Here is a 96,628-nt window from a genome sequence, read left to right on the forward strand (position 1 = left end):
TATCGCGAACATCATTGGCCGCGTCGTCGATATTTTTGTTCAGGTTAAACTCTATTGTAATGTTACTGGTTCCCTGATTGCTGGAGGAGGAAATGTTCCTGATTCCATCAATTCCATTAATAGATTTTTCCAGAGGTTCTGTAATTTGCGACTCGATAATGTCTGAGTTTGCACCAGGATAAGATGTCCGTACAGAAACTACAGTAGGGTCAATGTTGGGAAATTCCCTTACCCCTAGGAAATTATAGCCAATAACTCCAAAAAGAAGTATAGACAAATTCATTACAATGGCCAGAACCGGCCGTTTTATACTGGTATTTGAAATACTCATGCGCTATTTTTTTACTACAGTAACTTTAACAGGGGCGCCAGCTTTTAATGCCATTGCACCCGTAGTCAATACCGTATCACCAACCTTCAGCCCAGAAGTAATTAAAATACTTTCTGCTGTTCTGGTACTGGCCTCAACCGGTACCTGTTGTGCTTTTCCGTTCTTACTTACAAAAACTGTTTTACCTTTTAAAACAGGAATAATGGCTTCATTAGGAATTAGTATAGCATCTTTAGCCGTGCTAAGTGATAACTTTATTTTCGCGAAAGATCCAGGTAGCAATTCCCCGTTCGGGTTAGTTACTAGTGCTTTAATCTGTAAAGTTCGGGTTTGGGTATTTACTCCTGGTTCCAGTGCAAATACTTTTCCAATAAAGGTTTTAGAATAGCCGTCTGTAGTAAAGGCAACGTCGCTGTTTTCTTTAATCTGTCCAATATACTTTTCAGGAACTGAGAAACTGATTTTTAGCGGATTGATGCTGGAAAGATTGGCAATCATTGTAGCTGGTGTAAGGTATTCTCCTACAGAAATACTCCTTAATCCAATCTTTCCACTAAACGGCGCATAGATGGTTGTTTTAGCAAGCTGTGCCCTAATCAATTGTGTTTGTGACCTCAAAGATTGTAAATCGGCCAGGGAGGTATCGTATTCTTCCTGACTAATAGCACCCTTATCAAGCAGTTGCTTAGCACGGTTTTCATTGGTAGCAGAAAGCTTCTGTTTAGTTAGCGCCTCCTGTAATTGCGCCTGTATATCACGGTCGTTAATCTTTATTAGCAAGCTGCCCTTTAATACGCTAGACCCTTCCTTAAAATTAATGCTGGTTACCAATCCTGATACTTCGCTTCTTAAGGAAACCGCTTCGTTTGCTTCAATTGTTCCTGTTAACTCCAGGTTGTTGGTAAAATCAGCAGCCTGTACTACAATTCCTTCTACCTGTAATCCTTTGCCTGGATCTCCTTTTGCACCAGATTGACTTTTACCTTCTCCAGCTATTTTTCTATTAGAAGTGATTCTGTAGTAAATTAAGTAGGCCAGCCCTAGAGCAAGCAAAACATAAATGATGTATCTTATTTTCATATAGCTGAATAGTCAAAATCAAGGCAAAAATATTCAAAAATGATGCCTTGCGTACGTTGTATTAAGTATGTTACAGCCTCTAAATTGCATTGGGGAGCTTTTGATTGCATTAAAGCACTAATTTATCTAGGTTTGTTGCGGTTAAATAAGCTAGTTATGAGCAGGAGAGCGTTAGGGTTAATATTAGTAATATTATCGATAGGTATGGTAGGTAAGTCGCAGGTTAAAATTGGTTTCGAGGTGAGTTTTGTTGAGCCTCAAGCTCATTATGTAGAAGTCGAAATGAATATTTCTGGGTTGTTGAAAGACTACTTGGATGTAAAAATGCCTGTTTGGGCACCAGGTTCTTATCTGGTAAGGGAATTTGCGAAAAGTGTTGAGGCGTTCAGTGCCAGTGCTAATGGTAAACCTTTGAAGTTTGAAAAGGTACGTAAAAATGCCTGGAGAATACGCTCTGCAAAAGCCAATGCCATAAAAATTAAATATCGGGTATATGCCTTTGAAATGTCGGTAAGAACCTCGTTTATTGATGATACGCATGCATTTTTGTCTAGCACTTCAATTTTTATGTATCCAGATGGTCAGCTTAAACTACCAAGTACCGTAAAAATCAATCCTTTTGCGGGCTGGAGCAAAGTATCAACCGGACTAGAGCCCGTAGCTGGCACTAAGTTTACTTACATGGCATCTGATTTTGATGTTCTTTTTGATAGCCCGATTGAGGTGGGCAACCAGGAAGTTTTTGAATTTACTGCCTCAGGAGTTAAGCATGAAGTGGCGATGTATGGCATGGCCAATTATGATCAGGAACGTTTGAAAGTTGATATGCCAAAGGTGGTAGAACAGCTAACTTCCATTTACGGAGAAAACCCCAATGAACATTACACGTTTATCGTACATAATCTTAGTGCAGGAAGTGGTGGATTGGAACATCTCAATTCCACAGTTCTTGGTGTAGCCAGAGATTCTTATGGAACAGAAAAAGGTTACAAGGGGTTTTTAGGGCTAGTAGCACATGAGTACCATCACCTATGGAATGTAAAAAGGTTGAGGCCAATAGCGCTCGGTCCGTTCGATTATGATAATGAAAATTATACGACAAATCTATGGGTGGCAGAGGGATTTACTTCCTATTTTGAGAATAAAATTATGCTGCGTGCCGGTTTTCATACTGAAGCTGAAACAGCACAGACGTTTGCAACAGGTATTGAAGCAGTTTATAATAAACCTGGAGCGAAAGTACAGTCGGCCGCCGAAGGGAGTTACGATGCCTGGATTAAAAGTTACCGTCCAAATGAGAACTCTGGTAACACTACCATTTCTTATTACACAAAAGGTTCTGCTATTGGGACTTTAATGGATCTGGAGATTGCACATGCCACAAAGGGAGCTAAATCTTTGGATAATGTAATGCACGATATGTACCATCAATATTATAAGAAATTGGGTAGGGGATATACAGATGCTGAATTTAAGACTATGGTTGAAAAAGTCAGTGGTATTAGCTTTACTAATTTCTGGAGTAAGTATGTGAATGGCACAACAGATATTGATTATGATAAATACATGGGTTATGCAGGCATTCTGGTAACAAACGAAAATTTAGGGAACCAGGAACCCTACCTTGGTGTGGCCTCAAAAAAAATCGAAGGTTTGTTTATGGTATCTTCAATGTTGCGTAATTCTGCAGCCTGGACAGGAGGTTTAAATGTTAATGATGAAGTGATCACTGCTGATGGTATTCCTTTAAATGTAGTTCTAGAAAAGATGCCTTTAATTGCTACCAAGAAGGTTGGTGATATTATTACATTGATGATTAGACGAGATGGTATTGTTAAAGAAATAAAACTTACGTTAACAGCTAACCCCAATGTTAAACTAGTTGCTAAATTTGATGATACTGCAACAGAAGAACAACTCAAAGTAAGGAAAGCTGTGTTCTATTAACAACAACCTTCTTTACTCCTGCATCTATTCTCAAACCAAGGCCGGTTTTATAATTTTGGGCATTTACCTTAGAGGTACTAAACGTTAACAATGTAGCGCATGCAATAAAGTAAAAAACAATCTTTTCATAATGTATCAATTTGTAATTTGTAAAAGGTTCTAGTTTAACAACTATTATGCCTAACGCAGTTTTTGTTTAACTGAAAGAACAATGATATAATGAAAGTTTATCCTATCTTAGAGATGTTAACAACCATCCCATAGTGTTCAAATCTGTTTATGAAACTAAACGGATTTTAATAACAATTGAACAGCTTGCTTTCATGAAGAGAGTACCAAGCATTATTTAATGAGCATAATGAAGGATAAATTAAAAATATTACATCTTGAAGATTCTCCAGACGATGCAATACTTGTTAATCGTGCGTTGAAGAAAGGGCAACTCAATTTTGAGATTAAAGTGGTAGATACGAAGGAAGATTTCTTAAAAGGAATAGTTGAATTTATACCCGATGTGATATTGTCAGACCATTCATTACCTACATTTAACTCTTACGAAGCCCTAACAATTTTTAAACAGAGTGATTTAAACATTCCTTTTGTACTCATTACAGCAACCATTTCAGAAGATTTTGCTGTTGATATTATGAAGCGTGGCGCGGATGACTATGTACTGAAGGATCGGCTGGACCGACTACCGTTAGCCTTGCAAAGTGCGCTTGCTAAATTTAAGCTCGCTAATGATGTTAGAGAAAACCTGAAGGTTATTGATGCGATTGCTGAAGAAAAGAACATTATCCTTGAAAGTATTCAGGATGGTTTCTATGCGCTGGACAAGAACTGGATCGTTACCTATTGGAACAAGGAGGCTGAACACCTATTAGGCAAAGGACAGGTTGATATCATCGGGAAAAATATTTGGGAGGAATTTCCTGATTCCGTTGGTTCAATATCCTATGTTAATTATCATAAGGCAGTTAGGGAAAATACAGCACATCATTTTGAAATATATCATGAAGAGATAAACGTATGGCTGGAAGTCATTGCTTATCCTTCAGCTATCGGGCTTTCCATCTATTTTAAAAATATAAATGAAAGAAAGGTGGCAGATTTGGAAAGAATGAACATGATTAAAGACATATTGCAGCGTAATAATGAGTTGGAGCAATTCTCTTACATTGTTTCTCACAATCTACGAGCTCCTGTAGCTAATATTTCAGGTCTGGCAAATGAGCTTAATCAGGAAAATCTAAGCGAAAATGACATTGCAGACTTGAGCAGGCATTTGATCAGTTCTGCGGGAAAGTTAGATAGTGTTATCGTAGACCTTAATAACATCTTCCATCTTAAAAGAGACATTAGTGAAGGTAAAGAGAATGTCGGTTTGTCCGCCATTGTACTAGATATTTTAAAAGGAATATTGACACCTGCAGAGCGCGCACTGCTTACGGTTGATTTGGATGTTGCTGCCTGGGATAGCATCTGGACTACAAAGAGTTATTTCTACAGCATTTTTTATAATTTAATATCAAATAGCCTTAAGTATTGTAGGACAGAAATACCCGTGGTAATTAAAGTGAAGACAATAAAGACAGAAAAGACAATGATTGTGACTTTTGAAGACAATTGCCTTGGGATAGACTTGTTAAAACATGGTGATGATCTTTTTGGACTTTATAAGCGTTTTCACCAGCATGTAGATGGTAAAGGGATGGGCTTATTCATGGTGAAAACCCAAATTGATACCCTCGGAGGAAAAATTAGTGCAACGAGTGAAGTCAACGTTGGCACCACATTTAAAATGCAATTCAATATTGAGGAAAGTAAGTTAATCCCTTAAGGATTTATTTGGTTTTAATGCAAAGTACAGTGCCAGTAAAGTTCCATAACTGGCCCCACGCTCTACCCATTCAAATACTTCCCACTGCGGATATAGAAGTTCTGAGCTAATTTTCCATACCAAGAAAAATAATATTACTGGTCGCAATGGCTTTATCAATATTATAACTGCCCCAGCAATTTCTATTACCCCTGCAATAGTAGCCGTTAGTTGTAAATTTTTAAACCCAAGTACTGAATACTGAGCAAGTAGCCCCTTCTTCTCTAATAGGTTAAGCCATCCGTGGCCAATGAGCAAAATGGCTGCTGTAATTTTTAAAAATAATATGACTCTTTTTAAGCTTTCAGGTGAAAGCTTAAGAGGTATTTCTAATTTTTTATCCCATCTGCTAAAGCCGTTTTCTCCATCGCATAAAACTAAAAGTGTTAATGGTGCGCCGAAATTTCCTGCCCGTTCTAAAAATTCTGCAAAAGGTTCTCCTGAAAGTGGACGAAGAGATGCCGTTATTACACCCCATATGACCAACCATATTAGGATTGGTTTTACTGGATATATTAACAAGATTAGGCCCATCAATATGTCTATGAACCCTATAATCGGCATTAATCGATATGCCATTAACTGATCAATGCCTACTACAGCAAAATAATTGCACCAAACCGTTTTTGTAATAATTCCAAAAACGCCATGCCCAATAAGGCACATGCCCGAAGCAATCCGCAGCGTATAATAGATTTTTTTTTCAGTTGTCAAGATTGAATTTGTCTCTAAAAGGTCTATATTTATTGTCACCCAAGTATAAAACAAAATAATGAAAAAACTAATAGTTTGCTGCACTTTGCTATTCTGCTTAATGAGCTGCAAAAAGGAAATGGACCCGAAACTTACAAATAAGGATATCGCTAAGGTTCTGGAGGAGATGACGCAGTTGATGATTCACGATGTAACCAATCCACCGCTGGCCGCTAGATTTTATTCTTATTCCTGTCTTTCGGGATATACCGTTATGGCTTTGAATGATTCAAGTGTTTTATCATTTAAAGGAGTATTAAATGATTTTCCAGAAATTACCAAGCCACTAGATTCAGGGCTATATTCCACTTCTTTGAGTGCGATACTTGCCATGACTGGTACCGCAAAAAAAATGCAGCCATCTGGTAAGTTGTTCGATGCTTTTGAGCAGAAATTTTTGGACTCTTGCAGGAAAATAGGCTTCTCAGATGAAATTATTGCGCATTCACAGTCTTATGCCAATCAGATCATTAAACAAATCATGCCTTATGCAAAGAAGGACAAGTACAATAGGATTAGTAATTACCCACGTTACACACCAAGTAACACTGAGGGGAGTTGGTATCCTACTCCTCCGGCATTTTTTGCCCCTGTAGAACCGTATTTCAATACAGTCAGACCATTTTTTATTGACTCAGCTTCACAATTCGTATCAATTCCTCCAACTCCTTATTCTAAGGATAAGAATTCAAAATTTTATAAAGAATTAACCGGAATCTATAAAGATGCTGGGAGTGGGTTAAGTAAGGAAAACAAAGAAATAGCTGGATTTTGGGATTGTAATCCATTTGCATTAAAGAACCAAGGACATTTAATGGTTGGGATGAAGAAAATCTCACCAGGAGCACACTGGATTGGTATAACCGGTATCGCCTGCCAAAAAGCAAAAGTTAGCTTTTCAAAAACCATGGAAATATATACAGTCATATCTATGGGGCTTACTGATAGCTTTATTGCTTGCTGGGACGAAAAATATAGGACAAACAGAATACGTCCGGAAACAGCGATTAGAAATCTTATAGATCCTAACTGGAAGCCGATGCTTCAAACGCCGCCCTTCCCTGAATATATGAGTGGACATTCACATATATCATCAACAAGTGCAACTATCCTTACCTATTATTTTGGTGATAATTTCAAGTACACAGATAATGTAGAAGAAAAATATGGACTTAAATCTAGAAAATTCGCCTCATTCCTTACAGCGTCAAAAGAGGCCGCTATAAGCAGATATTGGGGAGGCATCCATTTTAAAGATGGCATTGAAAATGGAGTTTCCGTTGGTATTGAGATTGGTAAGCATATTGTTAACGAACTAAAAAATAATCACATCAAACCCCTGGCCGAAACAAAATAGCCAATTGCCAAAAGGCATAAGCCCCTGTTTAAGAAGAGCCTTAGCCTTTCGGCTTTTTAAAAAATGTCAAAGAACTTTTTCACATGCATCACTGCTTGCTAACATCGCGTTGTGTATTACAAATTTACCCAATAACGGGGTACTAAAAAAGGTCATATGACAGAGGTTTGTACATCATTTGACTTGTTTTGGTACGTCATATGACCGATAAATGGTACAAAATAAAGATTATTAGTGTCTTATGGAATCCATCTTCAAAACCTAATTCCATTATGGAATTCTTATGAGCAAGGATGGGAGCGGGTTTTAACATCTACTATACTTGATCGAAACATGTACCATACTTCTTCGCAAAAAGGCACCTATTTTGTGTAGAAGTATCGAACTAGTTTGGTTTGAGTATAGTTTTAGTGTAGACGAAGGGTAGTCGCGAGTGCTTATCAAAGAGTATTTGCTCAATTGACTATTATCCGCTTTGAAATATTTCTGGAGAATTGGGAGATTGTATTAAGTGGCATCCCCCCCGAAAACTGATATTAAGTTCAGGGAGGGATGCTACTTTATTACTTTTTCTGTGCTGACAGGAATGTAATCAGCGAAGCGAATTCTTCATACGACAATGAATTTGCCATGCCTGTAGGCATCATAGATGTTTCAAGTTCTTTGCGTTTCAGGATGTCTGCAGTTTTGATAGTGGATACCTGACCTGAAATATCGCGAAGTGTAATTTTTTCTGCTGATTCTGCAGTTACAAAGCCCATATAACTCTTATCGCCCTTAGCAGTGATTTCTACTGTTGCAAATCCTTGTGAGATAGAGGCATTTGGTTTAAGGATAGATTCTGCAATCTGCTCACGATTCATTATAGAGCCAATCTGGCCCATAAATGGACCTTTTAGAGGCTCGCCCTTATTGATACTATGACAAGCGATACAGCCTTGCTTCGTAAAAAGACCTTTGCCTAAGCCAGCATCTCCTTTAATTTTTGCCATAGCCAACATTACATCCTCAATTGAAGACTCGCCAATCTGGCCTTTCTTGTTTCTGATCTTTTCTAAATCAACTTTTACCTCATCTTTGGCTACCTGAGTTTCCTCACCTCCAAATTCAGCAATGCCCATTTGGTTTTTTTCATTGAGATCGGCAAACCACTGTTTGTCACCCATACCACCTTGTGCAAATACACCAGTAAGGAATTTTTTAATTACAGGTGACTGTTCCCAGTCTACCGCTTCGTAGTAAGGACCATGACCATCTGGACGTGTGCTCCACCAGGTAGTACCCATGTAAGGTGCTTCAATTTTATAAAGTCTGGCTAATGTGGTTACTATTCCTTTTTTAACGGCAGGTTGATCTGATTTTTGGTAAGCTAAGATTAAACCATTTACTGCTTTTTGACTGTGCATATAACGTAATGCCCATAACGCAATGGTAGAATTGCTGGAGCTGATTGCCTGAACGCATGCATCTGTAGCGTTTAAGCTAACTAATGCCTGAACAGCTAGGTGTGCCGGTATGATGGCTGAATTTGGTGTTGCATGTGGTCCTTCTGTGTTTTTTGCAGGGGCAACAAAAGAAGCCGGTACTTTTACCTGGAGTAATGCAGGTATCGCCTCTGGGTTCCCCAATCTACCTAAAGCAATGGTTGCGGCCGCCTGAATCCTTGCAGAAGGGTCATTTAATGCCGCTAAAAATGGAGCTATTGGCACATTTTTTACTGTAGGTTTTCTATCAGCCAATGCACGCAGTGCGAATTCTTTAACATCGTTTTCTGCGCTAAGCTTTACCAAGTTTGTAATTCCGGCTTCGCCGGTTAATTGGGCATAAGCAAAAATACCTGCTACGCGACTGTAAAGCGGGATGGTTTTGTCTGCCGCAATTTCCCAGGATGCTTTAATGGCATCTTTAGCCGTACGGGTAAGCAATTCTTGCTGGGCATTAACCCTCGCAACAGCACTATTTGACTTAATTAAGGTTACTAATGCTTTTATAGAAGCTTTTTTAAGGTCAGGAAAAGCCTTGTATTTCCACCCTTTCGGAACTGCGCGAACGATGAATCCTTTATCCGGACTACCCGAATAGCCTGCGCCGTCCCATGCGGAAAGGTATAAGCGGCCTGAACCATCTACATCAAGATCGGTAATCTGATTCAGTTTAATAAATTCTTCGTCTTTCTGGGTAAAACTTGCGCCATCTGGTGTTACACGGTGAATGTATAGCAGGCTGTTACCCCAGTCGGCCATCATCGGTACATGGTTGTATTTATCTGGCCAAGTAGGCTCATCCATAAAAAGACAGCCCGTTCCAGAACCGCCACCAACATCTACTAATCCGGGTAGGATTTCTTCGGTAAAGTTTTTAAATAACAGCGGATAGCCGTATTCTCCCGACTGGATATGGTGACTGAACCTGATGTTCCAGCCGCCACCATCGTTCGTATTGTCGCGGGTAAAAATATTCATATAAGCGTCAATGGCTACATCGTAAATATTACGCGTTCCATGGGTATACAATTCCATTTCCCGGCCGTTTGGTCTAACACGTACAATACCACCGCCGTGTAAGGTAAGCTTAGTCCCATCGCGGTCTACCGCATTATAAAATCCAAAGTCTCCTGCAGCAATGTATATCCATCCATCAATACCCAGGCGGATACCATTGGTGGCGTGATCTGTGCCCCTGCTTTGTACAAATTTAGGAGAGCTGATGTTTTCTATCAGTGGCTGAGAGGCCCCGTCTGCTACACCATCATTGTCTTTGTCTTCAAAAACGACAAGGTCCATGCCTTTTGCAATGCCTGTTTCTTTAGAAAAAGTAGTGTGTAACACATACACCTTGTCGCCCACAGCAATAATACCCCTTGGGTTATCTACCGCTGCAAAAATGGTGTGTTTATCTATCTTGCCGTCATTGTCGCTGTCAATCAGCTTAACAATACTACCCTTTCCAGGGTCTTTACCAAGAGAGCCGATCTTATCTACACCTACAAAAACTTCCCCTGTTGGCGCTACTGCCAGGCATGCCGGACTAGGGGTTAGCTCTGAGCCTGCAAAATTGGTCAGGCTAAGTTCGCCGGGCCATTTGGAAGCATTTCGTGGTGTATCTAGAAGTACACCTATCTGACTCTTTTCAAGAGTATTAAAATTGGATCCGCTTATGCTGAAACCGATAAGGGCCAGGAAAGCATAAATAATGAGTAAATGGATTTTAAACATGGTTACATTTGATTGTTACTCAAACTTAAAGAAAATTATCAAATTTCTGTAGATTCTCCAATGTAAAAATTGCGCTATTGCATTAAAATACCAATGGATAAGATGGAGAATAGTTAACTGATTTTTGAGTTTTGCTGGTTTGGATTTTTGCTGCATACGTAAGATATGAATATTGCATTTCTTAAAGAATTTCCAAAAGAATAATTATTAGCTTTAACACAATAACCAAATTCATAAATATAAGCTGCAAGGTATGGCCGTAACGATAACGAGGGTTTTTGATCTGCTTCAGTATAATCTGGAGAACTTCCCAAAAAAGGATTTTATAAACGGCAAGATAAATGGCGCTTGGAAGAATTATGACACTGTAGAGTTTTGCAATACGGTTGATGCGTTGAGCAGGGGCCTGTTGGACATTGGAATTGCTAAAGGATCCAGGGTAGCGGTGATGTCTCATAACCGGCCGGAGTGGAACATTGCTGATTTTGCGATTATGCAGCTAGGGGCTTATCAAATACCATTGTACCCAACCTTAGCCGGTAATGATATTAAATTCATATTAGAAAATGCAGAGGTATCTGTAGTATTCGTGGCAGACGAAGCCCTCTATACTAAACTAAAACCTGTTTGTGACGGCTTAGCCAATGGTATAAAAATATTTACGTTTGACGAGGTAGGAGGGGCAGATCCGTGGACTCAGCTAACTGGTAAAGGGGCCTTAATGGAGCACGTTGACCTTAATATATATCGGGAGCAGGTTGCTCCAGATGATATCCTTACCCTCATCTACACCTCAGGCACAACGGGTACACCAAAAGGTGTAATGCTAACCCATAACAACCTGGTAAAGAACTTTCAAAATTCTGCTGTCTTGCTTCCCGAAGGGATTAAAAAAGGATTGAGCTTTTTACCACTATCACACATCTTTGAACGCATGGTAGTGTACCTGTATATGTATTGTGATACCTCCGTATACTATGCAGAAAGCATGGATACCATTGTAGCAGATATACAATTTGTGAAACCTAATGCCTTCTCTACCGTTCCCAGGTTGCTGGAAAAGGTATATGAAAAGATTATGGAAAAGGGTAAGGCCTTAACAGGACTAAAAAAAGGTCTGTTTTTTTGGGCAGTATCAATAGGAGAACAATATGAGTTTGAGAATGGCTGGTTCTATAAAGTAAAACTGGGTGTTGCGCGTAAGCTGATATTTAAGAAATGGCAGGAAGCACTTGGAGGTAATATTTTAGTAATCATATCTGGAGGAGCAGCGCTAAACCCAAGACTGGCCAGGATATTTTGGGCTGCAGATATGCCTGTTTTTGAAGGCTATGGATTAACAGAGACCTCGCCGGTAATTACGGTAAATTATTTCGGCAATACCAAATTTGGTACTGTTGGTCCGGTGATTAGAGGTATGGAGGTAAAGATAGCAGAGGATGGTGAAGTGCTTGCCCGTGGCCATGCCATAATGAAAGGTTATTATATGCATGATGACCTTACTACTGAGACGATTGATCAGGATGGCTGGTTCCATACCGGAGATATTGGTCAGCTGGTTGATGGAAAGTTCTTAAAAATAACAGATCGGAAGAAGGAGATTTTTAAAACTGCGGGAGGTAAATATGTAGCGCCGCAAATGTTGGAAAATAAATTTAAAGAAACCATCTTGGTAGAGCAGGTAATGGTGCTGGGAGAAAATAGGAAGTTTCCAGTAGCATTAATTGTTCCCAATTTTGGGGCTTTAAAATCCTGGGCAGAGAAAAAGGAAATACCTTATACTACAGACCAGGAAATGATAGTTAATCAGCAGGTGATTGATAAGTTTCAAAGTATTGTAGAATATACCTGCAAGGATTTTGGTAAATGGGAACAAGTAAAACGCTTTGCACTACTGCCTAAACAATGGAGCATTGAAGCAGGTGAGCTTACGCCAAAATTAAGTTTAAAAAGGAAGGTAGTTCTCGAGAATAATAAAGATATTATCGAAAAAATCTACCACGATGCCGAAAACTATAAGACACCTTAGAGTTTATGTGGAAGATGGTGCGCTGGATTGCCTTAGCGCAACTAAGTTAGTTGATAAAGGATATCTGCTGAAACCGAGTGGCGGGATAGGGCGTGTAGATGCCATTTTAAAAACCAAATGGGGATATTACCAGGGGGGAGCAGATCCCCGGGGTGATGATCTATATTTGGGTTGGTAGCCTTTTGTTTGTATAGAATTAAGCACAGTAGGACAAGTAAATGGATGTTTAAAAGCCATTTATGTTAATGGCCTGAGTATTGAATTATAAGAGTAACTAACCACCTCTTATAAATTATATACTTTGAATATGAAACAAAATCTATTAAAATGCCTGCCTTTTGCTGCAGCGATGCTTATCGCGGGAACCACACAGGCTCAGGAAACTACAATGACCAATGGGAGTTCAATGCCCTTAACATCATGGTCTATAGGTGTAAATGCCGGAGCGCTAACCCCAATTTCTCCATTGGGAGGAAAGAACGATTTCTCTAACTGGAAAACGAACCTAGGATATGGTTTATATATTAAAAAGCAATTTACCACCTATTTCTCCCTTCGTTTGGATGGAGTAAAGGGTAAATTGAGCGGAGATAACAGTAAGCCATTTGATAGTGGTATAACACCAACTAGCGCTGTAAATGCTTTTAAAACTGATTTAACCTATTCTGGAAGTTTAAATGCGGTAGTAAATCTATTTAACATAGATATGTTTAATAAAGAGAATAGCCTTCAATTATATGCATCTGCAGGTGGTGGTTTAGCAGGTTATAAAGTAACAACATCTCCAAGTGCCACTGGTGGAACATTTACTGATTATGCAGGAGGCAAGACAATTAGTGAATTGATTATTCCAGTTGGATTGGGTGCGAAATTTAAAGTAGCTGAAAAAGTAAACTTTGATTTAGGTTGGACAGTGAACTTTGTTGACGGGGATAACCTTGATGGTGTATATAAACAAAATAGCGATAGATATTCTTATGCTTATGCCGGACTTGAGTTTGCATTGGGTACAGGTAAACAAAAGGCATGGCATAATCCTGTTGCGTTAACTTACGATGAGGCTTTAGCGGCTAAACGTGCTGCTGATGCATTGAAGAGTGATCTTGATGCACAGAGAGCTGAAAATGCAAGATTACGTTCGGATCTTAATGATTTATTAAAAGATACAGATGGTGACGGTGTTGCCGACAAATTGGATAAATGCCCTGGAACATCATCTGGTACTGTAGTTGATGGTGCTGGTTGTCCTTTAAAGGTTCCTGCTCCGATGGTTACTGAAAAAGTGATTATTACAGAAGCTGATAGAAAAGTTGTTGCCGATGCGATTAACAATTTAGAGTTTGATTTGGGTAAAGCTACCATCAGATCAAAATCTTATAGTACTTTAAATAGAGTTGCTGCTTTGTTAATGGAGAAAAACTTTAGTTTGAAATTAGCCGGACATACAGATAACACTGGATCTGATGCTTTGAACATGAGATTGTCTAAAGACAGAGCTGAATCTGTTAGGTCATATTTGGTTTCTCAAGGTGCAAATGCTTCTAGAATTGAAGCTACAGGTTATGGAGAAGGTCAGCCAATTGCTACCAACAAAACTGCTGCTGGAAGACAGCAAAACAGAAGAGTAGTGTTCACATTATTTTAGTCAGACAATACAAAAATTTAGCAGCTGTCCTGATCTTTCAGGGCAGCTTTTTTTTTGAAAGAATTTAAGCTAATATGTTTGCGTAGTAATTTATTTATGGATAGCTTTGTTATGCAAGCATAGTAAAATGAAACAGCAGGAAACTATAGATTATTTTTTGAAAGTGGTTTGGCAAAACATGGCAAACAGTTATAATCAAATTGCTTCGGGCTTTGGAATTACCCAGGCTATAGGTTACGTGTTGATTAATATTGAAAAGGAAGGCACTGCGGTTTCTAAACTTGCGGGGTTGCTGGGCGTTAAAGCCACAAGCCTTTCCAGGATGCTCAATAACATGGAGGAGTTGGGATTGATTTACCGCGAAGCTTCGGTTGGGGATAAGCGTTCTGTAAAAGTTTTTCTTACTGATTTTGGTGTGGAAAAACGACACCTCGCCAAAGATGTGGTGATTTCTTTTAATGAATATTTAAGCGACAATTTAACTGTGCATGAAAAAAATAGCCTAATTGGTACGCTGCAAAAACTGAACAAACTTACACTGGCATATACAAATACAACTTTAAATGATGAACAAAAAGATAAATAAGGTTGCAGTACTCGGTTCCGGGATTATGGGGTCAAGGATAGCCTGTCACTTTGCTAACATCGGAGTAGAAGTTTTACTATTGGATATTGTTCCTAAAGATGGTTCGAGAAATGATATTGTTAACGCAGCTTTGCTAAATGCGGTTAAAACTAACCCCTCGCCTGTATATTCAAAAATGGTACTGAACAAGATTACTACAGGTAATTTTGAAGATGATATGGTTAAAATATCTACGGTAGACTGGATAATTGAGGTAGTGGTTGAGAATATCGACATTAAAAGAAAAGTTTTTGAACAAGTAGAAATACATAGAAAAGTAGGTACACTCATTACTTCAAATACTTCTGGTATACCAATTCATTTGATGGCAGAAGGGCGAAGCGAGGATTTTAAGTTGAACTTTTGCGGCACTCACTTTTTTAACCCTCCAAGGTATTTGAAATTACTGGAGGTTATTCCTACGGAATATACCAAGCCAGAATTGGTTAATTTTTTAATGCATTATGGTGATCTGTTTTTAGGCAAGACTACTGTACTGTGTAAAGATACTCCCGCATTTATTGCCAATCGTGTTGGCGTATATTCCATAATGTCTTTGTTGCATCTGGTAGAAAAAATGGATCTTACTGTTGAGGAGGTAGATAAGTTTACAGGCCCCGCATTGGGTAGACCTAAATCTGCCACTTTTCGAACAACCGATGTTGTTGGGCTGGATACCATGATTAAGGTTTCTAAAGGACTTTATGACAACTGTCCGGATGATAAGGCACATGATTTATTTAAGTTGCCTGTCTACGTTGAAAAGATGGAGGCCAATAACTGGTTAGGTGATAAGACTAAGCAAGGCTTTTATAAAAAGATAAAAACGCCAGAGGGAAAAACTGAAATACTGGCGCTGGATTTAAAAACGCTGGAATACAGGCCTCAGCAGAAGGTGAAGTCGGCCACTCTGGAAATGACTAAAACCATTGAAAATGTAAAGGATAGGATGAAGGTGTTTGCGGCTGGAAAAGATAAAGCCACAGAACTTTTTAGGGCTTCTTTCTTTGGATTGTTTGAATATGTTTCTGATCGGATACCTGAAATATCTGATGAACTTTACCGCATTGACGATGCCATGCGTGCCGGTTTTGGATGGGATCTTGGACCGTTTGAAGTATGGGACGCAGTAGGTTTAAATGAAGCAGTGGCAGGTATGAAAGCATACGGGAATACTCCAGCTGCATGGGTTACAGAAATGATTGGCAATGGAAATCTCACTTTTTACAAAGTTGAGGCAGGCGTGAAAAAGTATTACGACATCCCTACCAAAAGTTATAAGGCAATACCGGGTACAGAAGGATTCATCGTTCTGGATAACCTGCGGACTAGTAACGTGATCTGGAAAAATTCAGGGGCGTCTATCATAGATCTTGGCGATGGTATTCTCAATGTGGAGTTTCATTCTAAAATGAATACAATTGGCGGCGATACCCTGCAGGCCATTAATAAGGCAATTGACTTGGCAGAGAAAGAATACAAAGGTGTAGTAATAGGCAATGATGGTTCCAATTTCTCCGCAGGCGCGAATGTTGGGATGATCTTTATGATGGCAGTTGAACAGGAATGGGATGAATTAAATATGGCGATACGCCTGTTTCAAAATACGTCTATGCGCATTAGGTACTCATCAATTCCAGTTGTGGTGGCTCCACATAGCTTAACCCTTGGAGGAGGGTGCGAATTTAGTTTGCATGCCGATCATGTGCAGCTTCATGCTGAGACTTATATGGGCTTGGTAGAATTTGGCGTTGGTGTAATACCAGGTGGTGGGGGTACTAAGGAATTTGCATTGAGGGCATCTGATGAATATAAAGAAGATCAGATTATACAAAACGTGCTGAAAGATAGATTCCTCACTATAGGAATGGCGAAAGTATCCACCTCTGCAGTAGAAGCTTATGAGCTTGGGTATTTGCAAAAGGGCAAATACGCAATAACAATGAACAAAAGTAGGTTGATCTCAGATGCCAAAGCTAAGGCGTTAGAACTTGCGGATGCTGGATATACGAAGCCGGTGCAACGTAAAGATATTCGTGTGCTTGGAAAGCAGGGCCTGGGTATCGTTTATGCAGGAGCTAATACCATGTATTCCGGTCATTACATATCAGAACATGATAAGAAGATATCTGAGAAACTGGGATGGGTAATGTGTGGCGGAGATTTATCATCGCCAACAGAAGTAACGGAGCAATATCTGCTGGATTTGGAGAGAGAAGCATTTTTGTCTTTATGCGGAGAACGAAAAACGTTGGAGCGCATTCAGAGTATTGTAACCAAAGGTAAACCTTTAAGAAATTAATGACATGCAGGAAGCATATATAATTGCTGGATACAGAACCGCTGTTGGAAAAGCACCACGTGGAGTATTTCGTTTTACAAGGGCTGATGATTTGGCTGCTGAGGTGATCAGGGAGCTCGTAGCAGCTGTTCCTAATTTAAACAAAGAGGAAATTGATGATGTAATTGTTGGAAATGCCACGCCAGAAGCTGAACAGGGATTAAATATAGGAAGAATGATCTCTCTAATGGGCTTGGATACCGATAAGGTGCCGGGAGTTACTGTGAATCGATATTGTGCATCTGGATTGGAGACCATCGCTACAGCGGTTGCTAAGATTAGAAGTGGTATGGCAGATTGTATTATAGCTGGTGGCGTTGAAGTGATGTCGGGCATGCCCTTTGGTGGATGGAAGTTAGTACCTAATCCAGAGGTTGCCAAGAATAACCCGGATTGGTATTGGGGTATGGGTTTGACAGCGGAGGCTGTTGCCAAAGAGTATAAGGTAAATCGTGAAGATCAGGATCAGTTTGCTTATCAATCTCATCAAAAGGCGGTAGAGGCTATCAAAAATGGTAGTCTGAAAGCAGGTGTTTTACCTATAACGATAAATGAAACCTATTTGGATGAAAACCTAAAGAAGAAAACGAGGAGTTATGTGGTTGATACGGATGAAGGACCGAGAGCAGATACTTCCATTGATAAACTTGCTAAACTGAGACCTGTATTTGCCGCTGATGGTTGCATTACAGCTGGTAATTCTTCACAAACTTCTGATGGTGCTGCATTTGTACTGGTCGTATCTGAGAAGAAGATGAAAGAACTTGGAGTTGACCCGATCGCAAGAATGGTGAGTTATGCAGTTTCTGGAGTGCCGCCCAGAATTATGGGGATAGGGCCTATTTATGCAATTCCAAAAGCATTAACTCAGGGAGGCATGAAGCTAGATCAAATAGATTTGATAGAGCTCAATGAAGCATTCGCATCCCAATCTCTGGCAGTTATCAGGGCTTTGGATCTGGATACAGAAAAGCTGAACGTAAATGGAGGAGCGATAGCGCTCGGACATCCTTTGGGCTGTACTGGCGCAAAGTTATCAGTGCAATTGTTTAATGAATTGAAACGGAGAGATCAGAAATACGGTATGGTAACCATGTGCGTTGGCAGCGGGCAGGGTGCTGCGGGTATTTTTGAGATGCTTTAAAATCTTATATAACATGGAAGCTACAGACAAAAAAGCAATTAAAGGAGGTGAGTTTTTAATAACTGAAACCATTTACCAGGATGTATTCATTCCTGAAGAATTTGATGAAGAGCAAAATATGATTGCCCAAACCTGCCGAGATTTCCTGACTGCAGAGGTTTTTCCACAGCTTGATAGGATTGATACGCAGGAAGAAGGATTAATGCCATCTTTAATGGATAAGGCTGGAGCGCTCGGGATCTTGGGCGTTTCCATCCCTGAACAATATGGCGGCTTTGGAAAGAATTTTAATACCTCGATGCTTGTGGCTGATGTAATTGGCGCAGGCCACTCTTTTGCAGTAGCCTTATCTGCCCATACTGGCATTGGTACACTCCCGATCCTTTATTACGGAAATCAGGAGCAAAAAGATAAATACATACCTATGTTGGCCACAGGCGAGTGGAAAGCTGCTTATTGTTTAACAGAGCCCAATTCTGGCTCTGATGCCAATTCTGGAAAAACAAAAGCTAAGTTAACAGATGATGGTAAGCACTATGTGATCAATGGTCAGAAAATGTGGATTACCAATGGAGGCTTTGCAGATGTATTTATTGTTTTTGCGAAGATTGATGATGATGCTAACTTGACCGCTTTTATTGTAGAGCGGGGTTTTGGAGGCATTACCATGAACCCAGAAGAGCATAAGATGGGTATAAAGGGTTCATCGACAAGACAGGTATTTTTTAACGACTGTCTTGTTCCGATAGAAAACATGCTTTCTGAGCGCGAGAATGGTTTTAAGATTGCTGTTAATATTTTAAACATCGGACGAATAAAGCTTGCTGCAGCAGCTATAGGTGCATGTAAATCTGTTATAAGTACTGCCGTAAATTATTCTAATGAACGAGTGCAGTTTGACCGACCAATATCCAAATATGGAGCAATACGTTTTAAGATTGCGGAAATGGCGACTAAGGTATATGCTGTTGAATCTGCAAATTACAGGGCAGGACAAAACATAGATGATGCTTACGACGCATTGGTAGCCGGAGGGATGGATGAAGGTAAAGCGAAGCTAAAATCTACGGAGCAGTTTGCCGTTGAATGTGCCATATTGAAAGTTTGGGGATCTGAAGTGTTGGATTATGTAGTGGATGAGGGTGTTCAGATTTATGGAGGTATGGGCTTTTCTGCAGAGGCACCTATGGATCGCGCTTACCGTGACGCCAGGATAAACAGGATATTTGAAGGGACAAATGAGATCAACAGGTTATTGACAGTTGATATGATGCTCAAAAGGGCCATGAAAGGGGAGCTTGATCTAATGACGCCGGCCACTGCTGTAGCTTCTGAATTGATGTCTATTCCTGATTTTGGTGAGGAGGATGATACCTTATTTGCAGCAGAGAAAAAGGTAATTGCTAATTTGAAAAAGGCAACCCTTATGGTGGCTGGTGCTGCGGTTCAAAAATTGATGATGAGCCTTTCAAAAGAGCAGGAGATATTGATGAATATTGCCGACATGGCCAGTTATGTTTATGTGGCTGAATCGGCTATGCTACGCACAGAAAAACTGGTTAGTATAAAAGGTCAGGAAGCTTGTGAAGGTCAGCTCAATATGATGAAGATTTACTTTGTAGAGGCAGTTGACGGTGTGAACAAAGCAGGGAAAGAAGCACTCTGGGCATTTGCAGAGGGCGATGAACTTCGGATGATGATGGTTGGGTTGCGGAGATTTACAAAAATGGAGCCTTTTAACGTTAAAGATGTTCGTCAGAAAGTTGCGCAGCAGGTAATCGCAGCTAATAAATATTGCTATTAAAAGAACAATTCATAATTAAACTGGAGCGCCCCCGACTTATTGGGGGCGTTTTTTTATGAATTGCAAGATGTCCTTAGTATGTTAAAATTGGTTAAAAATTGCTGTATACCTAATAAAAGAGTATTTTTGTGCGATATGTTGAAAAATAGGCTTTTATGGGTATTGTTGCTTGTTGCGGGTGTTATTGCCGCATGCGAGAAGCCCGAAGTCTACAACGAGGTTAAGCAATATCAAATAGATGAGGCCTTGATAAAAAAATGGTCTGACTCTACCAAAATTTCCCTTACTAAACACGAATCTGGCTTATATTATAAGATTGTCAGTCCAGGTACAGGAACATTGCCTGTTGAATTGACAGATACTTTAACAGTTTTGTATACAGAGAAGTTGTTGAACGATACATTGATTAGTCAAACAACTGATACAATTGGATACAAATTTATACTTGAAAAAAGTATACCCGGATGGATAAATGGTTTGCCGCTAATTAGAGAAGGCGGACAGATTAGGTTGCTGATTCCTTCTGGACAGGCCTATAAAAACTATGACGTAGTTACGCATGTGCCTAAAAACGCTGTACTTAACTTTGTAATTAACTTAAAAAAAGTAGCTAAAATAAAATAATATGTTAAAGAAATTATCATCATACACCTTTTTACTAATGGGGTTTGTCGTTCTTCTAGATTCCTGCAAGAAGGAATATGAAAGCGCTCAAAGTATTGATGACCATAAAATTGAAGATTACATTTCAAAAAACAATGTTTCGGCCACTAAAGATCCGAAAGGTACTGGTTTTTACTATCAGGTAACTACTCAGGGTAGTGGAGATGTTTACAAAAATACAGATTCTGTAAGATACAGTATAGTGGTAAAATCACTTTTAAATGGTACAGTTTATTACACGACTCCGGAAACGTCAAATCTTGGAACTTTCGTAGGTTACTCAAGTCAGTTATTGGGTATTAATGTGAAGGGGATGCTTAATGTGCTTAATCAAATGAAGGCTGGTGGAACAGGGCGTGTAATTCTACCCTCATACCTTGCATTTGGAAAGAATGGTTATGAAACATTAAAAATCCCTTCAAATGAAATTCTGGATGTTACGGTTAAAACCTATACTGAAAGTCAGGCTTCGCTGGATGATAAACACATCAATTTGTTTTTGATTGCAAATAAGTTGACAGCTACTAAAAGCCCTTCTGGAGTATATTACATCTTGACTACAGCAGGTACAGGTCCTCCAATTACACGCACCTCTACAATCACCTATAATTATACCGGAAGGACTTTCAATGGACTTGCATTTCAAACGGCAGATGGTGCGGTAAGTGTACTTGCTGGTTTGGCTCCAGGCTTCTCTGTATTAACCAACTTTAAACAGGGTACTGTAGTCAGAATTCTTATACCATCTGTATTGGCTTATGGTGCAGCAGGATCACGGGATCAAGCTGGGGCTACTATTTTGTCTGGTAATGAATGCTTGGATTTCGATGTAGAAGTAACCGCAACAGAAAACTAACTTTGATCATTTAGGGTTTCCTTAAAAACCTTTAAAATTCTTTCTCTTGCAAAAGCATGATCTACAATCGGGTCGACATGCTTTTGTTGTTTAATTTCAGGAACCCATTTATCGATATACTTCTGTTTAGGGTCAAATTTCTTTGCCTGAAGCTCAGGATTAAATACCCTAAAATAAGGTGCAGCATCATTTCCGCAACCACATGCCCATTGCCAACCGCCAACATTGCTGGCCATTTCATAGTCTAACAATTTCTCCGCAAAATAAGCCTCGCCCCAACGCCAGTCTATTAATAAATGTTTAGTCAGGAAACTGGCCACTACCATACGTACCCGGTTGTGCATAAATCCAGTTTTATTTAGCTGCCTCATGCCCGCGTCAACTAGCGGATAGCCTGTTAAGCCCTTGCACCATGCTTCAAACTCCTTTTCATCGTTTCTCCATGGGATGTTGTTATAGGCAGGTTTGAAACATGATTTACTCGTGTAAGGGAATTGCCAGAGAATCATCATATAGAAATCCCGCCAGGCGAGTTCGGATAGCCATTTACTTGCATTATGCTCAATTGCCTGTGAAACTGCCTGGCGGATGCTGACCGTTCCAAACCGAAGATGCAAACCAATTCGTGTTGTTGCGTCGTCTGCTGGGTAGTCCCGTCTTCCTTCGTAACTATCTAGTTTATTTGCAAAATCAAGTGCTGGAATTTTCTCATTAGATTTTGTAAACCCCATGGTTTTTAGCTCCGGCATAGGTAATGGAGCAATTTTCAACAGATTTTCTAAGTATTTTGTTATAGGGTATTCTTTGTAATAAAAAGGACTCAATTTTTTCTCCCATTGTCGGTAATAAGGAGTAAAAACTGTGTAGGGCTTGCCATCGGCTTTGACAATTTCATGTTTTTCAAAAATCACCTGATCTTTAAAAGATTTAAAAGCAATTCCTTCAGAGGCGAGGTATTCGGCCAGCGACTCATCCCTTTCTCTTGCGTAAGGTTCATAATCGTGATTAACATAAACAGATTTCACGTGGTAAGCTTTTAGTACATCCTTCCAGACCTCTTCAGGAGTTCCATAACCCACATAAATAGCAGAATTGTTGACAGTAATTTTTTTACGCAAGCTGTTTAACGTCTGATGAATAAAAGTGACGCGGGCATCATCTTTAGCATTTAGTTTATCCAGAATATTTTTATCGAATATAAAGAATAATAGCACCGGGTAATTGCCTTTTAAGGCATGATATAGTGCAGCATTATCTTCCAGTCGCAGGTCTCTTCTTAACCAGCAAATACTAACGTCCTGACTCATTATTTATAGATCTGTTTTAAGGCGTCCTCCAGATGAATATACTTAAATTTAAAGTCGTGATCAAGTAATTTCTGAGCGGAGGTATTGGTGCTGATTGTAGCAATAATGCTCATTTTTCCAAGGATCATTTCCAACACTTTTTCTGGGACATTTATGGGCCAAACCGGCCTACGGAGTTGTTTGGCAATTGCTTTGGTTAGTGTATCGTTTGTTACAGGAAAAGGAGCACATCCGTTGAAAACACCTTGATAACTTTCATTCTCAATTGCTTCAACATATAGATTTACAATGTCGTCAATATGGATCCATGGTACCCATTGTTTACCTGAGCCCAATGCTGCCCCTGCAAAAAAGCGAATGGGTTTATCTAATGAAGAGAGTCCGCCACCACCTTTTCCAAGTACAAATCCTGTTCTGATCTTAACGACTCTCATATCAAAGCTGGCCCCCTTATCAACAGCTTGTTCCCATAACATGCAGCATTTGGCAAGGAAACCATCTCCTGGGTTAGATTCCTCCTGCAGGATCTCATCAGCACGATCACCGTAGTAACCAGTGGCAGAAGATGAGATGAAATTCTGGATGTTTGCTTTTGTTTTCTCTATCGTTTCAAAAAGTAAATCGGTACTGATTACCCTGCTGTCTATAATTTCTTTTTTTCGCGCCTTAGTCCATTTCTTGTCGGCAATTCCCTCACCAGCCAGATGGACGATGGTATCTATGCCATTCATGCAGGATTGGTCGATTTCCTTTTTATAGATGTCCCATAAAAAAGTTTTCACATCTTTTATCTGTATGGGTTTTCTGGCCAAAATAGATACCGTATGGCCTTTTGCAAGAAGTTGACTTATCAATCTTTTTCCGATCATTCCGGTAGCACCCGTTATCAGTATTCGCTGTTTCATTATTAAATAACTGGATTGTGAAGCTTTAGTTTGCAGATTGTCCCTAAAATAGATAATAAATATTCTACTTCGGAGCTTCTTTTTGTTGGTCTGCCTTCGGCCTGGGTAGTACCTGGCTTCGGTACGGGTTCGTACGTCGGTTATCCGTTCGATATCCGTCGGCTATCGGTTCCGTATCATTGGTATATCTAAAAGGCGACTACATAACCTTTGATGTCCCTTTAACCGATATAAAATATACGAAGCCAGGATGGATCCGAAAGCTTGATCATGACAACCCTAGGTTTTATGGTACAACGATAGTTTGTTAAATAAATATTGCTTTTACTTTACTAATTAACTTAAAAAATGATATATTTTTGTAATTCCAATAAATACCAACGAATAAATTAATGAAGTTTAAGAAGATTTTGGTTTGGTTCAGAAATGATTTGCGTCTGCATGATAACGAAATGCTGGTGGAGGCCATTGCCAAATCTGATTCTATTTTACCTGTTTACTTTTTTGATCCACGGTATTTTACACAAACAAAGTTTTTAACGGCTAAGACAGGTGTAAATAGGGCTAAGTTCCTTTTGGAGAGTGTATCCGCATTGCGGGATGCATTTGTGAAATTAGGAGGTAATCTTTTAATTGTTGAAGGCAGACCTGAAGATCATATTCTAAAAATTGCAGAACAGTACGAGATTTCCGAAGTCTATCACCATAGGGAAGTTGGGGTGGAAGAAACCCAAATCTCGGCATTGGTAGAAGATACACTTTGGAAGCAGAAGATAAATCTTAAACATTTTATTGGGCATACGCTTTATAATAAAGAAGATCTACCTTTTCCTATAAAGGATATCCCCGATGTATTTTCGCAGTTTAAAAAGAAAACAGAACGCGATGCAAGTGTAAAGGAATGTTTTAAGTCGCCTGCTGAAATATCTTTTGTTGCAAGCAACGAATGGGGGAGTTTGCCGGATTTAAAAGGTCTGGAATTTGATTTAGACAGTAGTGCTGTAAGTAATATCACTGCAATTGGTGGAGAAGATGCAGGCATTTCGCACTTAGAGGATTTGCTGAAGGTTGATTCTGATATCTATAAAAAAGGGAGTTCAAGAGTTGCTGGTAAACAAGTCTTTAGCTCAAGGTTATCTGCTTGGCTTGCATTAGGATGCCTGTCTCCACGTAAAGTTTACTGGACTGTTAAATCTGCCGAACAGCAGTTTGGGAATAATGTTAATTTTAGTCAGATTTTACTGGGTTTATTGTATAGGGATTATTATAGGTTCATGTTTAAAAAACATGGCATTAAATTTTTTAAAGAGCCAGATCTTTTAACCATCATTGATGCGCCTGCGCTTGAAGGAGAGGTTTTGATGGATCTTTGGAGAAGGGGAGATACTGGGCAGCCGCTCGTGGACGCCTATATGCATGAGCTAAATGATACTGGCTTCATTCCGCATAATGGGAGACTGCTGGTTGCTACTTATTTAGTTCATGTGCTCCAATTGCATTGGACAATGGGTGCCTTTTATTTTGAGGAGAAACTGATAGATTATTCTGCAGCCAGTAATTGGGGCAATTGGGCCAATGTTGCTGGAGAAGGCTTGGATTTACAATCTAAATCGATGTTTGATCTAGAAAAGCTTTTGAAAATACTTGATGTAAACCATTCAGTGGCTATTCATTAACATCCCCCAGGTGATTTAAGTGTAAACAAAACTTGTAATTTAAACAAACTTGTTTAACATTTGTTGTAAGTATTGTCGTGAAGAATTTTTCAATTAGTGATATCGAGGCCTTAATTGGCATAAAGGCCCATACCATTAGGGCTTGGGAAACGAGGTACAATCTTGTGCCTCCTAAAAGAACTGCTACAAATATTAGGTATTATAGTGAAGAAGATCTGAAGATGCTGCTCAATATTGTCGCCCTTAATGAGAATGGCTATAAAATTAGCAAAATTGCTAAAATGAGTCAGAGCCAGATCTACAATCTCGTAAAGCAATTAAAAAGTGACTGGAAGAATAATTCCGTACAAATGCTTCATTTGTCAAACGCAACTATTGCATTTGATGAAACTCAATTCACTGAGGTATTAACAGGATGCGTAACAGAACTTGGTCTGATTAAAACGATGGATACATTGCTTTATCCATTTATGAAAAAGGTAGGGATGTTATGGCAAACGGGTACGATTGACCCTTCGCACGAACATTTTGCTTCTAACCTGATCAGGGAGCGGATTGTTGTTGAGATTGATAAGGTTGAAATGCCTGTAAAGAAAGATCCGAAGCGATTTATCTTGTTTTTGCCTGAAGCTGAGATGCATGAAACTGGTCTGTTATTTACCCGGTATCTACTAAAGAAGTGCGGGCATGAAACACTTTATCTTGGGCAGGAAATTCCATACACTGATCTAAAAAAGGTAATTGAATCCTATAAACCAAATTACGCATTTATTACCTTAACCTCATTAAACTTAGGTAAGGATATCAATAAAGTTATAGGTAAGGTAATGGATAATTTGAACGTTCCGCTTATAGTGGCCGGAAGTTTGATCTCTGAATTTGATATTCTTGTTAAAGATCAACTCACGCCACTTAAGAACGTTTGTGATATGGTGGAGTTTCTTGAAGATTTATAAAGAAGTTTACCTGTATATTAAGGTAAAAAATCCTAATTTTGCATACTTATAGCAATTCAAAAATAATGGATAATTTATCTTATCTCAGCGGTGCGAATGCCGAATACATAGAATCCTTATACCAATCTTATAAAGAAGAAGCCAATTCTGTTGAATTTGGCTGGCAAAAGTTTTTTGAGGGGTTTGATTTCGGTAGAGGTTCATCCGGCACTGCAGTAACTACGGATACACCAGAGCACTTTTTAAAAGAAATTAGCGTCCTTAATTTAATAAATGGCTATCGTCAAAGAGGGCACCTATTTACCCAAACCAATCCGGTAAGGGAGCGTCGTCATCATCTGCCAACACTCGATCTGGAAAACTTTGCATTGGGACAATCAGACCTCGATACAGTTTTTAACTCAGGGATAGAAATTGGTATAGGTGCAGCACCACTTAAAGATATCGTAGCTTTTTTAAAGCAAACCTATTGTAAATCGATAGGTGCAGAATATAAGTATGTAAGAACTCCAGAGATACTTCACTGGATTGAAAACAAGATGGAAAGTGTACGTAACACACCAAACTTTTCAATTGAGGAGAAAAGAAGGATATTAAAGAAATTAAATGAAGCAGTAAGTTTTGAGAACTTTTTAGGAACAAAATTTCTGGGCCAAAAAAGGTTCTCCTTAGAAGGTGCTGAAGCTTTGATACCTGCATTGGATTCTGTAATAGAAAAAGGAGCGGCTTTAGGCATTGAAGAATTTGTGATTGGCATGGCGCATCGCGGTCGCCTTAATGTACTGGCCAATATCATGCAAAAAACGTATAAGGATATCTTTGCTGAATTTGAAGGTAAAGGGTACAGCGCAGAATCACCATTTGGTGGTGATGTGAAATACCACCTGGGCTATTCTACAGACGTCACTACGAATAATGGCAACAGCGTGCATTTAAGCTTATGCCCTAACCCTTCTCACCTGGAAACCGTTAATGGCGTGGTAGAAGGAATGACGAGGTCAAAAATAGATTTTAAATACGGTGGAGACGACGCCCGTATCGCACCCATACTTATACACGGCGACGCTTCTGTAGCAGGTCAGGGTATTGTTTATGAAGTGATACAAATGGCTGGTCTTGATGGCTATAAAACCGGAGGAACGATCCATTTGATTATCAACAACCAGATCGGTTTTACCACTAACTACAAAGACGGGCGTACCAGTACTTATTGTACAGATATTGCCAAGGTAACGTTATCTCCAGTATTTCATGTGAACGGTGATGATGTTGAAGCGCTGGTTTATGCCACCAATTTGGCTATGGAGTACCGTCAGAAATATAAGAATGATGTTTTTATTGATATCCTTTGCTACCGGAGGTTTGGGCACAATGAGGCTGATGAGCCTAAATTTACCCAGCCTTTGCTTTATAAGGCAATAGAAAAACATGCAAATCCGCGCGATATTTATATTCAACAGCTGATTGGCGAAGGTAAAATGGAAGCAAGCCTTGCCAAGGAACTTGAAAAAGAATTCCGTGGAATTTTACAAGAAAGATTGAACGAGGCAAAAGAAATTACCTCAACCTATCAGGATGTGAAGTTTGGAGGTGCCTGGGCTGATATGAGAATTGCTACACCAAAAGACTTTGAATCCTCTCCAAATACGGCTGTTAAGAAGACAACCTTGTTGGAGATCGCAAAAAGGATCAGCACCTTGCCGTCAGATAAAAAATTCTTTAAGAAAATAGAGAAGTTATTTGATGAGCGGAGTAAAATGGCCAATACAACTCATGTTTTCGATTGGGCAATGGGCGAACAGCTTGCTTATGGTACACTGTTGGCAGAAGGCAAAAGAGTGCGCTTAAGCGGACAAGATGTTGAACGCGGCACATTCTCTCACAGACATGCTGTATTGACCTTGGAGGACTCTGAAGAAGAGTATATCCCTTTAGCTAATATCTCTGATCAGCAGGCTACATTTGATATTTATAACTCTCACCTATCTGAATATGGTGTGTTGGGATTTGAATATGGTTATGCAATGGCCAATCCAAATGCTTTAACCATATGGGAAGCGCAATTTGGAGATTTCTTTAACGGTGCTCAAATTGTGGTAGATCAGTATATTGCTAGTGCTGAGACCAAATGGCAGCGAGAAAATGGTCTTGTAATGTTATTGCCGCATGGCTATGAAGGTCAGGGGCCGGAGCATTCATCTGCAAGGATTGAACGCTTTATGGAACTATGTGCGGATTATAACATGCAAGTGGTGAACTGCAGTACGCCCGCTAATTTCTTTCATGCATTGAGAAGACAGTTTAAACGTGATTTTAGAAAGCCTTTGGTAGTTTTTACACCAAAAAGTTTGCTCCGTCATCCAAAATGTGTTTCTCCACTTGAAGATTTCACAGATGGGAAATTCCAGGAAGTAATAGATGATACAAATGTGAAAGCATCAGACGTTACCAGGGTATTATACTGTAGTGGTAAGATCTATTATGAATTGCTCGAGAAACAAGAAAAGGATCAAATCAAGAACGTAGCGATCGTTCGTGTGGAACAACTATATCCGACTCCATTTACCCAAATGGAAGTGGTATATAAGAAATATAAAAATGCAAAGGAAGCTGTTTGGGTGCAGGAAGAACCTGAAAATATGGGTGCATGGCCATATTTGTTGCGGAAAGTCAGAAGAACAATGTTCAACGATTTAGAAGTGATATCCCGCAAGGAAAGCAGTAGTACTGCCACAGGATTTGCCAGGCAACACGCTAATCAGCAAGCATTAATTTTGGCAAAGGCATTTGAAAATCCGGTGACTGAGGTTGAGCAAAAGATTGCGCAAAAATCAGTGAGTAAAGTGTATAATGTAGATTAACAAAATAGTCATTATGAGTATAGAAATAAAAGTTCCGCCGGTTGGAGAATCAATAACCGAAGTTGTTTTATCACGCTGGGTGAAAAATGATGGTGATGTAGTAGAAATGGATGAAGTGATTGCAGAGTTGGAATCAGATAAAGCCACTTTTGAGCTAACTGCAGAACAAGCCGGAACTTTAAAAGTAGTAGCTGCCGAAGGCGATACTTTAGCCATTGGTGCAGTTGTTTGTGAAATTGAAGATGCTGGAGCAGCCCCTGCTAAACCAAAAGAAGAAATGGCAGCTCCTGCAAATGAAAAGCCTGCGATTGCCGCTGATAAAGTTTACATTCCTGTTGCCGAAAAAGCAGGGGAAACTACTTATGCTTCAGGAACTCCATCACCTTCTGCGGGTAAGATACTTGCAGAGAAGGGAGTTGATGCCGCTGCCGTAAAGGGTACTGGTGTTGACGGAAGAATTACAAAAGAAGATGCATTAAACGCGGATAAGTCAGTGTCTAAAGCAGTGGCTTCAAAAGCAAATCCTTCTGCACCAGCAGCTATAGCTAGTGTTGCAGGTGCGAGGAACGAGCGTAGGCAAAAGATGTCTCCGCTAAGGAAGACTGTTGCTAAAAGACTTGTTGCTGTTAGGAATGAAACCGCCATGTTAACTACCTTTAATGAGGTTAACATGAAGCCCATCATGGATCTTCGTGGTAAATATAAGGACCAATTTAAAGAGAAATACGGAGTTGGATTAGGCTTCATGAGCTTTTTTACTAAAGCAGTTTGTGAGGCTTTGAAAGACTTCCCATCAGTTAACGCAAGAATTGATGGAGAAGAGGTTGTTTACAACGATTTTGCAGATATATCTATTGCAGTTTCTGCACCTAAAGGATTGGTCGTTCCCATCATCCGGAATGCAGAAAGCATGAGCCTTGCTCAAATTGAGAAGACGGTAATTGAGTTGGCGACTAAAGCCCGGGATAGTAAATTGACAATTGAAGAAATGACAGGAGGAACGTTTACTATTACTAATGGTGGTGTTTTCGGTTCTATGATGTCTACGCCTATTATCAACGCACCTCAGTCGGCCATACTTGGCATGCACAATATTATTGAACGTCCTATAGCAGAAAAGGGTGAGGTGGTGATTCGTCCGATGATGTATCTGGCTTTATCTTATGATCATCGCATTATCGACGGAAGAGAATCAGTTGGGTTTTTAGTTAGGGTTAAGCAACTGCTAGAGGATCCTGCAAGATTGCTTTTAGGCATATAGCCATATCAAAATGTGTAAAAAGTCCGCAATTTTAATTGGTTGCGGACTTTTTACTTTAAGCAATATTTAGTTGGTTTTAGCTTTTTTAAGACTAATAAAATATTCAGGCTGTACCTTGAAATTCTGATTGGATATATTCTTATCCAAAACAATGGATTTCCATTTATTAGTTGGATAAATGATACTATAAATTGCATCTTTAAGCGTAACTTTTATGGGCATTTGAAAACCTGAAACCTCAGTAACCCATCTGTAGTTTAACTTTCCTGTTGTTGTAATATTATATTCTAGAATTGGTAAGCTGGTTTTCCTTAAATATTGGTCAAAGAACTTATTCAGCTTTAGTCCTGTAAACCGCGAAATATATGTCTCAATCTGATTGGTGGATACTGTTTTATGGTAGAAGGTTTTATTCAATCCTCTTAACAATTCCCTGAATTTCTCATCGTTGTCGATTAGTTGCCTCAGGGTATGAATGATGTTTGCGCCTTTATAGTACATATCAGAAGATCCTTCTTTATTTACATGATACGGGCCGATGATGGGTTGATCGTTCCTAACTATTTTCCTGCTGCTAACTACATATTCTGATCCTGCTTGTTTGCCATAATATGTTTCCAAAAATAATGCCTCAGAATAGCTGGTGAAAGCTTCATGAATCCACATATCAGCAATATCTTTCGAGGTGATGTTGTTTCCAAACCACTCATGACCACTTTCATGAATGGTGATAAAATCAAATTTCAAACCCCAGTTGGCTTCAGACTTGCTGTAGTCTCTCCCCAGGTAACCCATTTTAAACTTATTGCCGTAGGCCACTGCGCTCTGATGTTCCATGCCAAGATAAGGTGACTGAACGAGTTTATATCCATCTTCATAAAAAGGGTAGGGCCCAAACCAATACTCAAAAGACTTGAGCATGCGCTTGGTATCCGCATCCCAGTGGGGTCTGGCCTGCACACTATCTTCTGCAAGAGACCAATAATCAATAGATAGGTTGCCTTTTTCACCAGGATATTGGTCCGTCCAGTGTGCATATTTTCCAATATAAAACGTAACGTCATAATTGTTAATCGGATTGCTCACAGCCCAATTGTATTGGACAAGGCCATCGGGTTTATTTACGGTGCTTCGCAATCTGCCATTTGAAATTTCATTCAGCCCTTTAGGGATGCTGATGCTGATTAGCATACTGTCTACCTCATCACTTTGGTGGTCTTTTGTTGGCCACCAGGAACTGGCACCAAAGCCTTGGCAAGCAACAGCTATCCATGGGTTTCCAGATCGGTCTTCCGTAAAAATAAAGCCGCCATCCCATGGTGCATTCTTGGCTATAACTGGCAATCCGGAATAAAATACCATAAAGCTTTGCTTGCTCCCTTTTTTAATTAGAGTAGGGAAAGTGAGGATTACTGCATTAAATTCTCTTTTGTAATGGAGCTCCTGCCCATTAAATAAAATTCTTTCAATATGTAGGTTTGAAAACAAATCAAACTGAAGCTGTTTGAAATCCTGAACTGCGGTAAACTTAAATTCATTGCTACCGCTAATGCTTTTTTCTTTAGGATCTATACTAACATCAAGGTGGTAATAGTTGATGTCGTAACAGCTTCTTAAAGGGCCATAGGTGCCTCTTAGACTATCCTGTTTACTAAACTGGCTTTTCAATGTCTGACTGTAGCAAAGTAATGATGCAAATACCAGTCCAAGCAATCCTATTATATTTAGCCTCATTTTTATTTTAATACCGTTAAGGTTATTGACGAAGCATTATTTACATCATGGAATATCCGTTGAGTTGCTTTTTGAAAATCTGAGGGTTCTGCCTGATAAATATCCATGAACTTCTGAGGATTTCTATCTCCCAATGGAAACCATGAATTTTGTATCTGAATCATTAGTTTATGGCCTTTTTTAAAGGTATGGGCAACATCAGGTAATGCGTAATTTACTTTTGTTACCATTCCTGGTATAAATGCTTCTGGGTTTTCAAAACTGTTACGGTATTTTCCACGCATAATTTCACCACGTACCAGCATCTGGTATCCACCCATTATTAGGTTTTTTGGATTCGGAACAGGCGCTGGCGCATCCTCAGGATACACATCAATAAGTTTAACTACATAATCGGCATCGGTTCCGGTGGTAGACACCACCAGATTAGCTAAAACTGGACCGGTTAACGTGATGTCTTCAGTAAGTACCTCAGTTTGGTAAACTTTAACGTCTGGCCTCCTTGCAGCAAAGCGCTGGTCGTCTATCATATATTCTCTGGTTCTTTTTGCCTGAACTCCATCCTGATACGGCACTGGATTATTCGGGTCACTTACATATTCATCCCAGCTATCGGTTCTGCCAACTTTTTCAAAACTAAGTTTGCCATTAGGCTGTAAGTATAGTGTACTTTGTTCAGTCTCTTTAGGTGGCCATGCAGAAAAACTTTTCCATTGATTGCTGCCCGTTATGAAAATATTAGCTTCTGCTGGTTTAAAGTCGCCCTCGTCTTTCAGATAATGTTTAAAGAACGGTAGCTCATATTCTTCCTGGTACTGGATGCTTGTAGGCTGTCCGAATTCTATATTTCCAAAAGAGCTTCCCGTACTTCTTACCCATCCACCGTGGAACCATGGTCCCATTACCAGTATGTTATTGGCGGATGGATTTTGCTTTTCTATACTTTTGTAGGTAGCGAAGGTTCCGTAAGCATCTTCTGCATCAAAGAAACCACCAACCACCATAACTGCAGGCTTAACGTTGGTTAAATGGGGTTGTATGTTCCTGGCTTTCCAAAATGAATCCAAATTGGGATGCGCAAATAAATTGTTCCAGAACTTAATACTGTCTGCCATGTATTTATCTTTCAGATTTTTAACTGAGCCTGCTTCCAGGTAGAATCTGTAATTGTCTGCAATAGGGAATATAAAAGATTTCGGGCCCAGATCAGGAGTGATTGGTTTTGGTCTTGGCACACCAAAGGTGGTCATAAAACTAAAAGCGTCATTTACAAAAAGTACACCATTGTGGTGAAAATCATCGCCAACGAACCAATCGGTAACCGGTGCCTGCGGCGAAACTGCTTTTAATGCAGGATGTGCGCCCGGTAAAGAAGCTGTCGAGTAAAATCCAGGGTAAGAGATCCCATATATTCCTGCTTTTCCATTGTTGTTTTTAACATTTTTAATCAGCCAATCTATCGTATCGTAAGTATCAGAACTCTCGTCGATATCCTTTTTGCTTTTTTTATTGGTAACTTGAGGTCTGATGTCGTCAAAAGTTCCTTCGCTCATCCATTTTCCCCTAACATCCTGGTAAACAAAGATGAAGCCTTCACGCATCATTGCCGGAAAATTTCCAAGGCTTGTTTTATATTTATCGCTTCCATATGGAGCAACTGTATAAGGTGTTCTATTGATTAGGAATGGATACTTTTTTGATTGATCCTTAGGCAAGTAAATGGCAGTAAAAAGCTTAACACCATCCCGCATTGAGATACTGCGTTCAATTTTGGTATAATGTTCAAGAACATAAATAGAGTCTAGATTTTGAGCATAACCTGCAATGCTTGCACTCAAAAGTACAAGAAGCCAAAAAAGTTTCAAACGTGCCATGTTGATTTTTAGATTTATTTGATAAACGTACAAAAAATATAATTTTTCAAGTCATAGAAGAAGCTGTTGTCTTTAAAAATTTACACGTGTGCAGAGAAAACGGTTTTTTAGTTACTTTTGCCACTATTAACTAGTTGTAGATTAATAACGATGGAAATGATTAAGCAATCTCTTTCGGAGCAAAAAACCAGGTGGCTGTATCTATTTATAGGTCTGGCTGTTTTGGTTAATTTTAGTGGCCTTTTTGTTACTATTATAGGTCCTGATGGTGCGTTGTATGCTTCTATCGCTAAGACTATGGTCGTAAAAAATAACTTTACAGATCTATTTGTAGAGGGGCGTGACTGGCTTGATAAACCTCATTTTCCTTTTTGGATGGCGGCTATATCATTTAAGATATTTGGTATTACCACTTGGGCTTATAAATTGCCAGCTATAGTATTTACTATGATTGGAGCTGTATATACTTACATGTTGGCACAAAGTGTTTACAATAAGCAGATTGCATTATGGGCTGTGCTTATCCTTCTTACAGCGGAGCACATCATTATTTCCGATATGGATGTTCGGGCTGAGCCTTATCTAACCGGACTAATTATCGGTGGTATATATCATTTGTACAAGGCACAGTCCAGACCATGGTTTTTTCATTTGTTGATTGGATGCGTATGGGCTGCCTGTGCGGTTATGACAAAAGGGATTTTTGCTTTAATTCCTGTATTTGGTGCAATTGCAGGGCCGCTAGTTATTACAAAAAACTGGAAAATGCTATTTAATTTTAGATGGCTACTGGCAGTTGTGTTTATTTTCCTAATGGTTATACCAGAGCTATGGTGTTTATACGTGCAATTTGATAAACATCCAGAGAAAATCGTCTTTAATCAAACAGGCGTATCTGGTATCAGGTTCTTCTTTTGGGACAGTCAGTTTGGGCGGTTCTTTAATACTGGTCCAATAAAAAAGTCAGGGGGAGATCCTTCATTCTTTTTGCATACCATCCTTTGGGCTTTTTTACCCTGGTCTATTCTTTTCTATATAGCAGTTGTTAATTTCTTTAGGAATAAAGCACAGCGACTTCATGAAGAAAGCTGGCTTTGCATATGCGGCACAATATTAACGTTACTGGTGCTTTCTCTATCCAAATTCCAGTTGCCGCATTACATCATTATTATCTTCCCTTTTTTCTCCATTATTACGGCCAACTACCTTTGTAATATTACAAGTCCTCAAGCGATAAAGGGTATAAATACTACGCAGAAATTAGTTTTAACATTGATTATAATACTGCTGCTTGTTGTGCAGTTTCTATTTCGGGCAGATATCACCTTTTTATGTGCCATGCTTTTGGTGCTAGCTTTAGCATTATTGATATATATCTCTTTCACCATAAAAGATCATTACCGGATTTTCTTCCAAACTGCTGCGGTTATTCTTTTAGTAAATGTCTACTTTAATTTCTCTTATTATCCTTCATTAACCAAATACCAGGGAGATAGCGAGGCCGCTATATGGCTTAACTCCAATAATCTCAGCCATTTGCCTGTAGTTAAGTTGGTAAATAATTATGCGTATGCCATTGATTTTTATAGCGATCAAGTTGTACATGATTATCGTTTTGGAGAAGAAAAACTATTACCTGCGAAGCCTTATTTTTTATATGGTCAAAAAGAGGAGGTAGACGAGTTGATCAAGGCAAACCCAAATATTGAGCTTGTCAAAACATTTGATACTTATCAGATCACCAGGATGAAACTCAAATTCTTAAACAATGCTTCCAGGAAAAATGCAGTAAGTGTGGGGCAACTGGTCATAGTAAGATAGAACTTTGCAATAAACCCACAAGCAATGCGGTTATTCTTTTGACGTTTGTTAACTTCGCAAAAAAATCTTTGATATGCAATACGATGTAGTTGTAATTGGTTCCGGTCCTGGTGGATATGTTGGTGCCATCAGATGTGCACAGTTAGGCTTGAAAACAGCTGTAATAGAAAAATATAAAACTTTTGGAGGTACTTGCCTTAATGTTGGGTGTATTCCATCAAAAGCACTACTTGATTCTTCAGAACATTTTTATAATGCAGGACATACCTTTAAAACACACGGTATTGCACTAAAAGATCTAAAGGTTGATATGCCGCAAATGATTGCCCGCAAAAACGATGTGGTTAACCAAAACACAGCTGGCATAGTCTATCTTTTTAAAAAGAATAAAATTGATAGTTTTGAAGGTGTAGGCTCGTTCGTCGATAAAAACACCATTAAAATTACCAAAGAAGATGGTAGTACGGAAACTATAACTGCGAAGAATGTGATTATTGCTTCAGGGTCTAAGCCTACTACTTTGCCTTTTTTGCCGATCGATAAGAAAAGGATCATCACTTCAACAGAAGCATTAAATATCCAGGAAGTACCAAAAGAAATGGTTGTTATTGGTGGTGGAGTAATTGGTCTTGAACTAGGTTCAGTTTACGCAAGACTAGGAACAAAGGTTTCAGTAGTTGAGTTTTTGCCATCTATCATTGCCACTATGGACGCGGGCTTAGGAAAAGAATTGCAAAGAGTACTTAAGAAATCTTTAGGCATGGATTTTTATATGAACCATAAGGTAACCGGTGCCACTACTAAAGGTAAAAAAGTTACTGTTACTGCCGAGAATGCAAAAGGAGAACAACTTAATCTGGAAGCGGATTATTGCATCGTTGCAGTTGGGCGGACAGCTTACACTGCTGGCCTTGGTTTGGAAAATATTGGTATTGCGACAGAGGATAGGGGTAATAAAATTCCCGTAAACGAACATCTGGAAACTAGCGTTCCCGGTGTTTTTGCCATAGGCGATGTAATTAAAGGTGCAATGCTAGCACACAAAGCAGAAGACGAAGGAATTTATGTTGCAGAAAGACTTGCAGGACAAAAACCGCATATCAATTATAATTTGATTCCAGGTGTTGTGTATACCTGGCCGGAAGTAGCATCAGTAGGTTACACAGAAGAGCAATTAAAGGAAAAAGGAGTTCAATATAAAGCAGGTTCTTTTCCATTCAAAGCTAGCGGGAGGGCAAAAGCAAGTATGGATACGGACGGATTTGTAAAGGTATTGGCCGATGCGAAAACTGATGAAATATTAGGGGTTCATATTATTGGCCCGCGTGCTGCAGACATGATTGCAGAAGCTGTTGTAGCGATGGAATTCAGGGCATCTGCAGAAGATATTGCAAGAATCTGCCATGCACACCCAACCTATACAGAAGCATTAAAGGAAGCTGCCATGGCAGCTACTGAAAACAGGGCAATCCATATCTAAAATAAATTTCTATCTATAAACAAAAGGCCGCAGATTTATTTGCGGCCTTTTGTTTTATTTAAGGATAGTACTTATAAGAGGCATTAATTGTCCCAATTTTATGTGTTGAAATGTATTTTAGTGTTCTATGTCATATTCTAAAACATCCTTATGATCATATGGCTCAACCATCATTTCATCTATGCTTTTACCCTTTTTATTAAAGCCTAGTTTGTCCAGAATAATATCAAAAATCAAATAAACCACAGGAACCACAATTAGGGTTAAAAACAAGGAACTTGTTAAACCGCCTACAATAACCCAGGCTAAACCATTTTTCCATTCTGCACCGGCACCACTTGCCAAGGCAATCGGTAACATACCAAAAATCATGGCTATGGTTGTCATTAAGATTGGACGCAAACGGGCATGGTTGGCTAAAATCAATGCTTCAATTGTATTTTTCCCCTCTGCCTTCATGTGGTTGGTGAAATCGACTAATATAATCGCATTTTTAGCTACAAGCCCCATTAACATGATGAAACCTAAAATGGTAAAGATACCAATAGAATTGTTTGTTAATGCTAGTGCTAAGAAAGCCCCAATTAATGCAAGTGGGAGCGAGAACATGACTACTAACGGGTAAACGAAGCTGTCGTACAGGGCCACCATAATTAGGTAAACAAGAATAACAGATGCCAATAAGGCAATTCCTAAAGTTCCAAAACCATCAGCTTGGTTTTCCTGATCCCCACCCCAGGTATAGCTTACTCCAGTAGGAGTTTTTAACTTGCCATCCTTTTGTAGTTCTTCTAATTTCTTTTGAAATTCAGCAACTACAGTTCCTGTAGGTCTTCCAATAGATTGCGCTTTCACAGATACGGAGGTTGATTTATTTAGACGCTCTAACTGACTTGGTCCAGAACCTTCAGTGATGTTTGCAAACTGAGATAGTTTTATCTGTGCTCCATTAGCATTTACAAAAATCAGGTTACGAACATCATCCACATTCTTTCTGTTGAAGTCCTGGTACTGGATATTGATGTCATATTCATATTCACCTTTTCTGTATTTACCATCATTATTTCCGGCAAAGGCCGTTTGCATGGTAGAGCCTACTGTCTGTAAATTTAGCCCTACAGCAGACATCTTATCGCGGTCTACCTGAACATTGATCTCAGGAGTTCCTTTCTCTACAGATAACTTAATCTCGGTTGCACCGGGTATTCCGGCAAGTACTTTTTGTGCACCTTCGGCATATTTCAATGCGCTATCCAAAGTAGAGCCCATCACAACCATTTGTATTGGTGCGTTTTCTGCAACACCCATAATACTAATAGGTACAGTTTTAACTTTCGCCCCTACCAGTTGTTTAGCTAGCGCACGACTCATTTTAGTAGCAAAAATATCTGAAGAGATATTATTCCTTTCCTTCCGATCTACTAGTTTTACGTTGATCTCAGATTTATAGGCTGTTGCCTGAGTTCCACCAAAATCTCCGCTGGCTTGTCCAACAGTTGTAATTTGTTGTACAATTTCAGGTTGTTTGGCTAAATATGCTTCAGCTTTCTGCGTATAGAAGTTGGTTTTAGATAAAGGGGCATCCTTGGGTAACTCAATTTGAATTAAAAACTCACCTTTATCAGATTTTGGGAAAAACTCAGAGCCAATAAAGCCGGCGCCCGCTAACCACATTGCCCCTGCAAATAAAATTACCACAGCAGCCATAGTACGCCTTTTGTGATTCAGTGACCAGGTTAATATGGATGTTACCCACAAGGTGAATTTTTTCAATTGTCTTTCGAACCAAAGAATAAATCGGCCAAATGCATTTTTGCCTTCAATATGTTCCAATTTTCCATATCTGGAAAAAAGTAGAGGTACAATAGTAAATGAAGCAAGTAAGGAAAGCATTGTGGCAATAATTACCACCACGCAGAATTGACGCAATATGTTAGATACCAAACCCGAACTGATCGCGATAGGGAAGAACACAACTACAATTACGAGTGTAATCGATACCACAGTGAAACCAATCTCCCTGGTTGCATCAGAAGCTGCCCTCACTTTATTTTTACCCATCTCCATATGTCGCTGGATATTCTCTAAAACTACAATCGCGTCATCCACCAGAATACCTACTACCAGTGATAATCCCAGTAATGACATCAGATTCAGGGTAAAGCCAAATAAGCTAATGCCGATAAATGTTGCGATTAATGATGCAGGAATAGATACCATTACAATTAAAGCATTTCGCAAACTATGCAGGAAGAAAAGCATAACAAATGCTACCAATATTACCGCAAGAATTAAATCGTGAATTACGGCATCAGCAGATTCCAAAGTGAAGATGGAACTATCGTTCACAATTTTAATGTCTAGCTTATTTGCGGCATATTCAACTTTAAGTTTTTCAATAACGGCATGTACACCTTTACTTACCTGTACAGCGTTTGCATCACTTTGTTTAATAATTTGAATAGCTATCGCTCCTGTCCTGTTGATACGAGCAATTTTAGCAGTTTCTTTCTGCGCATCCTGTACATCGGCAACATCACCCAAACGAACCTGGGCGCCATCTTTTGAAGTAGTTAATACCAAGTTTCTCAACTCCTCTAGGCTGCTATATTTGCCGGAAAGTCGAATTAAAACATCCTGATTTTCAGTCTTAACACTTCCTGTAGGGAAGTCTAAATTGGAAGTTAAAACCATTTGTTGTACCTGAGGTACAGAAAGGTTATAACCTTGTAGCTTGTTGGCATCCAAAGAAACTTTGATTTCCCGCTCAGAGCCACCAATCAGGTTAACCTGTGCAATACCACTTACCCTGGAAATTACCGGAGCAATTCTTTGATCAATTAAATCATAGAAACTCACGTCGTCCATATTGGCAGAGGCAGACATGGTAATTACAGGTAAATCGTCTAATGAGAATTTACTTAATGAAGGTGCTTTAACATCGTCCGGTAAATTTGAAAGGATCGCATTCACCTTACGCTGTGCGTCATTTAAAGAAATGTCAATATTCGCTTTATCGGTTAACGTTATCGTAACTGTTGATAAACTCTCAAAGGAAACGGAGTTTATTTTTTTGATATTTTCCATTGATGATACCGCATCTTCAATTTTCTTGGTTACGGTATTTTCTACCTCGGAGGGTGAAGCCCCAGGGTAAATTGTTGCGATTGAAACTACGTTGTTGGAGAATTTTGGTAATAACTCATAGCCCAACGAAAAGTAACTCAATAGCCCTAGTAAAGTAAGCGCAGTAAAAACTACAATTACCAGAGAGGGCCTCTGTATAGATATGTCTGTTATCTTCATCTCTTATTATTTTACAATACTTACCGCGGTGCCTTCAGCCAAATTGATCTGTCCGCTGGTGATCACAGTTTCTCCTTCATTCAATCCGTCAAGAATTTCTACAGAATCACCTAAAATGCGGCCTGATACTACTTTACGGACTTTAGAAGTATTATTTGATTTATCATATATAAATATTTGGTTACTGCTCACACTTCCTACAAAAGAGGTGCGCGGAACTAAAATGATAGGGCTCTGTTTAGGGAAGTTAAATACTGCCGTGCCATACATTCCAGCCTTAAGAAGGTTTTTAGTGCTGTTATCTACCTCAATTTCAATTGGAAAATTTAAAGTAGCATCAGCTTTTGCGGCAATAAAAGTAACCTTACCATTAAATTTTTCTGTTGGGAAAACAGAAGATTTAATATTAATCATGTTACCCACTTTAAGGTTGGCAACCTGACTTTCATTTACAGTAACTTTCAGTTTCAGTCTCGAAACATCAACAAGTTCAAACATTTGCGTGCCCTGTGCATTCACAAAAGCACCAACCTCCACATATTTTTTATTTACAATAGCGTTGATAGGAGATCTAAGGTTTGCATCACTTACCCTTTTTGTTGCGCTTTGTAATCTCAAACGTGCATTTCTTACGGTTAGTTTTGCATTATCCAGTTGTTGTTGCGTTACACCACCAGTTATAAATGCGCTGTTATATCTTGCCTCATCTTTTACTGCGTTTTCTAAGGTAGCCTGTGCAGTTTCTCTGTCTGTATTAATGATCTCAGCGTCAATGCGTGCCAATACCTGCCCTCTGCTTACGTGATCACCTTCTTTAACAAAAATTTTGCTCACACGACCAGCGCTCTCAGCCATAAAATTTAGTTCCTGTTTTGGTGCAAATACACCATTAACACTAAAGTCAAGGTCAATAATTTTTTTCTCTACAGTAGCAATACGAACTGCCACTGCACCACCACCTTCTGCAATGAATGCAGTTTTGGCTTCATTTTTCTTTTTATTGTTGGTTAATATGAAGGCAATGCCTGCAAGAACCGCAACAACTACCAGTACTGCTATTATTATTTTTTTCATTGTAATAGTGATTTTATATTTCCGTTAGATTTTATTAGTTGGATTTCGGCAATCTTATAATTTAACAATGCCTGTGTGTAACTATTTTGCGCTTCAGTTAGTGCGCTTTCTGTATCCAGTAAATCTGTTAAAGTTGCCAAACCGTTATTATAGTTGTTTTGCGTGCTTTTATAGATGTCATTTGCTAGATCAGCATTTTTCTTTTGTGCATTTATCGCGTTCAAGCTATATTTTAATTGGCTTTTAGCATTATCATAAGCTAAATTTAAAGAGTTTGTAGTTTCTCTGCGGTCTTCATTAGCTTTTTTAATATCTACATCTGCCTGGCGGATTTTTGACCGGGTTAAAAAACCATTAAAAATTGGAACCTTTAATGATAAGCCTATTGCAGACGAGCCATAACCGATAGAGGCTGCATTAGAGCTTAGAAAATCGAAACCACCGCTTTGGCTGGAGTAGGTGTAGTTGCCTGATAAGGCCAGTGTAGGGTAATACTCTGCAACATAAGCCTTGCGCTGAAGCCAGAGGAGTTTGTCCTGCGTATCTAGAATTTTGATCTCTGTTCTGCTATTTAAGGCAACAGTATCTGCAAATTGTGGGAGCTCGGTAACGGGAGCGAGTTCACTTCCAGGCAGTGTAACAGCATTGCTTATTGGCATGCCCATCGCAAACTTCAACTGATTTTCCAGCTGAGAGATTGCATTAGAAATTAGCTCCCGTTGTGTCAGCAAATTGGTAAGCCTTACTGTAATACGATCTACATCTATTTTTTTAGCAAGGCCATTTTTATAATTGCTTTCTATAGCTTTTTCATTAGCCGTCACATTCTTAATGTTGTTTTCTATCACAACCAATTGCTGTCTGGTAACCAAAGCCTGGTAATAATTATTAGCCACCAACTCAATAATCTGCTCTTCAGTCAATGCAGAGGTAAGGTTGTAATATTCTTCACTGGATCTTGCAGCTTGCAGGCCAGTAAAGACCTGCTGATTAAATATTTGCTGAGACAATTGAACGCCTGCGGTTGAATTCCAGGTCTTACCCAATTTAATAGCCTGGTCTCCAAATACAATTTGCCCAATTACAGGATTGTAAGTAAGCCCTCCAGTTCCTGTAATTTGCGGCAAAGCCTGAGCCCTAACTTCTTCTACCTTGTATCTACCCCTGTCTATGTCAAGTTTAGATTTACGAATCCTCACATTGTTCTGTAAGGCAAAGTTTAAAGCATCTTTTAAACTTAAAGTTTGCTGAGCAGCTAAAGTGTTGGATAACGCCAACCCCAGTAAGAGCAATGGGATGGTTTTTATTTGTTTAATGATCGCATTCATATAATGATATATATAGTTTGTATTCTTATTTAAGGCCTTTAATGAATATTTTGGATAAGCTAAGTTGTTTATCCAGCATTACCTTCATATCTTTTTTGCTTGGGAAAAGCTCTTTATTGCCATGCATAATACAAAGAGAGGAAATTCCCATTTGGCTCTCCAGGTAAAGCTCAACTGTTTTTTCCAGGTCGGTCTCTGTAATTTCACCCTTATCCAAAGCTTTTTTGAAAATACTTACATGCACATCAATGTTCTTTCTTTTCATATCCATGAACCTTGATTTAAGCTCGTCTGAGTTTAAAGATGCATCCGGACTTGTTCCCGAAAGGTGTAACATGTAATACTTCTGAAAAAACTTAAACCTGATCTCTATAAGATTGTTCATTCGCTCATCGAGCGGCATATCAATCAGCAGTTCTTTTTCAGTTACTTCGAAATAATCATCAAAGATTTTTTGGATTACGCCTTCAATTAAACTGCTTTTATCCGGGAAATAATAATATAAGGAAGGTTTAGATACAGAGAGGTCTTCAGCAATTTCGTTCATCGTCGTCTTCTGGATGCCATAGTGGATGAAACGCTTGATAGCGCCCTCTATTATTGCATCTCTTTTCTTGTCTATTACTAACATTTTACTTTTTTTCTTTCTGACTTTTTTATTTCAATGGTCAAAAATAAGGCCATTATTTGAGATGCCGAAATTTAAATGAATAAATCGATCAAGATTACCTGAGGTTGACTTAATGAGTTTAGGCTGAGACTCCAGCCATAAAGATTTCTGCGAATACTTTCTCTTTATAGAAGATGGTTTTAAACTGTTCTTTGACGGGGAAAATGTTCTTGTCTTTAGCTAAAATGTTAAAATGAATGCCCGTAATTGCGTCAATAAAAATATCTGTGGCTAGTTTTGAGTCTTCCATTTTCAATTCTCCAGTAGCAATGCCCCGTGTAAATAAAGAATTGATGATGATCTTTTCAAATGCTTTCGCTTTCTCAAATTTCTCAAAAAGATTCTCCGGCAAATCATTGCCTATCGTTTGGCTTGATTCAAAAAGATTATAATATTTTTGGATATAAGATTGACGTTTTAGGAGTAATTTTAGTACAGCATCTCTAGCAGTCGATGTTTTATCAATCGATTTAACAATTTCACGACTCATCTTGTGCATTAAGAACTCCATGGTGCTTACGTATAAGCTCAACTTATCCGGGAAATAGTAATATAAAAGTGCTTTGGATAAAGAAATATCCTTTGCAATTTCAGACATTGTAGTTTTAGAAAGACCATAATGTGCAAATCTCTTTAATGCGGCTTCAATAATTATTATTTTCTTCTTATCCTGGTTTTCCATAAAAAATCTAATATACAAAGGGGCAATTAAAGTGCCTAACTATTTTTTTCTAAGTTTGTACCTTGGTATATCGCTAATATTATGCTTGCTATTCAGAAAAACATTTCGCTTAAAACTTACAATACCTTTGGGATATCGGCTTCTGCAGCTTTTTTCTCAGAAATTCTAAATGAGGAAGATTTAATCTCGCTGCTTCAGGAAGATTTAACTGGTGATCCGCTACTTATATTAGGAGGAGGAAGTAACGTACTTTTTACGAAGGATTTCGATGGCTTAGTTATAAAGATCAGTATTCAGGGTATAGAATGCGTAGAAACGGCACAAGGTATTGAAGTTACATCAGGAGCGGGTGTGCTTTGGCATGAATTGGTAGTATACTGTGTAGAACATGGATTTGCGGGCTTGGAAAATTTAAGTTTAATCCCAGGAACAGTAGGGGCCTCGCCAGTTCAAAACATCGGCGCTTATGGAGTAGAACTTAAGGATGTATTCAAATCATGCGTGGCGTACGAAGTTGCAACAGGAACAAGAAGAATCTTTACTTACGATGATTGCAAGTTTGGTTATCGGGAAAGTATCTTCAAAACCGAACTCAAGGGTAAATATATCATCACGTCAGTTACCTTTAAGCTCAGCAGTACACCTAAAATTAATACCCGTTACGGCGCGATACAAGAAGAGCTAAAAAGACGGAATATAGACACGCCTACAATTGCTGACATATCTAACATCGTATCAGAAATCAGGGTAGGTAAACTTCCCGATCCATCCACTATAGGTAATGCTGGAAGCTTTTTCAAAAATCCGGTAATCACAGCTACGCAGTTTCAGCAGCTTTGCAAAAAATTTCCTGATGTTGTTCATTATTCATTGTCGGAAGGAAATGAAAAGCTAGCGGCAGGATGGCTTATTGAGCAATGCGGATTTAAAGGGGTTATTTCAGGCAACACAGGTACCTGGAAACACCAAGCGCTTGTATTAGTTAACCATGGAGGTGCTACCGGTACAGAAGTGTATAGTTTTTCAGAACAGATCATTTCAAAGGTGAATGCCAAATTTGGTGTAAATCTGGAAAGAGAAGTAAATATTTTGTGACATTCAGTTCTTTGCTCTTAAACAAACAATATTAATTTCTTAACATTCGATTTCATTTTTTGGTATACCTATTGTATAGGTTTTAGTGTATGGAATTAAACAAATAGTGTTTCGCCACCATATAAACAATGTTTGTTTGCATTTTTCACCACTAAAACTTAAACATCATGACAAAAAATGAATTTAACCTTCAACTTCACGATCATTCAGTATCCTTGCAGTCATTTGCTTTAAATTTCACTAAAGACATAGAAGATGCAAACGACTTAGTACAAGATACGATGTTAAAAGCGGTTACTTATTACAGTAAATTTAAAGAAGGAACAAATTTAAAGGGTTGGTTGTTTACGATAATGAAAAATACTTTTATTAACAATTACAGAAGACTTGTTAAAACCAACGCCTTAATCACTAAAACTGACGATATTTCCTCAGCTAATCTCCATTACAGTGCTTCTACAAATGCAAGTGAGAGTAAATTTGTTATAGGAGATATTAATAAAGCATTGTCAACTTTAGCTCCTGAATATTATGTGCCCTTCATCAAATACTTTGAAGGCTTCAAATACCACGAGATTGCAGAAGAGCTTAACATTCCTATCGGGACTGTAAAAACAAGAATTCATGTTGCCAGACAAATACTTAAAAAGTACTTAAAAACATATTCTAAAGAAATTTTAGGAGCAGAAATTTCATAACGTATTAAATACACCTGTTTAAAAGCCTGCTTCATTTGAAGTAGGCTTTTTTTTGTCTGCATTTATCATAATTGCTTGTGCGTATGATCTTATTTATACCATTCTACTTGGGTATCTAATAGGGTTAGTACATGGTTGATACATCGTTGATACATCGTTGGTACATCCTTGATAAGTCCGGGCATGTATTAACCATGTCTCAACCATGTTTCAACGATGTTTCACATAGCTTGAAGGTATTAGCAAATGTGGTTAAAGTGAATGATGTTGATATTTCTGCTGGAAAACAATAATTTTGATGGAAATATGGAACTTCCTACTTATACAAGACAGCAATTGGCTTTGCGTAATGGACAAGATAAGCCCCTGATATGGGTGGCTTACAAAGGCTTTATCTATGATGTTTCAGAAAGCAGGCTTTGGAGAAACGGTAAGCATTATGAACACTGGGCGGGGCAGGACTTAAGTGATGAACTGCCTGATGCCCCGCATACTGAAAGTGTTTTTGAAAAATTTACTGTTATAGGTATTTTGAAATAATTATTTTTCTATAGAAAAAGAGCTCAAGCTAACAAACTCCTGTACACGGGCTGACACTTCTTCTTCCGTTAAATTTAATATTTTTTCAGTACCAAATTTCTCCACGCAAAAAGAGGCTAATGCAGAGCCGTAGATAATCGCATTCTTCATGTTGTTGAAGTTGATCGTGCCAACCTTAGCTAGGTACCCTATAAATCCTCCCGCAAAAGTATCCCCTGCTCCGGTTGGATCAAACACATCGGCCAATGGCAGTGCCGGTGCAGAAAAGATTTTATCCTCATGAAATAGCAATGCACCATGCTCACCTTTTTTAATGATCAGGTATTTTGGCCCCATTTCCAGGATTTTCTTAGCTGCTTTCACTAAAGAATATTCGCCAGAGAGCTGACGTGCCTCTGCATCATTGATCGTTAGCACATCTACCATTTTAATAGTTTCCAGCAAATCAGGCATCATGATGTCCATCCAAAAATTCATGGTGTCCAACACAATTAGCTTAGGGCGATTTTTAAGACGTTTTATAACAGTTTGCTGGACAATTGGGGTAAGGTTTCCAAGCATTAGGTATTCGCAGTCCTGGTAGCTCTCAGGTATAATAGGATCAAAGTTTTCCAATACGTTTAACTCTGTGATCAAAGTATCGCGGCTGTTCATGTCATTATGGTACTTGCCCGACCAGAAAAAAGACTTTTCACCCTGTTTTATTTGTAGTCCTTCTGTATCAATTCCGTGTTCAGCAAATTTATCAATGTTCTCTTTGCCAAAGTCATCACCAATTACTGCAACAATTTTAACCTTGTTATAAAAGTAAGATGCGGATAAACTGGCGTACGTTGCGGCACCACCTACTATTTTATCTGTCTTTCCGAAGGGTGTTTCAATAGCATCAAAAGCTACAGTTCCTATGATTATCAGGCTCATAAATATTTTTTAATTTTTTTTTGCTACAAATATTGCATAAATAATTTAAAAGCCCTAATATTGCATTCCCAAAACGAACAAGGGATTATCTCTTTAGAGAATCTCAAAAGGCGTTTTTGGTAACCAGAGTACTCCTTCTTAGCTCAGCTGGTTAGAGCATCTGACTGTTAATCAGAGGGTCGCTGGTTCGAGCCCAGCAGAGGGAGCAAAAATTTTCAAGTCCGAAAATCGTATAAAAACCCCATTTCTAGCTAATAGGATGGGGTTTTTGTTTGCATATAGGAATTTTTCTACCCACTCGAACAGTTTCTCAATTGCAGTTATTCGGGATCAATTCCAAATGTTGTGGAGCAGGACACTTTTTTCTTTTTTAGGCATAGAGTTGTGTTGGATCAATACCAAATGTTGTGGAGCAGGGATTAAAGATTTAGCTGAAAGCCTTTTCATTTTACGTGAAGTGCCTCTCGCTCCCCGACCTTTTTGCCGGCAAGATGCATGCATTGCTTTTTCGAAAGTGGGGCACGAATGTAAAAGGGAGGGACTGGTATGATATGGAGTGGTACGTCAAAAAAGGGATATCCTCTCAATCTCGATCATTTCTTGCTAAGGGCGGTAGATAGCGGTGACTGGAAAAAAGAGACCATCAACGAAGAAGAGTTCAGAAAATTATTGAGCGAAAAGATCGAAAGTGTTAAAATGGACTTTGTCAAAGCTGACATTTCCAGATTTATAAAGGATCCAAAGGTACTTGAAATATGGTCCCTAAGTTATTTCCAAGACCTGAGTGCAAAACTAAAAATCAAGACATCTAGTTAGACTCAATGAAAAGTAGCTTTCCGGTAGAATCGTAACTCTGAAATTGAAATATAAGGAATTACTGGAAGCAGATGCTTTTTAAGGTGTTCAACATTCAAATTATCGGCAGTAAATCAAGTTTATTGCCGATAATTTGGTTTACTTAAGCAATGCATTTGCGGCGATCATCGCCGCAAACTAACCATTCGGGTAAACAATTTTTTTAGGCGAGCTTACAAATTCGTAAATAGCACATCTCTTTACGATATCCAATTCCAGTAGAAATAACTAAGTTTGGAGCAACTAACGGGATATAAAAAACAAGAATGAACTTAGATAGATACCCTTATTTTACCAATAACGACTTTCAGGAGTATGAATTTTATAGTGAAGGACCAAAGGGTAAAATAAAAAAAATTGTTCTATTCCAGAAAGCTCAGGATGATCCTATCATATATAATCTTGCATTTGGCGATGAAGATCCAAGAACAAGTGGATTAAATGATTCTGTTGTGTCTAATAATAATGACAGAAATAAAGTTCTTGCTACAGTTGCAAGTACTATCAATGACTTTTGTGATAGACATGGCAATCATTATCTTTATGCTAAAGGAAGTAATGAGGCAAGAACAAGGCTATATCAAATGAGTATATCTGCACTATTAGAAGAAATTAGCATAGATTTTGAAGTAAACGGTATTCTTGATGGTGAAGCTGTAAAGTTTGAGAAGAACGTGAAGTATGAAGGCTTTTTGATAAAAAGAATATAATAGGTATCTTTGATACAATTAAAGAAGGAGTTATTATGTCAACAGTAAGAAAGAACGATACAAGAGGTTATGGTAGTGCTATTATTACTAATAAAGTAAAGAGCCATGCTAATGATCCTTTCTTTGTTAAAAAACTAGAGGAAGCAAAAGCTGCGCTTAGTAACATTACCCTGCCAGGAAATAACAAGAAATAGGAAAATATTTATAAAGTATAAAAGCTGCCCCATCAGGCGGCTTTTTTTATGCTCCTAACTTATGGAAGAAAGCAGAGAAATGCAGAAGCTGCAAGGCTTAGTCAGGTTGGTTTTATATGGAGTTCCCTTTGATGTTGTCTTTGAAGCTTCGCCACTCCGAGATTATTTGAAAGCCCGTTTCTGCAAAGGAAACGGGCTTTTTTCATGCAACTCGCATTAACTTAAACAGATATTTAGCTGCTTATTGAAAAACTGGCCAGCGTTGTTAGAGGAGTGGATTAGAACTTGTAGCCAAGACTAACACTATAAACCTTAAGTTTTTGATTTTCTTGTTTATATAAACTTGTAAGTCCATTGGATCAAACCTACCTTCCTGTCCTTGCACATGGTTGGAAAGCCCTGATGTAATTGCCACCAGCAATAGCATGAAATATATCGGTTTCATCTTACTAATATATCTGATTTAAGCTATGGATGAATAATCGACCAGCCTTGTTCCTGGCGGATAATCAACTCACCATTACCGCTCGGTACGAAGGAGATAAAGTCATAGAGCTCATCTTTTGAGATTTTCCTTTCTCTCATTGTATTCTCACACTGCGCTAAAATAACGCCCATTTTTTTCAGGTCAAGTAGCTGTTGTTGGTAAGGAGAATCCTTTTTAAAAGCAGCCACCCCTCCGCCATGTACCACAAGCTCCACCTGCAGTTTTCCAGCAAGCCTTGGGTCCTGTAACGCATTGATGATGTTTTTCAACGTGCCAGAAATTTTCTTATCATCATCACTATTCAATTGATAAACTGCTTTGTAGCTTTTTTTATTGGCTATCGCTCCATGAAAAGCTGTAGTAGGTACTGGTTTCTGTTGTGCTGTAGCATTTAAGGTGAATAGCAATGCGGCAATACTTGCTAATAATTTAATCTTTGTCATGTCTTATATTTTTTTTGATTGTTTTAGTGTTTGAACGATAGCTTTAAAAGGGCCATATTTATGCTGATTTTCGCTAAACTCATCATTGTATGGGCCGAAAGGAAAATCAAAAGGTTTATTTGAGATGTCTACCCAGTCATTCTGTTGGTTTTTTTGCGGCCTGGGCTGCGAGTTTACATATGCAGCCACATCCCAGGCTTCCTCATCACTAAGTAAAGGGTTTTCATACGAAACCCCAAATGGCATGTTGTTTTTTACGTAACCTGCAAAATTAGAAATACGATATAAGCCTGCCCCATTGTTGTAGCTGCTTTTTCCCCATAATGGGGGATATACATAGGAAGTCTTATTTTTAGCAAAAAGACCATCACCCTTTACTCCATGGCAACTGGAGCATTTAGACTGGTAAACTAACAAACCTTTAACTGGATCGGCTGCTCGGTCAAGGTAAGGTAGCTTCTCCAATCCCACGCCTTTAGGTTTAGTTCCTTTTTTAATGTCAGTGCCTAAAAACTTAAGGTAAGCAGCCATTGCGCTTACTTCTTTGCCATTGGTGTCAATTTTTGAGGCATTCAAACTCCTTTCAAAACAATCTGAAATCCTTTTAAGGATAGTTTCTTTGGTGCCTGATCTTGATCTGAATTTTGGATAGGTAGAAAAAACCGAAAAATAGTTATTACCCATTGGTTTTGTGCCCGCATCAAGGTGGCAGTTTTGGCAGTTCATGCCATTAGAAATCCGCATCACAGATCCTTTGGGGCCCAGGTATTTAGACGTGTTAACCACCAAATCCTTCCCGTATAGTATCAGTTTCCTTTCGGCACTATCTTTCACATTTTTAATATCAGGAACCTTATAGAACATGGCTTTTTTAATCGACTGATCTGTTGAAGATTGCTCTGGAGCTCTAAGACGCTCCACATGCTCCAGAACTGGCAAACCGCCAGGCAAAACATAAATTTTAACCAATATTACCGTTAATCCTGCAAGAAAAACCAATAGGATTATTATCACAACCATGTTAGACCGAAACTGTTTCAAAATATGTTTTCATTTATATATTAAACGCCCAGGTTGTAGGGATATAATATACAAAAGTGCAAGAAAGTAATGGGAGTCTAAAATGTAATAATGTTGTGGCCATCACAATATTTCATCTTTTATAGCATCATACCCCCAGAAACTTCAATCCTTTGTCCATTAATCCATTTGGCATCATCGCTGCATAAAAAGGCAACAACGCCACCAATATCATCTGGTAAACCTACACGGCCCAACGCAGTGATGGAGGCTATCTGCGCATTTATCTCTTTGTTATCCCTTGTGCGGCCACCGCCAAAATCAGTTTCAATAGCGCCAGGCGCAACTACATTTGCGGCAATTTGTCTTGCGCCCAGCTCCTTTGATAGATATCTGGTTAATACCTCAACAGCACCCTTCATGGAGCCATAAGCCGAAGAACCTGGAAAAGAGAAACGGGCAAGACCAGAGGAGATATTGATGATGCGTCCACCATCATTGATCAGTAGTAATGCTTTTTGTGTTATAAAAAATACCCCTTTGTAATGTAGGTTTAGGGCAGCATCAAACTGATCTTCTGTGGTTTCTGCAAAGGGCGCATAAAGTGCCGTACCAGCATTGTTAATTAGGAAATCAAAATTATCAGTATCAAAGACGTCTTTCAATACTGTTTTAACTTGCTCAAAAAAAGCATCAAAACTTTTTATATCCCCAGCATCTAATTGTAATGCTGCGGCTTTTAAGCCTGCCTTTTCAACCTCAGCTACCACAGCTAAAGCTTCATCTTTTTTGCTATGGTAGGTTAAAATAACATTGATGCCTTTTGCAGCAAGGCTAAGCGCCATGGCTTTACCTAATCCGCGACTACCGCCTGTTACCAAGGCTATTTTGTTTGTGTTTGTCATCTTCTATTGTTTTTATTTAATAGAACAAAGTTACGTTGACGCAGTTTGTGCAGTTTGCAAATATCAATCGATTGTTTGCGAAATTCAAACCCAATCGATTTACGAACGAAAAGTTATCGGCGCAAGAGTAGTCTGCTTCCTGAAAAAGTTAGAGAAATGAGCAACCTGCTCAAAGCCCAACGAATAGGCAATTTCGGATATGTTCCAGTCTGTTTGTTTAAGTAATATTTTAGCTTCCTGGATAATGCGGCTTGTAATGATATCTGTAGTTGTTCTTCCGGTGTTTTCTTTCAATACCTTATTCAGGTGGTTAACATGAACAGCTAACCTGTCTGCAAAATCTTTGGCGCTACGCAGGCCCATTTTTTGGTGTGGAGATTCTATTGGGAATTGACGCTCCAGTAGCTCTACAAATAAAGACGATACCCTGGCAGATGAAGAGTGGGAGGGATACAATGCTGTAGCAGGTTGCAGCTTTTGTCCAAAATGAATCAGCTCCATTACGTAATTACGCAGTAGATCGTATTTATAGGCATAATTTGAAGATAGCTCTTTGTACATCTTCCTATAAATCTGTTCAATATCTTCCGTCTCGGCATCCGATAACTGAAAGATTGGGTATCCTCCCGGCTGAAAGATCGGCAGTTCATCCAATATCAAGCCGCTCTTGTTTCGCATTAAGAACTCATCCGTAAAAATGCAAAAGTAACCTTGCTGTTGCTCATCCTGTGGTACATAGTTGTAAGGAATCTTGGGCGTAGCAAACAGCAATCCATTGTGTTCTATATCTATAACTTTATCGGCATATTCGGCTTTATTGCGACCGCGTATCAGACTGATTTTATAGTAAGATCGGCGGTTATAAGGCATTGCTCCTTTTTTGCGCAATTGAGTGATAAAGTCATCAATTTTAAAAACGTTAAAATGACCTATCTCTTTGTTAATACCTTCTGGGATCAAACGCTGCGTATCTTTATAGAAACTTTCAAGTGTTGCGGTTTTCATATTTTGAAGTTTTGCAAAATTCAAATGTAGGAAGAGTTTGTCTAAATCAGATCTGAAAACTAGTAAACTCGCATAGTTGGTAAATATTGTCAGCATTTCCATCTAAACACTTTAGCCATTTTTGCATATTTATGGTCTTTGAGCAAGGCCCATAAGTAAATATTCTTATTTCTTTCTTTAATGATACTTGATGTAGCAATACCAATACTTCCTGCATCATTTTGCCAATAAATGGAGTATAAAGGAAAAATACAGTTCCGGTAGAATAATCTGCATTTCTTGCATCTTCATTAAAGAAACTGGTATCTTTTAATTCTAGCTTTAAAGCCACCTCTGTTCCGTAGTTACAAAACTCAGGTTCAAACTCAATTCCTATGGCTTTAGCACCGCTAATTAAATTTACCAGAATTACCGCCTGACCAACACCACAACCTATGTCAAAGAATACATCATCGTGATTTATTTTTTTACTAATCGCTATAATTATTCTGGCCGGTGTTTTTTGGTAGAAGACCATTTCCGGTTCTAAAGCTCTTTTGGCTTCATTAACGGTAGTGGCGGATAGTATCCTATTCAAAAAAATGTCAAGATTATCATAGTCTGCTGCAGCCGATTGCTGCTCATGATAACCGAAATCTATTAAACTGACGGCAATTATCTTTCGCATTACAAGACCTTTGTCACCGGCATTGCTAATTTGCTGCGCTAATGCGTCAAACATCTTTGTGTTAATGTTTTCAAGCCTGTCTTTAAGCCTGTTGGCGTAAAAACTCAATTGATTTAACTGATTGCTTGCTCCAACTTGTTCAATCAATGAGTTGATCCGATCAATAATATGAAAATCTATAAAGTCTAGTGCATTAGTCCGCGCGTTAAAATTGGCAGAATCATAAATTAGCCGATCTGCTTCAATTTTTTCAATGTCTAATTGTATCTCTGATATCAATGTTCGGCTTTGGTTAAGGTTGCTAATATCTTGTATATATTTCTCAAAATTATAATTACCTTAAAAAAGCGAACAGAAATATCGAATATCCTAACCATGAACAAATCATCCCGACCTATCACCGAAGCATTTTTTTTCATTGCCATGGTGTGTCTAAGCTCTTCTCTGGTAAATGCACAAAGCTTGTCTGGGTATGTGCAACCTTTATCTGGTACGGCCGCCGCTACAACCCTTTCGGCATTAAAACACAGTGAGGGAGGAAGTACAGAAAAAAACGCCAATACCATTCCAAGTGTTGGTTTGCCATTTGGCATGACGCAGTGGACTGCACAAACCGAAACCGGAGAAGCCAAATGTTTGCCGCCATATGTTTATAAGAGCAATAAAATCAGTGGTTTCAGGGCCACACATTGGATCAACGGCTCTTGTATGCAAGATTATGGGAGTTTTACCGTTATGCCCATCACCGGAAAACTACGGACCTCATCATCGGTATACGCTACCAGTTTTTCGCATGCTGATGAACTCGCCACTCCATTTTTTTATAAGTTAGAACTCCCCAATTATAACCTGACTGCTGAGATGACGGCTACTTTGCGAAGTGCAATGCTGCAATTTACCGTTGCCAAAACGGACAGTCTGTACCTGTTGATTTCGCCAAATAGTGATCAAAATAAAGGTTTTGTTAAAGTAGATCAGAAAAATGGTGAGGTATATGGTTACAATCCCGTGCATCGCATCTATCAGGGGTCTGGGAAACCAGCAGGTTTTAGCGGATATTTTATAATAAAAATAGAGCGGCAATTTTCAAGATCAGGTACATTTAGCAATTCGAGTGCCTTTTCAGCAAGTTCCATCAGTAATCAGGAAAACAGCGGTGCTTACCTAGGTTTTAAGCTAAATAAAGGAGAAACACTCAGAATAAAAGTGGGTACTTCTTTTACAAGTCTTGAGGGAGCAAGAAATAATTTATCCGCAGAAATTAAAGATTGGGATTTTGCAGCGCTCTTTAAAAGAAACAAAGCCGTTTGGGAAGAAACATTAAGTCAAATTACGATAGCAACACAAAGCGAAAAGGATAAAAGAATATTCTACACTGCCCTTTACCATTCAGTACAACATCCAAGATTGTATAACGATGTGGATGGAAAATACCCGCGTTTTGCTGGCGATTACCAGGTTGAACAGTTAGAAAAAGGGCGTTATTACGATGATTTTTCCATGTGGGATATTTATCGTGCCCAGCTTCCTTTAATGGAAATACTGCAGCCAAAACTAATTAATGATTGGGTAAGTTCAATGGTCATCAAAGGAACTCAGGGCGGCTGGTTGCCTATATTTCCATGCTGGAACAATTATACTTCTGCCATGATTGGCGATCACATTACGCCATTTATAGCATCGGCCTACGCCAAAGGGATTAAAGACTATGATGTTAATCAGGCTTATCTTCTAATGCGGAAAAATGCCTTTGAGGTAGCCAATGATGTAGATTATAAAAATGGGATGGGTCGCAGGGCATTGAGTTCCTATTTGCAGTATGGCTATATTCCAATGCAGGATAATGTACTAGACGCCTTTCATAAAAAGGAACAGGTAAGCAGAACATTGGAATATGCTTATGATGATTATGCCCTGGCCAAGGTTGCTAAGTTGTTGGGTAAAACTGATGATTATACCAAGTTGTTATCCCGTTCTAAAAACTATTTAAATGTTTTTGATCCAAAAGTTAGCATGGTGCGAGGTAGAAATACAGATGGGACCTGGTATCAGCCATGGAATCCAAATTTGCGTGAACCTTACATCACTGAAGGAACTCCAAGGCAATACACTTTCTATGTTCCACATGATGTGCCGGGATTGGCCAGTTTGATGGGCGGACAACCGCAACTAGAAAATGCTTTAGATAGTTTGTTTGAGAAAAATGAATATTGGCATGGTAATGAACCTGGTCATCAAATACCTTTTATGTACAATTTTACCGCTGCTCCATGGAAAGCATCCAGAGTAGTACATCAAATTTTAAAAGAGGAATATAATGATGGACCCGGCGGTTTAAGTGGGAACGATGATGCCGGACAGATGTCTGCTTGGTATGTATTTGCAGCCATTGGTTTTTATCCGGTAGACCCAGTTTCAGGAGAATATTTAATGGTAGTGCCTAGCTTTAATTCCGCAAAAATCAAACTACCAAATGGGAAGATATTTGAGGTTATAAAGCATTTAGAAACACCCAAAGCTATTTACATCAAAAGCGTAAAACTAAACGGAAAACCTTATTTTAAAACTTTCTTCAAACATTCAGATCTAACGGATGGTGGTATGTTGGAATTCTTTTTGACAGCGCAACCATCCCAATGGGGAAAGGAAGCGAAAAATCAGCCTTTAGGACTAGCGGGCCACTGATCCAGTAATTCTCAGTTTGTACATGTGTACTTATACTTAGAATAATATACCGATTGGTCGGTATTGTGCCAAAGCCATTTAGCAATTAGTTTTGAGAAAGCTAAGTGTCACTTGTGTACACTTCACGCAGGCCAAGACTATAGTTACTTTACACAGTCCTATTGTTGTTGCAGCAAAATTACGTCTCTTGTATAAACAAATTGATCAATTAATTTACTTTAAATGATTTTATTTTTTATAACGTAAATGTTAATATCCGTATTTAACTATATTTAGAAGCCAATAACTCTTAATGCATAAAATTTTATTTGTCCTATTAATTTTATTACAGACTCCGGCAGGTGCCCAAACAACCAGTGGGGATTCAGTTGCTGCTGCGGCACTATTTAAAGATGCTAAGGGATTATTTTTGTCGGATAAAACCGAATGTCTAAATAAGGCATTAAAGGGTCTTGAAATTGCAGATAGAATTCAGAATAAAACACTTCAAGGTAATTTAAGCAACATTGTTGGAATAATGTACGGTTACCAGGCAAAGTATACCGAAGGATTGGTTTATCTGAACAAGGCATTAAACATATCAAATCAAACAAACGATAAATTTCTCGCCAGCAAAGCCTATAATAATATGGGGCTAAATTACATGCAACAGGGCAATCAACTTAAGGCTATTGAGGCCGGGTTAAACGCCGTAAAAATCGAGGAAGAAATAAAAGACCTTATTGGGCTGGCAGGTACTTATGCCAACATCAGCAATAGCTATTACAATCTTAAAATCCCTGTTAAAGCGTTAATTTATGCAGATTCTGCATTAAAATATTTTAAGCTAAACAACTCGGAAACAGGTATAGCAAATATTTATAATACTAAGGGTATTATTTACGCAGACCAACAGCAATTTACAAATGCGCTTAAATATTATAGTCTATCATTAGCAATCAAACGGAAAATAAATGATGCTACCGGACAGGCCAATGCGTTAACTAATATCGGGTCGTTATACACGGACTTGAAGCAGTACGATAAAGCAAAAATAACCCTTGCTGCGGCGGCTAAGCTTTTCAAAGCAGAAAATGACCCAAAAGGATTGGCAGAAGTAGCGGGTAATATGGGCTTGCTAAAAACAGCTCAAAATGATACATCGGCATTAACCTATTTAAAAAACACCCTTAATTATGCCAAGAAAAATACTACAATAGAGCAACAGCGGGAGCTGGCCTTAGACATATCAAAAAATTACGAATTGCATAGCGATTACAAGAATAGCTTAAAGTATTATCAAATATATACGGGGTTGAAAGACAGTACCATCAACTTGGATGTGATCAAACATATCGAAAATTTGCAGGCGCAATATCAAAATGAAAAAAAACAACATCAAATAGTTTTACTGAATAAACAGAGTGTTATACAGAAGTTACAAGTCAGTAAAAAAAACACTACCATTTCAGTTATTGGGGTAATATTTATAATGTTTTTAATATTCAGCTACCTGGCTTATTCCAGATATCGTATTAAGCAAAATGGACACCTGCAGGCAGCTGTTATCCAGCAGCAAGACATCGCGTCAAAGCGGATTATAGAAGCTGAAGAGGCTGAAAGAAAGCGTATAGCCGCTGATCTTCATGATGGTGTGGGGCAGCTTTTCTCAACAGTAAAAATGAATCTTGAGACTTTGATAGACCGCTTTATCACCCCCACTCCTGATGCTACCTTACTGGCAGAAAAAACGATGGCTATGGTGGATGAAAGTTGCACAGAAGTTCGCTCTATAGCCCACCAAATGATGCCGAATGCCTTGATCAAAAGTGGATTGGTATCTGCGGTTAGAGATTTTATCAATATGATTCCTTCCGATAAATTAAAAATATCGGTGGATACCAAAGGTATCAATGCGCGTCTTGAAACCAGTGTAGAGACTGTCCTATATCGCGTAATACAGGAATCAGTAAATAATGTGATTAAACATGCCAATGCTACTACGCTGGATATTATATTGCTTTGCGACACCAAGGAAATTACGGTAACGATAGAAGATAATGGCAAAGGCTTTGACACCAGCAATCAAGGCAAATTTAAGGGCATCGGATTGAATAACATGACCAGCCGTGTTGAATATTTAAAAGGTGCGGTAGAGGTATCCTCTTCCCCTGGAAAAGGCACTTTAGTTGCAATTTATGTACCGCTTGCTTTAAAGATAATAAATGGGCACAAAAAGTATATTTATAGTTGACGACCACCAAATGGTGATCGATGGCATACGAAGTTTATTAGAAAACCAGTCCGAATTTTCTATCATCGGCGAAAGTACTAAGCCACTTACTGTGGTTGAGTCATTTTCAGAAATTCAGCCCGACATACTGATAACCGATGTGGGTATGCCTAATATGAGCGGAGTAGAATTAAGCAGGGCTGTCAAGAGTAATTTCCCAGCAATCCGGATTTTAGCCCTATCCATGTTTGGCGATACAGAGATCATCGGAGAGATGATAGACGCTGGAATATCAGGTTATATTTTAAAGAATTCTGGAAAAAAAGAACTGATGGAGGCCTTGACAAAAATTGCCGATGGTCAGCACTATTTTGGACAGGAAATTACCCTGCAACTGATGAGGTCCTTTAAACGCAGCCAGGAAGAAGCCAAGCTGACCGATAGGGAGATCGAGATCATACGGATGATAGAAAAAGAAATGAGTACAAGAGATATTGCCGAAGCCCTTTTTATTAGCGAACGCACGGTGGAAACGCATCGAAAAAATATACTCCATAAAACTAATACCCAAACCGTAGTAGGTTTACTGAAGTATGCTTACGGAAGAAAAATAATTTAAATGGCAGATGGTGCCACCATGGTAACCGATGTGCTGTATTAGTGTGGATAGTACGTAGATAAATATGCCGATCGGTAGGTATATATTGATCAGGCTTATTTTAGTTGATTTGTATCAAATAATCTTAGATATAAATCAACTATGAAACTGATCATCAAAAGCACTGCACCTTCCGCTCTGGCAATACTGTTGTTACTTGTAATCTTCAGCTCTTGCAAAAAAAGCGACCAGTCAACCCCTGCACCACCTACCGCTTCCGGAGCGTTTTCCTACAAAGCAGATGGAGTTTTAACCGCTTCGGTTGATTCTGCCTATGCGGTATTGTATGGCCCTAAAGCAGCGAGAGCAATGGACGTCTATTCGTTCAAAGGAAAAAAAGAAGGCATGGAATTTCACTTTACTCCAAAAACGGGAGCGCAAGCCGTTGGCTCTTTAAGTGGGGGTGGTATACTTTTAACATTTTACGACGCTAGTGGTATTGAGTTTGACTCGCAGTCTGGGTCGTTCAACCTTACCTCATGCGATACTTTAAATAAAAAGATCGAGGGAGACTTTTCTTTTACAGGTAAAATGCAGGCACCAGGTGCCGGAACTAAAAACATAACTGAGGGCCACCTAGTAGTAACAAAGATCTATCATCAATAAACCAATAACTAATTAAGTTAAAATCATGAAAAATTTCACGCACCCCGTTATTAAGATAAGCTCATTTTTGTTGCTGATCTCAGTTAGCTTTTTTGCTTGTAAAAAAAATGAAAACAACGTAATACCACCTGTTGCGGTGCCTATTGTTACTAATGTACAGCCTAAAAATCCTATGCCAGGCGACATTGTAACAATTACGGGCACAAACTTCGGGACTATAGCAACGGACGTTAAAGTAAGTATTGGTACAAAGGTTATCACTATATCATCGGTTACCAATACCGAGATAAAATTTGCATTGCCAACTGGCATTACAGCAGGCGATATTGCTGTTGCTATTAAAAATATTTTAGCAACCAATACAGACCCACAAAAGGCAACCATTACGCCAGGTATACCAACAGCTACATCAGCTACAATTATCTCCATAAATCCAACATCTGGTAAGGCGGGTGATGTAGTCTCAATTTTAGGCACAGGCTTTAGCACTATAGCTACAGATAATGTGGTAAAATTTAATGGTACTACTGCTACAGTAACTGGTTCTGTAACCAGCGTACTAACAGTTACTGTTCCTACTGGTGTTACTACTGGTGCAGTTACGGTAAGTGTTAAAGGTGCGGCGGTAATAACCGGGCCAATTTTTACTGTTAACGCAAGTACAGTTAGTGGTACAGGTACTGCGGTTCCGTATGTTACCCTTTTAAGCGGTACTGCTACTTTTAGCAAAATAGCAACGGCCCCTTCAGAAATTGGCGCTATGACTATAGATAAAAAAAATAATGTGCTTTACTATTCAGATTATAGCGTTTTTTCTTCCGCCCATCCAGGCACAATTTATAAATTAAAGTTAGATGGTAGCGATCCTGTGGTGTTAACTACCGATGTCAGGATAACAAAGGTTGGAAGCCTTGCCACAGATGTAGCTGGGAATATATATGCAGTTGCTGCAATTGATAATTCAGGCATACAATCTAATTTCTACAAAATAGATGCTTCAACATCGGCAGTTACCGTACTGGCCAGCAACATTAACACCGGTGGAAGCGGAGGAGGGATCAACATCGATTCGCAAGGTGGCGTATGGATTGGCACTGCAAAGAAATTGAATACCACCACTAATACATTTGATCAAGTAGCTAATTCGCCTGTATATGTTGGAAGTGTCAAATACCAGGGAGATGATCTTTATTCGAATAATAGAGACTTTCAAACTCAAAACCCCACATTCTACAAGTTCAACTTATTAACCCAAGTGGCAGCAATAACAGATTTTACTTTACAAGGCCTGTTTAAACAGGATAATGCCAAAATCGGCAACTCTGCATTGGATTTTCAATTTTCATACACCTTAGATGGCAGCGAGAACTTTTATGCCATTTATCCGCAGGATGGTGATGCCGCTAATAGCTTAATGCATTATTATTATATTCGTAAAACTAAAAATGGCAACGGCGGAACTAGTACACTTATAACCAAGTTTTATATCAAGCCATTTAGTGTTGCTTCTCCGGTGTTTTATAAGGAGCCAACTGCAAACCTTGGAATAATGTTTCACGCAGACGCAGGAGGTAACCTCTATTTAAAAGCCAATGGAACAGACATTATCAAAATAACACCTTAATTTTTGGTTTATAACATTTAAAGGAAGAAAACCTCGTAGTTCTCCATAGCATATATTTAGTATCAACGCCAAGCAACAGTGCTTGGCGTTTCTTTTTTATTACCAAGTGTAATGACCAAGTTTGTCGAAGCAGCATTAAAGGTTTGTAATAAAGCACTTATAAATTAACCGCCCAAAGTGGACTATCAATAAGGTTATTGTTGTGGGTTTTTTTATTAGTTTTGCATCCCTTTTATGAAAAAATATTTATACGGTATAGACTTTGGAACAACCAATTCAGCATTGGCAATTTATGATGAAGATGCTAAAGAAATTCACAGTACGATCATTATTCCCTCGCTCATTTATTTTTACCACCAGATAAAAGGTGCAGACGAACAAAATTATGTGGTAGGAGAGGAAGCCATTGCAGAATATCTTAATGATGGCATGAAGGGCCGCTTTATCAAATCAATAAAGCAAATCCTCTCTCGAAGCAGTTTTACAGAAACCCGCATCCAAAATAAAAAGTACAATGCATCAGATCTGGTTGCCATCATTCTAAAAGAACTTAAAAGCAAAGCCGATGAATTAATTGGTCAGGATTGCAAAAAGGCGGTTATTGGACGACCGGTGTTTTTTGATGATGATAATGTACAAAAGGATAAGCTTGCGCAGAATAGGCTGAGCAAAGCAGCCGAACTTGCAGGTTTTACAGAGGTTCGTTTCCAATTTGAACCCATTGGAGCCGCTTTTGCGTACGAGAAAACGCTGCAAAAAAAGGAAAATGTACTTGTAGCCGATTTGGGTGGAGGTACAACAGATTTTACTTATCTGGTATTAGACCCTGCAAAAGTGGGGGCTGCAGACAGGAAGAATGACATGATGGCTAACGGAGGTATTTACATCGGTGGAGATAGCTTTGATTCTTCTTTTATGTGGGAGGTAGGCACGCCTTACTTTGGCAAATACACCACCTATGAAGCTACATTGGGTAAGATATTAACCGTGCCTAAATCGCTTTTCGTTAACATCTGCTCTTGGGAACAGATGAATTTCTTTAATGGTCAGCGTATTAAAAAAGACATTGAGAATTACTACTACTTTTCGGGTAACGATCCCAAATTCAAGAACCTGATCACACTTATAGATAATAATTTAGGTTACTCTGTGTTTCAGTCCATTGAAAAAACAAAAATTGCCTTATCAAAAGCAGAACGATCTGTATTCAGCTATAAAAAAATGGATATTACCATCAAAGAAGAGATCTCCTTGCTGCATTATGAACAGATCATTGAAAAAGATGTAACACGCATTGAAGATTACCTTAATAATTTTATGTTGCAGCATAATATAAACGTGAACGACATTGATAGTCTTTTCCTAACGGGTGGGACTTCCATGGTGGGCAGCATTCAAAAATTATTTAAAACCAAATTCCCACACATCACCCTAAATTCAGGTGATAATTTTAAAAGTGTTGCAAAAGGACTGGCTTATAGTGGTTATTTGTTTGATGCGAAGTAATAAGATTGTATCTGCTATTTTTATGGGCTAAAATTTAGCATATATAATTATATTTGTTTTAGTAGTAAAGGATTTTCGTAAGCTTAAGTTAAGGGCTGAACTATAGTAAGTTAATGAATGCATAATAACTAACAGGGACCTAATAGGGAGGTAACAGGGACGTAACAGGGAGGTAACAGGGACAATGTCCCTATTAGGTCCTGATTAACTCCTAATTAAATTACAGTAAATATCTGATTAGGTAAAAACTCATCCCTATGTTGTCTGGGATTTAAACCAAACGAACTATCATTCTAGTAAGATCAAGGGTTTTTGATGGCTGAAGGGAACTATATATACTTCTTAATAAAGGAAACTATCGCTGCAATTACTTCTGGGTCTATAATTATTTTTGCATGCGTGGTGTGGGAGTAGGCTGCGGCCTTTATTTCAGGGTTATCGGCTAGGAATTCCATTATAAAATGGGTAGGAGAAATCTGGTCGCTGCTATCATATAATAGGAAATGATTAACCGACTCCTTAAAATCATACATCTTTAAGAGTGAGAAATCTTCGGTGCTTTGTCCGAAAAGTTCTTGAAATGTATTAAGGAATTTTTGTTGTTCAGTTAAGGTTACGCCAGATGCGGTCATGCTGGCTTTGAAATTTTCTGTTAAATTGATTAGCGGAGCGATGCTGATCAATAGCTTGGGCGCAATTTTGGTTTGCTGTATGGCACCAACGTTGGCCATGCCACCAAGAGAGTGGCCTATCATTACATCAGGTATACCAAAGGTATTTTCAATTTGTTTAATGGCTTCCATAAACAAGAACAGGTTGCTGAGCTCGCCTTCAGAACTGCCGTTGCCTGGTGCATCAAAGGCCCAGATCTCTACATCTTCTAAAAGTAAAAGTGATTTTATCAGCTCGCTAAAATCTATTGATTTAGAGCCCCATCCATGGGTAAGCAAAATTTTTTTGGAACCTTCTCCCCATTTAAAGAATTTGAAGTGCAGTGTAGATTTAGAGAAGTAACGGTCAAATACCTGAAGTGTTGATGGTGAAGCTACATCCAATAATTGTTGTTGGTGCAGTCTGGCTGGCATTTTGGGCGAATAGCAGATTAACTGCCAAAGCAGGTCTTGTAAATTCTGGTCTTTGGCTACTTTGACTTCTTCATAAACCTGCCTTAGATACTTCATGCTCAAATGTAGCGAATATTCCGCTGCATCTCTTTTGCTGTTTGTGTACTGTTGTCGTGGCTCCAGCCGGGTGGGTAGAAGATGTATTTTAACTTATTGCGGTAGCTTGGTGTTTTTTTCATGTCTGCCCATATTGCTATAAACTCATGGAATACAATGTTTACCGGTCCACTGTCTTCTGGTTGTTTGGTTAATCCGAATTTGATTTCTTCCTGTTCGATTTCGGCCTGGAAGGTGCCAAACATCCGATCCCACAGGATCAGTACCATACCCATATTTTTATCCAAATACCTCAAATTACTGGCATGATGCACCCGGTGGTGAGAAGGGGTAACAAGTAAATACTCAATAATAGGGTGCAATTTTTTTACCACCTGTGTATGTACAATGTTTCCGTAAATCTGTGTGATCAAATAGGCAAACAAAATATCAAAGGCATCAAAGCCAATTAATGCAAGGGGCAGGTAAAAGAATACGCGGTACAAGGGCTCAAAAACGGTAGACCTGAAACCGGTGGTTAGGTTAAAAAATGTTGATGAATGGTGCGTTACGTGCATCGCCCAGAAAAACCTGACGTAGTGGCCTGTGTAATGCAATACCCAGTAAAGGAAATCTTGCGCCAAAACAAGTACTAACCAGTATAAAAAGGTGTTGTGGATTTGAAATAAACGGTAATGTAAATAAACATAATGTAGCAACAGGAAAGTGGCTGCCTTGGTGGTTAGGTTAATAAAAAATGCAAGAACCATCAGGTATATATTGGTCCAGGTGTCTTTTTTATGGTAGTGTTGCTTGTCGTGGTTGTAACTAAAATACATTTCGACGAGCGTAATCAGGATAACTATGCTAAACAGTACAATAACTGAGACGCTTTTGTAAAATTCTATCATATTTTAACTTGTGGTGAGACTAAATTTTGATCAAGAATCAGGCCTTTGTTGTTACTAAAAAGTTATCTTTTTGTAAAATTCCATTACCGAAAAAATATTGCTAATTTTATTCGTCCGATCTAGATCTGGGCACTAACGATATTAATTCAAAAAAAAACTGATGAATAAAACTAACAAATTAGTGATGCCGCTGGTTGCCCTCGGTATATTGGGTTTGGCATCTTGCAAAAGCAGTGGTACTATCGGCGAACTGCATTCCGGGATCAGTGTAAAGAACATGGATACTACGGTAAATCCTGGCGATAACTTTACTGCTTATGTAAACGGTACCTGGGTTAAGAATACCAAGTTGCCGTCTGATAAGGCATCGTATGGTGCCGGATCTATTGTGAACGACAAGGCGCAGGAAGATGTAAAAGCAATTATCGAAAATGCGGCCAAGGGTAGTCCGAAGGATGGGTCAGAGGAACAGAAGATTGGTGATTTATATGAGTCTTACATGAATATGAAGGTGCGTGATTCTATCGGCCTTGCCCCATTAACTGCAGAACTGACTAAAATTGATGCCATTAAATCAGCTAAGGACCTGGTTTCTTATATGGCTTATGCCAATAGGGTAGGGATTAAAATTCCGTTTAACGTAAGCGTTAGTGAAGATTTTAAAGACCCAAAACGTTATATGCTGCTAACCTGGCAAGGCGGATTGGGCTTGCCAGACCGTGAATATTACTTTTTAACAGATGCTAAATCGGTAGCGTTGCGTGCTAAATATGTAAACCATATGGAGAAGATGCTGATGCTTGCCGGCATAACTGATGCTAAAGCTAAGGCAGCGCAAATAATGGCCCTGGAAACTCAACTTGCAGGAAAGCAAATGAAGAAAGAGGATACCCGTAATATTGCCGCATTGTACAATAAATATGCAGTGAAAAGTTTAGGTACCCTTACTCCGGATTTTGATTGGAATACTTTCTTAACTGAGGCTGGTATTAAAAATCCTGATAGTATTGTTGTTACCCAGGTTGCTTATACTAAGGATTTGAATGCCATATTTAAAAGTACACCTATTGATACCTGGAAGAATTATTTTAAATGGGGCGCTATAACTGGTGCAGCTACTCTTTTAAACACTGCGTTGGATCAGGAAAATTTTGATTTCTATTCTAAAACCATGTTGGGAATTAAAGAGCAAAAACCACAATGGCGCCGAGCTGTGAGTATGGTTAATGCTAACCTTGGTGAAATGGTGGGTAAGTTGTATGTAGAGAAACATTTCCCGCCTGCAGCAAAAGAAAGAATGTTGAAATTGGTAAACAACCTGCTTAAAGCTTATGAAACCAGTATCAATGCATTAGATTGGATGAGCCCTGAAACAAAGAAACAAGCGCTTGTTAAAATCAATAAGTTTATGCCTAAAATCGGATATCCGGATACCTGGAGAGATTATGGCGCACTTAAAGTTGTTAAGGGTGATTTGTATGGCAATTCATTGCGTGCCACTGAGTTTGAATATAACCGGACAATGAACAAGTTGGGTAAGGTGGTTGACCGTAAGGAATGGGGCATGACGCCACAAACGGTTAATGCTTATTATAATCCTACGCTTAACGAGATCGTTTTTCCGGCTGCTATTTTACAACCTCCGTTTTTTGACATGGAAGCTGATGATGCGGTGAACTATGGTGGTATTGGTGCCGTAATTGGGCATGAAATTGGTCATGGTTTTGATGATCAGGGCAGTACTTTTGATGGCGATGGCGTGTTAAGAAACTGGTGGACTCCAAAGGATCTTTCTGAATTTAAAAAACGCACCAATGCTTTGGTAGCACAATACAATAGCTTTAAAGTTTTCCCTGACCTGAGTGTAAATGGTACTTTCACCTTGGGTGAGAATATTGGCGATTTAGGTGGATTAAGCATTGCGATGAAAGCTTATAAAACTAGCTTAGATGGTAAGCCTGCTCCAGTAATGGATGGTTTTACCGGAGAGCAGCGTGTATTGATTGGCTGGGCACAGGCCTGGTTAAATAAAGCTAACGAAGAAGCCCTGAGAAATCAGGTTGGTACTGATCCGCATTCTCCTGCTAAATTTAGGGTAAATGGTGTGGTGAGAAATATTCCTGAGTTTTATGAGGCGTTTAAAGTTAAACCTACAGATTCATTATATCTTGCTCCAAAAGACAGGGTTAAAATCTGGTAGTTGTATAAACGAAATTGCCGGTTGATTTGTTCAGCCGGCAATTTCTTTATTAACTGCTGATGTAGTTTTCCAGTTGTGATATGGTTTGTTTCTGATCTGCAATGATAAATTTTACAAGGTCTCCAATAGAGACCATCCCCAGCAAATTGCCATCCTTCATCACCGGCAAATGCCTGATGTGTTTATCGGTCATGATTTGCATGCATTTTTCAATGCTGTCTGCTGGTTGTACGGTAATAGGGTCTGCCGTCATTACTTCATGAATGCTGGTGTCAGCAGATGTTTTTCCGTGTAGGATAATCTTTCTGGCATAATCCCGTTCTGTAAAGATTCCAGTTAATACATCTTCTTTTGTAATTAGCAGGGCACTAACATTTCGCTCCATCATTAATTGAAGTCCCGAAAGAACTGATGAGTTTTCAGCTACTGAAAATATTTGCGACGGCTTCGCATCTAGTATTTGTTGTACCTTCTTCATAAGTATTAATTTTTAGCTATTTGAAATTAGCTAAAAAAAATCACTACAGCAACTCTAAAATTTCGTCTACGTAATTTCTATCGTTTGCCAATCGCGGTACTTTATGCTGGCCGCCAAGTTTACCTTTTTTCTTAAGCCAGTTATAAAAGGTATTCGCTGGGGCGTTGTGTACTACTGGTCGCTTAAGCGCCATGTCTTTAAATCGCTTGGCGTCATAATCAGAGTTTACGTCTCTCAGCGTTTGGTCCAGCACATCAACAAACTTTTCAAAATCATTTGGCTGCTGATCAAATTCTATAATCCATTCGTGGCCGCCTACATCTTCTCCCTTAAAGTAAATAGGACAAGCAGTATAATCTTTAAAGACTGCTCCGGTAGCGTCACATGCTTTGCAAATGGCTTGCTCTGCATTGTCAATAATCACTTCTTCTCCAAAGGCATTGATAAAATGCTTGGTACGGCCGGTAATTTTGATGCGGTATGGAGCGATGTTGGTAAATTGTACGGTATCTCCAATCATGTAACGCCAAAGGCCGCCGTTTGTTGATATGATGATTGCGTAATTTTTATTCAGTTCCACCTGATCGAGGGCAAGCGTGTTTGCGTATTCATCGCCCAGGTTCTCAATAGGAAGGAACTCATAATAAACGCCGTAGTCTAGCATGAGCAGCATTTCATCAGAATTCACTTCATCCTGTATGCCAAAGAAGCCTTCAGAAGCATTGTAGGTTTCCAGGTAATACATGTCTGCACAGGGTATCAGCTCTTTAAACTGTTCTCTATAGGGTTTGAAGTTTACAGCACCATGGGTATAAAGTTCCAAATTTGGCCATACTTCTAGCAAGTTATTCTTGCCGGTAATTTCCAGTACTTTTTTTGCGAGTACAATAGTCCAGGTAGGAACGCCGGCAATGCTGGTTACGTTTTCTTTGATGGTGGCCTCGGCCATCTTTTCCATCTTGGTTTCGTAATTGTCCATCAGGGCGATTGACATGTTCGGCGTACGGTAATATTCTGCCCACATGGGTAGGTTTTTGATCAGTACAGCTGATAGATCACCATAAAAGGAATCTTCGTTAAGCTTGTTAATTTGGTGACTTCCACCAAGGACGAGTCCTTTACCTGATAGTATTTGGTTTTCAGGGCGGTTGTTGCAAAAGATAGAAAGCAGGTCTTTACCGCCTTTAAAATGGCACTCCTGTAAAGATTCTTCTGATACAGGAATAAACTTACTCCTGTCGCTGGTGGTTCCTGATGATTTGGCGAACCATTTAATTTCTGTTGGCCACAGAATGTTTTGCTCGCCGTTTAGCATCCGCTCGATGTACGGCTTTAAGGTATCGTAATTTTGAATTGGAACCCTTTGTTTGAATTGCTTGGGGTTTTCAATGCTATCGTAATGGTATTTTTCTCCCCATTCGGTGTCTTTTGCAGTGCTAATCAACTTGTGAAACCACTCTTCCTGCACATCATGGGGATATTTCATGAAAAGCTCGATCTGATGAACACGCTTTTTCATATACCATGTAAAAATAGAATTTACAATTGCCATAAGGGTTTAATCTGGTTATAGATTTTTACTGCGCAATACGAAGTTGGAGCCAAGATACACTCTTCTAACCATTTCATTGGCAGCAAGTACTTCTGGTGTACCAGATTCCAATATTTTACCTTCAAACAGCAAGTAAGCCCTATCTGTAATAGACAGTGTTTCCTGAACATTGTGATCGGTAATCAATATGCCAATATTCTTTTGTTTGAGTTTATAAACTATGGTTTGAATTTCTTCTACAGCTATTGGATCTACACCTGCAAAGGGCTCATCCAGTAGGATAAAGTTGGGACTGGCAGCCAATGCCCTGGCAATCTCTGTCCTTCTTCTTTCCCCACCTGATAACAGGTCGCCCCGGTTTTTTCTAACTTTATGAAGACTGAACTCGCTGATGAGTTCCTCTAGCTTTTCATGACGTTCTTCTTTGCTCATATCAGTCATCTCCAGAATGGCCATAATGTTGTCTTCTACAGAAAGCTTTCTAAAAACAGATGCTTCCTGGGCAAGGTAGCCGATGCCTTTTTGCGCACGTTTGTACATGGCATCAGCAGTAATGTCTTGATCATCAAGAAAAATGGTTCCCTCATTGGGCTTAATCAAGCCTACAATCATATAAAAGGAGGTGGTTTTACCTGCTCCATTTGGTCCCAGCAGGCCTACAATTTCACCCTGACTAACAGAGAAAGAAACGTCGTTTACAACGGTTCTCTGCTTGTATTTCTTAATCAGATGCTCTGCTTTTAATATCATTTGGTATCTTAATTATCAATTTTTATTGCTTTGACGTTTAATTGTATGGTCCGCTGATCTCGCCATACATTTTCCTCTACTGTATAACAAACAGAAAAAGGCTGATTTAGTTGTAACAGCTTTTCGTACTCTGCGAGACCGAATCCAATACAATCAAAATTTGCTGAATTTAGTTGTTTTATACTAAACTTAAGGTGTTTTTCGCCAACTACCTGCGCATACCGCTGCAGGTAAACGTTATGGGTAACGAATACGGGGGCATTGTTGTGTGGACCAAAAGGTGCCATTTGTGCAATAATCCGCTGAAACTTGCCGTTTATCTGCGCCAATTCAATTTCGCTATCTATGGTAACTTCAGGACAAAGGAGGTCGTCCGTTATGCTTGCGGCAACTACTTGTTCAAAGCGCTCGGAAAAAAGGGTAATGTTTTCTGGCTTTAGGGTTAGTCCGGCAGCGAACTTGTGCCCGCCAAATTGCTCCATCAGATCTTGACAAGCCAACAGGGCTTCGTATAAGTCAAACCCCGCAACAGATCGGGCAGAGCCTGTTAAAAACCCATTTGATTCTGTTAAAACTATGGTTGGCCGGTAGTATTTTTCTGTGAGTCGGGAAGCAACGATGCCAATAACACCTTTGTTCCAGTTCTGGTTATAAACAACTGTTGTTTTCTTTCCGATCAGGATTTCAGATTCGTCTATTAAAGCAAGTGCTTCTGCAGTAATTGTTTTGTCGGAATGTCTGCGATCTGTGTTTTGTAAATTAATGAAATCGCTTTGCTCTAGCGCAGCATTGTCCTCATCGCAGATCAGCATTTTTACTGCCTGCTTGCCATGATCCATTCGCCCTGCGGCATTAATTCTTGGTGCCAGACTGAAAACAATGTCTGTTAGTGTATAGGTTTTTGGTTTGCCAGAGCTATCCATTAAAGCCTTTAAACCCTTACAGGGATTGGAATTTAGTTTTAGTAAACCATGGTAGGCTAAAATCCTGTTTTCATCTTCAATAGGTACTATATCAGCAGCAATACTGACCATCACCAAGTCTAAGTATTGAAGATAGGTGTGGTCGGCCAGATTGTGTTTTATGCTATAAGCCTGAGCCAGCTTAAATCCTATTCCACAACCGGCAAGCTCTTTAAAGGGATAACTGCAATCTTTACGCTTTGGATCCAAGACTGCTACGGCCTGCGGTATTTCCTCTCCGGGAAGATGATGATCACATATAATGAAATCGATAGCTAAGGTTTTGGCATAAGCAATTATTTCAATTGATTTAATACCACAATCCAGTGCGATGATTAGTGTATAGTTATTGTTGTGAGCATAATCAATACCGGTACGGGAAATTCCATAGCCTTCTTTGTGCCGGTCTGGAATGTAATATTCAATATTGCTGGTAATCTGATTGAAAAAGCTGTAGGCAAGCGCAACAGCAGTAGTTCCATCTACATCGTAATCTCCGTAGATCAGTATATTTTCTCCATTTTCTATAGCCTGATCTATTCTTTGAATGGCTTTGTCCATGTCCTTCATCAGGTAAGGATCATGAAGCAGTTCCAGTCTGGGCCTGAAAAAGTCTTTGGCCTGATCAAAAGAAGTGATGTTTCTTTGTACTAGTATTTCAGCTAAAGTGATGTCTATATTTAGATGTTGCGCTAATAAAATTGCCGACTCCTCATCGCCTTTTGGTGTTTCCACCCATCTTTTCTTCGTCGTCATTTGGTTGTATGTTCACGCAGGTTCTATATCTTTGCGTTGATAAGGTAAATATATCATTTATTCTTTTTTTCTCACTAAGATTACGCCATTGCAAGTTTTCACATTATACGAAGGTTCCTACTCTGTAGATGCTACTAAGAAGTTTGTTCCGTTTGATGCCGCCGTAGATAATCCAAAGGATCGTCCGGCTTCTTTATTTATATATGTTCAGCCATTTTTAGTACAAACCAACAATAGCCTGATACTTTTTGACACGGGTCTGGGCTATAGCAATGCAGAAGGAAAGTTTATACTTCATGAAAACATCAGAAAGGCTGGGTTTGATCCTGACGACATAGACTTGGTATTGATGTCTCATTTGCATTTTGACCATTCCGGCGGCATGGTCCGCTATGTAAATGAGAAGATGGAATTGAGTTTTCCTCACGCCACTTATGTAATACAACAAGGGGAGTGGGAAACTGCTTTTACCAATAGTTCATCATCCTATAAGACAGAGATTTTTGAATTTTTACAGCGAAATGCACAGCTGCATTTTGTAGAGGATTCTGGTACTTTAACTACCGAGATCAGTTATGAGCTAACGGGTGCTCATACTCCGTATCATCAGGTGTTTTTGGTTGATGATGGAACAGATAAAGTGTTTTTTGGTGGTGATGTGCTGCCAGAACCTGAAGAACTAATCAAAAAGTTTATTGCGAAATACGATTTCGATGGAAGGAAGGCGATGGAGCTTAGAGAAGAGTTTGGTATTAAAGCAGCTGACGAACATTGGAACTGCCTATTTTACCATGGCAAGTCGCGGTCAAGCGGATACGTGGAGTTAACTAATGGAAACTTTAAAGTAATATAGGTTAAGGCGTGATTAGCCTTAATAATTCTGTTAGTCGATCAATAGACAAAGGCTTGGATATAAATCCTTTAATAGATTTGTACGTTTTAGCTTTTTCAATATCATTCTCGTATACAGAAGAAGAAAGCATATACATATCTGCCTTTTGGTTGGGGTTTAATGTATCGTATGCTTCAAGAAATTCCCATCCATTTAGGACCGGCATATTGATATCTATAAGCATTAAATGAGGAAATCTATCGTTATCTTCAGCTATCTGAGCCAAATAATCGATTGCTAGCTGGCCGTTGTTCTTTGATATCATATCAACGTTATAACCGGTTTTTGCTACGATCTTTTTGATAATGAAGATGTTGATTTCATCATCGTCTATAACGAGGAGGTTGATTTTAGAATCTGACATAATGTGTTAACAAAAGGGATATTGTGTACAACTAATATAGAGAAATATTATTTAAATGTTTAAACTCTTAGTTTATTTTTATCATAAAAAAGGCCATTGCTATGTGCAATGGCCTTTTCGTTTTTTAATTTTTAATTATTTCTTACCTATAAGCTTAACAGACAGCTCGAACTCATCATAAATCATTTTATCGCCAACATCAGGAAACATGCCTTTTGACCTGAATTTGATGCCATATTTTGTTCTGTCTACAATAATCTTATCTGCAGCTGCAGTTACCGTACCATCAGTATTCCAGGTTACCGTTGCAGGAAAGGTTACCGGATTGGTAATTCCTTTAATTGTTAAATCTGCTGTGACAGTAACATTGTTACCTGTCCCAGCTGCAACCTTCTTAATTACTAAAGCAGAAGTCGCAAATTTATCAACGCCAAAGAAATCATCCGCTTTCAGGTGCCCTTCAAGTTTATCACTTTTATCATTGTCTTTTATGGTAGGCATATTGATGATAAAGTTTCCGCCTGCTAATTTTTTGCCGTCGAATAATAGGTTGCCGGATTGCAGTGCAATAGTGCCGTTGTGGGTTCCAGTAAGTTTTCTGCCAGTCCAGTTTAAGGTTGATTTTTCCGCATCTACTTTATAAGTAACAGCTTTAAATGGCGCTACGAATGCAGAGCTGACAACAACTAAAAGCAGTAACGCAACTGATGTGATTTTTAACTTCATTGTTATTTGTGATTAAGTCTCGTGTATTTATATTAAACCTTTTGATACATCTTAGAAGACAAATGTATCAAAAGGTTTAACGTTGGATGTTGATCTATGTTAAGATTTAAGCAAAGCTTTCGCTTTTTTCATAGCTCTCTATTGGTGGGCAGGCGCAGATCAATGACCTATCACCATAAGAATCATTTACCCTGCCAACTGAAGGCCAGAACTTATATGCCGCAACATAAGGAAGCGGGAATGCTGCAGTTTGTCTGCTGTAAGCATGTGACCATTCATTGCCAGTTACTACGGCCGATGTGTGCGGGGCATTTTTTAAAGGATTATCTGCTTTATCTAATGTTCCGTTCTCTACTTCAGAGATTTCTTTTCTGATGGCTATTAAAGCATCACAGAAACGGTCAAGTTCGTGCTTAGGTTCGCTCTCTGTCGGCTCAACCATCAATGTGCCTGCTACAGGAAAAGATACAGTTGGCGCATGGAAACCATAGTCCATTAGTCGTTTTGCGATATCAACCACCTCAATTCCGTTGTTCTTGAATGCGCGACAGTCCAATATCATCTCGTGGGCACAGCGTCCGTTTGCACCTGAGTACAATACCGGGTAATGTGCTTCAAGTCTGGCTTTCATGTAGTTGGCATTCAATATTGCATACCTGGTTGCATTGGTTAATCCCTCTGCACCCATCATAGCGATGTAAGCATGTGATATGATCAGTATTGAAGCAGATCCCCAAGGAGCAGAAGATACTGCATGTATTGATTTTTCGTGATTGATATCTACCACAGCATGGCCTGGAAGGTATTTAACCAGGTGTTTTGCAACACCAATTGGTCCCATGCCCGGTCCGCCTCCTCCATGAGGAATACAGAAAGTTTTATGAAGATTAAGGTGACAAACGTCTGCACCAATGTTGGCCGGACTTGTTAAGCCAACCTGAGCGTTCATGTTTGCGCCGTCCATATAAACTTGGCCACCATTTTCATGGATGGTATTACAAATATCGATAATGCTTTCTTCGAAAACACCGTGAGTGGAAGGGTAGGTGACCATTAAGCACGATAAGTTATCGGCATATAGCTGCGCCTTAGCTTTTAAATCATCTACGTCTATGTTTCCGTTTTCCAGTGACTTAACTACAACGATCTTCATGCCGGCCATTGCTGCCGAGGCAGGATTTGTACCATGAGCAGAAGAAGGAATAAGCGCAATGTTGCGGTGGTAATCACCACGATCCTGGTGATAAGCCCTAATTACCATCAGTCCTGCATACTCACCCTGTGCGCCAGCATTTGGTTGAAGGCTCATTGCTGCAAAGCCAGTGATTTCGCTAAGCCATTTGTCCAGCTCATTGAAAACAGTATAGTAACCCGTTACCTGATCTGCAGGAGCAAAGGGATGTACTTTACCAAATTCAGGCCAGGTAACAGGAATCATTTCTGTAGTGGCATTCAGTTTCATGGTACACGAACCAAGGGCAATCATAGAGTGACAAAGCGATAAATCTTTTGCCTCTAGTGATTTAATATAGCGGAGCATTTCATGCTCAGAATGGTGTTCGTTAAATATTGGATGCGTTAAATAAGTAGAGCTACGTTGTAAAGCAGCAGGTATTACGGTCTCTATAAGTCCTTCTGGCATTTCTACAGCATCCGCAGCAATTGCTTTTACTTTAGAGAATATTTTGATTAGCAATTTAACATCGTCAAACGAGGTTGTTTCATCCAAAGAGATGGTAACAATAGGCCCATTATAATGTAGATTAATCTCATTGTCTATACATTCTCTATGTATAGAATCTGCAAGATCATGAAGGTCCAACTGGATGGTGTCAAAATAAACCTTGCTCAATACATTATATCCGGCTTTTTTTAATGATTCTGCTAATGTTATTGCCAAGCCATGGGTGCGTTCTGCAATTTGCTTTAAGCCTTTCGGACCATGGTATACGGCATAAAATCCAGCCATAATTGCCAAGAGGGCCTGAGCGGTACAGATGTTGGATGTAGCTTTGTCTCTGCGGATATGCTGTTCGCGGGTTTGAAGTGCCATACGAAGTGCATAGTTATTGTTACTGTCTATCGTAACGCCAATTATCCTGCCGGGTATGGAACGTTTGTATTCATCTTTAGTGGCAAAGAATGCAGCATGCGGACCACCAAATCCCATTGGAACACCGAAACGCTGACTTGTACCAACTACAATATCTGCACCCCATTCGCCCGGAGGAGTTAATAAGGTAAGGCTCAATAGATCTGCAATGACGGTGATCTTTACATTTTTTTCATGCGCTTGTTCCGCGAATGCGGTGTAGTTATAAACCTCGCCGTTACCTGCGGGATATTGTACGATGGCACCAAAGAATTCGTCATGCAAGCCAAAGGTCAGGTGATCTCCTATTACCAATTCAATGCCGAAAGGATTTGCTCGGGTTTTAAGTATATCTATGGTTTGAGGAAATATCAGTCTAGAAACGAAGAATTTTTTAGCAGATTGGTTTTTACGCAGGCTGTATTGCATAAACATGGCTTCAGCAGCTGCGGTACCCTCATCAAGTAAAGAAGCATTCGCAATTTCCATTCCTGTTAGGTCAATAACTGTAGTTTGGAAATTGAGCAGTGCTTGTAAGCGACCCTGAGCAATCTCTGCCTGGTAAGGGGTATATTGCGTATACCAACCCGGGTTTTCCATTACATTTCTTAAGATAACGCCAGGAGTTATGGTGTCATAATATCCCTGCCCGATGTACGACTTAAATACCTTATTCAGTGAAGCAGTTTGCTTTAAAGCACTCAGGTAATCTTTCTCAGATTTTGCTGCCGGTAAATTTAAGGCTTGCTTTAACCTTATCTTTTGAGGAATGGTTTGTTCTATCAATTCGTCGACAGAACCTACCCCAAGGATAGCAAGCATCGCAGTGGTATCGTCTGAATTGGGTGCAATGTGACGGTCTTTAAAGTCTTCTTGGTAATGAATGTTTAAGCTCATGAATGCTTTGAATAAAAGTTGCGCAAAGTTAATAAAAATACGCCTATTTCATTCCAAGATTAAAGCACAATTGGGTAACGATTTAGTGTTTAAGCTGGGCAAGATACATTTGGATGGTGTTCTCTAGTCCCAGATAAATTGCATCGCTGATCAGGGCATGACCTATGCTTACTTCTAACAGTCCTGGAATGCTTGCTGAGAAGTATTTAAGGTTATGCAGATCGAGATCATGGCCCGCGTTTATACCTAATCCTAAGTCATGTGCTTTGTGTGCTGCGGCAATATATGGAACAATCGATTTTTCTCTATTGTCGTAATAGTTATGTGCGTAGGCTTCTGTATACAACTCAACCCTGTCAGTGCCGGTATCTGCGGCAGCTTTCACCATATCAACAACAGGATCTACAAAAATGGAAACGCGGATACCCTCTCCCTTAAATAAGGAAACCATTTCTTTTAGGTAACGGTGGTGCTTAATGGTGTCCCAGCCGTGGTTTGAGGTAATCTGGCCATTTGAATCTGGTACAAGTGTAACCTGTGCAGGTTTATTGGCCAATACGAGGTCAACAAATTTATTTTCTCTGCAATTACCTTCAATGTTAAGTTCTGTTTTAATTGCAGCCTTAAGATCATATACATCCTGATAGCGGATATGTCTTTCGTCCGGTCTTGGGTGAACGGTAATTCCTTCCGCACCAAAGCGCTCACAATCTAACGCTACTTTTACCAAGTCTGGGTTGTTGCCACCGCGACTATTGCGCAGGGTTGCAATTTTATTGATGTTTACAGAAAGGTTTGCCATAATACAAAGATAAAAATTTGTTTTGATAGGGAGTGAGCATTCTTAATAGCGAAAAAGGGATACTGCATGAAGCGGTATCCCTTTTTTATGGTTGTTGGCAACTTTAATTGTTGCCGGGTAATTAGATTAGTATCTGTAAGCTTCAGGTTTAAAAGGACCTTCAACAGGTACGCCAATATAATCAGCCTGGTATTGATCCAATACATCAAGTTCAACGCCTATTTTTGCAAGGTGTAAACGGGCCACTTTTTCATCAAGATATTTAGGAAGAACATATACTTTGTTCTCGTACTTACCTGGATTTGTCCAAAGCTCTAATTGCGCTAAAGTTTGATTAGTGAATGATGCAGACATAACGAAACTTGGATGGCCGGTTGCGCAACCAAGGTTAACCAAACGGCCTTCAGCCAAAAGGATGATGTCTTTACCATCAATTGTGTATTTGTCAACTTGTGGCTTGATTTCAATTTTAGTATCACCGTAATTGGAGTTTAACCAGGCTACATCAATCTCGTTATCAAAGTGGCCAATATTACAAACGATCGCTTTGTCTTTCATTACCTTGAAGTGTTCAGCACGAACGATATTGCAGTTACCAGTTGTGGTAACGATGATGTCAGCTTCTAAAACAGCTGTAGCGAATTTCTTAACTTCGTAACCTTCCATTGCGGCTTGCAATGCACAAATCGGATCGATTTCAGATACGATTACACGTACACCCTGTGAGCTCAATGATTCTGCTGAGCCTTTACCTACATCTCCGTAACCAGCTACAACAGCAACTTTACCAGCCATCATGATGTCAGTAGCACGACGAATTGCATCAACTAGTGATTCACGGCAACCGTATTTGTTGTCGAATTTAGATTTGGTAACTGAATCATTTACATTGATTGCAGGTAAATGCAATGTTCCGTTTTTCATGCGTTCGTATAAACGGTGAACGCCTGTGGTAGTCTCTTCTGATAAACCTTTGATATCAGCGATAAGCTCAGGGAATTTGTCGAAAACCATGTTGGTTAAATCACCACCATCATCAAGAATCATGTTTAAAGGTTGCTGATCTGCACCGAAGTGTAAAGTCTGCTCGATACACCAGTCAAAACTCTCTTCGTCTAATCCTTTCCAGGCATAAACCTGGATGCCTGCAGCAGCAATAGCAGCCGCAGCGTGATCTTGTGTGGAGAAAATGTTGCATGATGACCAGGTAACCTCTGCGCCAAGGGCGACAAGGGTTTCAATTAAAACTGCAGTTTGGATGGTCATGTGAAGGCAGCCTGCGATGCGAGCACCTTTTAATGGTTGTGATGGACCGAATTCTTCGCGAAGTGACATTAAGCCTGGCATTTCTGCCTCTGCTAAACCGATCTCTTTGCGGCCCCATTCTGCCAGTGAAATGTCCTTAACTTTATAAGGAATGAAAGTTGTCTCTACTGATGACATGTTGTTGTTGATTAAGTTTATGAAATACAGTAAGTTACGAGAAGATGAAATATTGCTTTCACGCTATTTGCACACCTTTTGTTTATTTCCCTGTATTTCTTATGCAAAAGTAGGGAATAGTTTAACCAAATTCAAAACTCCTAAAACGTAAACTACTCATGTTGCTCAATATAACTTTACAATGGCAATTTAGTTGGTAATCTCTCCTATTTCTTCCATCAAGTGCCAATTTAGGATTCATCTTTTTTCCATTGTTTAGGCGTGTATTCATTTATCGCTTTATTAACGCTCAATCGCACTTTCGGTTTATTTGGTACTTGGCTTCGTGTATTTGATATGCATTAGCACGCCGTTCTGGCTTGTTTAGCTATCATTTAGATATACCAATGATGCAGAACCGATAGCCAACGGATACCGAATGGATAACCGACGTCCGAACCCAGGCCGAAGGCAGACCGAACCCAGACAGTCTTTGAAATAAAATCTGGCACTGTGAAAGCCGCTGCTTTTCTTAGTTTAATAGTCTTTTCATCGTACCCTGTCAGTTCACGATTTGTTTAGTGTTTAAAGGCCAGTCTTTGCATTTGGAATTATCATGTGTTTAACTAAAAAAGTTAAGTTTAGTTAAATTTTTAAACTAAATTAGTGACACTAAATAGCTCCTGAATTAAAATGCAATTTTTACTATCATACTTTTTGATAATTGACTGGCTTAAAGGGCATTTGCTGACTTGTCCGTTCAAGAGTCATACAGGATTGGATTGTCCGGGTTGTGGTTTTCAAAGGTCATTATTAGCCCTAATCCAGGGTGATGTGAAGTCATCGATACATTTATTTCCCGCTTCTTTACCCATTGTTATGCTTTTGATCTTTGTTCCTGCACATTTAAAATTTGATTTTAAACAAGGTGCCAGGACGATAAAATTACTATACCTATTTATTGCATTAGTTATAGTGCTCAATTACGTTTACAAAATTTATAATCATAACTTATATTAAACATTATCAATATGTCAGAAAATCAATTCCCTCAAGACACGCCAGAAAACAATCCGGCCCCAAAACCACCAGAATTTAAGAAGCCGGTTGATCCTGTTCCTCAATTTGGATCATTTGGACTACAAGCATTACCAAACAGTACACCTGTATTGGTATTAGGTATCCTTGCAATTTTATCCTGCTGCTGCTATGGTTTACCAGGATTAATCCTTGGTATCATTGGATTGGTACTTGGTAACAAGGATAGGAGATTGTATATAGAAAACCCTGGTTTTTATACAGAAAGCTCTTATAAAAACTCTAAAGCAGGTCGCGTTTGTTCAATAATCGGACTAATATTGAGTATACTTTATATCCTTCTTATTGTTGGAATTATTATCGTATTTGGGTTTGCTGCAATGCAAAATCCTGAGGAATTGAAGAGAGTTCTAGAAGGAATGGGGAAATAATAGCAAAGTAATTGAAAGGTAAAAACTGAAAGCCAGTCGGTTATTTGCTTTGATGCTCCACATTGAGACTGTACATTTGCGCATTGAAAATGATAATTTAAATTTAAATATATGTATCCAGAATATTTAGTTGAACCAATGCGTGCTGAGCTGACAAAAGTTGGTTTTGATGAGTTAAAAACTGCTGAAGAAGTAGACAATGCAATTGGTACTGAAGGAACCGTTTTTGTGGTTGTGAATTCAGTTTGCGGTTGTGCTGCAGCTAATGCCCGTCCGGCAGCAAGACTTGCAGCAGGTAACGATAAACACCCTGACAGATTGGTAACGGTTTTTGCAGGGATGGAAAAAGAAGCTGTAGACAGGGCAAGAGGCTATATGATGCCTTTTCCTCCATCTTCTCCATCAATGGCATTATTCAAAGATGGCAAACTGGTACATATGATTGAACGTCATCAGATAGAAGGAAGACCCGCTCAAATGATTGCCGACAGTTTAGCTGGTGCTTTTGATCAGTATTGCTAAATCTAGAGTATTTTAAATGCCCCTGGTATCAATAGATCAGGGGCATTTTTTATTAGTTTTTTTTTAGATCTTTTAATGTTTTGCAGCGTAGTAAAGCACCTTGCTATATAACTCATCAGGCAGGAAAGGTTTTACAACGAAATCGTCAATACCCGCATCTCTCACTTTTTCTGCGATTTCGTTTGGAAGGTTAGCCGTCAATGCTATGATTGGTAAACTTATACCTCTCGATCTCATATTTCTGGTAGCCTCGTATCCATCCATTATAGGCATGTGCAAGTCAATAAGAACCAATTTGTGTATTTTAGGATCAACCATGTTCAGCCCTTCTAAACCATTGTGTGCTACGTCAATTGTGGCTCCCCAGCGTTCCAAATATTTCTGGGCAACCAGCACATTCATCAGATTGTCTTCAACAAGAAGTACATGGACCCCTGTAAGTGGCTTGTCGGCCTCATTTGGTAGCGTTTCGGCATCGTGGGATTTTATTTCCTTAATGCTTTTTTCAAAAATCTGGATAAAATAGAAAGTAGATCCCTTGCCTTCTTCGCTGATCAGCTTTAATGAGGATTTTTGAAGTTCCAGGATCTTTTTCGAAATGGCAAGGCCAAGGCCGGTTCCTCCGAAACCCCTTGAAGTTGAGGAGTCTGCCTGAGTAAAGCGTTCAAATATGATTTTCTGTTTTTCTTCTGAAATACCGATTCCCGTATCTTTTACATAGATATTTAGGGTTACAGTCCTTTCATTTTGGTTCGCTACTTCAATTCCAACCTGGACATTTCCTTTTTGCGTGAATTTAATGGCATTGTGAACAAGATTGGTAATAACTTGCGATGTACGGGTAGGGTCTCCCAATAGCTTATTTTTTAACTTCTCATCCACATCTAGTTTCAGCGTAATGCCTTTATCAGTCGCTGATCCCTGTAATCCGCGAACAATATTTCTCGCGATGGAGGCAATGTCCAATTCTATATGCTCGAAAGTAACCTTACCGGCCTCAATCTTAGTGTAGTCCAAAATGTCATTAACAATGGCTAAAAGATTGTTGGCAGAGAACAACATGATGTCCAGTTGCTCAATCTGATCCTTCCTTGGATCATTTTTAAGCAACAAATGGCTCATTCCAATTACCGCATTTAGCGGTGTTCGGATCTCATGACTCATAGTACTTAGGAATTCACTTTTAACAATTAGACCTTCCTCTGCTTGAGTAGTAGCCTGCTTCAAAGCAAATGATACGCGATGAGAGAGCACGAGCGACTGTAGGAAGAAAAAGCAGATGTAACAAAAAAAGCTAAGTACTTGATGGGCACCTATTATTCCCCAGTAGTGAAGCAGGGTGATAGCGAAAGCAGGTATTAACGCAAAAGCGCTAAGAAGGGTGTAAATAGCGCCGGGTCTTTTCTTGATATATGCTGTAGTATAAATTACAGGAACATATATAAGGCAAAAGATGGTAACTATAAGGAAAGGATTAATAAGCTGTGTAAAAAATAGAGGGGCAATACAAATAGTAGCAAATGCAAAGGTGAAGCAGATAATGCTAACTATCTCTATTATCTTTTTATTGGTTTCTAGGGGGTAAAGGTATTTTGTATAGAGCGCAAATAATCCAATGCTTAAGAAAAGACTCATGTATTCCATGCGAACAGCAATATACCAGTCCAGATTTGGAAATAAAGTGTGTAGTACATAATTATCTGTGCCGACGATTCTATAGCTATAAAATATAGAATAAATAGCGAACATTAAAATAGCCTTATCCCGGTTTCCTAGAATGAAAAGGCCAATGAAAAACAGACTGCCCATGATTAAACAACCAAAAAGTATAAAGTCTATCGCTTCAGCACTGCGTCTCTGCAGCTCTACATCATATTTTTTTCCAATTATGAGTGGTTTTCCAATTCCACCTTTGCTATGTACGTAGTTTGAAATTTGTAAAAGAATTACTAATTTTTCTGTGTTTCTGGGAATATCGAATGCTTTGTATTGCCAATGGGGAACAAATTTATCTGAGCTAATGCTTACCGTTCCGTTTTTGGCGGCCAGCTTCCCATTGATAAAAAGCGTGTAAGCACTATATGTCTCTGGCATTGCGATTCTTAGCTGGTCATCAGTTTTAGGCAACAATACAGTTACTTTATAAGAAGCATAGCCAAAAGACGGAAGTTTTCTCTCCCATGATTTATAATCGGTCCACCTTGAGGGGGATTTTACAAATTGCGGCGCTATTGTTACCGAATCTTCAGGAGAAACGAGCATATTCCAGTAAAAACCCCATATTCCACGAAGCTCTACAGTTTCATCAAAAGAGGCTTTGCGTAGATCAATAAGCCCGTTTTTTTCCGGAGGCAAAACTGAACTATCTTGCGCATGACAAACGCCCACTCCAATGAAAAGTGAAAATAATAAAACGTAGCAAGTTTTCAAAATCATGGGTGTCGGACCTATCCCTAGGACTCAAATTTAAATATAGCCACAAAGTATGAAATAATATACCATCTGGGAAATAGAATGTCAAACAATTGTTCCTAACATTCTTATTTGATATGGTATTTGTATGGTTTGATGAAAGTTTATCATTGTGCTTAACTTTATTTGGTGCCTGATTGGTATATTTGGGTATGACATATTGTTTAGCGATAAAGGTGAAAGAAGGCCTTGTGGCAATTGCCGATACAAGAATTACATCAGGTACAGATACTACTCAAAAAAAGAAGGTTCACATTGAGCAACGTGATAAATATTCACTTTTCATCATGACAAGTGGTTTGCGTTCAGTAAGGGATAAAGCAGTCCAATATTTTAAAGAACTTATAGAAGAAGGGGAAGTGCACAATAAACTTTATAAGGCAGTTAATGCATTTGGAGCGCAGGTTAAGCGCGCAGCCCAGGAAGATCGCGCTGAACTGGAACAGAGCGGTTTAAAATTCAATCTACATACGATAATTGGCGGCCAGCTAAGAGACGATCAAGAACACAAGTTATTTCTGCTTTACCCGGAAGGTAATTGGGTAGAATTGGGTGAAGGAGCGCCATTTGTAGTGATTGGGAATTCCGGTCATGGAAAGGCAATTCTAAATCGTACACTAACTAGTGAATCTAGTATGCACCTTGCATTAAAAACAGGGTTTCTTTCTTTCGATTCTACAAGAGCTAGTGCCAACGACGTAGATTTTCCAATAGATGTGGTATTGTACCGGAACAACACCTTCGGAATGGTAGAGCACCGTTATGGGAAAAAAGACCTCGAATACATTTCTGATCAATGGGCCGAGGAACTTAAAAAGGCATTAAGTAACATATCTGATGAATGGATGGAGGTCGCCTTCAATAAATTGCCTGTTCCTAACGAGGTGGATATATGAAATTTGAAGTTTCAACCACACTAAAATATGGATCTACCGGTCTTTCAACCTTAATTCTTAATATACAGCCTTTTAAATCATTTGGGCAATATGTAATTAGTGAAGATTTTCAATCTACACTTAAGCTGATTTCTTACGAATGGATTGCTAGAGGTGGTGAAAAGCGGTTTAATGTCTTTGAGATCCCGGAAACAAAAGAAGTTATTTTTTCCTACACAGGTATTATCGAAAATCAAATTAAAACTATACCTGCAGTGCAGCTGGATGATGTGCCAATTAGTCTCATGCCAATTTCAGTTTTACCTTATCTAAATCCAAGTCGTTATTGTCAGTCAGACAAGCTTTATAAATTTGCAGCCGATAAATTTGGCAGTATTGAGTCTGCTTTTGAAAGAGTTATGGCTATTAGGGACTGGATATTTGAGAATGTATCATATACTGCAGGACATACCAATCAACAAACGTCAGCTTTAGACACTGTAAAAGAACAAAAAGGGGTTTGCAGAGATTTTGCGCACCTTGGTATTGCATTATGTAGGGCACTCACCATTCCCGCCAGGTATTTTACAGGATATGCCTATCAGTTGAAGCCAGCGGATTTTCATGCCTGTTTTGAAGTATATCTTGGTGGGAATTGGATCATCTTGGATGCAACTAAGTTAGTTCCTGTGAATGGTCTCGTTAAAATAGCAACAGGTTTTGATGCAACTGATACTGCTTTGGCCAGCAGTTTCGGTAATTTAAATTTTACCAGTATGGAAGTAGGGATTAAATCTTTAGACGATAATTTTAAAGCCTTTGATGATCAAACCCTATTACAGGGATATAGTTACTATTAGATTAGAAATCTTTATTTAGCAGTTTTTCCAACTCTCCGAATGAAACATTCATTCTTACCCTACCCTGTTTTGCATAGGCAATTTCTCCAGTTTCTTCAGATACGATAACAGCTACTGCATCTGTAGCTTCAGATACACCAATACCTGCCCGGTGTCTTAAGCCAAATTGAGGAGGTAATTTATCATTGTCGGTCAATGGCAGGATACAGCTGGCGCTTTTGATTTTATTTTCTGATATGACAACTGCCCCATCATGAAGCGGACTGTATTTTTGAAATATGCTTTCCAGTAGTCGCTTTGATATTTTGGAATCGATAAGTTCACAGCTATTTGCGAATAGTTGATCGTCATAAAACTTAACAAATACGATCAATGCACCAGTGCGCGATTTCTTCATGCTCTTACAGGCATCAATTATTGGTTTGATACGTACCAGGTTATCTCTTTCTACCACTTTGCTGCCAAAAAGATAACCCCACCAAGCCTTATTTTTTTGCAAGAAAGTGTTTTTGCCAATGAGGAGCAGGAAACGGCGTATCTCCGGTTGGAAAATGACAATTAATGCTATAATGCCTACGCTGATGAATTTTTCTATAATTGCAGTAAGCAGGTTCATGTGCAACTGTTTTACTGCAAACCAGATCATCATTATAATCAACATTCCCAACAACAGATTTACTGCTATGGTATTTTTGATTAAGTTGTAGATGTAGTAAATGATCAGCGCGACAAGAATAATGTCGATCACGTCTGTAACTGTAATTTTCAGAAAATCGAAGTCTAAACTTTTCATCATTGCAAGGTAGGAAATTTTTAATCAGAATGTTCCTGCAGCGTTTTTTGTGTCAGTTCAATACATTCAATGGCTTCCTTCACATCATGAACTCGAAGTATACTTGCTCCTTTCATTAAGGAAATTGTATTCAATACCGTAGTGCCATTTAAAGATTCATCCGCGGATACTTCCAATGTTTTATAAATCATACCTTTTCTTGATGTTCCGGAAAGCAGCGGGTAGCCAAAATGCTGAAGATCTTCCAGGTGATTCAATAACTCAAAATTGTGAGCTGTAGTTTTCGCAAATCCGAATCCCGGATCAATGATCAAGTCTTTTACCCCAAGTTTCTTCAAGACAAATATTTTTTCACTAAAGTAGTTTGAAATCTCGATGCGAAAGTCTCTGTAGTTTGCCTCCATTTTCATAGTTTGAGGTGTACCTTTCATGTGCATAATTATGTAAGGTACATTTAACGCAGCAATAGTGCTAAACATGGCTTCGTCAAGACTGCCGCCTGAGATATCATTGATGAGATGTGCGCCTGAATGAATAGCTGCCTTCGCTACTTCAGATCTGAAAGTGTCTACGGATAAAAAAGCTTTAGGAAAATTTTTATGGATGGCCTTCACTATAGGTATTAACCGGCTCAACTCTTCATGTTCAGTGATATCCTTTGCACCGGGACGGGAGGAGTAAGCGCCTAAATCAAGAAATACCGCACCATCTTTAAGATGCTGCTCTGCCTTAACCAAAGCTTGTTCTGTTGTTGATGCACGGCTACCGGTGTAGAAAGAATCAGGAGTGATATTAATGATTCCCATTACACACGGACGGGCAAGGTTCAATAGCTTTCCTCGCAGGTTCAGTGTAGTCTTTCGGTATAAAAATGTATCTTTAGCCATTGTTAATGATACAAACTTAGATAAAATTGGCAACAAATACTTCACAAGAATACGATTCAGTAATTGCAGTTTGCAGGGCACTTTTTATAAAGAAAACCAGTGATTATGGTACTGCTTGGCGAATCTTGAGACCTTCTTCTATAACTGATCAAATATTTATTAAAGCACAGCGCATTAGAACCCTTGAAGAAAAGAAAATATCAAAGGTGGGAGAGGACATTACATCCGAATATATCGGTATAATAAATTATTGCCTGATTGCAATGATGCAATTGGAAATGGACCCCACCGAGTCAAATGAACTGGAAGTACAGCGTGTAACGTTATTGTTTGATCAAAAGATTGCCATTACTAAGGAGTTGATGTTTGCCAAGAACCATGATTATGGCGAAGCCTGGAGAGACATGAGAATCAGCTCGCTAACAGACCTGATTCTTATGAAAATATTAAGGGTAAAGCAAATTGAAGATAATCTTGGACATACAATTGCATCAGAAGGAATTGCTTCCAATTACCAGGATATGCTCAATTATTCTGTCTTTGCTTTAATAATGTTAGGGGTTAAATAACTATGAATGCGATCTTAAACTTTTTCAGGATATTTGTTGGAGTACTTTTCATATTCTCCGGTCTTATAAAAGCTAATGATACCATTGGTTTCGGGTATAAACTTGAAGAATATTTTGATGTATTTCACCTGTCCTTTTTATCTAGCTATGCTACAGTTATAGCCATGATACTTTGCATCCTCGAAATCGTTTTAGGCGCACTGCTTTTATTTGGGTTTTGGCGTAAACAGGTTACTTCGGGGTTAATGGGTATCATTATATTCTTTACTTTTTTGACTTTTGTTTCTGCCTTTTTCAAAGTAGTAACTTCATGTGGATGCTTTGGCGATGCCATTCCTTTAACACCTTGGCAATCATTTTCCAAAGACTTAGTATTGCTGGTAATGATCCTATATATATATACATATAGGAAAGCCATACAGCCAATAACTGAAAAATCAGGGTTACAGAAGGGTTTATTTTCCGTTGTTTCTGTATTATCATTGCTATTTACGCTCTTTACTTATAACTATTTGCCTGTTATTGATTTTCTTCCATATAAAGTAGGTGCAAACATCCCCCAGCTTATGACTATGCCGGCGGGGGCAATGCCTGACGAGTATGAGATTACCTATAGCATGACTAACAAGAAAACAGGCGAAAAGAAGGTGATAAATGATAAGGAATATCTTAAATCAGGGATCTGGAAAGATGATAATTGGGAGATCATTGGGACACCTGAAAGTAAGCTGATTAAAGAAGGTTATCAGCCAAAGATCCGCGATTTGAAAATTACCGACGCATCCGGTACAGATTATACCAAGGAAATTATAGAAAACCCATATTATAGCCTGGTAATGGTAGCCTGGAATTTAAAAGATGCGGATGAACAAGCTATTTCTTCATTAAATGCACTGGCATTGAATGCAACTGAGCAGTTTAATATCCGCACGGTTTTACTCACTGCCAATTCTGCTCAGGATGCAGATGCATTTAGCAAGCGAATGAAACTATTTATGGAAATTTTTTATGCCGATGCAGTGCCCTTGAAAAGTATGGTTAGGGCTAACCCGGGAATTTTGCTGTTAAAAAATGGCGTGATTATAGATAAGTGGCATTACCATGATGTTCCATCTTTTGATGAACTTTCCAAAACCTACTTCGCTAAATAATATGCTTTACTACGCTATCAAGAAATTCCTTTACGGCTTTGCTGTGATGGCGGGTGTGGTTGTAGTAGTTTTTTTGCTATTTAACGTGCTGCCTGGTGATCCGGCAAGGATGACAATGGGGCAGCGCTCTGATGTGCAATCTCTTGAAGCTGTGCGGAAGGAATTTGGATTAGACAGGTCAAGGCCAGTTCAGTTTTTTCTTTATCTTAATGATTTATCACCAATTAGTATTCACGATAATACTCCTGAGGATAGAGAGAAATATCATTATATAGGAATTATCCCTTTTGGTAAAAATGTATTGGCCTTAAAATGGCCTTACCTGCGCAGATCTTACCAAACAAAAAGAGATGTTACTACCATACTTCGAGAAACTGTTCCTAACACTTTTGTGCTGGCACTGAGTTCCATGTTTTTCGCAACTTTAATAGGCGTATTTTTTGGGGTAATATCGGCTGTAAACAAAGACACTTGGATAGATAAAGCTGCCAATGCATTTGCCATTATTGGAATTTCAGCCCCTTCATTCTTCGCTGGAATTATTATTGCCTGGTTATTCGGTTTCGTATGGAGTAATTATACTGGTTTAAGCATGTCTGGGAGTCTTTATAGCTATGATCCCTTTGAAGGAGAAATCATGACCTGGAAAAATTTATGGCTCCCAATGATAACACTTGGCTTAAGGCCTTTGGCAATTATTGTTCAGCTTACAAGAAGCGCAATGCTAGATGTACTTGCACAAGATTACATTAGAACGGCGCGTGCGAAAGGCTTGAGCAGGAACATCATTATTTATAAGCACGCATTAAGAAATGTGATGAATCCTGTTATAACTGCAATTTCTGGTTGGTTTGCTTCATTACTAGCGGGTTCTTTTTTTGTTGAATATATATTTGGATACAATGGTCTGGGCAGAACTGCAGTTACTGCTCTAGAAATGTCTGATTTTCCTGTAATTATGGGTTCTATATTATTTATTGCTCTTGTGTTCGTTGTGATTAATATCTTAGTTGATATTTTGTATGCCTTTGTTGACCCAAGGGTTAAACTAGCTTAAAATGAGAATATTCCTAATTGGCTTTATGGGCTGTGGCAAAACTACTTTGGGTAAACGATTTGCCCTCAAGATGAACTATGAATTTATAGATTTAGATCATCAGCTAGAAGAGCAAGTGGGTATGACTGTTGGAGCGTATTTTGTGGAGAAAGGTGAAAATGCCTTTCGTGAACTGGAAAGTAATATGCTAAAGAATATTCGCTATCCAACAAATTGTGTTATCTCTACTGGAGGAGGGACACCCTGTTATTTTGATAACATGGAATTTATGAACCATACCGGTATTACCATTTATATTGAGATGGCTCCTGAAGCATTAGCGAAAAGACTGGAACACGGAAAGTATAAGCGCCCTCTTATCAAAGATATGGACGAGGAACAGCTGATTGAGTTTATAGAAACCAAACTACAAGAGCGAAACCCATATTACAAGAGATCATACCTTTCTATAAATGGTATCAATGTTACTCCTGAAAAATTGAGACTCCAGTTATTTCAGGTCTTCTAAGTATTGTTTCGTTTGTTGCGATACCGCTAAAACTGCAATTTTTATAGTTGATCCAAGACTTTTGGTTTCAGATTTAACCGGTAGAGAACTTATGGTAGCAAGGGCGTATTCATAATACTTACCCCAGGTTTCAATTATTTTCTGTTCTTCTGCAACCGGATTGCCACTTGCAATGGCCAATTTACTTAAATCATATTCTGTTTTTAAACGATCTAGTGCAGCCTTTTTCACTATATCAACTGTATATGCAGCTGTAATTTCATCTGCATTGATGAGTGTATATGCGGCAGTTAATGCGCTAATACCTACATTATGCATCGTTAGAACAGAAACTTTATCCAACCTGTCATGATCAGTGTGATAGTACATATCTGTAAAATGCCACATCAGTAGTCCAGGAATCTTATTTTGTAAAAATGGGGTATGATCGCTGCCACCTTCAAAAGGATTATAATTTACAATCCAATTGGCGTATTTACCCTGATCGCGACACACTTTCATGATAAAATCATTATAATAATGCGGGAATAGATCTTCTTCCTTAACATCTCCCGCACCCCATTCTGAATGCTTATCCGTGCCTCTGGTCCAAATTGCCGAAGGATCAGGCATTTTTTCAATTAGAAAGCTGCCACCTGTTTTTTTAGTGTCTTCTCCAACCATGTCCAAACTTAGCCCCCAGCCTATTCCTTTAGCTCTTTCAATATCTTCCTGGATATAACGCTGGGTAGATACAATTTCATCTCCCCACAAAAATGTTAGTGTGCGCTGCAGCTGAATTTTATTTTCTTTAACCAGCTTTGCAGTAACTCGTGCCATTTCGGCCAGTGTTCCAACTCCTGTTGCATTATCGTTTGCACCAGGCTCCTGTACATGAGCGCTAAATACGAATCGCTGATTCGGAGAAACAGATCCCCTCACATTAGCCACTATTGTTAGTTCCTCTGCAGAATAGCTATTGGTTTCAATACTTACCTTCAGTTTAACTTTACCCTTTTCTAAGGCCTTTTTTAACCGCTCTTTTGCTTGATAGGATAAGTTAAGGGCCCAACCGTTATTGTCTGGATTGCTTATGGCTGAAAATTGTATAGACGTATGGTTTATTTCTGGCTGCGTGTAGTTAGGCATAGCATATCCAAGCACGCCAAGCGCTCCGGCATCGACTGCGGCGTTAAAAAACCTGCCACTTCCTGTTTCTGAGAATATGATCTTCCCTTGAATGGCTTTATTATCAAGGTTTTTTAGTGAAGTAGCATCAAGTAAAATGACCTCTGCAGTGATTCCGCCTGCTGGAGTAGGACTTGATCCGATTGTTATCATATTCCGATTGGTCTTAAACTCCAATAAAGGTTGTTCTTCCCCTTCAATAAGGACGCTGGCATTGATAGGGTCCCATGCATTCTTTTTCATTGGACGCTTTTCAATCCGATAGGTAAGTGGTGCTTCGGCTTCATTGTTCTTCTGCAAAACATATCCTGCTTTTTTAAGAAGATCCTCCAAATAATAAATACTTTCGTTAAATCCTTTATTTCCTGGAAGTCGCCAACGCTGCTCTACAAAAGCTGTGGTTTCGAATGCATTTTGCTTATTGAAATTTTTTCTCGTCAACTCAAAATAGGGTGAGGTAGGATTTTGAGCCGTAACAGATGTGCTGACCAGCAATAAGTAAATAAAAATTACTTTTTTCATTTTTATATTATAATGGGATCCATGATTGGTCTGCCTGTTTTTGCAGAATCGCAGAAAACTCTGTACGAGAAGGTAGATCTAAATAGGGGTAGGTGACTTTTGATAAATATAAGCCTTGTGGATGTGCAGGAGTAATCAGTTGAGGTGTTTGATTGTTAATCAGGTAATGTTCAAATTCGTCTACTGATAATGTACCTCTTCCAATTTTGAGTAGCTGTCCCATAATGATCCTGATCATTTTACTCAGAAACCTATTGGATGCAATCTGAAACCTCAATCTATCCCCTTTAGGATCAACAGAAATAGAAGCAGACATCACATGACATATGGTATGTTCATATTTGTCTGGACTAGTACAAAATGCACGGTAATCTTTATAGTTGGGAAGAATGGCTGCTGCATTTTTCATCTGATCGAAATCAAGGCCATCTAAAAGGTAATATGCACTTAACCCATTTAAAAAAGGGTCTTTATAGGTGTGTAAAAAATAATCATAGGACCGGTATACAGCGTCAAAGCGTGCATGCGGTTCTCCCTCCATGGGGATAATATCAAATACAGCAATGTTTGCAGGTAATGATTTATTTAACCTAAAAAGAAGGTCAAAGTCCCATACTCGTTCAATATCCATATGGAAGAAAAACTGACTGGCATGCACGTGTGCATCAGTTCGTCCACAACCATTTATAAATACGGTTGTTCTCATGATCTTGCTCAGCGCTTTCTCAATAACGCCCTGAACATTGGCTAACCCAGGTTGTTTCTGCCATCCATTGTAATTCAGACCATTATAGCCAATATGAACAAAGTATCTCAAAATTTATTTTCTAGGGGCACGTTTATCTAACTCTTCAATAGGCATGTTCATCATTCTACCAACAGGTATTTTACCTTTATAGGTAATCACTTTTAAGATAGTTGCATCTTTTGGTGGAATCAATTTATCCGTATACTTTGGATAGAACCTATCAGGGAAAGAGTTGTCAAAACTGTAATAAATATCAAGGCCTTCCACTTCAGTAGTCAGTTCAATCATCAGTTGCTTATCAGCAGATCTGCTTACAGAAAATATAGGGTCGTATACACTAGGTGCATATTTAGTTTCAGCAATGTCCATCCGCTTAAAGTGCTGCTCTACTTTGGAGAAGAATGTTGTCCAGTTCTTTTTTTCGGCTGGGGACCAAACTGATTCTGCTATAGCCATACCGCGCGGCCACGTCATATATTCTGCCTGTCGGATGTTATAAACTTGTTCCGTCCATAAATTGGCTTGTCCGCCTTTAATGTATTTTGGGTCTGCTCCCGCAGGTATCGGGTCAAATTCATAAGATTTGCTGAGCCTCAAAGTAGCGTACACCTTGGGTTCGGTGATTTGATCGGCCTGCATGTAGTCCAGATAAGCAAAAGTGGTAGGGCTCATGACTACCTCATGTTTATTCTTTGAGGCTTCAATACCGTATTTGGTGCCGCGCCAGCTCATCACAGCCACGCTGGCTGTCATGCCGCCGTCCAGAATCTCGTCCCATCCCATAAATTTTTTACCTTTGGATTCAACAATCTTTTGAACACGCTTTTCAAAATAGCCTTGCACCTGATGCATATTTTTTAATCCTTCTCGTTTCATTAAATCCTTAATGCTGTCATTCTTCTCCCAATAATTTATGGGAGCTTCATCTCCACCCATGTGGATATAGTCAAAAGGAAACAGTTTGGCAACCTGAGAAATAACAGTGTCCAGGAAAGTATAAACTTTTTCATTAGCGGGGCAGAGTGTGTTATCTAGAAGGGCGATAGGGGGAGCACCTTTAGACCAGTCCATTATTCGTTCTCCTGACCTAACACGGTAACTTTCGGCGCCAGGTGTGCATGACAATTCTGGATAGGAGGATATTGCCGCTAAGCTATGCCCAGGAACGTCTATTTCTGGCATTATGTCAACAAACCTATCTTTAGCATACTGAACAATTTCCTTAATATCTTCCTGAGTGTAAAATCCGCCATAAGTGCGCGGCTCGTCTGCTGTTGGAGGAATAAAATTTCCAAATTCGCCGACTTTCTTTACCCGCCATGCGCCAACTTCGGTAAGCTTTGGTAAGCCTTTTATCTCTATCCTCCAACCCTCGTCATCCGTAAGATGCAGGTGAAGCAGATTATACTTATATCTTACCATCGCATCAATATATTGCTTGACTTCAGCCTTTGTAAAGAAATGACGGGCAACATCAAACATAAGTCCGCGCCAACCAACACGAGGATAATCAGTAATTTCAACACAAGGTGCGGCCCACGCTATATTTTCAACTAATTCTTTGCTTTCAATCTCCTTTGGGAAAAGTTGGATCAGACTTTGAACACCGTAAAATAATCCTGCAGGCTTATTGGCCTTTATGGTGATAAGGGAAGGGGTGACAGTTAAGGTATAGCCTTCCTGTCCGATGAAGGCATTGACTTTATCATTTAGGATAAGATTTATAGTAGCCTTGATAGTTTTATCATTAACATTAGTAACAAAGCTTCCTGTAGGTACAGACAACCTTTCCTGTAAAAAACTAACGACTTGTTTAAGTTCTGGATTTGCTGGCGAATGGATCACAACATTTACCGGTAGTATGAAATGACCTTCTGTTTTGATTAAAGAAACAGGTTCAGGAATGATGGCAATGTCTGAAGTATGGTTAAGGGCTTCTGAAACAGATGATACAGGTATTTCTGAAATAGCAGCCTGGCTAAATACTTTAAAGCTTAAGATGCAGAGGATTAATAACGCAGAGAATCTTTTCATAATCTCCGCAATTTACCAAAATTTACTTTAAGGCATCTAAAACACGGAACAACTTTTTGTTGATCCCTGATCCCGAATAGTTGTTTACGTTAATCACGATTACGTATTTATTGCCGTTTATACTCGTGTAATAACCTGCAAATGCAGAAACGTCATTAATGGTTCCACTTTTTAGCTTCATACCATTATTGTCCGGCAAAGAATTATAATAGTCTTTAAACCAGCTCTCTTTTTGTGCCTGATAAAGCACATTGGCCATTGCAGCAGTAGTTACTCTAGTTCCTGGCGATAAGCCACTACCATCTAATATGTTCAATGCGTCCTTATCTATGCTCCGCTCAGTCCAGAAATTAATAATAGCTGATGCGCCATTTTTTGTAGTAGCTGTCTTTCCGAGTTTCCAGGCAATTGTTTTAATAAGATGCTCTCCATAAAGATTTATACTTTTTTTATTGAACCAGTAAATAATCTCGCTAAGGGATGGTGAGAAAATAGTATTTATTTTTTCAGAGACTTTGGGCATAGTCTGCTGGATAGAAGTAAGCAATCTGCTTGTGGTAGCAGAAATGGATGCTGTTATTCCAATACGCCTCAATGTATCCTGTAGTCGGAAAGCTGCATCAAATGCCGGATCGGGTAGTGCAGCTGAAATGCCTTCCTTTGAAGCACCAAGTCCCCATGAACCCCTCAAGTAACCAATCTCGCTAAGTGGGGGTATGTAGGCATATACATTATCACCGCTTCCTTCTGCACCTGCTTTAAGTTCATTAACAATCTTCAGATAAGGCATTAATGGCACTGTTTTAACTATGGTTACTGAATTGTCTGATCTGTTTGCCCTAAGGTGTAGGTCAAACTGGTTCTCTCTCCAGGAGAGTCCCGAAGCACCGGCACCATAATAATTGCCAATGTCTTGCCAGATCCAGCCATCGGGTGTTGTTTGTGTCCCGAAAATGCTTTCGTCGCCAATTACACCTCCACTAATCTTTTTTATTCCGGCGGCGCGAATTGCCTTTACCCACTTCTCCAGTATCGTGCCCTCTTTACTGCTTTCATATCGCCAAGATCCAAGGGTGGGATCACCTCCTCCTGTAATGATCAGGCTTCCGTTTAGTGTTCCATCATTGCTTATTGTTCCACTGTATCCAAGGGTAGTCTGAAATTTAAAATCTTTTCCGAGGATGCTAAATGCTGTTGCTGAGGTGATGGTCTTCAAAGTAGATGCTGTTGATAGACCAATATTCTCATTGCGGGCAAATATAATTTTCCCGGTATTTGCATCGAGTACACAAAACGATGCAATTGCATATTTTGTTTGATCATCAGCAAGAAAAATGTTAAAAGCTTGTTCCAGTTTCTTAACCTGACTTTGCGCATAGGATGTAATACCCATTAATAACAGACAAAACAGAAGGGATCTTTTCAGCATATATTAAATAAAAAAACGTGATGTAAAAATAGCAGGTATTGCCATTTCCGCATCACGTTAATATATTTTATTAATAACCTGAGTTCGATTAATAAAATCGGAACAAAACGGTAAATATCGATAAAGAAATAGTAGATAAATTGGTAATATTCAGTAGAATTTTATA

General features: G+C 39.0%; 79 protein-coding genes, 1 tRNA gene and 1 pseudogene (1 of these 81 only partly in view). 43 read left to right on the forward strand and 38 right to left on the reverse strand.

Features of this window, described 5'->3' with window-relative positions; genetic code table 11:
- Both ACVWYN_RS11510 and ACVWYN_RS11515 read right to left on the reverse strand, forming a co-directional pair.
- Positions 1 to 331: the beginning of an efflux RND transporter permease subunit gene (locus ACVWYN_RS11510; RefSeq protein WP_457289011.1), read on the reverse strand. 2,786 nt of this gene lie to the left of the window's left edge; only the first 331 of its 3,117 coding nucleotides appear in the window; the start codon lies at positions 329 to 331; its stop codon lies off the left edge, out of view.
- 3 nt (positions 332 to 334) lie between these two features.
- Positions 335 to 1,411, reverse strand: a complete 1,077-nt coding sequence (locus ACVWYN_RS11515) for an efflux RND transporter periplasmic adaptor subunit (protein WP_457289012.1) — start codon at positions 1,409 to 1,411, stop codon at positions 335 to 337.
- Between the two features lie 156 nt (positions 1,412 to 1,567).
- Here ACVWYN_RS11515 and ACVWYN_RS11520 point away from each other — a divergent pair, with 156 nt between their 5' ends.
- The gene (locus ACVWYN_RS11520; protein ID WP_457289013.1) at positions 1,568 to 3,358 is read left to right on the forward strand and encodes a M61 family metallopeptidase; all 1,791 of its coding nucleotides are present in this window, start codon (positions 1,568 to 1,570) and stop codon (positions 3,356 to 3,358) included.
- 358 nt (positions 3,359 to 3,716) lie between these two features.
- On the forward strand, positions 3,717 to 5,198 hold the full coding sequence (locus tag ACVWYN_RS11525; protein WP_457289014.1) for a sensor histidine kinase: 1,482 nt from the start codon (positions 3,717 to 3,719) through the stop codon (positions 5,196 to 5,198).
- Here the strand turns inward: ACVWYN_RS11525 and ACVWYN_RS11530 are convergent.
- Positions 5,187 to 5,951 carry a hypothetical protein gene (locus ACVWYN_RS11530; protein ID WP_457289015.1) on the reverse strand — a complete coding sequence of 255 codons (765 nt, stop codon included), beginning with the start codon at positions 5,949 to 5,951 and terminating at the stop codon, positions 5,187 to 5,189. The genes ACVWYN_RS11525 and ACVWYN_RS11530 overlap by 12 nt on opposite strands.
- Positions 5,952 to 6,009: 58 nt before the next feature.
- On the opposite strand from ACVWYN_RS11530, the gene ACVWYN_RS11535 reads away from it, so the two are divergent.
- Positions 6,010 to 7,347, forward strand: coding sequence for a vanadium-dependent haloperoxidase (locus ACVWYN_RS11535; protein ID WP_457289016.1), 1,338 nt, complete (start codon positions 6,010 to 6,012; stop codon positions 7,345 to 7,347).
- Positions 7,348 to 7,910: 563 nt separating this feature from the next.
- On the opposite strand, the gene ACVWYN_RS11540 is transcribed toward ACVWYN_RS11535, so the two are convergent.
- Positions 7,911 to 10,562, reverse strand: coding sequence for a DUF7133 domain-containing protein (locus ACVWYN_RS11540; protein WP_457289017.1), 2,652 nt, complete (start codon positions 10,560 to 10,562; stop codon positions 7,911 to 7,913).
- Positions 10,563 to 10,815: 253 nt separating this feature from the next.
- Between ACVWYN_RS11540 and ACVWYN_RS11545 the strand changes: the two genes are divergently transcribed.
- The 9 genes from ACVWYN_RS11545 (at position 10,816) to ACVWYN_RS11585 (ending at position 21,669) form a co-directional block, all read left to right on the forward strand.
- Entirely contained in the window at positions 10,816 to 12,591 is a 1,776-nt protein-coding gene (locus ACVWYN_RS11545; protein WP_457289018.1) for an AMP-dependent synthetase/ligase, read from the forward strand.
- Entirely contained in the window at positions 12,566 to 12,769 is a 204-nt protein-coding gene (locus ACVWYN_RS11550; protein ID WP_457289019.1) for a hypothetical protein, read from the forward strand. Before ACVWYN_RS11545 ends, ACVWYN_RS11550 begins: the two co-directional genes overlap by 26 nt.
- Positions 12,770 to 12,898: 129 nt before the next feature.
- Positions 12,899 to 14,236, forward strand: coding sequence for an OmpA family protein (locus ACVWYN_RS11555; RefSeq protein WP_457289020.1), 1,338 nt, complete (start codon positions 12,899 to 12,901; stop codon positions 14,234 to 14,236).
- Between the two features lie 127 nt (positions 14,237 to 14,363).
- Positions 14,364 to 14,822 carry a MarR family winged helix-turn-helix transcriptional regulator gene (locus ACVWYN_RS11560; protein WP_457289021.1) on the forward strand — a complete coding sequence of 153 codons (459 nt, stop codon included), beginning with the start codon at positions 14,364 to 14,366 and terminating at the stop codon, positions 14,820 to 14,822.
- Positions 14,803 to 17,163: a 3-hydroxyacyl-CoA dehydrogenase NAD-binding domain-containing protein gene (locus ACVWYN_RS11565; RefSeq protein ID WP_457289086.1), complete on the forward strand. Its 2,361-nt coding sequence runs from the start codon at positions 14,803 to 14,805 to the stop codon at positions 17,161 to 17,163. Before ACVWYN_RS11560 ends, ACVWYN_RS11565 begins: the two co-directional genes overlap by 20 nt.
- A gap of 4 nt (positions 17,164 to 17,167) precedes the next feature.
- A complete protein-coding gene (locus ACVWYN_RS11570; RefSeq protein WP_457289022.1) occupies positions 17,168 to 18,346 on the forward strand; it encodes an acetyl-CoA C-acyltransferase in 1,179 nt (392 codons plus the stop codon).
- A gap of 13 nt (positions 18,347 to 18,359) precedes the next feature.
- Positions 18,360 to 20,150: an acyl-CoA dehydrogenase family protein gene (locus ACVWYN_RS11575; protein WP_457289023.1), complete on the forward strand. Its 1,791-nt coding sequence runs from the start codon at positions 18,360 to 18,362 to the stop codon at positions 20,148 to 20,150.
- Positions 20,151 to 20,285: 135 nt separating this feature from the next.
- Positions 20,286 to 20,774: an FKBP-type peptidyl-prolyl cis-trans isomerase gene (locus tag ACVWYN_RS11580; RefSeq protein ID WP_457289024.1), complete on the forward strand. Its 489-nt coding sequence runs from the start codon at positions 20,286 to 20,288 to the stop codon at positions 20,772 to 20,774.
- 1 nt (position 20,775) lies between these two features.
- Positions 20,776 to 21,669, forward strand: a complete 894-nt coding sequence (locus ACVWYN_RS11585; RefSeq protein WP_457289025.1) for an FKBP-type peptidyl-prolyl cis-trans isomerase — start codon at positions 20,776 to 20,778, stop codon at positions 21,667 to 21,669.
- Here ACVWYN_RS11585 and ACVWYN_RS11590 read toward each other — a convergent pair.
- Together ACVWYN_RS11590 and ACVWYN_RS11595 are read right to left on the reverse strand one after the other, a co-directional pair.
- Entirely contained in the window at positions 21,666 to 22,976 is a 1,311-nt protein-coding gene (locus ACVWYN_RS11590; RefSeq protein ID WP_457289026.1) for a cryptochrome/photolyase family protein, read from the reverse strand. The two genes, ACVWYN_RS11585 and ACVWYN_RS11590, sit on opposite strands and share 4 nt — an antisense overlap.
- Entirely contained in the window at positions 22,976 to 23,881 is a 906-nt protein-coding gene (locus tag ACVWYN_RS11595; RefSeq protein WP_457289027.1) for a TIGR01777 family oxidoreductase, read from the reverse strand. Before ACVWYN_RS11595 ends, ACVWYN_RS11590 begins: the two co-directional genes overlap by 1 nt.
- 392 nt (positions 23,882 to 24,273) lie before the next feature.
- On the opposite strand from ACVWYN_RS11595, the gene ACVWYN_RS11600 reads away from it, so the two are divergent.
- The 4 genes from ACVWYN_RS11600 (at position 24,274) to odhB (ending at position 30,635) form a co-directional block, all read left to right on the forward strand.
- Positions 24,274 to 25,557, forward strand: a complete 1,284-nt coding sequence (locus ACVWYN_RS11600; RefSeq protein WP_457289028.1) for a DASH family cryptochrome — start codon at positions 24,274 to 24,276, stop codon at positions 25,555 to 25,557.
- 77 nt (positions 25,558 to 25,634) lie between these two features.
- The gene (locus tag ACVWYN_RS11605; RefSeq protein WP_457289029.1) at positions 25,635 to 26,513 is read left to right on the forward strand and encodes a MerR family transcriptional regulator; all 879 of its coding nucleotides are present in this window, start codon (positions 25,635 to 25,637) and stop codon (positions 26,511 to 26,513) included.
- Positions 26,514 to 26,578: 65 nt separating this feature from the next.
- Complete coding sequence (locus ACVWYN_RS11610; RefSeq protein ID WP_457289030.1) at positions 26,579 to 29,374, forward strand: 2-oxoglutarate dehydrogenase E1 component; 2,796 nt, start codon at positions 26,579 to 26,581, stop codon at positions 29,372 to 29,374.
- Between the two features lie 13 nt (positions 29,375 to 29,387).
- Entirely contained in the window at positions 29,388 to 30,635 is a 1,248-nt protein-coding gene (gene odhB / locus ACVWYN_RS11615; RefSeq protein ID WP_457289031.1) for a 2-oxoglutarate dehydrogenase complex dihydrolipoyllysine-residue succinyltransferase, read from the forward strand.
- A gap of 66 nt (positions 30,636 to 30,701) precedes the next feature.
- Here the strand turns inward: odhB and ACVWYN_RS11620 are convergent, their stop codons facing one another.
- Together ACVWYN_RS11620 and ACVWYN_RS11625 are read right to left on the reverse strand one after the other, a co-directional pair.
- The gene (locus ACVWYN_RS11620) at positions 30,702 to 32,369 is read right to left on the reverse strand and encodes a M1 family metallopeptidase (protein ID WP_457289032.1); all 1,668 of its coding nucleotides are present in this window, start codon (positions 32,367 to 32,369) and stop codon (positions 30,702 to 30,704) included.
- A gap of 2 nt (positions 32,370 to 32,371) precedes the next feature.
- Positions 32,372 to 34,243: a CocE/NonD family hydrolase gene (locus tag ACVWYN_RS11625; protein ID WP_457289033.1), complete on the reverse strand. Its 1,872-nt coding sequence runs from the start codon at positions 34,241 to 34,243 to the stop codon at positions 32,372 to 32,374.
- A gap of 156 nt (positions 34,244 to 34,399) precedes the next feature.
- Here ACVWYN_RS11625 and ACVWYN_RS11630 point away from each other — a divergent pair, with 156 nt between their 5' ends.
- Together ACVWYN_RS11630 and lpdA are read left to right on the forward strand one after the other, a co-directional pair.
- Positions 34,400 to 36,064: an ArnT family glycosyltransferase gene (locus tag ACVWYN_RS11630; protein WP_457289034.1), complete on the forward strand. Its 1,665-nt coding sequence runs from the start codon at positions 34,400 to 34,402 to the stop codon at positions 36,062 to 36,064.
- A gap of 73 nt (positions 36,065 to 36,137) precedes the next feature.
- The gene (gene lpdA, locus ACVWYN_RS11635; protein WP_457289035.1) at positions 36,138 to 37,544 is read left to right on the forward strand and encodes a dihydrolipoyl dehydrogenase; all 1,407 of its coding nucleotides are present in this window, start codon (positions 36,138 to 36,140) and stop codon (positions 37,542 to 37,544) included.
- A gap of 117 nt (positions 37,545 to 37,661) precedes the next feature.
- Here the strand turns inward: lpdA and ACVWYN_RS11640 are convergent, their stop codons facing one another.
- The 5 genes from ACVWYN_RS11640 to ACVWYN_RS11660 form a co-directional block, all read right to left on the reverse strand.
- Positions 37,662 to 40,850, reverse strand: coding sequence for an efflux RND transporter permease subunit (locus ACVWYN_RS11640; protein WP_457289036.1), 3,189 nt, complete (start codon positions 40,848 to 40,850; stop codon positions 37,662 to 37,664).
- Between the two features lie 6 nt (positions 40,851 to 40,856).
- Positions 40,857 to 41,924: an efflux RND transporter periplasmic adaptor subunit gene (locus ACVWYN_RS11645; RefSeq protein ID WP_457289037.1), complete on the reverse strand. Its 1,068-nt coding sequence runs from the start codon at positions 41,922 to 41,924 to the stop codon at positions 40,857 to 40,859.
- Entirely contained in the window at positions 41,921 to 43,252 is a 1,332-nt protein-coding gene (locus ACVWYN_RS11650; protein WP_457289038.1) for a TolC family protein, read from the reverse strand. The genes ACVWYN_RS11645 and ACVWYN_RS11650 overlap by 4 nt, the downstream gene beginning before the upstream one ends.
- 25 nt (positions 43,253 to 43,277) lie before the next feature.
- Positions 43,278 to 43,883: a TetR/AcrR family transcriptional regulator gene (locus tag ACVWYN_RS11655; RefSeq protein ID WP_457289039.1), complete on the reverse strand. Its 606-nt coding sequence runs from the start codon at positions 43,881 to 43,883 to the stop codon at positions 43,278 to 43,280.
- A gap of 118 nt (positions 43,884 to 44,001) precedes the next feature.
- Positions 44,002 to 44,604 carry a TetR/AcrR family transcriptional regulator gene (locus ACVWYN_RS11660; RefSeq protein WP_457289040.1) on the reverse strand — a complete coding sequence of 201 codons (603 nt, stop codon included), beginning with the start codon at positions 44,602 to 44,604 and terminating at the stop codon, positions 44,002 to 44,004.
- A gap of 81 nt (positions 44,605 to 44,685) precedes the next feature.
- Here ACVWYN_RS11660 and murB point away from each other — a divergent pair, with 81 nt between their 5' ends.
- From murB to ACVWYN_RS11675, 3 genes are all read left to right on the forward strand, one after another.
- Positions 44,686 to 45,699, forward strand: a complete 1,014-nt coding sequence (murB, locus tag ACVWYN_RS11665) for a UDP-N-acetylmuramate dehydrogenase (RefSeq protein ID WP_457289041.1) — start codon at positions 44,686 to 44,688, stop codon at positions 45,697 to 45,699.
- Between the two features lie 167 nt (positions 45,700 to 45,866).
- On the forward strand, positions 45,867 to 46,397 hold the full coding sequence (locus tag ACVWYN_RS11670; protein WP_457289042.1) for an RNA polymerase sigma factor: 531 nt from the start codon (positions 45,867 to 45,869) through the stop codon (positions 46,395 to 46,397).
- Between the two features lie 306 nt (positions 46,398 to 46,703).
- The gene (locus ACVWYN_RS11675; RefSeq protein ID WP_457289087.1) at positions 46,704 to 46,937 is read left to right on the forward strand and encodes a cytochrome b5 domain-containing protein; all 234 of its coding nucleotides are present in this window, start codon (positions 46,704 to 46,706) and stop codon (positions 46,935 to 46,937) included.
- On the opposite strand, the gene ACVWYN_RS11680 is transcribed toward ACVWYN_RS11675, so the two are convergent.
- A complete protein-coding gene (locus tag ACVWYN_RS11680) occupies positions 46,938 to 47,858 on the reverse strand; it encodes a PfkB family carbohydrate kinase (RefSeq protein ID WP_457289043.1) in 921 nt (306 codons plus the stop codon).
- Positions 47,859 to 47,990: 132 nt separating this feature from the next.
- Here ACVWYN_RS11680 and ACVWYN_RS11685 point away from each other — a divergent pair.
- The 5 genes and pseudogenes from ACVWYN_RS11685 to ACVWYN_RS11705 all read left to right on the forward strand — a co-directional run bounded on the left by ACVWYN_RS11685 (position 47,991) and on the right by ACVWYN_RS11705 (position 49,617).
- A tRNA-Asn gene (locus ACVWYN_RS11685) sits at positions 47,991 to 48,064 on the forward strand.
- Between the two features lie 285 nt (positions 48,065 to 48,349).
- Positions 48,350 to 48,397: pseudogene (locus tag ACVWYN_RS11690) on the forward strand (hypothetical protein); the annotation flags it as partial.
- 7 nt (positions 48,398 to 48,404) lie between these two features.
- Complete coding sequence (locus ACVWYN_RS11695) at positions 48,405 to 48,674, forward strand: hypothetical protein (RefSeq protein ID WP_457289089.1); 270 nt, start codon at positions 48,405 to 48,407, stop codon at positions 48,672 to 48,674.
- 305 nt (positions 48,675 to 48,979) lie between these two features.
- Positions 48,980 to 49,423, forward strand: coding sequence for a DUF6934 family protein (locus ACVWYN_RS11700; protein ID WP_457289044.1), 444 nt, complete (start codon positions 48,980 to 48,982; stop codon positions 49,421 to 49,423).
- Between the two features lie 35 nt (positions 49,424 to 49,458).
- Complete coding sequence (locus ACVWYN_RS11705; RefSeq protein WP_457289045.1) at positions 49,459 to 49,617, forward strand: hypothetical protein; 159 nt, start codon at positions 49,459 to 49,461, stop codon at positions 49,615 to 49,617.
- Positions 49,618 to 50,085: 468 nt separating this feature from the next.
- Here the strand turns inward: ACVWYN_RS11705 and ACVWYN_RS11710 are convergent, their stop codons facing one another.
- The 5 genes from ACVWYN_RS11710 to ACVWYN_RS11730 all read right to left on the reverse strand — a co-directional run bounded on the left by ACVWYN_RS11710 (position 50,086) and on the right by ACVWYN_RS11730 (position 54,423).
- Positions 50,086 to 50,547 (reverse strand): DsrE family protein, encoded by a 462-nt coding sequence (locus tag ACVWYN_RS11710; RefSeq protein WP_457289046.1) that lies wholly within the window; start codon positions 50,545 to 50,547, stop codon positions 50,086 to 50,088.
- Between the two features lie 3 nt (positions 50,548 to 50,550).
- Entirely contained in the window at positions 50,551 to 51,567 is a 1,017-nt protein-coding gene (locus tag ACVWYN_RS11715; RefSeq protein ID WP_457289047.1) for a c-type cytochrome, read from the reverse strand.
- A gap of 140 nt (positions 51,568 to 51,707) precedes the next feature.
- Positions 51,708 to 52,472: an SDR family NAD(P)-dependent oxidoreductase gene (locus ACVWYN_RS11720; RefSeq protein WP_457289048.1), complete on the reverse strand. Its 765-nt coding sequence runs from the start codon at positions 52,470 to 52,472 to the stop codon at positions 51,708 to 51,710.
- Between the two features lie 99 nt (positions 52,473 to 52,571).
- Complete coding sequence (locus ACVWYN_RS11725; RefSeq protein ID WP_457289049.1) at positions 52,572 to 53,477, reverse strand: helix-turn-helix domain-containing protein; 906 nt, start codon at positions 53,475 to 53,477, stop codon at positions 52,572 to 52,574.
- A 46-nt stretch (positions 53,478 to 53,523) separates the two neighbouring features.
- Positions 53,524 to 54,423, reverse strand: coding sequence for a class I SAM-dependent methyltransferase (locus tag ACVWYN_RS11730; RefSeq protein ID WP_457289050.1), 900 nt, complete (start codon positions 54,421 to 54,423; stop codon positions 53,524 to 53,526).
- 96 nt (positions 54,424 to 54,519) lie between these two features.
- Here ACVWYN_RS11730 and ACVWYN_RS11735 point away from each other — a divergent pair, with 96 nt between their 5' ends.
- The 6 genes from ACVWYN_RS11735 to ACVWYN_RS11760 all read left to right on the forward strand — a co-directional run bounded on the left by ACVWYN_RS11735 (position 54,520) and on the right by ACVWYN_RS11760 (position 63,435).
- Complete coding sequence (locus ACVWYN_RS11735) at positions 54,520 to 56,829, forward strand: GH92 family glycosyl hydrolase (RefSeq protein WP_457289051.1); 2,310 nt, start codon at positions 54,520 to 54,522, stop codon at positions 56,827 to 56,829.
- Between the two features lie 292 nt (positions 56,830 to 57,121).
- On the forward strand, positions 57,122 to 59,062 hold the full coding sequence (locus tag ACVWYN_RS11740; RefSeq protein WP_457289052.1) for a tetratricopeptide repeat-containing sensor histidine kinase: 1,941 nt from the start codon (positions 57,122 to 57,124) through the stop codon (positions 59,060 to 59,062).
- Positions 59,034 to 59,660 (forward strand): response regulator, encoded by a 627-nt coding sequence (locus ACVWYN_RS11745; protein WP_457289053.1) that lies wholly within the window; start codon positions 59,034 to 59,036, stop codon positions 59,658 to 59,660. Before ACVWYN_RS11740 ends, ACVWYN_RS11745 begins: the two co-directional genes overlap by 29 nt.
- A 141-nt stretch (positions 59,661 to 59,801) precedes the next feature.
- Positions 59,802 to 60,305, forward strand: coding sequence for a hypothetical protein (locus ACVWYN_RS11750; protein ID WP_457289054.1), 504 nt, complete (start codon positions 59,802 to 59,804; stop codon positions 60,303 to 60,305).
- 25 nt (positions 60,306 to 60,330) lie between these two features.
- Positions 60,331 to 61,929, forward strand: a complete 1,599-nt coding sequence (locus tag ACVWYN_RS11755; protein ID WP_457289055.1) for an IPT/TIG domain-containing protein — start codon at positions 60,331 to 60,333, stop codon at positions 61,927 to 61,929.
- 234 nt (positions 61,930 to 62,163) lie between these two features.
- Positions 62,164 to 63,435 carry an Hsp70 family protein gene (locus ACVWYN_RS11760; protein WP_457289056.1) on the forward strand — a complete coding sequence of 424 codons (1,272 nt, stop codon included), beginning with the start codon at positions 62,164 to 62,166 and terminating at the stop codon, positions 63,433 to 63,435.
- A 329-nt stretch (positions 63,436 to 63,764) separates the two neighbouring features.
- On the opposite strand, the gene ACVWYN_RS11765 is transcribed toward ACVWYN_RS11760, so the two are convergent.
- Positions 63,765 to 64,616: an alpha/beta hydrolase gene (locus ACVWYN_RS11765; RefSeq protein WP_457289057.1), complete on the reverse strand. Its 852-nt coding sequence runs from the start codon at positions 64,614 to 64,616 to the stop codon at positions 63,765 to 63,767.
- Between the two features lie 2 nt (positions 64,617 to 64,618).
- On the reverse strand, positions 64,619 to 65,506 hold the full coding sequence (locus ACVWYN_RS11770; protein WP_457289058.1) for a sterol desaturase family protein: 888 nt from the start codon (positions 65,504 to 65,506) through the stop codon (positions 64,619 to 64,621).
- Between the two features lie 160 nt (positions 65,507 to 65,666).
- Between ACVWYN_RS11770 and ACVWYN_RS11775 the strand changes: the two genes are divergently transcribed.
- Positions 65,667 to 67,706, forward strand: coding sequence for a M13 family metallopeptidase (locus ACVWYN_RS11775; protein WP_457289059.1), 2,040 nt, complete (start codon positions 65,667 to 65,669; stop codon positions 67,704 to 67,706).
- A 49-nt stretch (positions 67,707 to 67,755) separates the two neighbouring features.
- Here ACVWYN_RS11775 and ACVWYN_RS11780 read toward each other — a convergent pair whose 3' ends face one another.
- From ACVWYN_RS11780 to recJ, 4 genes are read right to left on the reverse strand one after another with little or no spacing between them, the layout of a single operon-like run.
- Positions 67,756 to 68,184 carry a CBS domain-containing protein gene (locus ACVWYN_RS11780; RefSeq protein ID WP_457289060.1) on the reverse strand — a complete coding sequence of 143 codons (429 nt, stop codon included), beginning with the start codon at positions 68,182 to 68,184 and terminating at the stop codon, positions 67,756 to 67,758.
- Positions 68,185 to 68,227: 43 nt separating this feature from the next.
- Positions 68,228 to 69,736, reverse strand: a complete 1,509-nt coding sequence (locus ACVWYN_RS11785; RefSeq protein WP_457289061.1) for a GH3 auxin-responsive promoter family protein — start codon at positions 69,734 to 69,736, stop codon at positions 68,228 to 68,230.
- Between the two features lie 15 nt (positions 69,737 to 69,751).
- Entirely contained in the window at positions 69,752 to 70,486 is a 735-nt protein-coding gene (gene lptB / locus ACVWYN_RS11790; protein WP_457289062.1) for an LPS export ABC transporter ATP-binding protein, read from the reverse strand.
- Positions 70,487 to 70,494: 8 nt separating this feature from the next.
- Entirely contained in the window at positions 70,495 to 72,204 is a 1,710-nt protein-coding gene (gene recJ / locus ACVWYN_RS11795; protein WP_457289063.1) for a single-stranded-DNA-specific exonuclease RecJ, read from the reverse strand.
- Positions 72,205 to 72,292: 88 nt separating this feature from the next.
- Between recJ and ACVWYN_RS11800 the strand changes: the two genes are divergently transcribed.
- Positions 72,293 to 73,057, forward strand: coding sequence for an MBL fold metallo-hydrolase (locus ACVWYN_RS11800; RefSeq protein ID WP_457289064.1), 765 nt, complete (start codon positions 72,293 to 72,295; stop codon positions 73,055 to 73,057).
- A gap of 1 nt (position 73,058) precedes the next feature.
- On the opposite strand, the gene ACVWYN_RS11805 is transcribed toward ACVWYN_RS11800, so the two are convergent.
- From ACVWYN_RS11805 to ACVWYN_RS11830, 6 genes are all read right to left on the reverse strand, one after another.
- Positions 73,059 to 73,460, reverse strand: a complete 402-nt coding sequence (locus ACVWYN_RS11805) for a response regulator (protein WP_457289065.1) — start codon at positions 73,458 to 73,460, stop codon at positions 73,059 to 73,061.
- Between the two features lie 135 nt (positions 73,461 to 73,595).
- Positions 73,596 to 74,186 carry a YceI family protein gene (locus ACVWYN_RS11810; protein WP_457289066.1) on the reverse strand — a complete coding sequence of 197 codons (591 nt, stop codon included), beginning with the start codon at positions 74,184 to 74,186 and terminating at the stop codon, positions 73,596 to 73,598.
- A 106-nt stretch (positions 74,187 to 74,292) separates the two neighbouring features.
- Positions 74,293 to 77,175, reverse strand: coding sequence for an aminomethyl-transferring glycine dehydrogenase (gene gcvP, locus ACVWYN_RS11815; RefSeq protein WP_457289067.1), 2,883 nt, complete (start codon positions 77,173 to 77,175; stop codon positions 74,293 to 74,295).
- An 82-nt stretch (positions 77,176 to 77,257) separates the two neighbouring features.
- Positions 77,258 to 77,977, reverse strand: coding sequence for a pyridoxine 5'-phosphate synthase (locus ACVWYN_RS11820; RefSeq protein ID WP_457289068.1), 720 nt, complete (start codon positions 77,975 to 77,977; stop codon positions 77,258 to 77,260).
- Between the two features lie 126 nt (positions 77,978 to 78,103).
- Entirely contained in the window at positions 78,104 to 79,420 is a 1,317-nt protein-coding gene (ahcY, locus tag ACVWYN_RS11825; protein WP_457289069.1) for an adenosylhomocysteinase, read from the reverse strand.
- A 121-nt stretch (positions 79,421 to 79,541) separates the two neighbouring features.
- Complete coding sequence (locus tag ACVWYN_RS11830) at positions 79,542 to 79,691, reverse strand: hypothetical protein (RefSeq protein WP_457289070.1); 150 nt, start codon at positions 79,689 to 79,691, stop codon at positions 79,542 to 79,544.
- Between the two features lie 401 nt (positions 79,692 to 80,092).
- Here ACVWYN_RS11830 and ACVWYN_RS11835 point away from each other — a divergent pair, with 401 nt between their 5' ends.
- The 3 genes from ACVWYN_RS11835 to ACVWYN_RS11845 all read left to right on the forward strand — a co-directional run bounded on the left by ACVWYN_RS11835 (position 80,093) and on the right by ACVWYN_RS11845 (position 81,390).
- Complete coding sequence (locus tag ACVWYN_RS11835; RefSeq protein WP_457289071.1) at positions 80,093 to 80,419, forward strand: DUF2752 domain-containing protein; 327 nt, start codon at positions 80,093 to 80,095, stop codon at positions 80,417 to 80,419.
- Positions 80,420 to 80,430: 11 nt separating this feature from the next.
- The gene (locus ACVWYN_RS11840) at positions 80,431 to 80,868 is read left to right on the forward strand and encodes a CCC motif membrane protein (RefSeq protein ID WP_457289072.1); all 438 of its coding nucleotides are present in this window, start codon (positions 80,431 to 80,433) and stop codon (positions 80,866 to 80,868) included.
- Positions 80,869 to 80,979: 111 nt separating this feature from the next.
- Entirely contained in the window at positions 80,980 to 81,390 is a 411-nt protein-coding gene (locus ACVWYN_RS11845) for a BrxA/BrxB family bacilliredoxin (RefSeq protein ID WP_457289073.1), read from the forward strand.
- Positions 81,391 to 81,462: 72 nt separating this feature from the next.
- Here ACVWYN_RS11845 and ACVWYN_RS11850 read toward each other — a convergent pair whose 3' ends face one another.
- On the reverse strand, positions 81,463 to 83,826 hold the full coding sequence (locus ACVWYN_RS11850) for an ATP-binding protein (RefSeq protein WP_457289074.1): 2,364 nt from the start codon (positions 83,824 to 83,826) through the stop codon (positions 81,463 to 81,465).
- Between the two features lie 188 nt (positions 83,827 to 84,014).
- On the opposite strand from ACVWYN_RS11850, the gene ACVWYN_RS11855 reads away from it, so the two are divergent.
- A complete protein-coding gene (locus tag ACVWYN_RS11855) occupies positions 84,015 to 84,758 on the forward strand; it encodes a peptidase (protein WP_457289075.1) in 744 nt (247 codons plus the stop codon).
- Entirely contained in the window at positions 84,755 to 85,597 is an 843-nt protein-coding gene (locus tag ACVWYN_RS11860) for a transglutaminase-like domain-containing protein (protein WP_457289076.1), read from the forward strand. The genes ACVWYN_RS11855 and ACVWYN_RS11860 overlap by 4 nt, the downstream gene beginning before the upstream one ends.
- 1 nt (position 85,598) lies before the next feature.
- On the opposite strand, the gene cdaA is transcribed toward ACVWYN_RS11860, so the two are convergent.
- Together cdaA and folP are read right to left on the reverse strand one after the other, a co-directional pair.
- Positions 85,599 to 86,390 (reverse strand): diadenylate cyclase CdaA, encoded by a 792-nt coding sequence (gene cdaA / locus ACVWYN_RS11865; protein WP_457289088.1) that lies wholly within the window; start codon positions 86,388 to 86,390, stop codon positions 85,599 to 85,601.
- Positions 86,391 to 86,410: 20 nt separating this feature from the next.
- Entirely contained in the window at positions 86,411 to 87,277 is an 867-nt protein-coding gene (folP, locus tag ACVWYN_RS11870; RefSeq protein WP_457289077.1) for a dihydropteroate synthase, read from the reverse strand.
- Between the two features lie 26 nt (positions 87,278 to 87,303).
- Here folP and ACVWYN_RS11875 point away from each other — a divergent pair, with 26 nt between their 5' ends.
- The 4 genes from ACVWYN_RS11875 to ACVWYN_RS11890 are packed head-to-tail and all read left to right on the forward strand — an operon-like array spanning position 87,304 to position 90,562.
- Complete coding sequence (locus tag ACVWYN_RS11875) at positions 87,304 to 87,846, forward strand: DUF1599 domain-containing protein (RefSeq protein WP_457289078.1); 543 nt, start codon at positions 87,304 to 87,306, stop codon at positions 87,844 to 87,846.
- A 2-nt stretch (positions 87,847 to 87,848) separates the two neighbouring features.
- A complete protein-coding gene (locus ACVWYN_RS11880; protein WP_457289079.1) occupies positions 87,849 to 88,997 on the forward strand; it encodes a BT_3928 family protein in 1,149 nt (382 codons plus the stop codon).
- A gap of 1 nt (position 88,998) precedes the next feature.
- Positions 88,999 to 90,054, forward strand: coding sequence for an ABC transporter permease (locus tag ACVWYN_RS11885; protein WP_457289080.1), 1,056 nt, complete (start codon positions 88,999 to 89,001; stop codon positions 90,052 to 90,054).
- A gap of 1 nt (position 90,055) precedes the next feature.
- Positions 90,056 to 90,562, forward strand: coding sequence for a shikimate kinase (locus ACVWYN_RS11890; protein ID WP_457289081.1), 507 nt, complete (start codon positions 90,056 to 90,058; stop codon positions 90,560 to 90,562).
- Here ACVWYN_RS11890 and ACVWYN_RS11895 read toward each other — a convergent pair.
- From ACVWYN_RS11895 to dacB, 4 genes are read right to left on the reverse strand one after another with little or no spacing between them, the layout of a single operon-like run.
- On the reverse strand, positions 90,545 to 92,251 hold the full coding sequence (locus tag ACVWYN_RS11895) for a M28 family peptidase (protein WP_457289082.1): 1,707 nt from the start codon (positions 92,249 to 92,251) through the stop codon (positions 90,545 to 90,547). The two genes, ACVWYN_RS11890 and ACVWYN_RS11895, sit on opposite strands and share 18 nt — an antisense overlap.
- Positions 92,252 to 92,258: 7 nt before the next feature.
- A complete protein-coding gene (gene truA / locus ACVWYN_RS11900; RefSeq protein WP_457289083.1) occupies positions 92,259 to 93,068 on the reverse strand; it encodes a tRNA pseudouridine(38-40) synthase TruA in 810 nt (269 codons plus the stop codon).
- A gap of 3 nt (positions 93,069 to 93,071) precedes the next feature.
- On the reverse strand, positions 93,072 to 95,033 hold the full coding sequence (locus tag ACVWYN_RS11905; protein ID WP_457289084.1) for a beta-N-acetylhexosaminidase: 1,962 nt from the start codon (positions 95,031 to 95,033) through the stop codon (positions 93,072 to 93,074).
- A 22-nt stretch (positions 95,034 to 95,055) separates the two neighbouring features.
- Positions 95,056 to 96,426 carry a D-alanyl-D-alanine carboxypeptidase/D-alanyl-D-alanine endopeptidase gene (gene dacB, locus ACVWYN_RS11910; protein ID WP_457289085.1) on the reverse strand — a complete coding sequence of 457 codons (1,371 nt, stop codon included), beginning with the start codon at positions 96,424 to 96,426 and terminating at the stop codon, positions 95,056 to 95,058.
- Positions 96,427 to 96,628: the final 202 nt, after the last annotated feature.

It is taken from the genome of Pedobacter sp. UYP24 (assembly GCF_054057295.1).

Excerpts from the sequence above, each read along its gene's own strand:
- ACVWYN_RS11515 (WP_457289012.1), bottom strand. The coding sequence starts at position 1,411 with ATGAAAATAAGATACATCATTTATGTTTTGCTTGCTCTAGGGCTGGCC.
- ACVWYN_RS11520 (WP_457289013.1), top strand. The coding sequence starts at position 1,568 with ATGAGCAGGAGAGCGTTAGGGTTAATATTAGTAATATTATCGATAGGT.
- ACVWYN_RS11525 (WP_457289014.1), top strand. The coding sequence starts at position 3,717 with ATGAAGGATAAATTAAAAATATTACATCTTGAAGATTCTCCAGACGAT.
- ACVWYN_RS11535 (WP_457289016.1), top strand. The coding sequence starts at position 6,010 with ATGAAAAAACTAATAGTTTGCTGCACTTTGCTATTCTGCTTAATGAGC.
- ACVWYN_RS11540 (WP_457289017.1), bottom strand. The coding sequence starts at position 10,562 with ATGTTTAAAATCCATTTACTCATTATTTATGCTTTCCTGGCCCTTATC.
- ACVWYN_RS11545 (WP_457289018.1), top strand. The coding sequence starts at position 10,816 with ATGGCCGTAACGATAACGAGGGTTTTTGATCTGCTTCAGTATAATCTG.
- ACVWYN_RS11550 (WP_457289019.1), top strand. The coding sequence starts at position 12,566 with ATGCCGAAAACTATAAGACACCTTAGAGTTTATGTGGAAGATGGTGCG.
- ACVWYN_RS11555 (WP_457289020.1), top strand. The coding sequence starts at position 12,899 with ATGAAACAAAATCTATTAAAATGCCTGCCTTTTGCTGCAGCGATGCTT.
- ACVWYN_RS11560 (WP_457289021.1), top strand. The coding sequence starts at position 14,364 with ATGAAACAGCAGGAAACTATAGATTATTTTTTGAAAGTGGTTTGGCAA.
- ACVWYN_RS11565 (WP_457289086.1), top strand. The coding sequence starts at position 14,803 with ATGAACAAAAAGATAAATAAGGTTGCAGTACTCGGTTCCGGGATTATG.
- ACVWYN_RS11570 (WP_457289022.1), top strand. The coding sequence starts at position 17,168 with ATGCAGGAAGCATATATAATTGCTGGATACAGAACCGCTGTTGGAAAA.
- ACVWYN_RS11575 (WP_457289023.1), top strand. The coding sequence starts at position 18,360 with ATGGAAGCTACAGACAAAAAAGCAATTAAAGGAGGTGAGTTTTTAATA.
- ACVWYN_RS11580 (WP_457289024.1), top strand. The coding sequence starts at position 20,286 with ATGTTGAAAAATAGGCTTTTATGGGTATTGTTGCTTGTTGCGGGTGTT.
- ACVWYN_RS11585 (WP_457289025.1), top strand. The coding sequence starts at position 20,776 with ATGTTAAAGAAATTATCATCATACACCTTTTTACTAATGGGGTTTGTC.
- ACVWYN_RS11590 (WP_457289026.1), bottom strand. The coding sequence starts at position 22,976 with ATGAGTCAGGACGTTAGTATTTGCTGGTTAAGAAGAGACCTGCGACTG.
- ACVWYN_RS11595 (WP_457289027.1), bottom strand. The coding sequence starts at position 23,881 with ATGAAACAGCGAATACTGATAACGGGTGCTACCGGAATGATCGGAAAA.
- ACVWYN_RS11600 (WP_457289028.1), top strand. The coding sequence starts at position 24,274 with ATGAAGTTTAAGAAGATTTTGGTTTGGTTCAGAAATGATTTGCGTCTG.
- ACVWYN_RS11610 (WP_457289030.1), top strand. The coding sequence starts at position 26,579 with ATGGATAATTTATCTTATCTCAGCGGTGCGAATGCCGAATACATAGAA.
- odhB (WP_457289031.1), top strand. The coding sequence starts at position 29,388 with ATGAGTATAGAAATAAAAGTTCCGCCGGTTGGAGAATCAATAACCGAA.
- ACVWYN_RS11620 (WP_457289032.1), bottom strand. The coding sequence starts at position 32,369 with ATGAGGCTAAATATAATAGGATTGCTTGGACTGGTATTTGCATCATTA.
- ACVWYN_RS11625 (WP_457289033.1), bottom strand. The coding sequence starts at position 34,243 with ATGGCACGTTTGAAACTTTTTTGGCTTCTTGTACTTTTGAGTGCAAGC.
- ACVWYN_RS11630 (WP_457289034.1), top strand. The coding sequence starts at position 34,400 with ATGATTAAGCAATCTCTTTCGGAGCAAAAAACCAGGTGGCTGTATCTA.
- lpdA (WP_457289035.1), top strand. The coding sequence starts at position 36,138 with ATGCAATACGATGTAGTTGTAATTGGTTCCGGTCCTGGTGGATATGTT.
- ACVWYN_RS11640 (WP_457289036.1), bottom strand. The coding sequence starts at position 40,850 with ATGAAGATAACAGACATATCTATACAGAGGCCCTCTCTGGTAATTGTA.
- ACVWYN_RS11645 (WP_457289037.1), bottom strand. The coding sequence starts at position 41,924 with ATGAAAAAAATAATAATAGCAGTACTGGTAGTTGTTGCGGTTCTTGCA.
- ACVWYN_RS11650 (WP_457289038.1), bottom strand. The coding sequence starts at position 43,252 with ATGAATGCGATCATTAAACAAATAAAAACCATCCCATTGCTCTTACTG.
- ACVWYN_RS11655 (WP_457289039.1), bottom strand. The coding sequence starts at position 43,883 with ATGTTAGTAATAGACAAGAAAAGAGATGCAATAATAGAGGGCGCTATC.
- ACVWYN_RS11660 (WP_457289040.1), bottom strand. The coding sequence starts at position 44,604 with ATGGAAAACCAGGATAAGAAGAAAATAATAATTATTGAAGCCGCATTA.
- murB (WP_457289041.1), top strand. The coding sequence starts at position 44,686 with ATGCTTGCTATTCAGAAAAACATTTCGCTTAAAACTTACAATACCTTT.
- ACVWYN_RS11670 (WP_457289042.1), top strand. The coding sequence starts at position 45,867 with ATGACAAAAAATGAATTTAACCTTCAACTTCACGATCATTCAGTATCC.
- ACVWYN_RS11675 (WP_457289087.1), top strand. The coding sequence starts at position 46,704 with ATGGAACTTCCTACTTATACAAGACAGCAATTGGCTTTGCGTAATGGA.
- ACVWYN_RS11680 (WP_457289043.1), bottom strand. The coding sequence starts at position 47,858 with ATGAGCCTGATAATCATAGGAACTGTAGCTTTTGATGCTATTGAAACA.
- ACVWYN_RS11695 (WP_457289089.1), top strand. The coding sequence starts at position 48,405 with ATGATATGGAGTGGTACGTCAAAAAAGGGATATCCTCTCAATCTCGAT.
- ACVWYN_RS11700 (WP_457289044.1), top strand. The coding sequence starts at position 48,980 with ATGAACTTAGATAGATACCCTTATTTTACCAATAACGACTTTCAGGAG.
- ACVWYN_RS11705 (WP_457289045.1), top strand. The coding sequence starts at position 49,459 with ATGTCAACAGTAAGAAAGAACGATACAAGAGGTTATGGTAGTGCTATT.
- ACVWYN_RS11710 (WP_457289046.1), bottom strand. The coding sequence starts at position 50,547 with ATGACAAAGATTAAATTATTAGCAAGTATTGCCGCATTGCTATTCACC.
- ACVWYN_RS11715 (WP_457289047.1), bottom strand. The coding sequence starts at position 51,567 with ATGGTTGTGATAATAATCCTATTGGTTTTTCTTGCAGGATTAACGGTA.
- ACVWYN_RS11720 (WP_457289048.1), bottom strand. The coding sequence starts at position 52,472 with ATGACAAACACAAACAAAATAGCCTTGGTAACAGGCGGTAGTCGCGGA.
- ACVWYN_RS11725 (WP_457289049.1), bottom strand. The coding sequence starts at position 53,477 with ATGAAAACCGCAACACTTGAAAGTTTCTATAAAGATACGCAGCGTTTG.
- ACVWYN_RS11735 (WP_457289051.1), top strand. The coding sequence starts at position 54,520 with ATGAACAAATCATCCCGACCTATCACCGAAGCATTTTTTTTCATTGCC.
- ACVWYN_RS11740 (WP_457289052.1), top strand. The coding sequence starts at position 57,122 with ATGCATAAAATTTTATTTGTCCTATTAATTTTATTACAGACTCCGGCA.
- ACVWYN_RS11745 (WP_457289053.1), top strand. The coding sequence starts at position 59,034 with ATGGGCACAAAAAGTATATTTATAGTTGACGACCACCAAATGGTGATC.
- ACVWYN_RS11750 (WP_457289054.1), top strand. The coding sequence starts at position 59,802 with ATGAAACTGATCATCAAAAGCACTGCACCTTCCGCTCTGGCAATACTG.
- ACVWYN_RS11755 (WP_457289055.1), top strand. The coding sequence starts at position 60,331 with ATGAAAAATTTCACGCACCCCGTTATTAAGATAAGCTCATTTTTGTTG.
- ACVWYN_RS11760 (WP_457289056.1), top strand. The coding sequence starts at position 62,164 with ATGAAAAAATATTTATACGGTATAGACTTTGGAACAACCAATTCAGCA.
- ACVWYN_RS11765 (WP_457289057.1), bottom strand. The coding sequence starts at position 64,616 with ATGAAGTATCTAAGGCAGGTTTATGAAGAAGTCAAAGTAGCCAAAGAC.
- ACVWYN_RS11770 (WP_457289058.1), bottom strand. The coding sequence starts at position 65,506 with ATGATAGAATTTTACAAAAGCGTCTCAGTTATTGTACTGTTTAGCATA.
- ACVWYN_RS11775 (WP_457289059.1), top strand. The coding sequence starts at position 65,667 with ATGAATAAAACTAACAAATTAGTGATGCCGCTGGTTGCCCTCGGTATA.
- ACVWYN_RS11780 (WP_457289060.1), bottom strand. The coding sequence starts at position 68,184 with ATGAAGAAGGTACAACAAATACTAGATGCGAAGCCGTCGCAAATATTT.
- ACVWYN_RS11785 (WP_457289061.1), bottom strand. The coding sequence starts at position 69,736 with ATGGCAATTGTAAATTCTATTTTTACATGGTATATGAAAAAGCGTGTT.
- lptB (WP_457289062.1), bottom strand. The coding sequence starts at position 70,486 with ATGATATTAAAAGCAGAGCATCTGATTAAGAAATACAAGCAGAGAACC.
- recJ (WP_457289063.1), bottom strand. The coding sequence starts at position 72,204 with ATGACGACGAAGAAAAGATGGGTGGAAACACCAAAAGGCGATGAGGAG.
- ACVWYN_RS11805 (WP_457289065.1), bottom strand. The coding sequence starts at position 73,460 with ATGTCAGATTCTAAAATCAACCTCCTCGTTATAGACGATGATGAAATC.
- ACVWYN_RS11810 (WP_457289066.1), bottom strand. The coding sequence starts at position 74,186 with ATGAAGTTAAAAATCACATCAGTTGCGTTACTGCTTTTAGTTGTTGTC.
- gcvP (WP_457289067.1), bottom strand. The coding sequence starts at position 77,175 with ATGAGCTTAAACATTCATTACCAAGAAGACTTTAAAGACCGTCACATT.
- ACVWYN_RS11820 (WP_457289068.1), bottom strand. The coding sequence starts at position 77,977 with ATGGCAAACCTTTCTGTAAACATCAATAAAATTGCAACCCTGCGCAAT.
- ahcY (WP_457289069.1), bottom strand. The coding sequence starts at position 79,420 with ATGTCATCAGTAGAGACAACTTTCATTCCTTATAAAGTTAAGGACATT.
- ACVWYN_RS11830 (WP_457289070.1), bottom strand. The coding sequence starts at position 79,691 with ATGAATACACGCCTAAACAATGGAAAAAAGATGAATCCTAAATTGGCA.
- ACVWYN_RS11835 (WP_457289071.1), top strand. The coding sequence starts at position 80,093 with ATGCAATTTTTACTATCATACTTTTTGATAATTGACTGGCTTAAAGGG.
- ACVWYN_RS11840 (WP_457289072.1), top strand. The coding sequence starts at position 80,431 with ATGTCAGAAAATCAATTCCCTCAAGACACGCCAGAAAACAATCCGGCC.
- ACVWYN_RS11845 (WP_457289073.1), top strand. The coding sequence starts at position 80,980 with ATGTATCCAGAATATTTAGTTGAACCAATGCGTGCTGAGCTGACAAAA.
- ACVWYN_RS11850 (WP_457289074.1), bottom strand. The coding sequence starts at position 83,826 with ATGATTTTGAAAACTTGCTACGTTTTATTATTTTCACTTTTCATTGGA.
- ACVWYN_RS11855 (WP_457289075.1), top strand. The coding sequence starts at position 84,015 with ATGACATATTGTTTAGCGATAAAGGTGAAAGAAGGCCTTGTGGCAATT.
- ACVWYN_RS11860 (WP_457289076.1), top strand. The coding sequence starts at position 84,755 with ATGAAATTTGAAGTTTCAACCACACTAAAATATGGATCTACCGGTCTT.
- cdaA (WP_457289088.1), bottom strand. The coding sequence starts at position 86,390 with ATGAAAAGTTTAGACTTCGATTTTCTGAAAATTACAGTTACAGACGTG.
- folP (WP_457289077.1), bottom strand. The coding sequence starts at position 87,277 with ATGGCTAAAGATACATTTTTATACCGAAAGACTACACTGAACCTGCGA.
- ACVWYN_RS11880 (WP_457289079.1), top strand. The coding sequence starts at position 87,849 with ATGAATGCGATCTTAAACTTTTTCAGGATATTTGTTGGAGTACTTTTC.
- ACVWYN_RS11885 (WP_457289080.1), top strand. The coding sequence starts at position 88,999 with ATGCTTTACTACGCTATCAAGAAATTCCTTTACGGCTTTGCTGTGATG.
- ACVWYN_RS11890 (WP_457289081.1), top strand. The coding sequence starts at position 90,056 with ATGAGAATATTCCTAATTGGCTTTATGGGCTGTGGCAAAACTACTTTG.
- ACVWYN_RS11895 (WP_457289082.1), bottom strand. The coding sequence starts at position 92,251 with ATGAAAAAAGTAATTTTTATTTACTTATTGCTGGTCAGCACATCTGTT.
- ACVWYN_RS11905 (WP_457289084.1), bottom strand. The coding sequence starts at position 95,033 with ATGAAAAGATTCTCTGCGTTATTAATCCTCTGCATCTTAAGCTTTAAA.
- dacB (WP_457289085.1), bottom strand. The coding sequence starts at position 96,426 with ATGGGTATTACATCCTATGCGCAAAGTCAGGTTAAGAAACTGGAACAA.